The sequence below is a fragment of the Bacillus sp. J33 genome (assembly GCF_000518885.1).
Taxonomy (GTDB): Bacteria; Bacillota; Bacilli; order Bacillales; family Cytobacillaceae; genus Cytobacillus.
Map to the genome: position 1 here is coordinate 1 of NZ_JAEL01000009.1, position 93,904 is coordinate 93,904.

Annotated in this window: 96 protein-coding genes and 1 pseudogene; 79 read left to right on the forward strand and 18 right to left on the reverse strand. The window is 39.1% G+C overall.

Annotation, left to right across the window (positions count from 1 at the left end):
- From L634_RS32470 to L634_RS0104045, 11 genes are all read left to right on the forward strand, one after another.
- The coding region (locus L634_RS32470; protein WP_157452346.1) for an IS3 family transposase at nt 1-156 on the forward strand (156 nt) is incomplete at its 5' end.
- A 411-nt stretch (nt 157-567) separates the two neighbouring features.
- A complete protein-coding gene (locus L634_RS0103995; protein ID WP_026581322.1) occupies nt 568-1,002 on the forward strand; it encodes a BrxA/BrxB family bacilliredoxin in 435 nt (144 codons plus the stop codon).
- Nucleotides 1,003-1,228: 226 nt separating this feature from the next.
- Nucleotides 1,229-2,002 (forward strand): class I SAM-dependent methyltransferase, encoded by a 774-nt coding sequence (locus tag L634_RS0104000; protein WP_026581323.1) that lies wholly within the window; start codon nt 1,229-1,231, stop codon nt 2,000-2,002.
- A 607-nt stretch (nt 2,003-2,609) separates the two neighbouring features.
- Nucleotides 2,610-3,788: an LL-diaminopimelate aminotransferase gene (locus L634_RS0104010; RefSeq protein ID WP_026581324.1), complete on the forward strand. Its 1,179-nt coding sequence runs from the start codon at nt 2,610-2,612 to the stop codon at nt 3,786-3,788.
- Nucleotides 3,789-3,881: 93 nt separating this feature from the next.
- Complete coding sequence (locus L634_RS0104015; protein ID WP_026581325.1) at nt 3,882-4,469, forward strand: YpjP family protein; 588 nt, start codon at nt 3,882-3,884, stop codon at nt 4,467-4,469.
- A 110-nt stretch (nt 4,470-4,579) separates the two neighbouring features.
- Entirely contained in the window at nt 4,580-5,161 is a 582-nt protein-coding gene (locus L634_RS0104020) for a TerD family protein (RefSeq protein ID WP_026581326.1), read from the forward strand.
- 90 nt (nt 5,162-5,251) lie between these two features.
- Nucleotides 5,252-6,025 carry a TerC family protein gene (locus L634_RS0104025; protein WP_026581327.1) on the forward strand — a complete coding sequence of 258 codons (774 nt, stop codon included), beginning with the start codon at nt 5,252-5,254 and terminating at the stop codon, nt 6,023-6,025.
- 138 nt (nt 6,026-6,163) lie between these two features.
- A complete protein-coding gene (locus L634_RS0104030) occupies nt 6,164-7,375 on the forward strand; it encodes an HpcH/HpaI aldolase/citrate lyase family protein (protein WP_026581328.1) in 1,212 nt (403 codons plus the stop codon).
- Nucleotides 7,302-8,669, forward strand: a complete 1,368-nt coding sequence (locus tag L634_RS0104035; RefSeq protein WP_026581329.1) for a phosphoribosyltransferase family protein — start codon at nt 7,302-7,304, stop codon at nt 8,667-8,669. Before L634_RS0104030 ends, L634_RS0104035 begins: the two co-directional genes overlap by 74 nt.
- A gap of 1 nt (nt 8,670) precedes the next feature.
- The gene (locus L634_RS0104040; protein ID WP_026581330.1) at nt 8,671-9,786 is read left to right on the forward strand and encodes a cysteine protease StiP family protein; all 1,116 of its coding nucleotides are present in this window, start codon (nt 8,671-8,673) and stop codon (nt 9,784-9,786) included.
- Nucleotides 9,786-10,586, forward strand: coding sequence for a hypothetical protein (locus tag L634_RS0104045; RefSeq protein ID WP_026581331.1), 801 nt, complete (start codon nt 9,786-9,788; stop codon nt 10,584-10,586). Before L634_RS0104040 ends, L634_RS0104045 begins: the two co-directional genes overlap by 1 nt.
- Here L634_RS0104045 and L634_RS0104050 read toward each other — a convergent pair.
- Nucleotides 10,583-10,963, reverse strand: a complete 381-nt coding sequence (locus L634_RS0104050) for a hypothetical protein (protein WP_157452347.1) — start codon at nt 10,961-10,963, stop codon at nt 10,583-10,585. The two genes, L634_RS0104045 and L634_RS0104050, sit on opposite strands and share 4 nt — an antisense overlap.
- A gap of 200 nt (nt 10,964-11,163) precedes the next feature.
- On the opposite strand from L634_RS0104050, the gene L634_RS0104055 reads away from it, so the two are divergent.
- From L634_RS0104055 to L634_RS0104080, 6 genes are all read left to right on the forward strand, one after another.
- Nucleotides 11,164-12,807 carry a YceG family protein gene (locus L634_RS0104055; protein WP_051428216.1) on the forward strand — a complete coding sequence of 548 codons (1,644 nt, stop codon included), beginning with the start codon at nt 11,164-11,166 and terminating at the stop codon, nt 12,805-12,807.
- Between the two features lie 2 nt (nt 12,808-12,809).
- A complete protein-coding gene (locus tag L634_RS0104060; protein WP_026581334.1) occupies nt 12,810-13,916 on the forward strand; it encodes a toxic anion resistance protein in 1,107 nt (368 codons plus the stop codon).
- Between the two features lie 294 nt (nt 13,917-14,210).
- Nucleotides 14,211-14,822: a TerD family protein gene (locus L634_RS0104065; RefSeq protein WP_026581335.1), complete on the forward strand. Its 612-nt coding sequence runs from the start codon at nt 14,211-14,213 to the stop codon at nt 14,820-14,822.
- Between the two features lie 243 nt (nt 14,823-15,065).
- Nucleotides 15,066-15,767 carry an anthrax toxin lethal factor-related metalloendopeptidase gene (locus L634_RS0104070; protein WP_026581336.1) on the forward strand — a complete coding sequence of 234 codons (702 nt, stop codon included), beginning with the start codon at nt 15,066-15,068 and terminating at the stop codon, nt 15,765-15,767.
- Nucleotides 15,768-15,897: 130 nt separating this feature from the next.
- Nucleotides 15,898-16,692: a thymidylate synthase gene (locus L634_RS0104075; RefSeq protein ID WP_026581337.1), complete on the forward strand. Its 795-nt coding sequence runs from the start codon at nt 15,898-15,900 to the stop codon at nt 16,690-16,692.
- On the forward strand, nt 16,689-17,174 hold the full coding sequence (locus tag L634_RS0104080; protein ID WP_026581338.1) for a dihydrofolate reductase: 486 nt from the start codon (nt 16,689-16,691) through the stop codon (nt 17,172-17,174). The genes L634_RS0104075 and L634_RS0104080 overlap by 4 nt, the downstream gene beginning before the upstream one ends.
- Nucleotides 17,175-17,347: 173 nt before the next feature.
- On the opposite strand, the gene L634_RS0104085 is transcribed toward L634_RS0104080, so the two are convergent.
- Nucleotides 17,348-17,653: a transposase gene (locus L634_RS0104085; protein WP_442852684.1), complete on the reverse strand. Its 306-nt coding sequence runs from the start codon at nt 17,651-17,653 to the stop codon at nt 17,348-17,350.
- A gap of 347 nt (nt 17,654-18,000) precedes the next feature.
- Nucleotides 18,001-18,237, reverse strand: coding sequence for a hypothetical protein (locus tag L634_RS0104090; RefSeq protein ID WP_026581340.1), 237 nt, complete (start codon nt 18,235-18,237; stop codon nt 18,001-18,003).
- Between the two features lie 164 nt (nt 18,238-18,401).
- Between L634_RS0104090 and L634_RS34855 the strand changes: the two are divergent.
- Nucleotides 18,402-18,584 (forward strand): annotated as a pseudogene (locus L634_RS34855) (DDE-type integrase/transposase/recombinase); the annotation flags it as partial.
- Nucleotides 18,585-18,805: 221 nt separating this feature from the next.
- Here the strand turns inward: L634_RS34855 and L634_RS0104100 are convergent.
- Nucleotides 18,806-19,810, reverse strand: coding sequence for a DUF3231 family protein (locus tag L634_RS0104100; RefSeq protein WP_026581341.1), 1,005 nt, complete (start codon nt 19,808-19,810; stop codon nt 18,806-18,808).
- A 478-nt stretch (nt 19,811-20,288) separates the two neighbouring features.
- Here L634_RS0104100 and L634_RS0104105 point away from each other — a divergent pair, with 478 nt between their 5' ends.
- The 4 genes from L634_RS0104105 to L634_RS0104120 all read left to right on the forward strand — a co-directional run bounded on the left by L634_RS0104105 (nt 20,289) and on the right by L634_RS0104120 (nt 24,344).
- On the forward strand, nt 20,289-21,704 hold the full coding sequence (locus L634_RS0104105) for a YfcC family protein (RefSeq protein WP_026581342.1): 1,416 nt from the start codon (nt 20,289-20,291) through the stop codon (nt 21,702-21,704).
- Between the two features lie 378 nt (nt 21,705-22,082).
- On the forward strand, nt 22,083-22,340 hold the full coding sequence (locus L634_RS34160) for a hypothetical protein (protein WP_026581343.1): 258 nt from the start codon (nt 22,083-22,085) through the stop codon (nt 22,338-22,340).
- A gap of 188 nt (nt 22,341-22,528) precedes the next feature.
- Nucleotides 22,529-23,071, forward strand: coding sequence for a GNAT family N-acetyltransferase (locus L634_RS0104115; protein WP_026581344.1), 543 nt, complete (start codon nt 22,529-22,531; stop codon nt 23,069-23,071).
- A gap of 493 nt (nt 23,072-23,564) precedes the next feature.
- Nucleotides 23,565-24,344, forward strand: a complete 780-nt coding sequence (locus L634_RS0104120; RefSeq protein ID WP_026581345.1) for an SDR family oxidoreductase — start codon at nt 23,565-23,567, stop codon at nt 24,342-24,344.
- Between the two features lie 162 nt (nt 24,345-24,506).
- On the opposite strand, the gene L634_RS0104125 is transcribed toward L634_RS0104120, so the two are convergent.
- A complete protein-coding gene (locus L634_RS0104125; protein ID WP_026581346.1) occupies nt 24,507-25,424 on the reverse strand; it encodes a class I SAM-dependent methyltransferase in 918 nt (305 codons plus the stop codon).
- Nucleotides 25,425-25,672: 248 nt separating this feature from the next.
- On the opposite strand from L634_RS0104125, the gene L634_RS0104130 reads away from it, so the two are divergent.
- Both L634_RS0104130 and L634_RS0104135 read left to right on the forward strand, forming a co-directional pair.
- Nucleotides 25,673-26,299: an undecaprenyl-diphosphatase gene (locus L634_RS0104130; protein ID WP_084028821.1), complete on the forward strand. Its 627-nt coding sequence runs from the start codon at nt 25,673-25,675 to the stop codon at nt 26,297-26,299.
- Nucleotides 26,300-26,588: 289 nt separating this feature from the next.
- The gene (locus L634_RS0104135) at nt 26,589-27,062 is read left to right on the forward strand and encodes a hypothetical protein (RefSeq protein ID WP_026581348.1); all 474 of its coding nucleotides are present in this window, start codon (nt 26,589-26,591) and stop codon (nt 27,060-27,062) included.
- Between the two features lie 476 nt (nt 27,063-27,538).
- Here L634_RS0104135 and L634_RS0104140 read toward each other — a convergent pair whose 3' ends face one another.
- Together L634_RS0104140 and L634_RS0104145 are read right to left on the reverse strand one after the other, a co-directional pair.
- Nucleotides 27,539-28,381, reverse strand: a complete 843-nt coding sequence (locus tag L634_RS0104140) for an aldo/keto reductase (protein WP_026581349.1) — start codon at nt 28,379-28,381, stop codon at nt 27,539-27,541.
- A 25-nt stretch (nt 28,382-28,406) separates the two neighbouring features.
- Complete coding sequence (locus tag L634_RS0104145; RefSeq protein WP_026581350.1) at nt 28,407-29,603, reverse strand: MFS transporter; 1,197 nt, start codon at nt 29,601-29,603, stop codon at nt 28,407-28,409.
- A gap of 207 nt (nt 29,604-29,810) precedes the next feature.
- On the opposite strand from L634_RS0104145, the gene L634_RS0104150 reads away from it, so the two are divergent.
- Nucleotides 29,811-30,182, forward strand: coding sequence for a winged helix-turn-helix transcriptional regulator (locus L634_RS0104150; protein WP_026581351.1), 372 nt, complete (start codon nt 29,811-29,813; stop codon nt 30,180-30,182).
- A 378-nt stretch (nt 30,183-30,560) separates the two neighbouring features.
- On the opposite strand, the gene yidC is transcribed toward L634_RS0104150, so the two are convergent.
- Both yidC and L634_RS0104160 read right to left on the reverse strand, forming a co-directional pair.
- Nucleotides 30,561-31,343 carry a membrane protein insertase YidC gene (gene yidC, locus L634_RS0104155; RefSeq protein ID WP_026581352.1) on the reverse strand — a complete coding sequence of 261 codons (783 nt, stop codon included), beginning with the start codon at nt 31,341-31,343 and terminating at the stop codon, nt 30,561-30,563.
- A 35-nt stretch (nt 31,344-31,378) separates the two neighbouring features.
- Nucleotides 31,379-31,666 carry a hypothetical protein gene (locus tag L634_RS0104160; protein WP_026581353.1) on the reverse strand — a complete coding sequence of 96 codons (288 nt, stop codon included), beginning with the start codon at nt 31,664-31,666 and terminating at the stop codon, nt 31,379-31,381.
- 530 nt (nt 31,667-32,196) lie between these two features.
- Between L634_RS0104160 and L634_RS0104165 the strand changes: the two genes are divergently transcribed.
- Nucleotides 32,197-33,885: a M4 family metallopeptidase gene (locus L634_RS0104165; protein ID WP_026581354.1), complete on the forward strand. Its 1,689-nt coding sequence runs from the start codon at nt 32,197-32,199 to the stop codon at nt 33,883-33,885.
- 340 nt (nt 33,886-34,225) lie between these two features.
- Here L634_RS0104165 and L634_RS0104170 read toward each other — a convergent pair whose 3' ends face one another.
- Nucleotides 34,226-34,912: a MerR family DNA-binding transcriptional regulator gene (locus tag L634_RS0104170; RefSeq protein WP_051428220.1), complete on the reverse strand. Its 687-nt coding sequence runs from the start codon at nt 34,910-34,912 to the stop codon at nt 34,226-34,228.
- A 150-nt stretch (nt 34,913-35,062) separates the two neighbouring features.
- Here L634_RS0104170 and L634_RS0104175 point away from each other — a divergent pair, with 150 nt between their 5' ends.
- The 5 genes from L634_RS0104175 (at nt 35,063) to L634_RS0104195 (ending at nt 38,299) form a co-directional block, all read left to right on the forward strand.
- Nucleotides 35,063-35,560, forward strand: a complete 498-nt coding sequence (locus tag L634_RS0104175) for a DUF6022 family protein (protein WP_026581356.1) — start codon at nt 35,063-35,065, stop codon at nt 35,558-35,560.
- Between the two features lie 269 nt (nt 35,561-35,829).
- Nucleotides 35,830-36,483, forward strand: coding sequence for a Vat family streptogramin A O-acetyltransferase (locus L634_RS0104180; RefSeq protein ID WP_026581357.1), 654 nt, complete (start codon nt 35,830-35,832; stop codon nt 36,481-36,483).
- A 145-nt stretch (nt 36,484-36,628) separates the two neighbouring features.
- Entirely contained in the window at nt 36,629-37,090 is a 462-nt protein-coding gene (locus L634_RS0104185; protein WP_026581358.1) for a DUF2269 family protein, read from the forward strand.
- 17 nt (nt 37,091-37,107) lie between these two features.
- Nucleotides 37,108-37,542, forward strand: coding sequence for a DoxX family protein (locus tag L634_RS0104190; RefSeq protein WP_026581359.1), 435 nt, complete (start codon nt 37,108-37,110; stop codon nt 37,540-37,542).
- A 244-nt stretch (nt 37,543-37,786) separates the two neighbouring features.
- The gene (locus L634_RS0104195; RefSeq protein WP_026581360.1) at nt 37,787-38,299 is read left to right on the forward strand and encodes a GrpB family protein; all 513 of its coding nucleotides are present in this window, start codon (nt 37,787-37,789) and stop codon (nt 38,297-38,299) included.
- 356 nt (nt 38,300-38,655) lie between these two features.
- Here L634_RS0104195 and L634_RS0104200 read toward each other — a convergent pair whose 3' ends face one another.
- Nucleotides 38,656-39,135: a GNAT family N-acetyltransferase gene (locus L634_RS0104200; protein WP_442852685.1), complete on the reverse strand. Its 480-nt coding sequence runs from the start codon at nt 39,133-39,135 to the stop codon at nt 38,656-38,658.
- A gap of 341 nt (nt 39,136-39,476) precedes the next feature.
- Between L634_RS0104200 and L634_RS0104205 the strand changes: the two genes are divergently transcribed.
- The 18 genes from L634_RS0104205 (at nt 39,477) to cyoE (ending at nt 57,558) form a co-directional block, all read left to right on the forward strand.
- Nucleotides 39,477-41,363, forward strand: coding sequence for a sigma-54-dependent Fis family transcriptional regulator (locus L634_RS0104205; protein ID WP_026581362.1), 1,887 nt, complete (start codon nt 39,477-39,479; stop codon nt 41,361-41,363).
- Nucleotides 41,364-41,538: 175 nt separating this feature from the next.
- Nucleotides 41,539-42,660, forward strand: a complete 1,122-nt coding sequence (locus tag L634_RS0104210) for a sensor histidine kinase (RefSeq protein WP_026581363.1) — start codon at nt 41,539-41,541, stop codon at nt 42,658-42,660.
- Between the two features lie 255 nt (nt 42,661-42,915).
- Complete coding sequence (locus L634_RS0104215) at nt 42,916-43,548, forward strand: response regulator (protein WP_026581364.1); 633 nt, start codon at nt 42,916-42,918, stop codon at nt 43,546-43,548.
- Nucleotides 43,549-43,665: 117 nt separating this feature from the next.
- Nucleotides 43,666-44,598 (forward strand): ABC transporter ATP-binding protein, encoded by a 933-nt coding sequence (locus tag L634_RS0104220; RefSeq protein WP_026581365.1) that lies wholly within the window; start codon nt 43,666-43,668, stop codon nt 44,596-44,598.
- Between the two features lie 13 nt (nt 44,599-44,611).
- Nucleotides 44,612-45,871, forward strand: coding sequence for an ABC transporter permease (locus tag L634_RS0104225; RefSeq protein ID WP_026581366.1), 1,260 nt, complete (start codon nt 44,612-44,614; stop codon nt 45,869-45,871).
- Nucleotides 45,871-46,971 (forward strand): ABC transporter permease, encoded by a 1,101-nt coding sequence (locus tag L634_RS0104230; protein ID WP_026581367.1) that lies wholly within the window; start codon nt 45,871-45,873, stop codon nt 46,969-46,971. Before L634_RS0104225 ends, L634_RS0104230 begins: the two co-directional genes overlap by 1 nt.
- A gap of 278 nt (nt 46,972-47,249) precedes the next feature.
- Nucleotides 47,250-49,100: a BglG family transcription antiterminator gene (locus L634_RS0104240; protein WP_026581369.1), complete on the forward strand. Its 1,851-nt coding sequence runs from the start codon at nt 47,250-47,252 to the stop codon at nt 49,098-49,100.
- A 4-nt stretch (nt 49,101-49,104) separates the two neighbouring features.
- Entirely contained in the window at nt 49,105-50,262 is a 1,158-nt protein-coding gene (locus tag L634_RS0104245) for an amidohydrolase/deacetylase family metallohydrolase (RefSeq protein WP_026581370.1), read from the forward strand.
- Nucleotides 50,234-50,563, forward strand: a complete 330-nt coding sequence (locus L634_RS0104250; RefSeq protein WP_026581371.1) for a PRD domain-containing protein — start codon at nt 50,234-50,236, stop codon at nt 50,561-50,563. The genes L634_RS0104245 and L634_RS0104250 overlap by 29 nt, the downstream gene beginning before the upstream one ends.
- 13 nt (nt 50,564-50,576) lie before the next feature.
- Nucleotides 50,577-50,936 carry a glycine-rich SFCGS family protein gene (locus L634_RS0104255; protein WP_026581372.1) on the forward strand — a complete coding sequence of 120 codons (360 nt, stop codon included), beginning with the start codon at nt 50,577-50,579 and terminating at the stop codon, nt 50,934-50,936.
- A 4-nt stretch (nt 50,937-50,940) separates the two neighbouring features.
- Nucleotides 50,941-51,294 (forward strand): DUF4312 family protein, encoded by a 354-nt coding sequence (locus L634_RS0104260; protein ID WP_026581373.1) that lies wholly within the window; start codon nt 50,941-50,943, stop codon nt 51,292-51,294.
- Nucleotides 51,295-51,304: 10 nt separating this feature from the next.
- Nucleotides 51,305-52,090, forward strand: coding sequence for a DUF4311 domain-containing protein (locus tag L634_RS0104265; RefSeq protein WP_026581374.1), 786 nt, complete (start codon nt 51,305-51,307; stop codon nt 52,088-52,090).
- A gap of 61 nt (nt 52,091-52,151) precedes the next feature.
- Nucleotides 52,152-52,790 carry a DUF4310 family protein gene (locus tag L634_RS0104270; RefSeq protein WP_034261960.1) on the forward strand — a complete coding sequence of 213 codons (639 nt, stop codon included), beginning with the start codon at nt 52,152-52,154 and terminating at the stop codon, nt 52,788-52,790.
- A gap of 12 nt (nt 52,791-52,802) precedes the next feature.
- Nucleotides 52,803-53,915, forward strand: coding sequence for a DgaE family pyridoxal phosphate-dependent ammonia lyase (locus L634_RS0104275; protein WP_026581376.1), 1,113 nt, complete (start codon nt 52,803-52,805; stop codon nt 53,913-53,915).
- Complete coding sequence (locus tag L634_RS0104280; protein ID WP_026581377.1) at nt 53,912-54,634, forward strand: KDGP aldolase; 723 nt, start codon at nt 53,912-53,914, stop codon at nt 54,632-54,634. The genes L634_RS0104275 and L634_RS0104280 overlap by 4 nt, the downstream gene beginning before the upstream one ends.
- 54 nt (nt 54,635-54,688) lie before the next feature.
- Nucleotides 54,689-55,351 carry an HAD family hydrolase gene (locus tag L634_RS0104285; protein ID WP_026581378.1) on the forward strand — a complete coding sequence of 221 codons (663 nt, stop codon included), beginning with the start codon at nt 54,689-54,691 and terminating at the stop codon, nt 55,349-55,351.
- 371 nt (nt 55,352-55,722) lie between these two features.
- A complete protein-coding gene (locus L634_RS0104290; RefSeq protein WP_026581379.1) occupies nt 55,723-56,337 on the forward strand; it encodes a hypothetical protein in 615 nt (204 codons plus the stop codon).
- A 303-nt stretch (nt 56,338-56,640) separates the two neighbouring features.
- Nucleotides 56,641-57,558 carry a heme o synthase gene (gene cyoE / locus L634_RS0104300; RefSeq protein ID WP_026581380.1) on the forward strand — a complete coding sequence of 306 codons (918 nt, stop codon included), beginning with the start codon at nt 56,641-56,643 and terminating at the stop codon, nt 57,556-57,558.
- A 293-nt stretch (nt 57,559-57,851) separates the two neighbouring features.
- Here the strand turns inward: cyoE and L634_RS0104310 are convergent, their stop codons facing one another.
- Both L634_RS0104310 and L634_RS0104315 read right to left on the reverse strand, forming a co-directional pair.
- The gene (locus tag L634_RS0104310) at nt 57,852-58,868 is read right to left on the reverse strand and encodes an HAAS signaling domain-containing protein (protein WP_026581381.1); all 1,017 of its coding nucleotides are present in this window, start codon (nt 58,866-58,868) and stop codon (nt 57,852-57,854) included.
- Nucleotides 58,855-59,202 (reverse strand): PadR family transcriptional regulator, encoded by a 348-nt coding sequence (locus L634_RS0104315; protein WP_026581382.1) that lies wholly within the window; start codon nt 59,200-59,202, stop codon nt 58,855-58,857. The genes L634_RS0104310 and L634_RS0104315 overlap by 14 nt, the downstream gene beginning before the upstream one ends.
- Nucleotides 59,203-59,460: 258 nt before the next feature.
- Here L634_RS0104315 and L634_RS30585 point away from each other — a divergent pair, with 258 nt between their 5' ends.
- Nucleotides 59,461-60,018, forward strand: a complete 558-nt coding sequence (locus L634_RS30585) for a hypothetical protein (protein WP_157452348.1) — start codon at nt 59,461-59,463, stop codon at nt 60,016-60,018.
- Nucleotides 60,019-60,129: 111 nt separating this feature from the next.
- Here L634_RS30585 and L634_RS0104325 read toward each other — a convergent pair whose 3' ends face one another.
- Nucleotides 60,130-61,473, reverse strand: coding sequence for a short-chain fatty acid transporter (locus tag L634_RS0104325; RefSeq protein ID WP_084028824.1), 1,344 nt, complete (start codon nt 61,471-61,473; stop codon nt 60,130-60,132).
- 197 nt (nt 61,474-61,670) lie between these two features.
- Between L634_RS0104325 and L634_RS30590 the strand changes: the two genes are divergently transcribed.
- From L634_RS30590 to L634_RS0104450, 21 genes are all read left to right on the forward strand, one after another.
- Nucleotides 61,671-62,264: a TetR/AcrR family transcriptional regulator gene (locus L634_RS30590; RefSeq protein ID WP_051428223.1), complete on the forward strand. Its 594-nt coding sequence runs from the start codon at nt 61,671-61,673 to the stop codon at nt 62,262-62,264.
- Nucleotides 62,265-62,486: 222 nt separating this feature from the next.
- Entirely contained in the window at nt 62,487-64,001 is a 1,515-nt protein-coding gene (locus L634_RS0104335; protein ID WP_026581384.1) for a class I adenylate-forming enzyme family protein, read from the forward strand.
- A 120-nt stretch (nt 64,002-64,121) separates the two neighbouring features.
- Entirely contained in the window at nt 64,122-65,300 is a 1,179-nt protein-coding gene (locus L634_RS0104340) for a thiolase family protein (protein ID WP_026581385.1), read from the forward strand.
- 850 nt (nt 65,301-66,150) lie between these two features.
- Nucleotides 66,151-66,309: a hypothetical protein gene (locus tag L634_RS33275; RefSeq protein ID WP_157452349.1), complete on the forward strand. Its 159-nt coding sequence runs from the start codon at nt 66,151-66,153 to the stop codon at nt 66,307-66,309.
- A gap of 48 nt (nt 66,310-66,357) precedes the next feature.
- Nucleotides 66,358-66,480, forward strand: a complete 123-nt coding sequence (locus tag L634_RS34170) for a hypothetical protein (RefSeq protein WP_157452350.1) — start codon at nt 66,358-66,360, stop codon at nt 66,478-66,480.
- On the forward strand, nt 66,480-67,190 hold the full coding sequence (locus tag L634_RS0104365; RefSeq protein ID WP_332249029.1) for a response regulator transcription factor: 711 nt from the start codon (nt 66,480-66,482) through the stop codon (nt 67,188-67,190). The genes L634_RS34170 and L634_RS0104365 overlap by 1 nt, the downstream gene beginning before the upstream one ends.
- Nucleotides 67,187-68,590, forward strand: coding sequence for a sensor histidine kinase (locus L634_RS0104370; RefSeq protein WP_026581388.1), 1,404 nt, complete (start codon nt 67,187-67,189; stop codon nt 68,588-68,590). Before L634_RS0104365 ends, L634_RS0104370 begins: the two co-directional genes overlap by 4 nt.
- Entirely contained in the window at nt 68,587-68,784 is a 198-nt protein-coding gene (locus L634_RS0104375) for a hypothetical protein (RefSeq protein ID WP_026581389.1), read from the forward strand. The genes L634_RS0104370 and L634_RS0104375 overlap by 4 nt, the downstream gene beginning before the upstream one ends.
- Before the next feature lie 6 nt (nt 68,785-68,790).
- Nucleotides 68,791-69,207: a hypothetical protein gene (locus tag L634_RS0104380; RefSeq protein ID WP_026581390.1), complete on the forward strand. Its 417-nt coding sequence runs from the start codon at nt 68,791-68,793 to the stop codon at nt 69,205-69,207.
- A gap of 125 nt (nt 69,208-69,332) precedes the next feature.
- Nucleotides 69,333-69,920, forward strand: coding sequence for a WD40/YVTN/BNR-like repeat-containing protein (locus tag L634_RS30595; protein WP_157452351.1), 588 nt, complete (start codon nt 69,333-69,335; stop codon nt 69,918-69,920).
- A gap of 6 nt (nt 69,921-69,926) precedes the next feature.
- The gene (locus L634_RS0104390; protein ID WP_026581391.1) at nt 69,927-70,130 is read left to right on the forward strand and encodes an SHOCT domain-containing protein; all 204 of its coding nucleotides are present in this window, start codon (nt 69,927-69,929) and stop codon (nt 70,128-70,130) included.
- Nucleotides 70,131-70,244: 114 nt separating this feature from the next.
- Nucleotides 70,245-71,036, forward strand: coding sequence for a prolipoprotein diacylglyceryl transferase (gene lgt / locus L634_RS0104395; protein ID WP_026581392.1), 792 nt, complete (start codon nt 70,245-70,247; stop codon nt 71,034-71,036).
- Between the two features lie 85 nt (nt 71,037-71,121).
- Complete coding sequence (locus tag L634_RS0104400; RefSeq protein WP_034261935.1) at nt 71,122-71,352, forward strand: hypothetical protein; 231 nt, start codon at nt 71,122-71,124, stop codon at nt 71,350-71,352.
- Nucleotides 71,353-71,719: 367 nt separating this feature from the next.
- On the forward strand, nt 71,720-73,171 hold the full coding sequence (locus L634_RS0104410) for a copper resistance CopC/CopD family protein (protein WP_026581394.1): 1,452 nt from the start codon (nt 71,720-71,722) through the stop codon (nt 73,169-73,171).
- Nucleotides 73,172-73,536: 365 nt separating this feature from the next.
- Nucleotides 73,537-75,009 (forward strand): spore germination protein, encoded by a 1,473-nt coding sequence (locus tag L634_RS0104420; protein WP_034261938.1) that lies wholly within the window; start codon nt 73,537-73,539, stop codon nt 75,007-75,009.
- Nucleotides 75,009-76,121 (forward strand): Ger(x)C family spore germination protein, encoded by a 1,113-nt coding sequence (locus L634_RS0104425; protein ID WP_026581397.1) that lies wholly within the window; start codon nt 75,009-75,011, stop codon nt 76,119-76,121. The genes L634_RS0104420 and L634_RS0104425 overlap by 1 nt, the downstream gene beginning before the upstream one ends.
- 628 nt (nt 76,122-76,749) lie before the next feature.
- The gene (locus tag L634_RS0104430; RefSeq protein ID WP_026581398.1) at nt 76,750-77,613 is read left to right on the forward strand and encodes a MurR/RpiR family transcriptional regulator; all 864 of its coding nucleotides are present in this window, start codon (nt 76,750-76,752) and stop codon (nt 77,611-77,613) included.
- The gene (locus L634_RS0104435) at nt 77,610-78,746 is read left to right on the forward strand and encodes a M20 peptidase aminoacylase family protein (RefSeq protein ID WP_026581399.1); all 1,137 of its coding nucleotides are present in this window, start codon (nt 77,610-77,612) and stop codon (nt 78,744-78,746) included. The genes L634_RS0104430 and L634_RS0104435 overlap by 4 nt, the downstream gene beginning before the upstream one ends.
- Before the next feature lie 2 nt (nt 78,747-78,748).
- A complete protein-coding gene (locus tag L634_RS0104440) occupies nt 78,749-79,564 on the forward strand; it encodes a GNAT family N-acetyltransferase (protein ID WP_026581400.1) in 816 nt (271 codons plus the stop codon).
- Between the two features lie 21 nt (nt 79,565-79,585).
- The gene (gene menC / locus L634_RS0104445) at nt 79,586-80,692 is read left to right on the forward strand and encodes an o-succinylbenzoate synthase (protein WP_026581401.1); all 1,107 of its coding nucleotides are present in this window, start codon (nt 79,586-79,588) and stop codon (nt 80,690-80,692) included.
- 72 nt (nt 80,693-80,764) lie between these two features.
- Nucleotides 80,765-81,847 carry a YkvI family membrane protein gene (locus tag L634_RS0104450; RefSeq protein WP_026581402.1) on the forward strand — a complete coding sequence of 361 codons (1,083 nt, stop codon included), beginning with the start codon at nt 80,765-80,767 and terminating at the stop codon, nt 81,845-81,847.
- Nucleotides 81,848-81,915: 68 nt separating this feature from the next.
- Here the strand turns inward: L634_RS0104450 and L634_RS0104455 are convergent, their stop codons facing one another.
- Nucleotides 81,916-82,524, reverse strand: coding sequence for a TetR/AcrR family transcriptional regulator (locus L634_RS0104455; protein WP_026581403.1), 609 nt, complete (start codon nt 82,522-82,524; stop codon nt 81,916-81,918).
- 180 nt (nt 82,525-82,704) lie between these two features.
- On the opposite strand from L634_RS0104455, the gene L634_RS0104460 reads away from it, so the two are divergent.
- Nucleotides 82,705-83,877 carry a YhgE/Pip domain-containing protein gene (locus L634_RS0104460; RefSeq protein WP_026581404.1) on the forward strand — a complete coding sequence of 391 codons (1,173 nt, stop codon included), beginning with the start codon at nt 82,705-82,707 and terminating at the stop codon, nt 83,875-83,877.
- 691 nt (nt 83,878-84,568) lie between these two features.
- Nucleotides 84,569-85,879: a VWA domain-containing protein gene (locus L634_RS32195; protein ID WP_198029689.1), complete on the forward strand. Its 1,311-nt coding sequence runs from the start codon at nt 84,569-84,571 to the stop codon at nt 85,877-85,879.
- 331 nt (nt 85,880-86,210) lie between these two features.
- On the opposite strand, the gene L634_RS0104470 is transcribed toward L634_RS32195, so the two are convergent.
- Together L634_RS0104470 and L634_RS0104475 are read right to left on the reverse strand one after the other, a co-directional pair.
- Nucleotides 86,211-86,507, reverse strand: a complete 297-nt coding sequence (locus L634_RS0104470) for a 4a-hydroxytetrahydrobiopterin dehydratase (RefSeq protein ID WP_026581405.1) — start codon at nt 86,505-86,507, stop codon at nt 86,211-86,213.
- Nucleotides 86,508-86,564: 57 nt separating this feature from the next.
- The gene (locus L634_RS0104475) at nt 86,565-87,056 is read right to left on the reverse strand and encodes a hypothetical protein (protein WP_026581406.1); all 492 of its coding nucleotides are present in this window, start codon (nt 87,054-87,056) and stop codon (nt 86,565-86,567) included.
- Nucleotides 87,057-87,501: 445 nt separating this feature from the next.
- On the opposite strand from L634_RS0104475, the gene L634_RS0104480 reads away from it, so the two are divergent.
- Both L634_RS0104480 and L634_RS34860 read left to right on the forward strand, forming a co-directional pair.
- Nucleotides 87,502-88,023 carry a MarR family winged helix-turn-helix transcriptional regulator gene (locus tag L634_RS0104480; RefSeq protein ID WP_026581407.1) on the forward strand — a complete coding sequence of 174 codons (522 nt, stop codon included), beginning with the start codon at nt 87,502-87,504 and terminating at the stop codon, nt 88,021-88,023.
- Nucleotides 88,024-89,019: 996 nt separating this feature from the next.
- Nucleotides 89,020-89,454, forward strand: a complete 435-nt coding sequence (locus tag L634_RS34860; RefSeq protein ID WP_026581409.1) for a CBO0543 family protein — start codon at nt 89,020-89,022, stop codon at nt 89,452-89,454.
- A gap of 346 nt (nt 89,455-89,800) precedes the next feature.
- On the opposite strand, the gene L634_RS0104495 is transcribed toward L634_RS34860, so the two are convergent.
- Entirely contained in the window at nt 89,801-91,147 is a 1,347-nt protein-coding gene (locus L634_RS0104495; RefSeq protein WP_026581410.1) for an aminotransferase-like domain-containing protein, read from the reverse strand.
- A 142-nt stretch (nt 91,148-91,289) separates the two neighbouring features.
- On the opposite strand from L634_RS0104495, the gene blaOXA reads away from it, so the two are divergent.
- From blaOXA to L634_RS32485, 4 genes are all read left to right on the forward strand, one after another.
- Complete coding sequence (gene blaOXA / locus L634_RS0104500) at nt 91,290-92,090, forward strand: class D beta-lactamase (RefSeq protein WP_026581411.1); 801 nt, start codon at nt 91,290-91,292, stop codon at nt 92,088-92,090.
- 176 nt (nt 92,091-92,266) lie between these two features.
- Nucleotides 92,267-92,566, forward strand: coding sequence for a hypothetical protein (locus L634_RS0104510; RefSeq protein WP_026581412.1), 300 nt, complete (start codon nt 92,267-92,269; stop codon nt 92,564-92,566).
- A gap of 125 nt (nt 92,567-92,691) precedes the next feature.
- Complete coding sequence (locus tag L634_RS30605) at nt 92,692-93,564, forward strand: endonuclease/exonuclease/phosphatase family protein (protein ID WP_034261945.1); 873 nt, start codon at nt 92,692-92,694, stop codon at nt 93,562-93,564.
- 200 nt (nt 93,565-93,764) lie between these two features.
- The coding region (locus L634_RS32485) for a transposase (protein WP_198029691.1) at nt 93,765-93,904 on the forward strand (140 nt) is incomplete at its 3' end.

The window sequence follows — 93,904 nt, forward strand, 5'->3', positions numbered from 1 at the left end:
TACCAGAAAAAATATAGGACAAGAGCAGAGGCAACAAAGGAAGTTTTTGAGTATATCACTTGTTTTTACAATCCAGAGAGGATTCATTCAACCATTGGATACCAATCACCGATGGAGTTTGAAAAAGCTTACTACTCAAAAATGAAAGTCGCCTAATTTAACCTTTTCCTGGACAAATNATGATGTAACGCAAGTTAGATCATCATTTGTCCAGGTTACCAAGCGATAGCGCGGTAGGAAGAAAGTAAGAAAGTGCCCAATTTAATTTGTCCGTTTTCTTGACGTAGTATCAGTTTTGGCCGATAAAACTGGAGAATTGGCCGATAAATTAATAAATTTGGCCGATATAACTGCTAAACAGTCAGTAAAACAGAAAATTTCAGCTAAATGATCTGAATGATCACTAATTAAATTGTAAAGATAACAGAATCACAAACATTTGGATGGATGCTGAGCATCCGATTCCAAAATATTTTAAGATTAATAGCGGCATGGAAAATTGCATAACCACCTGAGGTTATAGTATGCTTACTGTACAAAATGTACCAGTCAAGAGGAGGCAATAATATGTCAATGGCGTATGAAGAATATATGAGACAGATGGTAAAGCCAATGCGTGAGGAACTTGTGCAGGCAGGTTTTAAGGAACTGACAACTGCTGAAGAAGTCGTACAATTTATGGAAGGGCTTGAAGGTACAGCCCTTGTTGCCGTTAATTCCGTTTGCGGATGCGCAGCAGGTTTGGCCCGTCCAGCAGCAACACAGGCAGTTTTAAGAAGTGATAAGAAACCGGACCATTTAGTGACCGTCTTTGCAGGCCAGGACAAAGAAGCCACTGCAAAAATGCGCGAATACTTCGAAGGGTATGAGCCTTCATCTCCTTCCATGGCCCTGTTAAAAGGGAAGGAAGTTGTTCACTTCATTCACCGCCACGATATTGAAGACCATCCTATGGAAGCAATTATGGAGAATCTTCTTGCGGCGTTTGAAGCGAACTGTTAATTAAAATTTTTTAGGGTCTTTTTTGAAAAGGGGTGTCAGCTGGCACCCTTTTCTTTGTCTTTTGGCTACTTTAGGGCTAACTGCTGATTACCCATCGAAAAGCAAGTCAAACGAGGTCCAATAAAGGTATTGGTATCAATAATTCCGGACCACCCGCCAAAGGTGTTCTTGCAGAAGGGATTTAAAGTAAAGGTTTACATAGTTTAATAAAAGCCAGGTGAACAGGATGATTATTACTACAGCCGGACGGACAAACCAGGAAATGAAGGAAAAAGCCAAAAAAATAGCTGAATATTTGGAAGCGGAATACATGGAGCGCAATAAAAAGTCGGTTAGCACTATTCAAAAACAGCGGCAGGACGATTGCATTGTTGTTGGAAAGGAGCGCCTCGAGCTTTTTCCGTTGGGTGAGAGCCAGCCATTCTTTTTTCATCCCAATTCAGCGATGTTTAGAATAAAGCGGCTGCTAAAGGGTGAGAGTGATCCTTTTATTCAGGCAGCAGAGATCCGGAAAGGAAGCAGCGTTCTGGATTGTACCCTTGGACTCGCATCAGACAGTATAGCAGCAAGCTTGGCTGTTGGAATAGAAGGAACGGTTACAGGGCTGGAGGGCAATGAATACCTTGCTTTTCTTGTGGGGAATGGCCTTCGGCAATGGGAGTCAGGTCTGGAAGCAATGGACTGTGCTATGAGGAGAGTACAGGTAAAGTCCACAATGTCTCTTCCATATTTAAAAAACTTGCCTGATGACAGCTATGATATTGTTTATTTTGATCCGATGTTTGAAGAAACCATTCTTGAATCGGATGGAATTAAGGCCCTTAGCCGATATGCGGTATATGCTGATCTTTCGGAAGAGATAATTTCTCAGGCGAAAAGAGTTGCCAGAGAAAAAGTAGTTTTAAAAGATCATTTTAGAAGCTCAAGATTTGAACAATATGGATTTAAAGTGCACAGGCGAAAAACTTCCAAATTCCATTTTGGTGTTATAGAAACCTAAAGGCTGTCTCATAGATTATTGGTCTTATTTATAAATTTTGACCGTTGATTTCAGCACGGGGCACTCAAGCTTTCCTGCGGGGAGGAATTAGAACCTCCCCGGCATCGTCTGTGGGGTCTCCCGCTTCCCTCTTTTCTGCGCAGGACATTGGAAAAGCATTCTTGAATAAACACCTTGTCGCAAGAAAATGTGAATGCATTTTCGAGGTGCCCTCCGCTGCAGTCAGCTCAGTTGGTTAAACTTATTTTGTCACCTGAAAAGCAACAAACTTTCGAAAACAGCCAAACTAAAAAAGGTGCCGCAATATTCGGCACCTTCACATTAGTCGGCAATAGCCAGGTAAACAAAATATGCCATTAACAGCAAGCTTGCAATAACAAAAACAAGAGACCAATCCATCCCAAATTCCCCCTTTGCCGTCCTTTTTGATTCGCTGAAAGCGATTTGTTCCTATTATTCCCGCTATATTGTTTTGTAATCATACGAATTATATTTTTCACTATATAGCTATTGTTTTAATTAATGAAAAATGAAATCAATTTTCATTTACTGCAAAAAGCAGTATAATAGAAAAATAGAAAAGAGATACATAGCGAGGAAGGATAATATGGAATTTCCTATTTCAAAAAGAATGGCTTCCTTTCAGGAAAGTGTCTTTGCTGAGCTGTCACAGATAAAGAATTCTAAACTTTCAGACGGAAACCCGATGATAGACCTAAGCATAGGCAGTCCTGATCTGCCGCCGCCAAACTTTATAACTGATGAATTGGCAAGAAGCTCTAAGAATCCGGATTTATACGGTTATTCCTTAACTGGAACTGAGGAGTTTCACTCCGCTGTATGTGACTACTATAAGAGAAATTTTAATGTGAGGCTTAACCAGGATTCAGAAGTGCTTTTGCTGATGGGATCCCAGGATGGGCTTGTGCACTTGCCCATGGTTCTTTGTGATCCGGGTGATTATATTCTTGTTCCAGATCCGGGTTACACAGCCTATGCTGCAGGTGCGGGAATGGCAGGAGCTCAAATATATAGCATACCTCTAAAAAAAGAAAACAGGTTTCTCCCAGATCTGCAGGATATCCCTGAGGATATCCTCCGAAAAACTAAGTTAATGATTTTGAATTTCCCGGGCAACCCTGTTCCTGCAATGGCCACTGAAGATTTTTATCTTGAAGCGATTAGTCTTGCTAAAAAGTATAACTTTGTTATTTTGCACGATTTTGCTTATTCAGAACTTTATTATGATCAAAAGCCTCTAAGTTTTTTATCGGTAGAAGGAGCCATGGAAGTGGGTTTGGAGATGAATTCCTTATCCAAAAGCTTTAATATGGCTGGCTGCCGGGTCGCTTACGCTGCTGGAAATAAACATCTCATTATGATGCTGTCTAATTTCAAGTCAAATCTGGATTATGGTGTGTTTTTGCCGGTTCAGGCTGCAGCTTCCAGAGCGCTTAGAGACCAATCAGAATTTTTAACCGGCTTGAGGAAGGTTTACAGGAAAAGAAGGGATGTTTTGGCAGAAGGTTTAAATAATATAGGCTGGCTAGTCAGCAAGCCGGAGGGTTCTATGTTTATATGGGCAGAGGTGCCTTCTCCATATAGTTCGAAAGACTTCGCAATTGAATTAATTAACCGGGCAGGTGTAGTGGTAACACCCGGCAATGCGTTCGGGCAGTGGGGAGAAGGATATGTGCGAATTGCACTTGTCCAGCCTGAAGAAGTCCTTAAGCAAGCTGTCGCCAACATTGAAAAAAGCGGGATTATAAAGAAAGTTCTTGCTTAATTTGGATGCTATGGCACCGCTCTGCTGACTTTCACATTATATTAATGGAGCGAAAAGCAATAGGCGAATTTATTGGAAAGGAGGATGAGAAATATGCCAAATTGGCTGAGAAAATCCTTTGTTGTACTCGTAACCATATTAACGTTTGGCATGGTAACTCCGTCTCAAGCCTTCCTATATGAAAATACGAATCAGTTAAAGGCATCAAGGGCTTCTGATGTTGAAAAAACTGACAGCAGTACAGGACCTTCGACGGAAGAAGATAATTATGTTGATAAAGAGGTATTTATAAGGCAAATGGTCAAGGAAGCTGAGATGCAGTCCTATGAAAAGTTTGGCACAAAAATCGGCCCGGTGATTGAAGATGAATTTAATGAAGTGATCCTTCCAAATATCGAAAAAGCAATCCAGGAGGTAGCAGTGCAATTTCCCGAGGAAAGCCTTGCCCATTTAAAAGTTACTGAAACTCCCGGAGGAGGATTATCAGAAAAGATCTTCCATATAACAAATAGCCAGACGAGTGAAGATGTGATCCGATTTCATGTGAGAAGGGACCATCCCCCCCAGCAAGGCTACTGGTTTAACTTTCATTACCATACCCATCATGACAGTTTTCAGGCCCATCATGAATTGGGAGCGATTTATTGGGACAAAAATACTCCTCCTAAATGGATGAGTTAAAAGATTGAAATAAATTACATGTTATGAAAAAATAATTTTATGGAATATGAAACTTTCCATGATTTCTAACGTAAATACATTTATTCTACTTAATGGAGGTTTGAATTGAAATGGCAGTAAGTTTATCGAAAGGTCAAAAAGTTGATTTGACAAAATCGAACCCTGGAATGACTAAAGTAATAGTAGGTCTTGGATGGGACACGAACAAATATGATGGCGGAAATGACTTTGATTTAGATTCTTCCGTTTTCCTTCTTGGAGATAATGGAAAAGTAACATCTGAAAGCGATTTTGTTTTCTATAACAATACAACTGGCGGCAATGGTTCTGTTGTACATACTGGCGATAACCGTACAGGTGAAGGAGATGGGGATGACGAGCAGGTGAACATTGATCTTGCGAACGTACCTGCAAATGTTCAGCGTATTACCTTCACTATTACAATCCACGATGCGGAATCCAGAAACCAAAACTTTGGCCAAGTTTCAAATTCATATGTAAGGATCCTGAACGAGGATTCCGGAGAAGAATTAATCCGCTATGATCTTGGTGAAGATTTCTCCATAGAAACAGCTCTTGTTGTTGGAGAATTATATAGACATAATGGAGAGTGGAAATTCAGTGCAATCGGCAGCGGATATCAGGGAGGATTGGCTGCCCTGGCAAAAGATTTCGGTTTACAGGTTGGTTAATGAAGAGGTATATTTGCATAATACAGGCTCGGCAATGCCGAGTCTTTTATACGAACAAAATAGAGAGTATCTAGGGGGAACAATACAAGAATGGCAGTTTTAGAGGGAATTCTTAATACTTATGCCGCGTTTTTTGACTGGGAAATGTGGGTTGATGTTTTATCAAACCCTGTCAGCTGGGGGCTAATTGGTACGCTTGTGATCATGGAAGGCCTTTTGTCAGCGGATAATGCACTGGTTCTTGCGGTTATGGTTAAACATTTGCCTGAAGAGAAACGCAAAAAGGCTTTATTTTATGGTTTGCTTGGGGCTTATATATTCCGTTTCATTGCAATCGGTATCGGTGTATACCTAATTGAATTCTGGTGGGTTAAAATCCTTGGTGCAGGTTACCTTGCGTGGCTATCCATCAAATACTTTATTGATAAGAAAAAAGGATTAGGAGAAGCAGACGAAGAGGATATGGAAGGCATCAATCAGAAAGGTTTACTGATTCGCTTATTCGGCCCTTTCTGGGGAACAGTAGCTGCGGTCGAGCTTATGGATATTGCCTTCTCTGTAGACAGCGTATTAGCTGCTTTTGGGATCAGCCAGGAAATTTGGGTTCTTCTTTTAGGCGGAATGCTTGGCGTATTAATGATGCGTGGTGTTGCAGGAATCTTCCTGAAGCTTATCGACAGAATTCCTGAACTTGAGACAGCTGCCTACGTATTAATTTTAATTATTGCTGTAAAGATGCTGTTAGGCGTATTTCATATACATGTTGAGCATGTTCATTTCTTTATTCTGCTTCTTGTTGTATTTGCCGGAACATTCGTTGTTCACTACAGAAACAAAAAGAAAGAACAAGAAACAGCCAATTAATGATGAAACTTTTATAGCTAAGTACCAGCAAAAGGGATCAGACACATGTCCGCTCCCTTTTCTTTTTATCCTTTTTTGGGTAAAAGGAGGGATTAGCACTGGCTGGCATCTTGTGAAAGAAAGAATGGAGCTGTAATAATGAGACTATTTTCCGATCTCCCGGATGAAAAAGTGAATCAGGTTTTCTATAAAAAACCTGGTATATTCAATAAAAGATCCGGAAAGGAACTTTTGGCTTATGCATTGGGGGCAACCTTATATATGCCTGCTACAAGGCCGAATATTCACCAGGATCTGCTCTCTAAAAAGCATGCAGGCCTAACCTCAATGGTTATCTGCCTGGAGGATGCGATAGGAGATGATGAGGTAGAAAGGGCTGAAGATCTGCTGTCTTTAGAACTGGAGAACTTAAGTGTGGATTTGGCGAAAGGCCATTGCCAGGAAGATGATCTGCCATTAATCTTTGTTAGAATCAGGAGCTATGAGCAGCTGGTGAGATTAAAGAGCAGGATTCCTAATGGGATGCATTTGCTCACAGGATTTGTGCTTCCGAAGTTTTCTCCCCTGGAAGGCGGCAGAATATTAAAGGAAATTAGGAACATCCAATCAAGCGGGTACTGCTTATATGCCATGCCTATTCTGGAAACCAAGCAAATTATTCAAAAGGAAACAAGGCTGGATGAATTAATCAGCATTAAACATGTTTTGGACCAACATGAGGATTTAATATTGAATGTCAGGATTGGGGCTACTGATTTTAGCGGCCTGTATGGTATTCGCAGAAACTCCGATACAACTGTATACGATATCAGTGTGATCAGGGATTGCATTTCAGATATTATCAATATCTTTTTGCGGGCAGACCATCCATATGTCATTTCTGGTCCTGTATGGGAATACTTCTCTTCAAAAGACCGCCTACTTAAGCCTCAAATCAGGCAGACTCCTTTCAGGGAGCGGTTTGGGCAGGATGGAATTAAAATGAGAACAGATTTGATAGATAAGCATATGGACGGATTAATCAGGGAAATAGCCATGGATATTTCAAATGGCCTTACTGGCAAAACGATCATTCATCCCACACATATAAGACCTGTTCAGGCTTTGAATACTGTAACGCTTGAAGAGTACTTGGACGCAAAAAGCATTGTCGATCAGGCAAACGGAAAAATAGGGGTTATGAAAAGTACGTACCAAAACAAAATGAATGAAATTAAACCTCATTTGTATTGGGCTAAAAAAATAATGCTTAAATCTGAAATATACGGGGTGCTTCATGAAGAATACACATACATTGACCTTCTCAAAAACGACATATTCGCATCAGATCCTCAACTCGCTAAACGTTGAGATTGACATCACAGAGAATCCATATCAAATTCCTGCGGAAGATTTATTTATAATGGCAGCAAGAATTAACAAAAAAAGGTCCTTTTTGTTTGTCAGCAAGGTCCTTGGGAAGCATATACCGATCAATCCGCGAATCGGGCTGCTGACAGGAGAGCTTCTCGCCAACCGTTATATGGAAAAGGTAAAGAAGAAGGAGACAGGCAAGGCCGAAGAACTTCTTTCTGCTTTTAAGAACGGCTCCGGCACTTTTAATAGCAGTCCTTTCATTGGGGCGGAACATAATCCGGTTATTATTGGTTTTGCAGAAACAGCGACTGCACTCGGACATGCTTTCTTCCAATCTTTTCAAAAGGCCGAGTTCTTTCATACTACAAGAGAGCAGCTTGCAGATAGGGTTCCGGTTATTACTTTTGAAGAGGAGCACTCCCATGCGACATCCCATCGCTGCTATATCGATGGAAGGCTTTTGGATAATCAAAGGGAAATCATCCTTGTTGATGATGAAATGACGACTGGCAATACAGCCGTGAATATTATCCGTTCCATTCATGCACGATTTCCGCGTGAAGTATATACAGTTGTATCTATATTAGATTGGCGCTCCGAAGAGGACTTGAATCGCTTTAATGCTCTCGAAAAGGAATTGGGCATAACGATTCATAGCGTGTCACTTTTAAAGGGGGAGATCCGGGTACAAGGTTCACCTGAAACAGGTGATATTCAAGCGAATTTCCAAACAAAAGAGGAGACAGCCATCGTTTCATACATTCATATAAATAAAGAATTCCCTGACTTATTAGATCATATAGAAGGCCCTTCTGTCACTCTTGGAGGAGATATCAGGCAAGTCCCTTATTTAAAAGATTCCGGGAGATTTGGACTGAATGAGAAAGGACAGGAAAGATTAGAAAATGCTTTAAGCATAATCGGAACCTATCTATCCAGCAGCCGGACTGGCAAAAGAACTCTATGCCTTGGCACAGGTGAATTCATGTATATCCCTATGAAACTTGCATCTTTAATGGGGGAAAGCGTTAAGTTTCACTCAACAACCCGGAGTCCGATTTTTGTAAGGAACGAAGAGAATTACGGTGCTCAATATGGAATTTCGTTCCCTAATCCTGAAGACCGGGATATGGCCCAATATGTGTATAACATCCCTGAAGGCCTCTATGATGAACTATTCCTGTTTTTTGAGAGGGAGGCGTTCAATGACACACTTGAGATTCTCATTAGTCAAATAAAGAAATACATCAAAGATATTAAGGTCGTTTTTTTTAATGGAGGTGAATGAAATGGTTTACGCAGCAGATCAAAAGAAGTCAATTGGTTCTTATAATAATAAAGATGTTGTGTTTTTATTAAAGGACTTAAGCACCTTTTCTCTTGAGGGAACTATTGAGGAGAGAGAAAAAAACATTCAGTCAGGCCAGCATTACAGTGAAACACTGCCGATAGAATATCAGCCTCCGGAAAATTATCTGAACCTTTTCTGGGAAACGCTAGAGGAATATAAACAAAAAGTCGCACTATGCGCAGGTACAGTTGCTGAACAAATCTGGAAGCTAAAAGGAGAAAACACCGTTTTAGTGTCATTAGCCAGAGCAGGCACGCCTGTTGGCATTTTGATCAAGCGGTATCTTTCTGAGGTTTATGGAGCAGATCTGCCTCATTATAGCGTATCCATAATCCGTGACAGGGGAATTGATGAAAACGCTATAAATTATATTTTACAAAGCCACCCAGGGTGCAATATTCAATTCGTAGATGGCTGGACTGGCAAAGGGGCCATTTCAATTGAATTAACCAAAGCTTGCAGGGAATTTAGTGAAAAAAACGGCATTGCGCTTGATGATACATTGGCGGTCCTGGCTGACCCAGGACACTGCACAACACTTTATGGGACAAGGGAAGACTTCTTAATCCCGAGTGCCTGTCTGAATTCTACTGTTTCAGGATTAGTAAGCAGGACGGTCTTAAATGAAAAATATATTGGGCCCAGTGATTTTCACGGTGCCAAATATTATAAAGAGCTGGAAAGTGCTGATGTTTCAAATGAATATCTTTCGATTATTGAAGATGAGTTTCAAGCTATTAAACAGGAGGCTGCAGAAACAGCAGCACCTTTAATGGCAAAAAAGGGGGATGCAACCTTCCAGGGGATGGAAGAGGTACGGAAAATAAAAGAAGAATTTGACATTGAATCTGTTAATTTTGTAAAGCCGGGTGTGGGAGAAACAACGAGGGTTCTTCTAAGAAGGCTTCCATGGAAAATTCTCATGAAGGATCCTGAAAGCCCGTATGTCCGGCATATTGCTATGCTGGCCAAGGAACGTAATGTAGAAATCATCCATTACCCTAATATGAGTTACACTTGCTGCGGATTAATTAAAAAGGCGGAAAAAGAATAATGATGATGTTTGCTTCAGACCTGGACAGAACCCTTATATACTCAGAGAGGGCCCTGTCTGAATTAGGAAATGACGAAATGGACCGTTTAATTGGCGCAGAGAGAAAAGCAGGACGGGAAATTGCCTTTATGACACAGAGGGCATATCAGATGTTAATGGAAGTTTCTTCTAAAATGCACTTTGTGCCGGTAACAACCAGAACCTATGAACAATATGAGCGGGTGTTTATTTTGCAAAAAGGCCTTCCGTTTTCCTATGCTGTAACATCAAATGGAGCAAATATCCATTTTCAGGGGAGACCTCTTGATGACTGGACTTCAACTGTACAAAACCGCTTAAGGTCCGAGTGTGCTAATCTGGAGGATATGGTCGGAAAATTAAAAGAGTACGAGTTGGACGGCAGTCTTAAAATAGCTGATAATCTATTTTTTTACTATATTCTTAACAAGGCAATTACAAGTAAGGAAAAAAAAGTTCTGTGCAGAATTGCCGAGTCTTCCGGGTGGAGAATTTCTCTGCAGGGCCGAAAGCTTTATTTTATGCCTGCCCCTATATGTAAAGGAGAGGCAGTGAAGTTTATAAAGGAGCGGGAAGGGATAAATACTGTATTTGGGGCTGGGGATTCAGTCCTTGATCATGATTTCCTGAAATTTTGCGATTATCCATATGTGCCAAATCATGGAGAACTGGCCAAATATGAATCACTTTGCCATCCTTATAAAATTTCCAATAATCGGGGAGTTATGGCCGGAGAAGAAATTCTTGCAGAAATATTAAGCAATATTACGCAAAGCATCTAATCCGGCTGGTCCCCCAGCCATTTTTTTAAGATCATGAACATGCAGCAGCTAAAGGAAAAAGCACTTAAAAATACTAATCCGGATACTGCCAGTGAATGGTAAAGGGGATAACTAAACAGTGCCAAAAGGATAGCCAAAACAAAGGTATCAAAGAAAACAAATGAACCTGAGCAGATAATATTTGTAATTAAATTCAAATCACCTTCAATCCCTCGGTATCTTGCTCTTTTAAATAGCAGCCTCATGCTTAACTCACCTTCTTCTGCGGGGTACTCCAATCTATGCGGGGACAGGAACAAAGGTGAAAACCTGCATCCCGATTTAAGCTCATTACAGCCATGTATAATCGCAGAGGTGTATAAATCAATGTTTTCCATAGTTAAATCAACCAGAAATGAAACTTTTTCTGTTTAAGTCCGTAAATCTAATTAAATCATTTTAGAAAACCAGTTGTACGTATGATATGATGGTAATATGTTTACATATTTTCATTGGCTCCAATTGGGCCATAAGGTACAGATTTGCTAGTTTATAAAAATGATAAAACATCTTTCGCTCATAGAGGGAAGGGATATAAATGAATCCATCATATAGTCAAATTAAGGCCCACATGCTGAAGGTTACATATGAAGATTGGCTATCTCAGATTAAAAAGCCGAATGATGAGAGGGAGAAATTTTCTAAGGAACAGCATACACTTCATGTTGGACAAATCGTTGCTCGTTTTCTGGGAGTCCCTTTGGATGAAGACGATTATTATAATCGGCTGCTTGATCTTATTAACACAGATAATGCAGGCCTGATGCTTTTAAGCGAAGATCATCTTGACAAAACAATTGACAATCAGCAATTTCAGGCAATCCAAAAAGTGCTGAATATTAATAAGGAGCAAAACTTATCAATTAACCGGTTTGCTGCATTCCTGGATGGTGAACAGCTGCTAATGAAATCGCCAGTATCTGCTCTCCATAGAAAAATCAGGGAAGCAATGATCAATATGCTGAAGCTTTTTTCCGAAAATGAGCCGGATGGTTTAAAGAACCAATATATTCGCAGGGTACTTGTTGATGTCATAAAGTGGTCTTTCAATCATCTTGGAAAAGAAATAAAGAACAGCGACCCCGAGAAGGCAATAGCTAAAATCATGTGGTATGGAAGTGGTAAAAAGAGCCATTTTTATTTTTTGTACTACTTAATAAGCCTTGGGTGCGATGTCGTTTATTTTTCTCCTTCTGGGGAGGATCTTCTTGGGAAAATGGGTCCGGATATTCAGGGCTCATTTGCACATAGGTATCCGGAGAAACAAGAGCCTGAGCCCTTTCCTACAGAAAAAAGAAGAAGGAGTGCAACCGTTGCTTATAGAGCTTCAAGGGAAATTGAAGCCATCTTGAATCATGAAGGGTCCGGATTGTATAAACCCTGGCAGCTGCGTGATTACACACCATCTTCAGTTACACTGAAAACAACTTATGATGAATTGTTTATTCTTATTAAAGAGAAAGCCATGATCCGTCCAAATTTTGAAGTAAAAGAAGGGCAGGTTATGATTCCTTCTGTCTTTGCTAAAATTCAGGGGGTAAGCAAGAACCGGAAGGAATACTGGGATCGCATACAGACGTTAACCCAGTTCGAGCAAAGCCTGTTGATCAGAAGATTCCCATTTACAAATAGCGTTAATAATGACTTCCGTTTCCATTACCGCAATGCCCTGGACAAGGAAGGGCTGCTGGATCCTGAAAAGGTAATCTCCGGCCATTATTGGAAATATCAGCATCTTCCTTCCGGACTGCAAAATGGAATAGCCAGGGCTGTAAGGAATATTTGTGCACGTCCCTATTTAAAGCTGCTTCCCCATGAATCGGAAGAGGATCTGAAAATCTATCTTTTTACCCAAAGCATGCAAATTCCGCCCAGCATTCTAAAATTAATGCAGCAATTTGATTATTCTCAGGATGTGCCGAAGATCATCCTTTACAATAATGAACTGAATGGGACTATGGTAAGATCGGATGCTGCCCTTCTTTTGCTGCTTAATCAGTTTGGGCTTGATATTGTGTTATATAATCCTCCAGGCCATAACGATATTGAGAACTTCATTGAGGAGGATTTATATGATGTCCATTGGCTTGAAGATGTTGTTTTTGAACAGGAATTTAAAGAGCCTTCTTTTTTAAAGAAAGTCCTCTTTCAAGGATTATTAAAAAATTTAAAGGGTGATTGAAAATGAATCCGACTCCGCAAACAGATTTAAATTTAACAACCCAATTGCAGGATGACAAATTAACAGAGAATAAAGTATCAGAAATTAAGCTGGCATTAAGGCAAGAGCCTGAAGTGCAAAATCTTGCCAGATCCATTGATGAGAGGGACCAAATTCAAATCCTTGAATTTGGAAAAGAACCCGCTGTCCAAATCTCCCGCTTTTCAGATCAAATACTAAGCAATATGAGATCAACAAAAGTTGAAGATTCAGGCGAGCTTTTAAAGCAGCTTGGCAAGATTATGGACAAATTTGATAAAAAAGATTTTGAGCAAGGCTCAAAAGGATTATTTGGAAAGCTTTTCAAACGCGGAGAAAAAATGATTGAAAAGCTTTTCGGCAAATATCAGACCATGGGGCAGGAAATTGACAAAGTGTATGTTGAAATTTCCAAATACCAAAATGAAATGGTAGACTCCACAAATATGCTTGAACAAATGTATGAGCAAAATTACCAGTACTATTTGACGCTTGAGAAATACGCTGTTGCCGGACAAATGAAAGCAGATGAGCTTAAGGCCAATCAGCTTCCTCAGCTGGAAGCCCGTGCGGCACAGGGCGATCAAATGGCTTCCATGCAGCTTGATACCTTAAGAAACGCCATAGAGCTGCTGGAGCAGAGGGTTTATGATCTTGAAATGGCGAAGATGGTTGCTCTTCAAACTGCACCTCAAATCCGTCTCCTGCAACGGGGAAATACGAAGCTTATCGGGAAAATCAATTCTGCATTTGTTACTACGATCCCGATTTTTAAGAACGGTCTTATTCAAGCAGTTGCGGCCAAAAGACAGAAGCTTGTTGCTGATTCCATGAGCGAGCTTGACCGGCGGACAAACGAGATGCTGGTCCGCAATGCCCAAAATATCTCTAGCCAAAGTGCAGATATTGCCAGGCTGGCAGGGGGTCCAAGCATTAAGATTGAGACCATTGAAGAATCCTGGAATATCATCATGAAGGGCATGCAGGAGACAAAGTCGATTGAAGAGGAAAACAAGCGCTTGCGCGAAGAAGGTACGAGAAGGCTTGAACAGCTTCAGGATAATTTTAAAAAAATGAAGCAGCAGGGGTAGGCAGCTGCTCATTTTAATAAATGGCTGTGTTAATACTTATTGCTGATTTTAGCACCTGTTGATTGAAGCGGAGGGCACGGGCTCCTCGAAAATGCTTTCGCACTTTCTTCGCGGGGTGATTAATCGGGAAGCTGATTCAATGTTCTGCGGGAGTTCGGTCAAATGGAGGCCCCGCAGGCGAATCGGCGAGGAGTGTCGGACCGCCCGCTGAAAGATTGAGTGCCGGGAGCGGAAATCAGCAGGCAAATTTAACAGGGCCTAATAAATATAATAAATTGATGAGGTGGAAAAGGTATGGCTATTAATTTGCAAAAAGGACAGCGTGTTGACCTAACTAAGGGAAATCCAGGTTTATCCAAAATAATGGTAGGATTGGGCTGGGATCCCGTGCAAAACCGCGGAGGCGGCGGACTCCTTGGTTCATTGTTTGGAGGCGGCGGCGGTGCGAATATCGACTGTGATGCTTCTGTTATTATGCTTGGTGAAAATGGCAAGCTCAGAAACAACAGCGATGTCATTTATTTCGGCAACTTAAAAAGCGGAGATGGAAGCGTCCAGCATACAGGAGATAATCTTACTGGTGATGGAGCTGGCGACGATGAGCAAATCATTATTGATTTAAACCGTGTGCCTGCTCACATTCATAAGATGGTTTTCGTTGTAAACATTTATGATAGCGTAAAAAGGAAGCAGCATTTTGGCATGATTCAGAATGCGTTCATTCGTGTTGTTAATTCTTCCAATAACCAGGAAATGATACATTACAATCTTACAGATGACTACAGCGGAAAAACTAGTTTAATAGTTGGCGAGATTTACCGCCACGGAAACGATTGGAAGTTTGCCGCTGTTGGCACAGGTACAGCTTCACCAGGGCTTGCCGACGTTGTCCGCTCATATACTTAATTGCCGTTGAATACCTTAAAGGATCCGCTTATTGCGGGTCCTTTTTGAATATTCTTTTAATTTCCCAGCATTTGTTTCCTTCAAAATTTCTCTCCTTATGTTATAATTTTAATAGAGTATTAGGACGTTATTCACAGCATTTAAATAGATTTTCTCCGAACAGGCATTTCCACTACTTTTTAAACTCAAAAGCCCTGTCGCCGGCATCTATTACATCTTAGAATTGCAGAAGGGATAATGCCAATGCGTAAAATGGTTCTTACATTTGCTATAATGATTGTACCCCTTGCTCTATTAGGGAATTCCCAGGCTGCCTTTGGCGGCATAAAACTTAAAGACTATCCTAAATCGTCCAAGCTTAAGGAATCTCTCAATTTAAATTCCCCAAATCAGCTGGGTGAAATATTTATTTTGCCGACAGAGCGATTTGATGAAGCAGAGGCTTCGAATATGATCTCCAGGGTAGACAATTTGCCCCCGTCCCTCCTAACCAAAATTGAGGATGAAGATATCACAGTCAAGCTATTCGTTGGGAAGTTAACTGATAATCCTACAGCCCAGCATCTTGAAGGAGTAATCCCCCGCGGATATACTGGGGATATCACCTGGGATGATGTGCCCGGCATAGGGGGATCTAAGACGGTCCTTGTTAAAATCGGCTATAGTGAAAAGGGAAAAGGACATGGTTCTGTAAACCTTGAACTTCATGAACTGGCCCATTCTGTTGATCGGTTTGTCTACAATGGCATTCGGTTTAATCAAAAATTTCTTGGAGTGTGGAAAGCAGAGAAAGCAAAGCTTTTTCCCGGAAAAGACTATTTTTTAACGTTTCCTGAAGAATATTTCGCTGAAGTATTTGCAATGTACTTTGCAGGAGCAGAGTCTAGGAAAATACTTAGGCAGAACGCTCCGGAAACATATGATTTCATTAAAAATTTAAAATGAAGAATCCTCTGTTTCTTACACAGGGGATTCTTTGTTTTCAGATTTTTAATTCTCTAAGTGTAACGCCTAGTTTTTTTCGTTAAGATTCCGTACAATAAACAGTAAGCATTATAGTAAAGGTTGGGTTAAAATGAAACAGTATTTGGAGCTTTGCAAGCATGTGCTGGAAAATGGAACAAAAAAAGAAGACCGTACAGGTACAGGCACAATAAGTACCTTTGGTTACCAGATGCGATTTGATCTGCAAGAAGGCTTTCCTCTGGTTACAACAAAAAAATTGCATTTAAAATCCATAATCCATGAGCTGCTATGGTTTTTGAACGGTGATACGAATGTAAAGTATCTTCAGGAAAATGGCGTAAGAATATGGAATGAATGGGCGGACGAAGAAGGCAATCTTGGGCCGGTATACGGACATCAGTGGAGATCCTGGACTGGCGCTGATGGAACGACAATTGACCAGATTAGCAGCCTGATTGAACAAATAAAAACAAATCCTGATTCCCGAAGATTAATTGTAAATGCCTGGAATGTAGGTGAAATTGATAAAATGGCTTTGCCGCCTTGCCACTGCATGTTCCAGTTTTATGCTGCAGACGGCAAGCTTTCCTGCCAGCTATACCAGAGATCGGCAGATGTATTCCTTGGGGTGCCATTTAATATAGCTTCCTATGCATTGCTGACGATGATGATTGCCCAGGTTTGTGATTTGGAGCCCGGTGAATTTGTACATACATTCGGTGATGTCCATATCTATCAGAATCACATTGAGCAGGTAAATCTGCAGCTTGGCAGGGACCCAAGACCTCTTCCAAAAATGATAATTAATCCGGAGGTAAAAGATATCTTCGGCTTTAAATTTGATGATTTCAAGCTGGAAGGCTATGAGCCTCATCCTCATATAAAAGGGGCTGTCAGCGTATGATTTCATTAATGTGGGCAATGGATGAGAATCGGGTAATCGGAAAAGACAATAAACTTCCGTGGCATTTGCCTGAAGACTTAAAGTTTTTTAAAAGGACTACTATGGGGCACCCAATTGCAATGGGACGCAAAACGTGGGATTCAATCGGAAGGCCGCTGCCTGGAAGGGAAAACATTGTGATAACCCGTAACGAATCGTTCTCCTGCGAAGGCTGTACTGTTTTAAATTCAGTCGATGAACTGCTGACATACAGCAGAGAAAAAAGGGAAGAAGTCTTCGTCATAGGCGGCGCAGAAATCTTTAAAGCCATTCTCCCTGCAGCTGATCGGCTATATTTAACTATGATCTATGACCAATTTGCTGGGGATACCTTCTTTCCGGAGTTTGATATGGCAGATTGGGAACTCGTTTCAAAGGAAAAAGGCATTAAGGACGAAAAAAACCCATATGATTATGAGTTTTTAATATACAAAAGAAGATAAATTTTAAAGAGGCTGACTCAAAAGGTCGTTAAAAAACGACTCTTTTGAGTCAGTTTTTTGTTTTGAAAGCATTTTCATCTCGTTTTTCGGGTTATATATTCAAAATTAGAAGAGATATCTCCACTAAGCTTTCAGTACTTTAACTTTGTTTTGTCTATGTTCATCCCGCTTTTTCAAGTTGTGGGCAACACAAATAAGACCCCAATATCCGTGGTATTTTTAGATAGGCCTCTTAGAGAAAACCAGTTGAATTTTCGGTTGTGTTTAATTTGTCCAAAGACAGGCTCAACATCTATTTTTCGGCTTCTGTACTTTTTATTGCCTTCTTCAGAGGAAAGGCTTTCTCGAACTTCTTGTTGCTGCTTTTTGATTTTCGATAGAGACCAGAACGGTCTTTGCATCTTTATCTTTAGCACATAGTGTTCGAAACGGACAGCATTGACACTCGGTATAGCGATTAGTTCTTTTAATTGATTCATACCCATTTCTCTGATTTTCTTCTTTTTTTACCTTAGTATTAATGCTGATATTGATTTTTGCACCCTGTTGATTGGAGCGGAAGGGGCGAGACTCCTGCGGGAGAAGCGAGTCAGCGGGAGACCCCGCAGGTGCGAATGCACCGAGGAGGCTCCCGGACCGCCCGCGGAAAGCGAGCCCCTGGAGCGGAAATCAACAGGCCAATTTTATAGAAGCAAAAATAGGGTGCCCTAAAGTATACTTTTGGGACACCCTCTTTTTGCTTGGTTCTGATTATCTTGAGTGCCAGCAGTGGAATTCAGCTGGCAAAGTAAAAACAACAATAAACAATATATATGAGAAAAGAGCCTTAAATATTAGGATTAACCATGTACTCAGTCAGCTTTTGGATCATTCCATGATACTCCTTTGGATCGCAAAATTCCTCTGCAGTGAAATTTGCTTTTACCCACTGTATTAACTCATTGGCACTATTAAAATACTCTCCGCTGGTGTCGCTCTTTCGAATCATATATCTCCCATTATCCTCATCCAAAGTCACTTCCACCGGCAATGCGCTATCCAAACTGCATAAAGAAAACTCCATATTTGCACCCCTTTTTAAAAATGCGTATTGTCAAAACTTCTATAAGAAATAGGTTATAAAATATCTCCATAGAGGGCTTTATAGGCAAAAAAATTGCCACCCCCTAAATTCTTTGGATAATTGAGGTTACCACACACCCAACAACCAAGAATGGAAGTGACAATTTGTACCCTCAAATTATAACCTATTTATTAACTTTTATAAACTATCAAGAACAACTCATTCGAACATTGCTTACTTTATTGATTGGTAAAAGCATGTTCGTTAAACCTACTGAACAGCCCGTAAATAAACCTTATCGAAAACTTCAAGTGGATGACCTTCCGGTCATTGAAGTTCTANGGAAATCAACAGGCCAATTTTATAGAAGTAAAAAGAGGGTGCCCGAAAGTTAGACTTTTGGGACACCCTCCTAATTTTTTACGGCTTTTTTTGATTTAGGTCTTAATAAGTTCTTTTCTTTCCCTCCGCCTGTATCATTCACTCAAATGCAGGAAGTGCGATGCTCCACATTAGTTTTTCAAATGGACTCTTATTCACTTATACATACCCTAATAACAATGTTTTATTATTTTTCTTTTGCAATTTCTTTTCTATTAGGAGCAAGTGGCGGCTGTTCTAACCATTTATTTTGCACCATAATATCGAACCATTTTTTGGTAACCGCAAGATTCTTTAGAATGGTGGTTTCGTAAGTGGCTACAAGATCTGTACGCATAGCTGATGCTAGACCTGTCCCATGATATGCCTGTGCGGCTTGGAACAAGAAACCAATATGATACAACATTAATTTATCGGAAAAAGGAGAGTCCGTTGAAGTTGTCACTTCTGTTTCCCACGACCTAGGAACTGGCAAATTATCCTTGTGCATTATTTTTGCAAGTGCTTGTATTTGTCCATCAGACGTTTTCTCGGAATCCTCTAAAAATTTTCTTACCTCTTTTGTTTGAGCAACTTGACTGAATGCGATAGAAAGAGTTTTAGCCATAATACTCTTTTTAATGTTGATAGAAATACTGATGATTTCTATTGCCGTTAAACGTCTCCCTTTTCCAAAAAATCCATCTGTGAAATCTTGGCTAGAAATAATTTCAGGGTTCTTGGCAGGATAAAATAAAGGATCCCTTTGGAAATGCCCTTTCTCGAGCAACAATTCAATCGTTTGGTGATACATTTTTTTCGCATCGTTATCGCATGAATCGTAAAAATCCCTTAAGTCTTTTCTAACTGAAACACCAAATGCAGTGGTATGTCCGAGCAAACCATGCAAAGTCATTATATGTAGATAATTTAAGCAAAATATGTCAGTGAACAATCTCCCTGAATCTTTATTAAGGTCAGATTCGGTAAATCCAATTGGAACTGGAAACCCTTCGTTTTCCATAAAAGTTACGAGTTGTTTCTTTTGTTTTTCGAAGGTCTTAATAGCATCCTCAAAAATAGCTTTTATTGACTCGTCCTCAATAATAGAAAACATATATCTATTTACTACATCTGTCATTGTTCCGTTTACATACTCTCCCCACAATGTTCCTATTTCGGAAGATGTGAGTTTTAATTTATTCTTATCCACATTATCACCTCTTAGGTATTATTTGATAATTTGGCAGTAAATATAAATTTTTTTACTAAAGGGTCATTTTAGTAAAATATCTGTTGAGACAATTTTGTAGATCATTCGCATTTTTCATTTTTCACTCAATCGGGCGCAATTCAAGAGTAAGAATTGGGCTCTTTCTTTGTAAATAGGGCCAGAATGTTGAGGAACTCACCCTAGAGATAAATGTGGAAATTGGTTTAAGATTTTAGGAATTTAAAGTAAGGTTTCAGATATAAGTGAAATGAAGTAAAGGTTATTTTAAATGTTGAAGAGAAATGATACAGAAATAAAATAAGGGGTATGTGTTTTGTAGTAACCCTAAAGATGCTTGTAATGTCATAACTCTTAAGCACTCTTATTACTGTGTTTATTAAATTCAGAATTTATTGATATTTTAAAATAATTGAAATAAAATGATAAATAGACACTATTATTTAACAAGGGGGAAGATATGAATACACAAATAGAATCAAATCGAAAAAAATCTAAACAATTTAAGTTTACTATGCCGGATACTTATGTACTCCTGTTTATTATCGTAATTCTTGCTGTGGGTGCTACATACATGATACCGGCGGGAGAATTTGAACGCGAAACAGTCAATAACATGACTGTAGTAGTTTCTGACTCTTATCATACAGTTGAAAGCAATCCCGCCAGTCTATTTGACATCGTTCTTTCATTTCAGAAAGGAATGGTTCAATCCGGAAGCATTATTTTTTTGATTTTGTTTATGGGGGGACTTATTGAGGTAATCGAATCGACCGGTTCTATTAAAGCCGGAGTTATGAAGGCCATTGACAAGACGAAAGGAAACGAATTTATTCTTATTGCGACGATCTCGGTGATCTTTGCTTTCGCGGGAGCAGCCAGTATTGTGGCAAATTCCGTGATCGCCTTTGTATCGATTGGGGTAATTATTGCAAGAGCCATGCGTCTAGACCCGATTATTGCTGTAGCGATTACGTTTGGTGCGACATTTGCAGGGTTCAACGTAGGTTTTGTTAATCCTTATACGGTTGGCATTGCACACAATATTGCCGAGCTGCCAATGTTTTCGGGACTTGTGTTTCGTCTTGTGGTGTTTTCTGTTATCGTCTCCGCAACTGTTTGGTACACGTGGCGTTATGCTAAAAAAGTTTTGAAAGATCCGAGTCAAAGTATGGTTTCAAATTCATACGGCGGGGATGAGGAAAAAATTGAGAACCACATTGAATTCACCACAAAACATAAGGCAGTATTAGGTTTTGTGGTGCTTGCATTTATGTTTATGGTTTATGCTACGGTACAGTTTAGCTGGTCAATTGATCAAATGGCTGCCTTTATTTTGGTGATTGCTATTGGTGCAGGATTCATTGGGAGAATTCATTATAATCAATTTATTGCACATTTTATGAAGGGGGCTGAAAAGTTAGTTTATGGTGCTCTCGTAGTTGGTGCCGCACGGGCTATTTTAGTGATTATGGAAGACGGAAAAATTCTGGATACCATTGTCAATAGCCTATCTGGCTTATTAACTGATCTTCCGCCAGTGATTGCTGCGATTGCGATGTTTGTTTCGAACGGCGTGATTAACTTTTTTATTCCTTCTGGAAGCGGTCAGGCTGTTGTTGTTATGCCGATCATGACACCGTTAGCCGATATGGTTGGCATTACGAGACAAGTGGCTGTACAGGCCTATCAATTCGGAGATGGATTTACCAACAGTATTTTGCCGACCTCAGGCCCCTTGATGGCCAGTCTCGCTGTGGCAGGCGTTCCCTATATGAAATGGGTAAGGTGGATGATGCCGTTGTTTCTTATTTGGGGAGTGATTGCCATAGCTGCACTTGCCGTCGGTGTTCTTATTAATTGGGGACCGTATTAGAATACCACTTTAATAACGAAACAAAATAAAGACGTTTAGCTGCTTACACACTTTGTTTGGAATTCCAAATTGTTCGCAATAAAAGAGATATTTTATTAAAGACTAATGCAATAACTTACGTTACAAGGAAAAATATCTAATCTTTTTTTAAAAATGTTCTTCAAGAAACGGGGCGCAATCCTGGAACAAGGATCAGCGCTTCTTTTCATTTAAGGGCCATATAATGGAGCAATAATCCTAAATAAAATTGGATAAGGAGTTTATAAAGATTTGTAATTAAATTACTCTTTCACTCAAAGAAATGAAACTTAGTATATTGCAAATCGTATATTAAAGTGATTTAGAGAGTTACGATTACGATATAAGGGGGCATTGAAACTGTTACCGATTATTTTATCTATACTACTAATAATCAGTCTAATTTTTTCTATATCTGTTCTGATTAATAAAAGAAAAAAGGCTGGAATAACAGGGGTAAAAAGTGCTTTAACTTCAATTTGTTTTTTTCTTATTGCCATAACAAACCTTTTTGCTTATTGGTTTAATTTTATGGGACTAATTAATTGGTTTATTACGGTTGTTTTGTTGAGTTTAGGTGCTTATTTTACAAAATATATGCCAATGCCTGAAAGGTGATTTTTAAGAAGCAGTACAGTAACTGATTATTGTGGATTAAGAGCCTGTGCTAATTTTGAAATAATATTATTAGGCTAAAAAGCATGAAAGTTTAACAAGGCTTTATATTAGATAGGGATATATATTGGCAGATTTTTCTAGTTATTACTAACCGTCACATTAACCTGCTCAAAGGGGGAAATAAGGAATTGAATCCAAACATGATTAAGTTTCGAAGGCTTATAGTAGAAGATTTGCCACTTATGTATAACTGGATTAGAAATGACCGCTTTGTTAACCGGTTTTGGGCTAACAACAAAAAAGAACCTTATGAAAAGGTAACCAAAGAGTTTTCTGATTATATCAAGAGGGTTGAACCAACTGATCCATATCTAATTCTTTATGATGTTACTCCTATTGGTTATATACAAACATTTAAATGGAGTGATTATCCAGTATTTGAAAAGTACGTTAATCTAACTAATTCAGCCAGTTTAGACCTATTTATAGGAGAAGAGGAGTATAGAAATAAAGGACTTAGTACTAAAATTCTGTCCCTTTTTCTAAGTCAGTTTGTTTTTTCCGATGAAAGTGTAGACAGGTGTATGATTAATCCAGAGGTTAACAATAGTAAAGCTATACGGGCCTATGAAAAAGTCGGGTTTCATATTATTAAAATGGTCACAGATATCCCGGAAGAACCTGGACCTGTTTTTTTCATGAGTTTAGATCGTCATGAGTTCCAAGGATAAATATCATTAAAAGAAAGAGTCGGAAACCAAGTGATTCTTAATTGGTTCTTATTGAACTTTGTGCTTTTCTGTATTATCTGGTACAGCTATTGTAGAACGATCTTCCGTGATGCGATTGGGCGCTATCCTGGAAGGATGAGCGCTTATTTTTCATTTAAGGGCCATAATGTTGAGGAAGAGAAATGAACACCTTATTTTGTTATTCTGGTTGTTTAGTGGTAAATTTTCCTGTACACTTTTTAGCAGAGATGTAAATGGAAGGGGAAATCAACTCAACATGTGGACATCCTTGTAATGATTATCTAAATGAATAGAATATTAGCCTTAACGGGTGAAGTATGTCTATTTTTAAATCATTAACAAGGGTCGCTTGGTGTGTTAATACCTGACAACACTAGTGGTGGATACCTTTGTATCTGCTTTTTTGTGTTTCAAGGAAATTTTACATCTCTTTTATTCACCTCTTAGCACCCCAAAAATAGGAGGATTACTAATGACTGGTCTAAAAGGGAAAGTTGCAATAATTACAGGTGCAAGTCGTTCAAAAGGAATAGGGGCAGCTATTTGCCGCTCACTTGCGAACGCTGGAGCAGATATATTTTTTACACATTGGTCTCTATTTGATGAGACTAATGGTAATGGTTTAGATAAAGATTTTCCAAATATCTTATGTAAAGAGTTAAGAAATATAGGAGTAAATGCTGCTCATATGGAGGTTGACCTGAGTTTAAGAGAATCACCAAGTCTTATTATGGATAGGGTAGAAGAAACGTTAGGTACACCTAGTATATTAGTTAACAATGCTACTTTTGAATCGCCTGCAAATTTTCGAACATTGAATACAGAGATTCTGGACCAGCATTACAAAGTGAACAACAGTGGGACACTCATGCTGTCTGTGGAATTTGCTAGAAGGTATGAACAGTCATTTCCCGAAAGAAAAGATGGCCGAATCATTAATATGATATCTAAAGGTCCAGATCCAAACAATTTAGCCTATATAGCAACTAAGGGGATGGTGATTGCAATCACTGAACCTTTATCAGTTGCATTAGCGCCCATCGGTATTACAGTAAATTCAGTTGATCCTGGACCTACAGATTCAGGCTGGATGAATGAGGAAATGAGAAATCATTTACTTCCACTATTTCCTGCAGGACGTTTAGGAGTACCTGAAGATGCAGCACGGTTCATAACTTTCTTAGCCAGCGAGGATTCTGGCTGGATTACAGGACAAACGATAAAATCAGACGGTGGATTTTTAGGTAAATAGAAGAAAAGGAACATGCTTTTCATTAAAAGGGCGCAATTCTGCAGTAAAGAATTGCGCTCAATCTTTATGTAAAGGGACAGATTGTTGAATAACTCAAAGTAAGAAAAGGTAACCTCCCAATCATAGGAAAGATTGGGAGGTAGGTCCGTTATTAACCGAATATTAATTTTTTACAGCATGGATGTAATGAATCGTTTCGAATGCAGACAAATAGTCTGTACGATTACGAAAGAATTGATTATGAATAGTAATAGGTGATAAATGTTCATAAATAAGTAAACCTGAGTTTTCTAACATTTTCTCCATTTCATCATAAGTAAAACATGATTTCATTGGCTCACCACTGGCTGAAGCCATTTGAACCATATGTTGAACTCGATTAGACATTCCTTTTTCTTCAAAAAGTTTGTCGTCTGCATAATCAAAAACGATAGAACTTCCTGATGGAATTTTGGCGAATAATTTATTAATCAAGTTGGCATTTTCCTCTTTTGTTAAATAATAAGAAACACCTAAAAGACTAAAGAACGTTTTTTTGTTAGGCATAAAACCTTTTTCAACAAGATTTTGAACAGTAAATTCTTTGGTGAAATCCATTGAAACAAAATGAAGATTATCCGGAATTTGATAATTTGCATTTGCTAACCTCATCTTTTTAAAGTCTTGTGTGCCTGGATAATCAACTTCAAATATTTCTAAGCTGCCGTTTAATTCCGGGTGCCGGAAACAAAAGGTATCTAATCCAGCTCCTAGAATGACATACTGTTTAACACCTAACAGCAATTCATGAAATAAGACGTTTTCGCAATAGGCAGCACGTGCTAAAGGAGTTGGAGAAAGTTGGACTTGTGTAATCCATTTTAACATTTCATCTGGATGATCTTGAAACTTCTGTGCAATCTCATGATTAAAGAATTGAATTCCTTTGATCATGTTCTCACGAATATTTGCAAATTCTTTTTGTGTTATTAAATCTTTTGCAATACAATCATCAAAAATTTTGGGTGTGTCATATTTACTATGGTATGCTCGACCAAAGGCTGAGATTAAGGAAGTTAAACTTGATTCATTTTTCTCCATACATTACCTCTCCCATATAAAAAAAATAAGATTCCCCTGGCCAGGAGAACCTTATTATACACTCAAACAATTTAACTGTAAATTATAGCATAAATTAATTTTTTTGTCAATAAAAAACGCGTTGTATTATGATGTAAATTCCATTTTAAGTACAATCTAACAAAAATGTAATATTAATCCGAATAATGTTATTTGATTCAATGGCAGGTCATCTAATTCTCTTTTACTATGTTCTAAAAAGAGATTGGATGGTGTTAGGTTTGGATATTTCAGAAGTTAATCTATCATTGTTTAGGTTGGTGAATGACTTAGGAAAAGATCATCCCTTTTTGAATCCCGCATTTAGTTTTATTGCAGAATATATGGTTTTTTTACTTGCGCTCAGTGTTCTTTTTATTTGGTTTACAAGAGATACGGATAATAGGATGATGATTCTTTGTGCATCGATCGCTTTCATTTGTGCCTTTACGATAGGAAAGCTTTCAGGGGTATTTCACTCAAATTATCAGCCTTTTGTTGAATTGCCAGACGTTAATAAACTGATACATAAAGAAAAAGACAATTCTTTTCCAAGTGACCATACAATATTATTCTTCACATATTGTATTTCATTCTGGCTCTTTAAGAGAGGCTGGTCAATTTTATGTATATTGTTAGCTGTTCTGGTGGGGGTCTCCCGTATATGGGTTGGGGTCCATTACCCTTTTGATGTTTTAGCAGGAATAGTAATAAGCCTAGCTGCTGCAACTTTTATATATTTAACCATCCCTAAACTAAGTGTTGCTCAAACCATCTTAAAAATTTATGAAAAATGTGAAAACATGCTTCTTCTTCGGTTCAAAAGAACAAAGGGAAACAAGTCAAAAAATTATTAGATTTATTCAGCAATCGGATGGTTATGTTCAAGATTAGCTGCCGAATCAGGCGGCTTTTCTTATTCGACTCCCTCAGTTAAATATGCTTTCTCCTGAACGCAAACGGTCAGGTTAGCTGAAGTAGACTTGTTGAACAGTTTTCTCGAACTACGCATTGTACTCCAAATCGTTATTATCCTTAGTTGCTTTTAAATCACGTTTTTATACTATTGTATAAAATTTCCATATATCCCACATATTTTTTAAAAGTATTGTTCATTATAAAAAAAACGGAAGAAAGAGGGAAATCATGTTAACAACTATAATTCGAATAGGATCCATACTATCTTGGGGAACTGTTTTCTTTATCCCCCGAAACTCAGTAAAGAGATACATTCCGGTTACGATTTCGGCTGCACTTGTAGTAGTTACTGCGGCCTTTATTGGTACAAATTATGGCTTTTGGGACATAAAAGGCAATTCCAAAAAAAGAATGTGGAACCTGTTATCCCTTGGGTTAGGCTATTTTACAATAGCAAACTTATGGATTTTCCATTTAACCTTTGGTAAATTTCGGTTATATTTTTTAATCAACTTGATAAACAATTTTGTATATGCTTATGGAATAATACCTATTTTAGAAAAAATGAATTTTTTGAATTATGCTAAATTCAGACGAACATATCATATTATTGTAACAATGACACACTCTTTATTCCTATATGGATATCAATTGTTTTTTGATAAACAGGACTCAAGAAATTTACAATGGTTTAATAAATAAGTGCTCAAATAGAATGCAATTAGACTAGGAATGCTTTAGTGAAAGGGGATTTGATTGATTTTTAGATTGAAAAGATTTTTTAATTATTCCTTTAAAGGGAGCGATTGTTAAATATCCAAAATAATCAAAAGCTGAAAATATGCTGGTTTTTATTCATTTCTTGCCTATTTTCGGCTTGTTTCTATAAAAAAACATACTGCCAAAAAACAGTATGTTTTTACTACCAAATACACCGAATACGACACAAGATAAATTGTGTTGTATTCGGTGTAAAAAGCATTTAAATAAAGCTATCTAGCCTAACACAATTGGTAGAAAAATAGTCTTATTTTGATGCAACACAATTTATAAGTAGATTTCGGAAGGTTAGAATTGATTTATTTTCCATTTTTTTCTTAAACTGCGCTACATCATATAGTTGCTGGTTCTACGCCTTTCACTGCAGTCTGAGAACTCGGAGTCCGAGTTCTTTTACATTAAAAATCAAAATTATCTGGGTCTGGCCCTACACGAAGATTTTGATTTAATCCATCGATAATTTCCATTTCCACTTTCGTCAATTCAAAATCAAACACATTCGCATTTTCAACAATTCGATGCTCTTTTGTTGATTTTGGAATTGTAACAACCCCGTTTTGCAAGTCCCAACGCAAAATAATTTGGGCGACAGATTTATTGTGCTTATTCGCAATTTCCTGTAAAACTTCGTTGCCCAGCAACTGACCTTGCATTAATGGAGACCATGCTTCAAGCTGAATACCGTTATCTTGACAAAATGCTTGCAGCTCTTTTTGAGTTAATCGCGGATGGTATTCTACTTGATTGACCATCGGCTTAATTTCAGCATCCTTTATTAAGTCCTCCAAATGATGAATTTGAAAATTACTTACACCAATTGCTTTTACTCGGCCTTCTTTATAAAGAGTTTCTAACGCTCGCCAAGCATCCTTATATTTTCCTTCAACCGGCCAATGAATCAAATATAAATCTAAATACTCTAAGCCAAGTTTCTTTAAGCTCGTTTCATAAGCAGCAATCGTTGATTCATATCCTAAATCCGCGTTCCAAACCTTTGAAGTGACAAATAGCTCTTCCCTTGAAATACCTGCTTCTTTTAAGCCTTCTTCGATCGCTTTGCCAACACCTTCTTCATTCTCATAAATCGCTGCTGTATCCACACTGCGGTATCCATGTTTAATAGCTGTTTTTACTGCGTTTACTAATTCAGGACCCTCTTCGACTTTAAAAACTCCAATTCCAAACCAAGGCATTTTCACACCATTATGCAAAGTTGTTGTATCTTGTAAATTTTTAACCATCATTTTTAATACCTCCAAAATTTTATTATGCTGCTTTACTTACTTGATCTTTTCGTTCCAAAGCTCTGCTAAATCCAGTTAAGACTGCAGCCACTAAAACCATAAGTGCTCCAATCCAGGACGTATGGATAAGTCCTATCGAGTCTGTAATAAGACCGCCTAAATAGGAGCCTATTGCAATCCCGGCATTAAATGCAGCAATATTTATTGCCGATGCCACATCAACCGCACTAGGAACAAAACGCTCTGCCAGCATCACAACATATACTTGTAAGCCCGGCACATTCATAAATGCTAACAGCCCCATCAAAAGAATCGTTATTAATCCAGCTATTTTAAATGGTGCTGTAAACATCAAAATAAATAAGACGGCTGCCTGAACCATAAACATATAAAACAATGCACGAACTGGATTTTGATTCGATAGCTTTCCACCAATCATATTCCCAATCGCAATCGCAATTCCATAAGCTAATAAAATGACAGTCACAGTTCCTTCTTTAAACCCAGTGATGTCTTGAAGCAATGGTGATAAGAAGGTAAACACGACAAAAGTTCCGCCATATCCTAATGCTGTAATAATGAATAAAAGCAATAACCGGCCATTTGTCACAAGCTTAAGCTGATCACGAAAGGCTGTTTTTCCTCCTTTTCGTAAATTAGATGGGACAAGAATGCTATTTGCAATTAAGGCAATGACGCCAATGATAACAATGGCAATAAAGGCTGTTCTCCAACCTAGCTGCTGTCCAATAAAGGTTCCAAATGGAACACCTGTTACCGTAGCTACTGTAAGACCTGTAAACATAATGGAAATCGCACTAGCTCTTCGATTTTCCGGAACTAAATCGGCAGCTATTGTCGATCCTATTGACATAAAGACCCCATGTGAAAATGCTGAGATTACACGTGCTGCAAGCAATAACCCGATTGTCGTAGAGATAGCAGCAAGAGTATTGCCAATAATAAAGACAAGCATAATCCAAAGTAATAATGTCTTACGTGACATTCTCGATGTCAAAGATGTCAAAACAGGAGCTCCAAATGTTACCCCTAAGGCATATAAAGAAACCGTTAACCCTGCAGTGGTCACCGGAATACTTAAATCATTTGCAATAAGCGGCAGCAATCCGACACTGATAAATTCAGTTGTTCCGATTGCAAAAGCACTTACTGCTAAGGCAAGCAATGCTAACATGCTTTGCTTTTTACTTAAATCCATGTTTTCTCCTCCTTTTTTCTGTTATATAAATGGAAACTTTCATTTCAGCGAATAATAAACTTTGAAAGAAAGTATGGTATCCATCAGCCGGCAAATGTTATTATGAGATATATCATTCATAATGAAAAGTACGCACTTTAAAGTTATATAGAAACCTAAAAGTACTATAGGCACTTTTTAGTTCCTATGGGAAGGAGGAGGACAAAGATGCAAAAAAAGAAATACAATATCTCTGTTGAAGCGACATTAGAAGTCATAGGCGGAAAGTGGAAATGTGTGATTCTTTGCCATCTGACTCACGGAAAAAAACGAACAAGCGAATTAAAGCGCCTCATGCCGAATATCACACAAAAAATGCTTACTCAACAGCTGCGCGAGCTTGAAGAGGATGGGGTCATCAATCGAATCGTGCACAATCAAGTTCCACCAAAAGTAGAATACGAACTCAGTGAATATGGACGAAGCTTAGAAGGTATCCTAGATTCATTATGTGCATGGGGTGAAAAACATTTAACGAAAGTATATGGAGATAAATTTTCTGTTTTAGAAGATAGTGTGTTGAATGAACAGCTTAAGTGAGGGGATTCGGAGTTTGGGTCTTCTGGGGATTATTTAGTTTGATTAGTGACTCTTTTCATCTATTTTTCATTTGAGGTAACGAATAGGTCTGATTTGTTACATCGTTTCTTCCAACTCAGCTAGATCGGACACGATTAGATCCGATTCGTTACTCTTCTTCTTTCGACTAAACATAGAACGGACACAAATAACCGGACATTAATTGTAAGACAGGTAAAGTGAAACTTCCATCATTGGGGGGGTTCATTCATCCACCAATGATGGTTAGTCGCGTTCTACTGTCGCTAAGATCTCCGCTAATGCCAGATGTCTCTATATTACTATCTATCACCATATAAATAAAAAATAAGCCTGTTAGCACTAACAGGCTTATTTTTGCTATACGCTTTCTGCTTTAACTGCTTTGCTTGATTTTGGCTTGTATAATTTCTTCCCTAATATGGACTGAAAAATTAAGAAAGTTCCTCCGACTGCCCAGTATAGTGGGAGTGCTGCCGGAGCGTTTAGAGAGAACATTACGATCATAAGCGGTGACAAGAGCCCCATAATTTTCATTTGAGACTGGTTTTGAGTAGGCATATTTGACATCGATACTTTAAATTGTACATAGTAAACGATCCCAGCAATTGCCGTAATCCAAATATCCGGCTGTCCTAGGCTGAACCAGAGGAACGAGTGCGTCGCAATTTCTTCCGAGCCCCTGATTGCATAGTAAAACCCCATCAAGATCGGCATTTGAATAAGCATTGGAAGACATCCGATAGAAAGTGGATTCACTCCGTGTTTTTTATACAATCCAAACATTTCCTGCTGTAGCTTTTGTTGTTCTTTCTGGTCCTTGGCAGCCTTTATCTTTTTCTGGATAGCATCCATTTCAGGCTTTAATAAGTCCATCTTTTCCTTCATATGCTGTTGATTTTTATACTGTGTCAACATCAATGGCAACAAAATGAGTCGAATAATCAGTGTAATCAATATGATTGACAATCCAAAGCTGCCATTAAATAAATTAGCGATACTATGAATGGCTGATGCAAATGGATGAACAAGCACATTTTGAAAAAAAACATCCCCAATTGAATTTTGTGCAGAACATGCAGAAAGTACAAAGGCAGTTATCATAACTACAATAAAAACAAAAAGGTTTTTATTCCGTTTCATCTTTCTTCCTCCAGTCATTTTTTTAAAAATGCTTTTTAAGAGAAAGAATGGAAACCTTCAGAATCGTCACCCGAACTTTCTTTTCTGCGAATAGATTTTGCAATCCAACCTAATATAGAGTTAGACCTCCACTCATAAAGCTGCAGAATAGAAGGTGTTGATAAAGTTAAATTTACCTTTGAAGACGAAGCACATGCTGCTTCGATAAAATCATATTCAATATGCCAAGTCCAAATATATTTAATCGTTAAGCTTAAAAGAAAGCTAGCATAGAATGCATATATAGTAGAAATATTTGTAAAATCCAAAATAACCTCGTACAAATTTTCACCCCTAAAAGAGCTGCTAAGAGAAGTATAATAAAAGATTAAGTGCAAGGCAATAGAATGGATATCTGAGAAGGGCTGCTGAATTAACAAAGGATCCAGGAATGACAAGGATTTTGGGCCGCTTTTGTAAACATCTGGTTATTGACCGAACTTTATATCATTGGTTTCTTCGTTTTTATTTTATTCACTAAAATACCGAAAAGGCAGTTATTTAATAAGGATTAGTGGTTTTAGGACTAAGTCCAAATTTTGGTATTCCAGAATCGGGCACCGATTTTTCGTAATGAGTTCCATCACCAGCTTCCCTTTACTTCTTAGCCCACCTATAATTCCCATAAACTACTTTTATCTAAGTTGTAAAACTTATAACTGGAAAATAATCACAAAAAAATGAAACTTTCACCCTGTAACATTTTTTGAAAATAGTATTATTTATGCGAAATTTTAAAAATAGTTTGAAAAATGAAATTAGAATGATATGCTAGTTTTCGAAAATACCATATGTTAACTAAGGAGGAATTTTTGTGAACAAAAAATTTTTAGCAGTCGGGTTATCACTCGGATTAGCTGCAAGTGCATTCTCTTCTGCTTCAGCACTTGCTGCACCAAAGAATGTCCTATCCACTCATAAATACAATGAGGTAGTGGGGTCACCAGAGTTTGTATCTGGGAAATTGACAAAGCAGTCTTCAAAAAGTGCTGAAAGCGTTGTATATGATTATATAAATGCTAATAAAAGCAAATACAAAATCGGCAGTAAGTCAGCTAGTGAATCATTCAAAATCACCTCAAATAAAAAGGACAAGCTAGGATATACTTCTCTTCGTCTCCAGCAGATTTTTAATGGTGTTCCTGTATGGGGATCGACTCAAGCAGCATTAGTTACAAATGATGGTGTCCTGACTGTATTATCCGGTACAGTTGCTCCAGATCTTGAAAAGAAAAACGGACTTAAAAAACAGAAAAAAGTGAATGCCAAAAAATCCATACAAATTGCTGAAAATGACCTTGGATTTACGCCTGATTACGAAAAAACACCTTCTGCAGATCTAGTGGTCTACACATATGAAGATGAGGCGACCTACGCTTACCTAGTAAACTTAAACTTTTTATCTCCTAAACCAGGGAACTATAACTATTTTATCGAAGCTGCAACTGGAAAGATTTTAAACAAGTACAATGATCTGGATGAGGCACATGGTGAGCCAGCATTAAATCAAAAAGGCGGTAAAATTAATGCTGGAAAACCTGGTGATTCAGGAACTATATCGGATATTACTGGAACTGGAGTGGGAGTTTTAGGGGATTCCAAGAATTTAAACATGACATTATCTGGTTCTACCTATCACTTACAAGATCGAACAAGAGGAGGAGGTGTTTTCACATATGATGCTGCTAGTCGCTCTCGTTTACCAGGTTCACTTTGGGGAAGTTCAGACAATGTTTTAGATGATACATACGATGCTGCAGCCGTCGATGCTCATTATTATGCCGGAATAACATTTGATTATTTTAAAAATACATTTAATCGGAATTCATATGATGATAGAGGTGCCGCTTTAAAATCAACAGTGCATTATGGCCGTAACTATAACAATGCTTTTTGGAATGGCAGTCAAATGGTGTATGGAGATGGGGACGGATCTGCATTCTTGCCATTATCAGGCAGCTTAGATGTTGTGGCCCACGAACTAACTCATGCAGTAACAGACAATAGTTCTGATTTAATCTACCAAAATGAGTCTGGCGCCTTGAATGAAGCGATGTCAGACATTTTTGGAACAATTGTGGAATTCTATGATCATAATAATCCTGATTATGAAATTGGGGAAGATGTCTATACACCAGGTGTTTCAAATGACGCTCTCCGCTCTATGAGTGACCCAACAAAATATGGAGATCCTGATCATTATTCAAAACGTTACACTGGAACTGGTGACAATGGCGGAGTTCACATCAACAGTGGAATTATTAACAAGGCAGCTTACCTATTAGCAAAAGGCGGAACTCATTACGGTGTAACTGTTCCAGGTATTGGAAATGATAAAGTAGGTGAAATTTATTATCGAGCTAATACTGTTTACTTAACGGCATCCTCTACTTTCAGCCAAGCTCGTGCAGCACTAGTCCAATCTGCGGCCGACTTATACGGTGCTGGCTCTGCAGAAGTTAATGCTGTTAATAAATCCTTTGACGCAGTAGGTGTAAATTAAAATTTGGCGATAGGATGTCCTAGTGGATGCATTTAGGATATCCTATCATCCATAATATTTTCTTGACTTTATTACGGTCATACAATTTACCACCCCAGTCGCCTTAAGGCGGCTTTTGTGCGACGGGCAGTCGTATAGCGTGCTGAATTTATCAGCACCCTTCATTTCTTTATCCAGATAGAAACGTCATTGCGATGAAACGACTAAATGAAGGGTAAAGAAAGGATTTCCAAGCGGTGAAAGTCCACTCCAGGGTAGCCTAATCTACGGCATCATTGCGAGGTGGTGTCTGAAGGAGATGCGGAAAATCGAGAGACTCGTAGGAAAAAACACCATATATTCAATGCTGGTTTAATATTTTGGACAATTTATAAAGATAGGATATCCCTTTAAGCTGTTTTTGGTTTCGTTTATTTAAATGTTTTTGAAGATCATGTATTACTTTTCTTACTTCTTCAAGATCATGTTGGTTTAATTCTTTTATCTCCTTTTTTATTTGAATAACCTCATATGAATAAACTGCATTCTGAGTTATTTTCATTAATAAGGCTTTTATGAGCTGGAATGTGTCAAATAGGCGATAGTTATTTAGTTCTCCTCTCCTGGACGTAATAAATCCTTCCTTTTCCCAATATCGAAGAGTTGATGGAGGTATATTTGTCTGAAGTGACAATTCTCCAATAGTCATAGCGTGTTCATGAGTCAAGGTTTCCAGGTGTTTATTCACTCGTTCAATCGTAATTTTGTCCTCATAATTTGCTACTTGCGCATGATTGATTATCCAAAGAGCAGCGTCTAGTTCTTTTCGCTGCAGCTTTTTTAGAACAGCTGATGTTATATCCATTCCAAACCCAGGTGACATAGCTGCAATACACTCAAAATAGGCTACATGTTCCTCTGTATATATCCTATAGCCAGCAGATGACCGTTCAGGCTTCGGCACAATTCCTCTATCTTCATAGCTTCTTAAAGTGCTTGTACTAATATTTAATTTTTTTGCAATATCTATAGGCCTTATTTTTTTCAATGAGTACACTCCTATATTTGATAACTGTACATTCATGTAAAGTTTATCAAATCAAGTGTTGCAAATTCAGCCATTTTTTTAAAAAACATTAGAATTGGCTTTAATGTTGTAAGCTTGAATTGTAAGATAAAAAAATTTGGAGGGATTCATATGACGACAGTAAATATTCAGCCGCAGATGACCATCTATGAGTTAGGGGAAGTGCTATCTGCTTTTATAAAAGAACATTGGGAAGAAGTACTGAACAGGAATATCACTGAGCTTGAACAGCTATTTCCGGAATATGAAGATGCAACATACGGCATGTATTTAGATAAGCTTATTCCGCCAGTTTGGAAACTAATAAAAGAAAATGGGTTTCGATCTGCAGAAATAACGAAAGAGGATGACTTTGTCATTGGAGAGTGCCTACACTTTAGAAATTCAATGGAAAAGGCTAAGTGGGGCACACCTCATCATGAAAAACGCGTTTTTTGGATTGTGATTGAAAATCAACATAAAAATAAGATTGGAACTCTGCTGTTTGAGCTGTCTCATTCACATATTGAGTTTAACTTGCCGGCGTCGCCAAGGTTCCTTTCTTTAGAAGAAATTAAACGAGAAGAAATCATTAAAAAAATTATTCAGCTAGAAGAGAACTTGTCATGATCAAATAGACCACCTGATCGATGAATACGAACTTCTTGACATAGATTCAGGCCATTATGGAATAACCATAGGAAAAGATGGTGCGCTATGGTTTACAGATAAAGCCAATCAAATTGGTCGAATTACAATGAAAGGTGAAATTACAGAATATTCAATCCTTGAAAGCGTGGAATTGCACTAGGACCCGACGGTGACATTGGTTCGCTGAGGAATGCAATAAGATAGGCCGGCTTCGTTTATTATAAAAATCCTGAAAGGAAGTAGATGGTATGGAATCAAATAAGCAGCATGGGCCAAATCCTAAAGATAAATATCCGATTAAAGGAAATCATGTGGTGCAATTTATTAAAAATACAATTACTAGACCAAACATTATTGTGGGCGATTACTCCTATTACGATGCAAGAAATGGTGAATCCTTTGAAGATCAAGTGTTATATCACTACGAATTCTTTGGTGACAGACTTATTATAGGGAAATTTTGTGCCATAGCACCCGGGGTAACGTTTATTATGAATGGCGCAAATCATAGAATGGATGGTTTTTCAACCTACCCGTTCAATATTTTCGGACACGGTTGGGAGAAATATACACCTTCTTTAGATCAGTTGCCAGTTAAAGGTGATACCATAATTGGAAATGATGTTTGGATTGGAATGGATACGGTCATAATGCCTGGAATAAAAATAGGGAACGGTGCAATTGCAGCAGCCAAATCGGTTATTACGCAAGATGTGGAACCTTACACGATCGTTGGGGGAAATCCTGCAAAGAAACTTAAAAACCGTTTCTCAGAAGAAATTGTTACCGAATTGCTAGACATTAAATGGTGGGATTTGGATATTGATATTATTTCTGCTCATATTGATGTGATAGTTAATGGAGATATAGAGAATTTAAGAAATTTAAAAAATAGTATATGACAAAGTAACAGCTTCCGAGAATCCTGCTCAATAAAGTAAAATTTATAAAATGCTCTTTCACGTATTTAGCTCATCTGATTTCTTACCATTCATGACCAGCATACTGCGGTTAAAAAAAGAATAAATGAAAAGGATGTGGACCCACTTGGGCTTTCTGCTGTTTTTGCATCTTTTAGGGGCGGTTATTTTTTTGGGAAATATTATTACTGCAGCGTTTTGGAAGGTTCGGGCCGATAGAAAGGAGGATCCTGCATTCATTCACAACACGGTGAAAAACGTGATGCTGGCCGACTTTATATTTACTCTGCCAGGTTTAATTCTAATTATCGTTTCCGGTAGTCTAATGGCTTTTCAAGCAGGGTATTCGATGTCTGGTTTCAATTGGCTTACCCTTTCGTTGATCCTGTTTTCTCTAACCGCCATCCTCTGGCTGACGGTCCTGTTGCCCGCACAGCGCAGCATGATCCGCCACAGCGCCCAATCGATAGAGACCGGCATCATTTCTAAAGCGTACCGGAAAGCATCGCTTTATTGGGCCATTTTCGGAATCACTTCTACTTTATTACCTGTCATTATTTTGTATTTTATGATAACTAAAGGTTTTTAATAAGAGGAGGAATACGAATGGCTCCGTTTATCCTATTGATTGTGTCATTCTTGATTTTTCGCTTGATCGGTTTTCTTGGACTGTCTTATTTTGATGGCTGGGAAACTTCTTTGCGAATTGCTGTTGCTCTGATGTTTATATTTACAGCAACGGCTCATTGGGGAAAGAGACGCCCGGATCTCATCAAAATGGTTCCTCCAGCTTTGTCAAATCCAGGTTTCATCGTAACCATTACTGGAATATTCGAAATTGTTGGTGCCATAGGTCTATTATTTCCCATCACATCAAGTATTGCTTCAATCGGTTTGGCAGTATTGCTTATTGTGATGTTCCCAGCTAATGTTCGCGCTGCACGAAAAGGGATCACCATTGGCGGAAGACCAAGTACTCCTCTTTTCCCTCGAACGATTTTACAAATTATATTTTTGATAGCTGTTATTCTGGCTGGATGAGGTTTTTAATAGACTATTATTATGAGAATTATGTTATAAACTAGAAGATTTTAACTTCCTCTAACGGGTTTATGTGAAAGTTAAAAAGACATCTCCTAAGCTTTCCTTGTTCCACAATGCGAATCTAATATAGGCATCTTGGTTATTCCAGAAAAGGGTGCTTTTCTGTAGGAACTCGTCTTTTTGTGTATATCGTCACTAGGTATTTAAAGAGATATAATATCCAAGGGTAGGGAGGGATATTATGAGTAAACCAATATTAATTGAGGATTATAATTCCGATTGGTCTAGTGAGTTTGACCGTGAAAAAGAGAACTTATTAAAAATCTTTGGTAGCAAGGTTATTTCTATTGAGCATATAGGTAGTACATCTGTTACTGGATTAGGAGCAAAACCTATCATAGATATTATGGGTGGAGTAAATAATTTAGAAGATGTTGATGAGTTCATTGAACCTTTAAAAAGCATTGGGTATGAATTTGTAAGTCATAAGGATTTTCCTAAAAGGCGTTTCTTTAGAAAAGGACAATGGAGAGCAGGTACGCACCATTTACATTTTTACCAGTTTGAAAGCGAAGATTGGTATAACAATATTTTGTTTAGAAATTTCTTAAGAACTCATCCTGACGCACTTAATCAGTATCATCAATTAAAAAAAGAGCTAGCTGATAAATATCGCGATGACAGGGTTGCATATACCAAGGCGAAAGCACCGTTTATACAAAATTTAATTAAAAAAGCAAAACAGAGTAAATAAAGCATTGTTCAACAAAATGGCGCATTTCTGGAGCTTGAAATGCGCTCTTCTTAAAACGAAAGTCTAAAAAGGATTTATTTAAAATAAACAATAGCTAATTAACATCTATCCAAAATCGCTATTTGAAAGGCAACTTAAAGTCTACTAGAGAAATATTGGTAAAAGAATAATACGGGTTAAGGTAAATTAAAGAATATAAGTTATCCCAGAAAGGAGCACACTTCTGCAGCAATAATTGTGCTCTTTGTTCATGTATGTATCCTTACCCTCAGCATGCTCTTGGTCTGCATTTCTCCCGCATCGCGTTTTTCATTATGCATTTTGTCTTATTTGATCCAATAGTTTAATAAAAAATATTAGAGCTTCAGTTTTAAGCCTTCGTGTGTTGCTTTAAAACCTAAACGCTCATAAAACCTTAATGCATCTGGCCTTTTTTTATCAGTTGTTAGCTGCACAAGATGGCAGCCGCGTTCTTCTGCACGCTGAATGGCCCATTTTATTAGGTCAGTACCCACACCTTTGCCTCTTACAGAAGCTGATGTTCTTACTCCTTCGATCGTAGCTCTCCATCCACCCTGATGTGTTATATACGGTGTAAAAGTAATTTGCAGGACCCCAATCACATCATTGCCGAGACAAGCAACGACTAACTCGTTATTAGGGTCAGCTGCAATAGCCTCAAATGCTAGCTTGTAACTATTAGGAAGCGGGTGCTCATAACGCTCACGCTTACTTCCTAAAACATCATCAGCAAGCATTGCTACAATACTATCTAAATCTTTTTCGGCAGCTATTCTAAACCTTATTTCTGTTTCCAATAAAATTTCCCCTCTCATTATTCAGCTTTATTACTTTCATGCTAACCGGTTTTAGATCATCAGGTAATTATTATATTTTTATTGCTTTGCATAAGGAATCCTTATGAAATTGTTAGATATTCTTCTTCCATTCTTCTGCTGGAAGAGAGGAAAGCGGGAGACCCCACAGGCGAAGCCGTCCGGCATCGTACTATTGAACGGGTTATTTTTTTGAATATTCATTATAATGCGGGTTGTTTATTGAAAGCGGATTCATAATTTAATATAATGAACTTGAAAAACTACTAATTGATACTCTGATTCTCTTCACAGATGATACAAATGTATGCGGGAAAAATTTTTTTATAAGAGGGGGATCCATGAATACGACTTTTTATTTTGATACTTGGAAGCGATTTGTTAAAGAAGGCGTTCTTGATAAAGCACGATTAGACAAACGAATTTTGGAATCCTGGTACCGATGTAAAAAAGAAAAGGTAAACCCATATTTGAATAAAGGCATGCATTTATTAACAGAAGAGGAATTACATAAAAAGAAAGCTAATCAATCTCTGCTTATCGAAATGACCGACCCCTATTTAAAAAAGATGGATCAGATGATAAAAAGCTCAGGTATGATGGCATTATTGGTCGATCCTGATGGATATGTATTATCCATAACGGGAAATGAAAAAACAGTAAGGGATGCACGCAGAATTAACTTTGTTGAAGGCGTGCGCTGGACTGAGGCTGCGGTCGGGACAAACGCAATTGGAACAGCATTGGAAGCAAAAGAAGCTGTCATGATTCAGGGCCATGAACATTATTCTGTGGCATCGCATCAATGGAGCTGTTCTGCGACTCCAATCATGGATGAGAATGGAAGCTTACTGGGTGTTATTGATGTATCATGTCCGGTTGAACAATCCCATCCATTTATGATTGGCATGGTTACTTCCATTGCTTATGCCATTGAAAAAGAATTAATCAAGAGATCCTACAGCAAAGAAATCACCCTTATCCAGCAAGCGTCCCAATTAGCTGAGACACATCACAACGACCTCTTCATTGTATGTAATCAAAACCAGAAGATTATATCCGCAAGTAAACCCATTCGTGAGAAAATACCACACGCAATCGGAATGAATCTGCATGAAATGCTGCATAACAGATACCAAATTAAAGTTGAAATGCCTTTCTATGCAAAGGAAGACAACTGTATAAATGGAAGCTGCTTTTTCCTGTCAGAGGTGAATACGCATCATCAAAAAGCTTGCTTTATTCCATCAAAACCAGCAGACTCCTTTTTATTTAAAGGGGAGTGTGGAATAAGTGATGTTTTTCAAAACACGTTAAAAAAAGTAAAACTCGTAGCTCCAACAGAAGCCACCGTGTTTATTTCAGGGGAAACTGGTACAGGCAAAGAGCTGATTGCAAGGGCCATCCATGATAACAGCCCCCGCAAAAACGGTCCTTTTATTTCGTTAAATTGCGGAGCCATACCTAAAGACCTAATTGAAAGTGAGCTCTTTGGATATGCAGAGGGGGCATTTACTGGGGCCAAGCGCCAAGGATATAAAGGAAAATTTGAACAGGCTCAGAAGGGAACGATTTTTCTTGATGAAATTGGTGAAATTCCGCACACCATGCAGGTAGCTTTACTGCGTGTCCTTCAGGAAAGGAAAGTTATGCCAATTGGAAGTGCGACGGAAGTTCCAATAGATGTACGTATTATAACGGCAACACACCGTGATATTACGGAGCTTGTAAAAAAGGGGGATTTCCGGGAGGACCTTTATTACCGGTTAAATGTATATCCAATTGATGTTCCGCCTCTGAGAAATAGAAAAGAAGATATCCCGTATCTCATTATGCATATTTGTCAAAAGAACAACTGGAACTTAGTGAATATAGACATCCAGGATCTGGCAGCCAGATTAAGAGACTATGACTGGCCAGGAAACATAAGAGAATTAACCAATCTGCTGGAGCGGCTGCACATTATGCTCCCGGGTCAACAGTCAGGCAAACACATATTAGAACAGCCTATGGAGCTATTAAAAATAAATCACTCATCTATTCCTCCCGCAAACAAACAAGAAGAAGCTAAATTAGAAGAAACAAGTTTAAAAGCACGTGAGAGGATACAAAAGGATTTAATGCTCGACGCATTAAAGCGGACAAATGGAAATGTAACAGCAGCAGCAAAATTCCTCGGCATTCCAAGAAGTACTTTTTATAAAAGGCTTAAGAAGTTTGGACTGTGAGGAAACGATGCATTGGGACGGTTCTTTTGCTTTCGGAAAGGAAGTAAGGGAACCGTTCCTGTGGTTTAGCTGCAATTTTAATCTTACGTAAATGCAGTCTGACCTCATTATGGTGAAATAGGATGATAAGTGATAATATATCAGTTGTATTCCCTCCAAGAAACGGGGTTATTCCATGAAATCCTATTGGTTATGGATCCTGCTTAACGTGGCTGTCTGGCCGTTTGCGATCGGTTATCTGAACCTTCCTATAAATCAATTAACTGGTGTCCTATTGGGAGCTGCCCTTTACTTCCTGCTCTTTTTTCTTGTTCCCTTAATCGAAAAAAAGCCCATTATCTTATTTTTCGTTTTATGTACGAATATCCTTATTGCCACAGGTATCCTATTTCCGTACAGCGGTGAGTTTAGCCCATTTCTTCTTCTTATCCTTTCTCTTTTAATCGCTGAGGGCTTTTATCGTCTGCCGCTTCGATATAGTATAGCGAATGGGGCATTGGCTGTAATCGGGTTATGGATCTCCGCTTTATATAGTAATCTGGGGCTGTTCATCGATTTTTATATTGTCATATACACCATTTTTCTTTTCATGGCTCTTATCCATTATAAGAAAACAAAGGATCAGCTGATGGATGTGGAAGCACGTTACGAGGCGATTTTAGGTGAGTATCGTGATGTAAAGCGAAGGGCTGTTTCAGAGGAAGAACTGGCCAGGCAGGAAGAGAGGGTGCTGATTGCCCATGAAATCCATGATTCGGTTGGACATAAGCTGACGGCACTCATTATGCAGCTGGAAATGTTTCGATTGCAAATCTCAGAAGACCATAAGGAACGGGTGGAATCATTAAAGGAACTGGCCAGTGGAAGCCTGGATGAAACACGCAGGGCCGTTAAATCGCTAAAGGCGAATGACACGGGCGGACTTCCCGGCATCCTGCGTTTAATTCGCAAGCTGGAATTGGAAAATATGATGCATATTCATTTCTCTGTAAAATACGGTGCCTTTTCTGCCCCTTTGACTGGTGAGCAATCATTTGCCATCTATCGTTCTGTCCAGGAAGCATTAACGAATATCATGAAACATAGTGATACGAAGGAAGCAGAAATTACCTTTGAAGCACCAGGCGGCAGTATTTTTCGATTTGAAATTAAAAACCCTATCTCTGAAACGGGAAACTACCAGGAAGGCTTTGGCCTAAGTCAGATGCGGCAGCGGTTAGAGAAACATAATGGCGGTTTGAAGGTGTACCAAACCGAAGGACAATTCATAGTCAGCGGCTTTATAAAAATAAAATAAGGCAGTTTTCGTAAATTTTAGTTGGTTTCGAGAGGCAAAAAAGTTTAACCGCTGAGTTGATTGGAGCGGAAGGGGCGAGACTCCTGCGGGAGAAGCGAGTCAAAGGGAGACCCCGCAGGTGCGAATGCACCGAGGAGGCTCCCGGACCGCCCGCGGAAAGCGAGTCCCTGCAGCGGAAATCAACGGGTATAATTCAAACGCTATATCAATAATCTTGAAACAGAGCAAAAATAATACCAAGTACAGGTGATATCCATGATTCGAATACTCCTGGCAGAAGATCAGGTAATGGTTAGACAGGGCTTAAAGATGATGATTGAAACAGAGGATGAGTTTCAAGTCACCGGGGAAACGGATAATGGCAAAGAAGCCATCGCCCTTTGTGAAAAGATGCAATTTGATATTGCGATTCTCGATATTCGCATGCCTGTGATGGATGGATTGAAAGCGGCAAAGGTCATTCAATCGCGCTGGCCCCATACGAAAATTTTAATGTTAACAACCTTTGATGACGATGATTATGTCATGGAGGCGCTCCGGATAGGCGTAAGTGGATACATTTTAAAAAATGGTGATACGGATGCACTGCTTCGTTCGATCCGCAGTGCATTAAAGGGCGGGTTATCAATCGAAGAGCAAGTCGCCGCCAAGGTCGTTCCCCAGTTAATGAAGCAGCAAGACAGTAAGGAACCGGACCCGTCTTTGACGCCAAGGGAACGGGCTATTTTAAAATGTATAGGCGAAGGGCTCAGCAATAGCGAAATTGCCGAAAGGCTGGCTATATCTGCAGGTACTGTCAAAAATAACACAAGCCAAATTTTAACGAAATTAGATCTAAGGGATCGCACGCAGCTGGCGATCTATGCAATCCGCCATAACCTTGTATAAATCAACATAAATGATTAAAGTAATGGATAAATACATAAGTCGTGACTGGAGGCAGTAGTGATACTGTTTCTTTTTTTATATCTTAAACGTAACAAACCAATGAAGGAGTGCGGTTTTATGCTGGAAACAGTAAAACTTACGAAAAGTTTTAAAGATAAAAAAGTGGTGGATGAAATCAACCTTTATTTACATGCAGGGGAATCAGTTGGGCTGCTTGGGCCGAATGGCGCCGGCAAATCAACAACGATTTCCATGATTGCTTCCCTTATCCGGCCAACTTCCGGGGATGTCAAGCTTGATGGGAAAAGTACCATTCAAGACCCTTCTGACCTCCGAAAAGTGCTTGGGGTTGTTCCACAGGAAATTGCGTTATATGAGGAGCTTTCGGCATATGAAAATCTGAAATTTTTCGGTAAAGCCTATCGGGTGAAAAAGGACGTTTTAGAAGAGCGGATTCAGGAAGTGCTGGATATGGTTGGGTTAAAGGATCGCCAAAAGGGGCTTATTAAAACCTTTTCCGGCGGGATGAAGAGAAGAATCAACATCGCAGCTGCCTTGCTGCATAACCCAAGAATTCTCATTCTGGATGAACCAACTGTCGGAATTGATCCCCAGTCAAGAAACCATATATTAGAGACCGTTCGGCAATTAAATGAAACCCATGGCACAACAGTCCTTTACACCAGTCATTACATGGAGGAAGTTGAGCAATTATGCAATCGGGTCTACATCATGGATCACGGAAAAATTATCGCGACAGGCAGCAAGGAAGAATTGTTAAGTATATTATCCAGCGAAGATACGATTCAGGTACAGCTCAGCAAGAGAAGTGAACCGTTCATAAACATGATCAAATCTTTCCCGAATGTTCTTCAAGCAGATGAAACCAATGAGGGGCTTCGCATGATTTCGAAAAAGAACCACAATCTTTTAAGCGAGCTCGTACATGCTGCAGAAAAAGAAGGCATTCAAATCGTTAACTATCAAGTAGAAATTCCAAGCCTGGAGGATGTCTTTTTACACCTGACAGGGAAAACCTTGCGGGATTAAGGAGAGGTGAAAAATGGGCACTTTTATATATAAAGACCTGCTGGTATTCTGGAGAGACCGCAAAGAGATCTTAATGGCTCTATTGCTTCCCATTCTCCTTATTGTCATCTTAAACTATGCCTTTTCAGGTCTTTTCAATGATGATGAAGACGCTGTTCATATAGATATCGCAGTGGTGCACGAAGATGATGTAGATAAAGGGAAAGTGCAATTTGAAGATACTGTGCATGAAAAGGATTTATCTGCTGCGGATAAAAGTACCGTACTGGCTGAAGCAGCAAATCTTGATCCCGTTCAGCTTATCGATGATTTTTTAAATAACCCTGATATGCAAAAATGGGTAACCGTAAAGGAATTAAGTGAACAGGAAGCATCGGAGCAAATCAAAAATGGGGAACTGGATGCGTTTTTAAAGATTCCGGAAGGATTTACGCATGATGTTCTTTCCAGTGTCCTGTTAGGAGAACCAGCCCAGGCATCCTTAATGATTTTAGCAGAAAAGGAATCTGCTGAGGTCAGTACCCTTCAAGAGATCATCTATGGCTTTACGGATTCTGTAAATATGCAGTTTGCCCTTGGGAGTATGGGGGAATTGGCGTCAGCTGACCCAGTCCTGCCTGAGGGGGGAAGGGAAGTGGTTGATGGGGCTGAGACGTATACCATTTCCCAATACTTTACGATTGCCATGGGTACTCTGTTTGGCTTATTCCTGGCTCAAACGGTAGCGTTAAAAACCGTAACTGAAAAGCGTGAGCGGGTATTTAACCGGATCTTGTTAACCAATAGCCATCCGATGTACTTTTTAATTGGGAAAACGGCGGCTGCCTTTATACTATCATGTATACAGCTGGCTATTACCTTTACAGCCGTTCAATTGCTGTTAGATGTATTTCCCGATAAATCGTTAACATTTTGGGCCGGATTAATGGTTGTCATGATGGCATTTGCCTTAACCATTGCGGGACTATCGGCTTTATTAACATCCATCACGCTCCATGTAAGTGACAGTAATGCAGCAAGTGGAATTTCCACCCTCATTATTATGGGGCTTGGGGTTCTGGGCGGCAGCTTCTTCCCGCTTGAAGGGCTTCCGGAGCCGCTCCAAAAAATTGGCGAATGGACACCTAATGGCTTTACACAGACAGCACTAATAGAATGGGTTCAATATAGCCATGTAAGTGACTTGCTCTTCCCGGTTGTCTTTCTTTTGGCTGTATTTATCGTTTGTTTTGGCATCAGTATGTCAATCTTTCCAAAAGGGGGGAGAAGCTAATGAGTCCAGTGTTTTACGCTCAATTGTTAAAGGATAAACGCAAACCGCTGCTTATCCTGTTATTTATTGGCCTCAGTATTTTAGCCACTCTCATTTTTGGGAATTCGGCCAGACAGACGGAAACGACGGTTGCGGTTTTTGCCTCTGGTTCAAATGCCAAGGAAATTGAACAAAAATGGGTGAAGTTATTAAATGATGATACTGAAACGAAATATATCATTTCAGAAGAAAGGATAGCGCGTGAACAGGTTAGAGAGGGAAAAAGGGATGTGGCGATTCATGTCATGGAAAATGATTATCGCTTAATTACATCCTCAGATATGCCAAACATCCAGCTTGTGGAGGAAGAGGTCCATAAAGTTTTTACAGAAGAAGCAAAGCTTCAAGCGATAGCCGGCTCACAAAATACTGCAATATTAAGAGAAGAAGTGGAGAGCTACATGGAAAAACCGCCATTAACCGTTCAAACGAAAAATGTTAAAGGCGGAGAACTTACGGGCCATGATATGGGTACCCAGCTGCTGTTTGGTTTTACCTTGTTTATTGCCATGTTTACGATCGGATTTAAGGTTAATGCCATTAATGCAGATAAGGTAAGCGGGGTTTGGAACCGCTTGAATCTATCCCCGGTGAGCAAAGCCAATATGTATGCCGGTCACTTATTGTATAGCTTTTGCATTGGATTTTTTCAAATGGCCGTTGTTTTTCTCATCTTTGAATATGTGATGAACTATGAGATTGGGCATCTTCCGATCATTCTAACGATAGCGGCGGTATTTACATTAAGCACCGTAAGCTTGGCCATGCTAATTGCAGGAATGACCAAAACACCTGAGAAGTTTAATATGATTTATCCATCTTTTACTCCGATGATTCCCGTGATCAGCGGCGTATATATGCCTCCAGGTACCATAGATAACCCAGTATTCAGCTTTATGGCAGATCTCTTCCCGCTCGGCTATGCAATTGAAGCCATGATGGATGTCACACTCTTTGGTGCAGGCTGGAGTGATATTGCGCTGCCCGTTTCGTTCATGCTCCTTATTGCTGTGATGTATATGGGGATTGGGATTAATCTGGGAGAACGGGGGAGGCGGTGATTATTGGTTGTAGAAATGGAATATATGCTTAATAAAAACTATATAAACAACAGAAGGCGGTTCCTATTATGCATTGAGGGGAACTGCCTTTTTCTAGTTACTTATATACTTTCCCCTCTTACGATAGTCAAATTGCACTGTAAAAATTTTGAATATTCAAATGAATTTGATTTCACTAATAAAGGTGAAGAAATTTTGTCTGTTCGCTGTAAGCGGCTTTTTCTATAATGAAAAGTGTAATCGATTACATGAGCAACTACTAGTAGAGCGGTGAGGATATGTTAACGTCAAGAGCGTTTCAGCTGGCAAACAAATTATTAATGTCAAAATCCCCATTAAGGATTAAAGATTTATCTGTGGAGTATGGTGTAAGTACCCGAACAATTAAGTATGATTTGGAAATGGTGAGAGACTGGTTTAAAACCCAGAACCATCAACTGCATTCCCAAACAACGAAAGGTATATGGATTGAATGCAGTGATCAAGCACGAATGAACCTTAGGAGAATCCTGACTCAGTTTGAACGTTCCAATATTTATCCGGACCAGACGGTGCGTGTGAGGAAAATTATCCTGGCTTTAATCTTAACCAATGAGTATATTACTGCTGCTGATTTTTCTGAATCATTAGATGTAAGCAGAAATACCATCCTAAGTGATTTAAATAAGGTGGAAGAATTCCTTTGTTCATGGGGGATAAATCTTGAGAGAAAACAAAGGGCTGGATACAGGCTTTTAGGGGAAGAGCTTCAAATTCGCTTAATGCTTGAACACATGATCTACAACGATCTGGATGATTATGAAATCTATAAAATGACGACTCGAATCACGAAGAAGGACAATGATGCAGATGCAGGGCTTCTCATGGATGAAGCCTTAATGAATGCTTATAAAGCTGTTGAGGAACAGATGAGGGAATTGTACAATCCTTCATTGGCTCCCATCATACGCCTGTCCGATTTGCTGAAAAGTCTGTTCCGGATCACCTTTTCAGTTATCAGGCTGAATATGGGCCATACCATCAGCAGCTACCGTGTTTTAGACAGATCCGAAATTAAGGATGATGGGTCTAAGTTTTTAGCTTCTGCCATGGGAAAAATCCTCTCTGATTTGCAGCTGCCATTATTGGAGGAGGAGTTCCTATATGTAACAGGCAGTCTTGAGAAGGAAACCGAACCTGTAGATGCAGTTGAGATAACGGAAAAAATCATCCATTACGTAAGCAAGCTGGAAGGAATTGATTATCAAAAGGATCACAAGCTTTACAGCAACTTGCTGGCTCACTTGTCGCTAAGGTTCCAAAACGGATCTCTTTATTTAAACGAAATGAATCCAATGGAGGAAGAGATTAAAAGAAATCACCCTGAACTTTTTAAAAGCGTTCAGCATGCATGCTGCCGTTTTATTAAACAGCATGCATTGATTGCCCAGGATTCGTTCATCTCCTTAATAGTCCTTCATTTTCTGGTATCTTATGAGAATACATTTAAGCCAAAGCGGAAAGTAAAAGTTCTTTATGTGTGTTCAACCGGAAGAGGTGTGGCACGGCTTATTAAAAACCGCGTTGAAAAAGAGATTCCGGCTGTGGATATCGTTGCCTATTGTTCCCTTCTTGAAGTGGAAGAAATATGCCAGCGGGAAGAGGTTGATATGATCGTAAGCGTCTTTCCGGTTGAAACAACCATTCCTGTTGTGGTTGTAGAGCCGCTTCCGGGAAAAAGTGATATTGAGGCAATTAGAGAGCAAATGAAACTGTTAATCGGACCGGAAGCGGAGGAGATCAATAACCTTCTTGAGGATAGTGATTTTCGGTCAATCCGTGAAGAAACTGAAACCATAAGCCAGGAGATTATTTTAAAAGGTTTTGAAGTGGTACAGGCATTGCTGGATGCTTTTCCAATTGAATCAAAGGAAGATTGGAAGAATGCTTTTGAAATCCATGTGTTCTTAATGGTCCACCGTTATTATTTTGATAAGCAATATGACCAGTATTTCTATAGCAGCCAGCAGCTTTTGGACAGTGATGTAGAAATGATGAATAAAGTTCGAAGTATTTTGGAAGGTAAAGACCTGCAGGTTCATGATGCAGAAGTTTTTACTCTATTACAATACTTTAAAAAATGGAAGTGAATGTATGAATGAACCTATGATCATTCAAAATGGGTTAGTCATTGACCCAGAAGCCTTAACCATTAAAGAGATGGATATTGGCATTCTAAATGGAAGATTTACTCCTGATGAAGAAGTGCTGGAGAAGGTACATCAAAAAGTGCAGTATATTGATGCGTCAGGGTATTATGTATCCCCGGGATTTATTGATTTACATGCCCATATCTTTAAGGATTGTACAGAGTTGGGAATTGATCCGGATCTTGTTGGTGTAGATCAAGGAGTCACGACCATTGTGGATGCAGGAAGTTCTGGATACGACAACTACAGTCTGCTTAAGGAAGAAATCATTAATAATAGCAAAACAGAAATATTAGCCTTTCTCAATATTTCACGGAAAGGGTTGTGTCACGGACTTTCGGAACTTGCTAACTTAGACGATTTGATGACCCTTGAGGAAGCACAAGAGATTTTAAAGAAAGAAAAAGGTATTGTTGGGCTTAAGGCCAGAATGAGCGGATCTGTTGTACAGGATAGCGGAATACAGCCTCTCAAACATGCCAGAAAACTAGCAGACGAATTACATAAACCAATAATGGTCCATATTGGAAATCCTCCTCCAAAATTACAAGAGATTTTCCCCCTTCTTGAAAAAGGGGATATTGTGACACATGCCTTTCATGGGAAAAAACATGGAATCTTAAAAGAGTCGGGTGAATTGATACCTGAAGCAATAGACGCAATTAGAAGAGGTGTCCGGTTTGATGTTGGCCATGGGACTTCGAGTTTTAGCTATAAAACGATGAGAAGGTTTAAGGAAATTTATGATATTGCTTTTACGATCAGTACCGATATCTATAAGAAAAACTATTCTCATCCTGTAGGGAGTCTTATGGTTACTATGACAAAGCTGCTTTCCCTTGGCTATTCTTTAACCGAAGTGGTGGCAGCAGTCACGAAACGGGCTGCAGATACGCTGCATTTAACTGAACAAGGAACATTTAAATATGGCACTAGAGCAGATGTTACGATCTTTGGGCTAGAAGAAAGGAATGTTCTTCTAGCCGATTCGGAAGGAGAAGAATTGGCCTGTCATCAAATTCTCACTCCATACATGACCATAAAGACTGGAAAGGTGGCATACCAGAAAGAAGATGGAATTAAAAACACAAGAGCTTTATGAAAAAAGCGAAGAACCGCAATTATGCAAAGAAGTGATGCAATTTGCGGTACAGCTCATGTCACAGGAAAACATTAAGATGACAGATGCTCAATTGCTATCTTTGTTATCTCATATTTCAGCAATGATATACCGCTCCAAACATAAAGAAGAGATTCAGCCTGTAGATGCATCTCTTTTTCAAGAAGTTTCCGATGGATCTATAGATATGGCAAAACTAGTCTGCGGGCTAATCTCTGACTTGCATGATGATGAGAAATACTTGCTTTCTATACATTTTGAATCTGCAAAAATGAACAATTAAGGGAGGAAATATTATGAATCAAGTGGTTGTCGTAATTGGAGATCGTTTAGGAAAAGGCCAAAATGTAGCAAAAGGAGTTGAAGCAGCTGGCGGAAAAGCTATTGTAATTAACGGAGTTGGTGCAGATATGCGTCTTGGAGATGTCATGAAAGCTGAAAATGCGGACCTGGGCATATCTTTCTGCGGAAGCGGAGGCGCAGGAGCCATCACAGCACAAACGAAATATGGGTATCCTGCCCATTATGGTATGCGCTCCATTGAAGAGGGTGTAACAGCTGTTAATGAAGGGAAACGCGTGCTGGGATTTGGGTTTATGGATGTTGAGGAATTAGGAAAGCGTATTACAGAAGCTTATATGAAAGCAAGAGTGTAAGCCTATGGAAAAAGTCATTCAGCAAAAAGTCAGAGTAAAAGGTACAGGCAAGACCAAAGAACATGCCATTAATTTCGCTCTTGGACAAATACAAAAAAAAATCCTGGACGAACATAAAGCTTTAATGATTCGCATTGAACCTTTAGGGATTGAATTGATCGAAGCCATTGAACAAACCCATACAGAACGGTTTATGCTCTTTTTCTTTCCAAGAAAGAGACAGACTTACAAAGTTGTTTTAGACGTTACTGTTCAAGCAACCTTATTAAATGTGAATGAAATTGATTTTAAGAGATTGGAAGAGCCTGGAGGAGTGATGAATGGGATTTTCCAAAATCAGCAAATAACAGAGAAATAGGAGGGGGAACATGGAGGTATTGGAAATAGCTATAAAGTCAATCATTATCGGTGCCTTTGTCGGCGTAGGGGTCGGAGCAGGAGCAGCCAGAATGTTCCACGCGCCCAAAGTGCAGGGGATGGGGGCATTCCGTACTTTAGGGGAGCTCAATGCCTGCGCTGGTGACGCAGCATCCCATTTTTCCTTCGGGCTTGGATTCTTTTTTAACGCATGGGCATCTTCTGTTGGTGCTGGTGCTTTCACACAGGATGTTGACCACCGGATTATCCCGAATTGGGCTGCATCTGTCCTTATGCGCAAAGGAAAACGTCCTGAAGATACCCTGCATAATCCTCAGAAAATGGCTATTGCCGGGGGCATCATCGGAATTATTGTCGTTGCTTTCTTAAATCTTACTGCATCCGCCATTCCTGAATCACTGCAGGCTATTGCCGTTAAAGTGCTTGTTCCTGCTGCGAACCTATTAATTAACCCAGTAATGCCAGTCATTTTCTGGCTTGCTGCACTGGATGCCGGGAAACGTTCCGGGTTTTGGGGGACTATCTTTGGAGGAGCTGCTCATTTAATCATGGGGAATGCTGTTCCTGGTGTTGTTTTAGGGATTTTAATAGGCAAAGGCGTAGATGACAGCGGATGGAATAAAGTCACGAAAACATTGATCACTTCTGTTATTTTACTATTTGTATTAAGTGCATTCTTCCGTGGATTTGATATGCAGTTATTAGAAAGCATGTATATTGATACCCCGGAATGGCTGAAAGACTTGCATAGATTATTAGGATTAGAGGTGAAGTAAAATGAACTCTCAAACTGCCCGAGCTATAGATCAGGAGGTAAATAAAAAGCCAGAGATTGATATGAGCAAAAACTTCTGGTATGCAGACTGGTCATTCCCTATTTTCGTTGCCCTTCTATCCTCAGGGATCTTTGCGGGAACACATATGTACTATGTTTATAAAATCGGTGCTTTTAATGATGTTGCGATCGTGGCTATGTTAGAAGCTGGAATTCAGGGTGCTGGCTATGGAGCTGCGGCAGCATTTGGAGCAAGCTTCTTATTTGCACGAATATTAGAGGGTTCGCTTGTTGGGATCCTGGACATTGGAGGCTCGCTTCAAACTGGTATCGGCATTGGGGTACCTGCCTTATTGCTGGCATCGGGGATTACCGCGCCACTTGAAAACTTTATCCTTTCTATCATTACTGGTGCCTTGCTTGGGGTAATTGTAGGGTATGTCATTATTGGAATCCGTAAATTCACGGTAAACCAATCAAACTCAACCTTTGGAGCAGACATAATGATGGGAGCAGGCAATGCATCCGGCCGTTTCCTGGGTCCTCTAATTGTCATCTCAGCAGCAAGTGCATCCATTCCAATTGGCATCGGATCAATTATTGGTGCAGCCATTTTCTACGTTTGGAAAAAACCTGTTGCGGGTGGAGCTATTTTAGGAGCCATGATTTTTGGAGCAATCTTCCCAATTTCTTTAGAATAGGTGTGAGTTAAAATGAGTGTTTTTGAATCATTTGGATTACGTAAGGTCATTAACGCCAGCGGTAAAATGACGGCATTGGGCGCATCTGCTGTCAGTGATGAAGTGGCGGCTGCCCTACAGAAGGCATCACAGGATTATGTAGATATAGATGAAATGATGGAATTTGCAGGACAGGTCATAGCTGAATATACAGGAGCCGAAGATGGCTGCCCAACATGCGGTGCAGCTGCAGGGATCGCCATCTCTGTCTCTTCCGTCATTACTGGAAAAAACCTCACTTTAATTGAAAGGATGCCAGAATCAGAGGGGCTTAAGAATGAGATCATTCTACAAAAGGGCCAGCAAATCCACTTTGGGGCTAATATTGGTCAAATGATCCGGTTAGGAGGAGGCAAAGTGGTTGAAGTGGGAAGCGCCAATAAAGTAGAAGCAGACCATATTCAGCAGGCCATAACAGAAAAAACTGCTGCGCTTTTTTATGTTAAATCTCATCACGCTGTACAAAAAGGAATGCAGCCGATAGAAACGATGCTGGAAATTGCGAATAATCATAATATCCCATTCATTATTGATGCAGCAGCAGAGGAAGACTTTAAAAAGTATATAAAAATGGGTGCTGATATTGTAATATACAGCGGCGGAAAAGCGCTGGAAGGTCCCACTTCCGGTTTAATCTGCGGGAAAAAAGAATGGATGGAAGCATGCAGAATGCAATATAAAGGCATTGGGCGGCCAATGAAAATTGGAAAAGAAGGGGTTGCAGGGCTCATTGCAGCATTAAAGCAATATCCATTTAAAAAAGACAATGCAGAAGACCAAATTGCACGAATGAAAAAGCTGTGCCAATCGCTTGAAAATGTTGAAGGCCTTACATGTTCAATCAAGCAGGATGAAGCAGGAAGGGCAATCTACCGGGCACAAATTGAAGTTGATTCCGATAAGGCAGGTATGACTGCTGAACAGCTACTTAACCGCCTTGAAACAGGTAATCCGGCGATTTACCTTCGCCATCATTATGTCAACATAGGCATTTTAGCCGTGGATCCGCGGCCGCTTCTTAAAGGACAGGAAGAAATTATTGCAAATACAATAAAGAGTATACTAAAAGAGGAGCAGCTTTTATGAACCATAAAGTCATTTTTAATGTATTAGCAAAGGATGAAAATAATGCGAAAGAGCTTGTGGATGCAGCCGGAGACCGTGTATTAGTAGGCATAATGGTTAAAAATTTTCCGAATGAGGAAGACGCTATAGAACAAGTGGAATTTTATAAAAAACAGAATATTCCTGTTTCCGTAGGCTTGGGAGCGGGCGATCCTGCGATGTGGAAAATGGTAGCCGATGTTTCGGCCAAAACGCATCCTGAGCATATAAATCAAGTGTTCCCAGCTGCCGGATATACTCTCGGGCGTATTTCCGAGCTTAATTTCTCAAATACCATTGTCAATGCGCTGATTGAACCATCTGGAACTCCTGGACAAGTCTATATCTCAACTGGTCCCAACAGTTCTGAATACAAAGAAAAGGTATCTTGCGAAATGGCTGCATCAATGCTTGCTGAAATAGGGGTCCACTCTGTTAAATTCTATCCAATTAACGGAGATGAAAGACTGGATGAAGTAGCAGCTATGGTTAAGGCTGCTTCACAGGCTGGCTTGAAAATTTTTGAACCCACAGGCGGTATTGATGTCGAAAACGTATACCGAATTGTCCAAACCTGCCTTGAAAATGGGGCTGAAATGGTTATTCCACATTTGTATACTTCTTTAGTAAATAAGGAAACTAGCAAAACTGAAGTAGAGAAAATCGAACAGCTGATAAACATGAAATGGAATGTCAATTAAGAGAAAAGGAGCTTTCGTCTGATAGCTCCTTTTTATTTTTAGGAGGGTTAATAAATGAATTCATATGCAGTTATATTTGATATGGATGGTGTCATTGTAGATAGTGAACCCGTTTTTAAAAGGCTGAATGAAGAATTGTTTCAAGAGTTAAATTTAACGGTGCCTGATGAGATACGATCACAATTTACAGGAGGGAGTGCCAATCGTAAATGGAGATTGATAAAAGAACACTGTGGAGTTACACAGCCTTTAGAGGAGCTTATTAGCTTTCAAAAAGATTTTTTCAGGTCAAGGAATGTCCGATTTGATGAGATTTTATTCCCGGGAGCACGCCCATTGCTAGATATGCTAAAAAAGCATGAAATTCCGGCAGCACTTGCATCCTCTTCAGATAGGGAACGAATTAATAAAGTTATAGACGATTGCAATCTCTATGGTTTTTTTGATTCAGTAGTCAGTGGGGAGGTATTCGAGGAAAGCAAACCACATCCAGAAATCTTTCTTCATACCGCTGCAAAATTAGGAATGGAACCTGAAAGGTGTGTCGTCATTGAGGACTCCTTAAATGGATTAACTGCAGCTGCACGTGCTGGTATGAAGAAAATTGGAGTTAAGCATAAACAAATCCCTATGGATTTATCAATGGCAGATTATACTGTTTCATCCTTGGAGGAAATAGACCAATTGTTGTTAGAAAAAGTTTTGAAGAAATCATAAATTTAATTCTTTTAACTATGGCATTTTAGAGCTGATCAATGACCAAGGGCTCTCCCTTCTATCGAACCACTGAAAAAGCACTTTTTAAAAAATATGTCTGGACGGAGAAATTTTAAACAAAGATATCTAAGCGCACTGAAAACACCTTAGGCTTTATTATGGAAAGAAAAACCTACATCTACTCGGTTGAAAAAGCGAAGCGAAATTAAATAATCACATGGAAGTAAAAATAACTGCGCCCGTCCCTTTGCTGCTAAAGCTGGGAATAGGCGCTTTTTTTGAGAAATTGGGCTATTTCAAGAGGGTTATTGGCTGATCATGTCGAAAATTTACATAGTAAAATTTTACAATTTAAGGAGTCCAATCAGATTATGAAAAAAAATGTACTGATCATTTTTGCCATTATCATCACTCTCTTTTTTGGCGACCGATTTATAAGGCCGGGAATTGAATCCTCAGAAGATGAAAAAAAGAAGGAAGAAACCAAGATTAACAGAGACGAGCTGGAAGCTGAAGATTACGAGAAGATTTTTAAAAAAGCTATGAAGGAAGCAGAAGGCTTTGGCATTAAAGACAGGGATATTGAAAGCTGGGTGGTAAGACAAATTGCATACAGGACAGTGGATAATAAGCCAGCGTTAAATAAACAAGCACTAATAAACGAGGCCATGGAAAAGGTTCAATATGCGGATGCCTACATGGAATACGCTGAGGCGAAATATGGAGTTAGTGTTTCTGAGCAAGAGATGGAGGCCTTAGCAGAAGAGGAATTAAGCCAAGTATATGCAAAAGCATATGGGGTAACTCCAAAGGAGGCTCTATTAAAGATTGAACGCAAGTCGCTCAAGCAGGCAGCGACTTTAAAAAAACTTTTTCCTATTTTAAAGGAAGAATATAATACAGATGATGACCATGTCGTATTAAGTGAATATGCCAGTGAGGTAGAAAACTTTATGGCTGGGAATGGAATGGGGAGTAATACTTAGTATTTAACCATTTTTCCTATTAGGAGCAATCCCGCAAAAGGGTTTGCTTTTTTATTACCCTGGCTTAATACAAATTTTGATTATTCTAAAAATCTATTATAATGATGACACTAACCAGAAAGGTGTTATCATTATAGTAGATTTCATTTTTGGAGAATGATTTTTCAATGAAAAACGTTACGGTTCTACAAGGTCCGAACGAAGCTAAATATCATTTTTCCTATATAAATCAAGGGGAACGCTTTCTTATAGTATTCAGGCATATAGATAGAGATAATCAAGCAAAAGGGGAAAAGAACCATCATGAATGAGGAAGAAAACGTAATAAGACAAAGCCAGCCTTTTTCAAAGATCCTGGCCAAAACCATTAAAACAGGGATTATTAAATCAAACCTGATTCCGATGTTCGCAGGATTAACATTGTCAATATATACGTATCAATACGGCCTCCTGGAGAAATTGCCGGAAATCATATTGGCTTTTATTGGTTCCAGTTTAGTAATGGGGGCAGCGGGGGCTTTTAATAATCTTTATGACCGGGACATCGATTCGATCATGGAAAGAACGAAAAGCAGGCCAACTGTTACAGGAGAAATTAAGCCCAAACAAGTATTATGGCTCGGGATCATCATGTCTGTATTTGGGATCATAGCTCTTGCATTCACGACTCCTTTGGCAGCATTTCTGGGGTTTCTGGGGTTATTTTTTTATGTCGTCCCTTATACCATGTGGACTAAGAGGAAAACAGTTTACAATACGGAGGTCGGAAGCATTTCTGGTGCGATGCCGCCTCTTATTGGATGGGCTGCCATACATCCGGACATCACACATCCTGCTATCCTGGGGCTGTTTGTTATCACAGTCATCTGGCAAATGCCGCATTTCTATGCGATCGCAATCCGGAAACACGATGAATATAAAGCGGCAAACGTACCTATGCTGCCCGTTGTAAAAGGGGTTAGGAGAACGTATATCCAAACAAATATATATTTAGTCATTTTAATCGGGATAAGCTTTCTATTAGGGTCATTAAGCATTGGCCTTATGCTGGTAGCCCTGCTGCTGGGTGTTATCTGGCTGAGCTTAAGTGTTTACGGCTATAAGCGGATGGATCCTGAAAAGTGGGCGAAATCGCTGTTTATTTTCTCCCTGGTTCATATGACAGTCCTGTTTTCAACAGTCATTATCTACTCTCTTATGGGGATTATTTTTGATTTGTAAAAAGAAGGGTGTTTTCGTAAAGATTGTTGCTTTTCGGATGGTTAACTAAGTTTAACCAACTGAGTTGATTGTAGCGGAGGGCACTTGACTCCTGTGGGAAGAGAGGGAAGTGGGAGACCCCACAGGCGAAGCCGAGGAGGCTCTCATTCCTCCCCGCGGAAAGCAAGTGCCCGTAGCGGAAATCAACCGGCAGAAATTCTATGTAAAACAACAATTTAGGAGAAAAGAGCCAAAGAAAAAGACACACTGAAGCTTTCAGTGTGTCTTTTAATAGTAAAAAAGATTAGCAGCAGTTAAGCAAGAGGCTTATCGGACGATATTCTAGACTTGCGGATGCCATCAAAGATGCTAATGCCGTCATAGATCAGGAAGGTTATGATCATACCTCCGATCAGCCAATTTTTAAATTGTGCGGCAGATATGGAGAATAAGTCGGCCATATAGGCAACAAATTCCTGCTGGAGTAAATTCGGATTTAATACGATGAAGATGAAAACGATGGCTGCGAACAGTTCAAGAACAGTGTTGTAGATGGCCATTCTTTTTGTCCATTGGCCGGCAATTAATTTGTAAAGAGCCAATCCAACTTCGAGTGCAATGATGACAACCACGATCGGCCAATAGCTGAGCAGAACTTCTTGATTGACCGCTGGGATTTTGAATTCCAGGTCTTCTCCGCCGCCTCTATAGATACCTATAAGGCGGTCAGCATAAAAGTAAAGTGTTGCCCAAATTGCTGTCCACATTAAGCTTCCAAAAACCTCAAACTTTGTAATGGCCTTTTTCTTGGGGATATAGGTGATGTTTTTCAAATCATCGGGAGTCCATGGCTTTAAACTTGGTGATAAAGGATGCTGATCTTTTCCTTTATCTACCCGTTCGATCATGGCAAACACGATCGTCAGCCAGAAGAACACCTGGATGGCGACTTCAATGAGCCTCCAAATTCCTTCCCCCATAAAATGGAGCATTACGTTCACAATTGTATCACCCTGGCTAAAATCAAAAATAAACTCCGCAGCAATGGAAATCAGCGCGATTGCAGCGGCAATCGGTAAGATCATTTTTAATAGTGATACATATACATCAAAGTAGCGCGGCCCAATGAGATGCATAGGCTGGTCCCGGTATCCGCTTGCTAATGCAGCCGGATTTCCCAGTTTCTTAAGGACCTCCTTAATATCTTCTTCACTATATTCATCTGGAAGCATATCCTCAATGGTTGAACGCAGCTCGAGTGCAATATCTGCACGGTTTTTTTCAGGCAGCCTGCGAGTGACTTCCTGTATATAAACTTCAATCAAATTCATCTTCCTCATCCCCTTTTAATAGCCTATTAAGTTCCATGGAATTTTTTATCCATTCCTTTCTTAACTGCAAAAAGGTCTCCAATCCAAACTCACTTAACACATAATATTTCCGCGGCCGGCTCTCAGACGTATCCCAGCTGCTTGTGACAAGCTCCTGTTTTTCTAAACGGCGAAGCAATGGATACAGGGTGCTTTGATCTATGGTTATGCCTGAGTCCTCCAATAATTGAACAAGTGAATAACCATACTGCGGTGTTCGCAGCTGGCTCAAAACGGCTAATGTCAGCGTGCCCCTCCTAAGCTCTGTCGTTAACGAATTTAATAAAGTGCTCATTCACCCACCTCACTTTTTATATACTATATGTCATACACTATATGGTTTATACTATGTATCATACAGTATTGTTGTGACAATAACAATATATTTTTTAAGATAGATGATTATGCCCACTAAAGCAGCTTGACAGGAGTGATGATCTAGCGGTCAAATTAATATTTCAGCAAGTGATTCTCCAATTGTAACCCTTCCGATTATTTGACTCCCTAGACTGATACACTCAAAGAGAAGATAAACTTCTAGGGGGAAATGAGAATGAAAAAAATGATTTTGTTTTTAAGCTTGATCATGGGGCTGGCGGCCTGTTCTGCGGCTGATGAAAGCACAGAAACAAAGAAGGAGGCTGCGAAAGATAAACAGGCTGAGGAAAATGAATCCGTTGAAGTGGATAAAGGGCTGCTGAATGTAGAGGTTACTTTGCCAGCTTCCATGTTTGAAGGAGAAGACATGGATAGCTCCATTGCGGAGGCAGAGAAAGAAGGCATCAAAGTTACAAAGAATGATGATGGATCTGTCACCTATAAAATGTCCAAAAGCAAGCATAAGGAAATGATGAAGGAAATCGAAGCAGAACTTCAGAAAACGGTTGAGGATACAAAGAATGGCGAGGATTACGCGTCTGTAAAGGAAGTAACGTATAACAAAGATTTCTCAGAGTTCACACTCGAAGTGGAAAGAGAAGCCTATGAAAATAGCTTTGATGGCTTTGCCGTGTTTGGGCTTGGTCTGTCAGGTATGTACTATCAATTATTCACCGGTGTTGATCCGGATGACTATGAAGTGAAAATCTTCGTGAAGGATACGGCAACTTGAGAGGTATTTGATGAGGTTGTTTATCCGGATGCGATGGAAGAATCAGGAGAAGAATCATAAATGATATTGCCTGCCCTCATTATAAAATAGGGCAGGCAATTTTTTATTGAATTAAAACACCATCGGAATAAACGTAACCCCAACTACTGCAATAACAAACAAAATAATAAGCGAAACCAAGCAATATCCCCAAATATCTTTTAAAGATAATCCTGACAAGCCTAAAGCCGGGAGCACAAAGAATGGCTGCAGTAAATTCGTTACTAGATCCCCAATTGAGACTGTGTTGATAGCTATTGATACAGGGATTCCCATCGTTTGTGCAGCTTCTACCATGATAGGGCCCTGGATTTGCCACTGGCCTCCAGCTGATGGCACAAAAATATTAACGATTGAGGCAGATAATAGACTGAAAAAGGGGAAAGTGAAATCGTTTGAAATGGCCACAATGCCGTTTGAAATCATGACAATTAAACCTGAACCAATCATCATACCCATGATTCCAGCGTAAAAAGGGAATTGAAGGGCGATGCCGCCGGCTGATGGCATGGCGCTGGTAATGGCGCTAATATAGCTCTTGGGAGAGCCATGTAAGGCCAATCCAAGGATGATAAAGCCAAAATTCAGGATGTTAAGGTCAAGATTGAAGCCATTTTTGGAAAAATACATAAATAGCCAGATTGCACCTATCCCGACGATTAGATAGTTTAATACTTTGCTATTGTCCAAGCGTTCCGCCAGGCTTGGTGCATTTTCAAGTGAAGCAGGTGATGTTTCCATGCTGGCTGCAATTTCATCGTTTTTATTAAAAGGAATGGCCTCATCTGATTTAGGCATCATTTTAATATAAGCAAAAATGACAGCAGCCAATCCGGCTAATGCGACAAACAGCATAGTCGGGCTCAAGATTGTTTCTGTTAATGGTATTAGGCCAATTTTCTCTTCTAAGGAGTGCTGTGGAGTATTCACTAGGAGAGGTGCTGTTAATGTAATGCTGATTGGGAGTATGGCAATCGTTGCGGTGTATGCTGCTGCTATGAGAATTCGAAAGTCTGCTGTCTGGACGTTTCTTGCTACTTCCATTGCAAAGAGCGTTCCTAATACAAACCCTAAACCCCAGCTTAAATAACCGCCAACAGCAGCGACAATCATGGTAATAATGATAGCTGACTTCTGGGTTTTTGGAATGGTCGCTCCTTTTTGAACCCATTTTTGGACAAGGGGTGCCTTAACAAGCGCATAACCCGTAATAATAATTAAGATCATTTGTGTAGTAAAAGCCAAAAACCCCCAAAAACCGTTGTACCAGTGTTCAATCATGCCAAAGAAGCTTTCGCCTGTCATGACCATGCCCATAGCCAAAACAATCAGGGTAAGAAGCAAGGCAAAAATGAATGCATTGGGTAAATACTTTTCAACACCAACTTTAAAGCTTTGCGAAATGGTTCTTAACATTTAAATCCTCCTTTAATTTGATTCTTATTTTCTTGGTATTAGACTTTTAAAAAAGCGCTTACATATTCGCAGAAAACAGGTTGACGAAGCAGGTATCACTTGAGATTATATAAACTATAGTCTATGAGTGTAGTTTTACAAACCGCAGTCTAATTGTCAAGTTTATTTTTAATTTTCTGAAAAGGGATGATTGTCGGGTGAATAAAAGGCAGCTGCAAGCATTGGAGACGAAGAAAAGAATTTTGAATGTTGCTTTGGAATTGTTTCAGGAGAAGAGCTTCAGTAATGTGACGGTTGATGAGATCATTGAAAAAGCCCAAACCTCCAAAGGGGCATTTTATAATCATTTTAAAAGCAAGCATGATATTTTCTTTGAAAAGTTTCAGGAAGTTGACCAGTATTATGTACAGAAATTAGAGCCGGAATTTCATTTATTCCATTCTGCCGAGGAAAAACTCCGGTGGTTTTTCTTTAAGCAGATGGAGTATATCGAGATAAATCTTGGCTGGGACGTTATTAGAACCATTTACGAGCATGAGCTCAATGTTGAAGCAGAAAGCTTTTTTTTAATACCTGACAGGCCGCTTTACCAAATCCTAAGAAGGTTATGTGACGAAGGAAAACGAGACGGGGAGCTTCGAACAGATCTTTCCACAGACGAAATGGTTGATATATTTGCCCGAACCATAAGAGGAATCCTATATGATTGGGGCATCAATAAAGGATCTTTTTCACTGCAAAAAGAGCAGAGCTTTTTATTTGATGCGGTGATAAGAGGGTTAAAAAAATAATAGATATGGAGTTAATAGGCCCCCATTTAAGGTGCCTTTTTCTTTTGAGATAGAAATGTGCAGGTATCTATTATTTCTAGCTGAAAGAACATAAAACAAACAATTTCTGAATATAAAAAATATTGACGCATAGACTGCAGTCTGTAAAAATAATATTAAAGACTATAGTCTATATAATCCTCTGGTTTTTTGAAAGCGTATACAAAAGGGAAGGTGGTCTATTTGCTTACCTATGGAAACTTAACATTGCACTCACTGCTGCAAAAACAAGCTGAGAGATTTCCTGAAAAGAATTTCATTGTTTTTAAAGATGAAACGATCACTTATCATGAATTCCTCAATCGCACAGAAAAGATGGCAGGCTGGCTGATGGATAAAGGAATACGAAAAGGCGATACTGTTGCTGCTTTCCTTTCCAATTCCCCTTTATTTTATGAGACCTGGTTTAGCTGTGCAGCCATCGGAGCCGTACTTTTGCCGATCAACACTGCTTCTACACCATCTGAACTTGAATATTTCTTAAGCCATTCTGATTCAAAGGGGCTGATTTATGAGGGAAACCTCGTAAATGAACAGCATTTGATGGTTGCGGAAGAGCAATCTCTGCTTTTTATTCAAAAGGATGAAGAGAACTGGAGCAGAGAAAAAGAGAAATGCCAATTCACCCCGGCGGATCAGCCTATCTATCCTGGTGATGTTGCCTGCATCATGTATACCTCCGGAACAACTGCAAAACCAAAAGGTGTGTTAATTACACATGAGAATTATTTATTTGCCGGACATTCTGCTGTTCTGTATCAGCAATTAACTCCAGAAGACCGCTACCTGGTCTTTCTGCCGCTATTCCATGTGAATTCGCAATACTATACATCCATGGCAATGCTTGCTGTCGGAGGAACCATTATTTTGCTGGAACGATTTAAATCCTCCACTTTTTGGGATGATGTCAAGAAATACAGGCCGACCGTTTCCAGCCTGGTGGCAACAGTCATCAAGATGCTGCTTGAGTGCCCAAAGCATCCAAGTGAGAAGGGACATACACTTCAAAAGGCAGGATACGGTCTTTTTGTTCATTATCAGGATCTGTTAAAGTTCCAGGAAAGGTTCGGAGTGAAGCTTTATCAATGGTATGGAATGACCGAATCCATCACGACAAACATCGTAACCCCACTGCATGAAGAGATGATGACTGATCCTGAATCTGGAATCGTGCCGATTGGCAAGCCCGGACTTGGCCAGGATGTGAGAATTATAAAAGAAGACGGGGAAGAGGCAGGACCGGGAGAGGTCGGAGAGATTATCATCAAAAGTCCGTCCCTTATGAAGGGGTATTATAAGAATCCTGAAGCGACTGCCAAAACCCTGCAAAATGGCTATCTATATACAGGGGATAAGGGCTATTACAACGAGGAGGGCTTTATCTGGTTTGTTGACCGCAATAAAGACATGATCAAACGCGCCGGAGAAAATATCTCTTCGATTGAAGTAGAGAATGTTCTATCAAGCCATGCGTCCGTTGAAGAATGTGCCGTGATTGGGGAACCGGATTCTTTAAGGGAAGAAGCGGTTATCGCCTATATTAGATGCTCAGAAGGAAAACAGGTTTCTTCCGATGAGCTTAATGAATTCTGTAAAGAACGTCTATCCTATTTTAAAGTTCCGCAGGAGTTCCGGTTTGCCGAGGACTTCCCAAGAACCTCGATTGGGAAAATCCAAAAGAATTTATTAAGAAAATAAATAATAGAGCAATAGATTATTTTATTAAAAGGGGGAAACTTTTGGGAATCAAAGGCGATAACTGGTGAAGATATCAGCGTTTCGGGCGGCAGGTAATAGAAATTAAAGGAGGCAGTTTTCATGAAAGGAATTTATATACTTGATGGTGCACGTACACCTTTTACTGAATTCGGAGGGTCGTTTAAGGACATAACCGATATTGATCTTGCTGTTTATGCGGCAAAGGAAGCCATTAAACGAAGTCAGGTATCAGAGGAAGATATCAAGGATGTTAATTTTGGCAATGTGATTCATACGAATCAATCATCTTCCTATTTAGCACGGCATATAGGGTTGAAAAGCGGCATTCCTCAGAGTACCCCCGCATTAACTGTAAACCGCCTGTGCGGATCAGGGATGCAGGCGATTGTCTCAAGTGCCATGACGATTTTGCATGGAGACGCGGAGGCTGCGCTTGCTGGCGGAACAGAGAACATGAGCCAATCCCCTCATGTTCTGCGCCAAACACGCTGGGGATCTCCTGGAGGTGCTCCCCCGGTTGATGACATGCTGTGGGGAACTTTAACAGATTCATATATTGGCTGCGGTATGGGAGTGACTGCAGAAAACTTAGCTGAGCGTTATTCGATTACGAGAGAAGAGCAGGATCAATTTGCAGTTGAATCGCATAAAAGGGCCGCAAGTGCTTCGGAATCCGGCCGCTTTGCTAAAGAAATAGTACCCGTTTCTGTTAAGCAAAAACGGAAAGAAGCTGTGATAGATCAAGATGAACACATTCGTCCAGATACCAATTTTGAAAAAATGAGCAGCCTGAAAACGGCTTTTAAAAAGAATGGAACCGTAACGGCAGGAAATGCGAGCGGAATCAATGACGGAGCTGCCGCCGTTGTTCTCGCAGGTGAATCCTATGCTAATAAGCACAGCAAAAAGCCGCTGGCACGCATTGTCTCCTGGGGGATTGCCGGTGTGGGTCCAGAAACAATGGGAATAGGCCCAGTCCCAGCCATGCAAATCGCTTTAAAAAAGGCAGGGCTGAGCTGGAATGATATTGGTTTAGTTGAGATCAATGAAGCATTTGCTGCACAATCACTGGCAGTGATAAAAGAACTGAAATTGGATCAGGAAATCGTCAATGTGAATGGAGGAGCCATCGCTCTGGGACATCCGGTGGGAACGAGCGGAGCAAGAATTAGCTATTCACTGGCTGTGGAGATGAATGACAGGAATGTGAAATATGGGATTGCTTCCCTTTGCATAGGAGGAGGGCAGGGGATTGCCCTGTTGTTAGAAAAGGTTTAAACCTTTCCTTTCTTTGGTTATTTTGTCAGTTATAAAAAGGAAACACCAGTTCATTAGTTCGTTTAATGCCTGGTGTTTTTTTCCGTAATTGGGCTATAAAAACACATATATGTGGGATTAAAGCTTGTTCCCTGGTATATGCATATTCCCTTTCAGCTCGTCATTCCCATCCTGTTATTTGTCATATTATCGATTAAAAAACGCTTGAAAAAAGCTTAATGATCACGCTCAAGCATGTTCATACGCTGATTCATCAACCATGTATATTCACTTTTTTTTCATTAGAAGCTTATTGTGTACTTTCATTGTGGTCATTAGCAATGGAACTGTAATCACTAACATAAAAATTAAAATTACAGCGTTCATATAGTATTGAATATCAGGTTTATATCCATATGTACTGAATAGATAAAAAGAAAAGAGGAACAAACCAGATAAAAACAGCTCAAAAATGAATGTAATCATAAAAAATAGTACATAAGGAATAACGATCCCTTTGTGAGAAACGTGTTTTAAAGTTAATCCGTCCCAACATAGGTCCGCTAATTTATACATTTTCCTCATGGTCACCACTCCTAGGAACATACTTTATATATAGTATGTCCAAAAAGCCGCATTTTCCCTGTTTCATCCAATTTAATAATAATAAGTGATTTAATCTTGGTTGGCATTTTGGCGAGGTTGGCGGACAACATATTTTTCATGCTTTACCAAGATATAGAGATGATCTTCTGGCAGGTAAAGGAATTTGCTGTTATTGGATGCAATTACCTATTGGACAATATAGACTCTCCATATTTTCTTCAAATATATCTGGTAAAAATTAAATAGTGCAGAAGAGGGAAAAAGGATGAAACAAATTAGGGTATTCATTGGAGTATTATTATTTTCTATATTTAGTCTAACAAAAAGTGTTTTAGCCCATAATGGCACTGATGATCAAAGCAGCACAATTGACGTATTTGATCAATGGAATTTTATTTTAGCCGGGGTTTTAGTAGTTATTTAAGCTGTTTTTATCTATCAATTAGAAGATCAAAGAACAGGTGGCATCATTATGAAAGCGGTACTGGAAGTCGTGCAGGGAACAATGATTGGCTATATTTTCTTTAAATGGGCAAGGAAGGAATTGATAAAAGATGTCATTCCAGGTAAATCCGTTACAGGGGTTGTGAAATAGTGAAGAAAAAGGAAAGTGTCTTAGTGATTGATGATGAATGGAACATGAGGAACTTACTCAAAATTCATTTATCTCCCTACTTTGAAGTCGCAGAAGCTTCAAGTGGGGCAGAAGCGTTTGGTGTACTTAAAAAGAAGAAAGCAGACTTAGTGATACTAGATTTAATGATGCCTGAAATGGATGGCTGGGAAGTTTGTAAAAAATTAAGAAAAACAAGTCAAGTTCCAATCCTTATGCTTACAGCGCGAGGAGAAATAAAGGACAAGGTTCAAGGATTTACTGTTGGTGCCGATGATTACCTTGTTAAGCCTTTTAACGCAGAAGAATTACTTGTTAGAGCTAAAGCTCTTATTAGGCGTTCAATGTTATCATCAGAATCTAATTTAGTCTCTGATGGGGTTATTCAACTATCAGATTTGAAAATAGATCAAAAAGAAAGGCAAGTTTATATAAAAAATATCGCTTTAGAGTTAACTCCTAAGGAATATGATCTTGTTCAGCTTCTTGTGTTAAATCCAAAAACAATCTTTACACGAGATATGCTTATGGATCACATTTGGGGGATTCATGACGTTCTTGATATTCGTACAGTTGATTCTCATGTTAAAAATGTGCGGGAAAAGTTTCGGAAACATAATCTTTCGTTTAATCCAATAAAAACAGTTTGGGGAAAGGGCTATAAATTTCAAGCCCCTGAAGATGGGCAATGAAGTGGAACAGTATTGTTGTAAAATTAGGTTCAAGTATTTTACTTTTAGTTTTAGCTATTTTACTCCCATTAGGTTTTATAATGAATCAGATATTTTCTGGTTTTTATTTTAGCAAAGTACAGGAACAAATTGATCATTTGTCAGATCGTTATGCAGGCTCGATAAACTCATTGGATGAACAGCACCTTAAAATGTTCGAATTGCTTGCAACCATGATTGATCAAGAAATCGTAATCGTTGATGACTTGGGAATCGTTGTTGCGAATTCAGGAGTACCAAGTTTGCCTAAAGGAGAAAAAATCAATTCAGATAAGATTAACTTGCTGGCAAATGACTCAGCTACTCAATACAAGTATTACGATGAAATAAATAATAAACGTTATTTAAGTATTGGAAAGCCGATTTATTCTGATCAGGTGTTCATTGGCGGAATCTTCGTTTTAGCTTCAATCGAAGACATGTATAAATCGGTGGATATAATAGAAAAGTCAGTAATTTTAGCAGGAATAGGCGCTATTTTCTTAGCACTCGGCTTTACCTTTATCTTATCACGTAAATTATCAAACCCACTTTTGGAAATGGAGAAAGCAACTCGTAAAATCGCAAAAGGTGATTTAAATGCTAGAGTTTCTATACGGACAAAAGATGAAATCGGCTCACTGGCAATTGCTATAAATGATTTAGCTGTTGAATTACACCGATATCGGTCGAACAGAAGGGAATTTTTTGCAAACATTTCGCACGAGCTGCGAACTCCCATTACGTATCTAGAGGGTTATGCAAATGCATTAGAAAATAATCTATATCAATCTGAAGAAGAAAAAAAGCAATATCTTCAAATCATCCAGCAAGAAGCAGGCAGAATGTCTAAACTGGTCAATGATCTATTTGAGTTATCTAAAATGGAGGAAGGAAAAGTTGAATTGCTTTTTGAGGATGTAGATTTGGTTGAAGTAGTCGAAAATGCACTTTTAAAGACGCAAATGAAAGCCAAAGAAAAAGGGTTACAATTGGATTTTTACAGATTGCCTGACTTTCCGATTATATATGCTGATGGTTTAAGAATGGAACAAATCATTATTAATTTAATTGAAAATGCCATTCGATATACAAAGCAAGGTTTAATTAAAGTTAAGTTATCAAGTGATTCAACTACTGTAAGGTTAACGATTGAAGATACTGGTATGGGTATTCCAAAAGAAGATGTTCCCTTTTTATTTGAGAGATTTTATCGAGTTGAGAAATCAAGATCAAGAGAATTCGGGGGAACTGGGCTTGGTTTGGCGATTGTTAAACATCTCGTTGAACTTCAAGGCGGGACCATTTCAGTAAAAAGTAAAGTTGGAAAAGGGACATGTTTTGAGCTTACATTCCCAATCGATAAGGGGGATGCTCAGTGAAAAGGATGGAAGTGGTTTTATCCATTTTTTTAATTGCAGCTGGACTAATCTGTTTAACCATGTCTGGTTCATTAATGTTTGAGCAAGGTTTAACTGTTTATTTAAGAACGTTTATTCAGGTTTGTTTATGGATGGCAATCCCTATTATTTTGATAGGTGTATTTTTCTTATGGAATAGAAAAAAGAGGAGATAAATTTTTATGAAGTTAAAATCATTATTTACATTTTTAATCGTATCTTTATTTACAATTCCGGCTGGTGTATTTGCACATGGGACCGAGGAAGAACATCGGCAAGAAGTCGTTACGAATCCATTTTTAACATCTGGCATTGTTATTTCAGCCATTTTATTAATTGCAGGGGTCATTGTACTATTTATGGTTAAGAGTCGTTTAAAGACAGTGAATGTACAAAAACAAGAAGGAAGAATCAGAAGAGATAAGTTAAACAAATGCTTAAAAATAAGCCAGTGGGTTTCCTTTATATCCCTAATATCCTTTATTGTTACAGGTGCATTTGTACTATTAAGCGATGATACAAATGATAAGAAAGTTGAGTTTATGCATATTCATGGTTTAGGTTATGTCCACTGCTGTAAAAACCATCATCTACCATAGAAAAGCCCATATAGTCATGTTTTTCACCCTCTGCATGACTCCACATACCGTCTTTAAATACTTTTAAGCCATCATGTGCAGGTACATAAACTTCAGATCCATCATTTGTGGGCAAAACCCTAGAGATGTTAGATTTATACGGGGAAATTGATTTCCATGGAATGGCTGCAGGTTATAATTCTCATGCAATTTATGTTATAAATCCGCAAGAAAATTCACGAATGGATGACACTGGCTTGTATTACTCAACAGATGATACAAAAACTTGGACAAAAAGTGAAATGGAAGGTCTAAGTGGTCAAATCTCAACAATAGCCGTACATCCAACAAATGAAGCCATTGTTGCTTTAGGAACGAATGAAGGTCTTTTTGTCTCACATGACTACGGTCAATCATTTGATTCCATTTCAGACTCTCCAATAACAGCAGTTTCGTTTTCTAAAACAGGCGAATTATTTGCTGGAGGTGTTTCTAATGAATTTACTCTTTCAAAATTTAATATTGAAACAAATGAAGAAACAGCACTTTCAATCCCATCATTGAGTGGAGAAAATGCAATAGCCTATATTGCAGTTAATCCAATAGACGAAAAACAGGTCATATTGACAACCTTTGAAAAAGATATCTATATGACAAAAGATCTTGGTGGAAATTGGAATCAACTAGCTGAAAAGGGTAAGGGGATTCATCTTAAATCAGATGAAGAGGAGTAATTATTTATGATGATGGGTTATGGAATGATGTTAAGCATGCTGTTTTGGATTGTTTTGATTGGATTTGCTATTTACGGCTTTATATTATTGATCATGAAACCATTTGAAAATAAATCCAACAATGCTATTAATATCTTAAAAGAACGCTTTGCGCGTGGAGAGATTGATGCAGTGGAATATAACGAAAAGAAAAATCTCTTGAAAGATTGATCGTAACCTTCATAATTAATCAAAATTAAGTTAGTAGTCTTGCTGAAAATGAACTACAGGAAACAGACTAAAGGAGAGAATTTTTCCCCTTTTACAAATAGGAGGTTACCTAAGGTGGACACAATTCAGCCAATTGATCGAATAGCATTCGAAGTTGGCCCCATAACAGTCTATTGGTACGGCATTATTATCGCTTTTGGTATTTTTATAGGGCTGTATTTAGCTGCAAAAGAGGCAAAACGTTCAGGATTCAATAAAGATATTATTATAGATTTAATGATGTGGGCTATTCCAATTGCTATTATTAGTGCAAGGCTGTATTATGTCATTTTTAAATGGGAATATTACTCTAATCATTTAGGTGAGATTATAGCTATTTGGGAAGGCGGTATTGCCATCCACGGAGCGCTTATTGGTGCTGCCCTTACTGCTATTGTATTTGCTAAAAAAAGAGGTGTTTCATTTTGGAAGTTAGCTGATATTTTAGCTCCTAGTATTATTTTAGGGCAAGCAATAGGCCGATGGGGAAATTTTATGAACCAAGAAGCACATGGCGGGCCTGTAACCAGAGAATTTCTTGAGAACTTGCAGTTACCTGATCTGATTATTAATCAAATGTTTATTAACGGACAATATTACCACCCTGCTTTTTTATATGAATCCATTTGGAATATAGCTGGATTTATCGTTCTGCTATTGTTACGGAGAATCAGCCTTCGCCAAGGTGAATTATTTTTAAGCTATATAATCTGGTATTCTATTGGGCGTTTCATTATTGAAGGAATGCGGACAGATAGTCTGATGTTAACGGAAACATTAAGAATGGCGCAATTTATTTCTATTATGTTAATTCTAAGCAGTGTAATGATTATTTTTTATCGAAGGAACCAATTATTGCCAAAATAGAGTCTTTTAAAACTGGAAGTTCTCCATACTTTCTTCAAACTTATAATCTAAAATTGCCTTGATCAAACTAAAGGAGGTAATCTTGATGAAAAAGAAAATTGCATTTATTTCATCTTTTGCATTAGCAGCATTGCTTGTGGCTGGCCAGTTTACTTTTGCGGAAAAACCAGACAGTATGATGAATATGATGAGCGGTAAAGGCATGACGAAGATGATGGAAGCAATGAATTCTCCTGAAGGGCAAAAAATGATGAAGGCTTGTGAAGAATTTATGGAATCAAGTGATGATAGTGAAGTGAAAGACACATCATTGTAAAGTCTAAAAGACCTTCTGCTGAAGGTCTTTTAAACTAATTAGCAAAAGGGATAAAGATGATGGAATGGTTACTATAGTTGCTACGTACATTAATGATGCTGTTCTGCATGAAGGGAATGTTTACTGGAGGATTGTCATTCAAAACAGGTAAATAATTCAGCAGACGACATGAAGTCATTGCCCATGCAAGTTAAAATCTACAGGAGCAAAATATGAAGCTAATGGATGAAATGAAATCATTTAAAGAAGCAAATGTAATCTCTATTTCTAAATATAAAGATACAAATCAAAAAATCACATCCTAATGGCAGCCGAAATCTGGTTGCCTTTTCATATTTAATCTCTTAACGTTTGAGGAGGAAGTTTTTTGCTGGTTTATCGTCATATTTTTACTTTATTAATATTTTCATTTTTAATTCAGTTTCTGATGACAGGATCATCAGGATTTGCTCATTCGACCTTGCAGCAAACATATCCAAAAGAAGGGGAAGAGCTGCCAGAAAGCCCATCTTCGATTGAATTGTGGTTTCAGGATCCTGTCGTTTTACATTCTGAATCTATTCAGCTGGAGGATGCTTCCGGAAATCAGATTGATTTAGAAAAAACAGTGGCCGATCTCGCCGATAAATCTCATATAATAGCTACCTTAACTGAAAAAATACCAGCTGGTCATTATGTTGTAAAAATAAACGTAATCGCATTAGATGGTTTTGTCCTGCAAGAAGAATTAAATTTCCAGGTGGAAAAACAAGAGGACAGACAAAAGAAAGAGGAGTTAAAATTACTTAAATACTCGCCAGATGATGGTGAGATTGTAGAGGGTTCTCCTCAGAAAATGGATCTCTGGTTTAATCAGCCAACTGAAATAACTGCTATTGGTGTCTTTGATGACAAACAGCAATCTATTAGTACAAAAGAACCTTTCGCAGATCCCAATGACCCTAATCATATAATGATTGAGTTTGCTGAAGAATTACCACAAGGAACATACCAAGTAACGTGGTATGCACATCCGAGCAATTTAGATGGTAGAAATCAACCAGATATTCTTGATGTTTTTTACTTTGCTGTAAATGAGTTTACACCCATAAAACAACTAAATGCGGGCGAACCAGCAAAATCCATTTGGTTTGAGAATATGGGATTTAAACAAATAGGTTACTGGCTGCAATTTATGGGGATTACCATTTTATTTGGCAGTACATTTTTTCATTCAGTAATATTGAAACAACACAATTTATTAAAATGGCGTAAGCTTTCTTCTGTTTTATTGCTTTTTGTCATATTTGGTATCTCTATTGTTTTAATAGACCAAAAGGGGGAATTAGAAAGCCTCGCATTAACACAATTTCTATCATTAAAGTTTGTATGGATACCTATATTGCAAATTGTTCTGCTTTTTACTGGAATACTGTTTAAAAAAGCTAAATTATTTCTTTATGGAATTGCATTACTGCTAATGCCTCTTATAACCGGGCATGCTGCATATCCTCGCTATGGCGGAAATTTATCAGTCATTGTTAATGCGGTACATTTATTAGCAGCATCGATTTGGATTGGAGGATTATTTGCAATTATAACCATTCCTAAAAAAGAAAAAATAAAGGAATTACTAAAAGAAACTCTTCCAACTTACTCGAAATGGGCATTTATAAGTTTAGTGGTCATTATAGTTACTGGAATATATATGACAAATCAATATGTCCCTTCTTTTTCAATTAATAGTTTCATCAAAAGTGAGTGGGGAAAGGCCATTGCGGTGAAGATAACAGCAACGCTAATTATTTTTATTTGGCCCCTTAACAGGTGCAATTGCTGAATTCAATGTCAGTGAATCCAGTCATATGCTGAATCCAACCTATGAACAATGGCGATTATTATCATTCGGAAGGTATATAACTCGATTAGATTTCCTCTCCATTTTCCAATGGTTATCCGGTGCTTTTATTCGGATTAGCTTAAGTATATTCTTATCCAATTACATTTTATTTGGCCTTAACAAAAAGTGGCCCATATTCGTCATTTATTTTCTTTTATTCGCTGCTGCATATATACCCGTAAAACCAGTTCAATTTGCTCACCTTTTAAATGATGTTTACTATCCATCTAGTCTTATATTCCTGATTGCTTTTATTTCACTATTTTTAATCATTATTCTATGGAAGAAGCAAGGGGGGGATCAGCATGCCAGTGAGAAAATATAGAACAAATCCCTATGATCAGATAGATTTATGGATAAACAACATCTCTGAAATTCAGAAAAAAGAAATGAGATTCGAAACAAAAAACAATGATTCTTTAGACATTATTTTTATCTATCATCAGTCCTTAACAGATAGTAAATATTTAAATGAAACGGTGATTCCTCGTATACGAAAAGAACTGATTTTGTATGAAACAGCTGATAACATTACACTGGATTATAATCAATTTACATTTCCGGCCCATGATACCGCTAACTTTAAAGTGGAATTTGAAGAAAGGGTATTTGCCGGATCAGTGGTTATTTTTATAAAATCGAACGATCAGGCTTTCCATTATGTAGATGCCTCTAATATACCTAAAAGGACTCCCGAGGAATCAAATACGGAGGTTTCGATTCGCGGACCGCGTGACGGCTTTGTTGAAAGCATCAGTGATAATATTGCGCTAATCCGTCAGAGATTAAAAACAACGTCATTAAAAAGCATTCAGTATACCCTGGGTAATCGAAGTCACACTAAAGTCTATCTCATTTATTTGGAAGATGTTCTAAATCAAAACATTCTTTCCCTAATACAAACAAGATTAAAAAATATTGAGGTCGACATTTTAACATCCAGTAATCAGCTTGAAGAACACTTATATGATAAAACATGGTCAATGTTTCCACTAACAGATTATATGGGGCGTCCCGATTATGTTGTTGACGCAATGAACCAAGGGAGATTTGCCATTTTAGTTGATGGAAACCCAAGCTGTATTATTGGCCCTACCAGTTTAAATGCTTTATTAAATTCGCCTGAAGACTCGCATCTTAGTTTTTTCTATGGAAGCGTTGAAAAAATTCTTCGTATTGTAGCACTATTGACTACCATATTTTTACCGGGATTTTGGGTTGCCCTTAATACTCACCATTTGGACCAGCTTCCCTATCCAATGCTGGCAACCGTTTCAACCTCGCGTTTGGGGCTTCCCTTATCTACTGGTCTTGAAATGGTTATTATGCTTATTTTATTTGAACTATTTAAAGAAGCAGGTATCCGGCTGCCAAAAGCTGTAGGGCAGACGGTGGCTGTATTAGGAGGATTAATTGTCGGTGATGCAGCCATTCGTGCTGGGCTTACATCTCCTACCATGCTGGTTGTCACAGCGATTACGGCCATTTCCAGCTACACCCTTGTTAATCAGAGTTTGTCCGGAAATATCCTGATCCTCCGATACTTTATATTAATTATTTCGATTATGCTGGGTCTCTACGGATTTTTCTTGAGCCTCCTATTTTTAGCGTGCTATCTTGTCTCATTAAAAAGCTTTGAGCAGCCGTATGTACCCATATTGGCCAAACCCATCATAAGTGATTTTGTAAAAACGTATTTCCGAATTCCTGATAAATGGAATAAAAAAAGAAATACCGCCTATCAGCCTATAGACGAGGACCGTAAAGAGGATGAATAATGAAAAAAACTCATTTTTTACTTTTGTTGCTAACGATTCTTCCCCTTCAAGGATGCTGGGGAACTGTCGAACCACATAGTCAGAATTATATTGTTGTATTAGCTTTTGATTTTAAAGACGATGAATATTATGTCTATACTCAATCCCTAAGTTTTGCCAACATCGCCAAACAAGAAGGCGGAGCTCTGCAGGAAGCACCTCCTTCTCTCATAGGAAAAGGAAAAGGCAATTCGTTTGAACAAGCACTTAGAAACCTGGAAGAAACTTCTCCATTACCATTCCACTATGGTCAAATTAAAAATATTATTTTAAGCGATTCAGTTATGAAACAAAAACTGTCAAATTTCAAAGACTTAATATCAAGAAGTACATTTTTCCGCTATAATACATGGGTATTTGCAACAAAAGAAGATATGATGTCGATTTTGGAGGGAGAAAGCTTTTTTAATTTGCCTCCTGTCTATAGCCTAATCTACTATCCGGAATCCTTAATTGATGAAAATAGTTATTTTCCGGTGGTTCGTTATCATCAATTTTTATCAAGTTATACCGAAAAGGTTAGTTCTATTATCATTCCTTCCATTTCTATAAATAAATCAGACTGGAGTGAAAAGAAACCTAAAAAGATCGTTGTAATTGATGGAGGATATGTGCTTGAGCAGAATAAAGAAACGGTTTTTCTGAATAAGGAGAGTCTTAGGGGCATCCGATGGACGAATAAAGAATACAAGAAATTTCATGTTCAAACCAAACAGGATGATCATGTGGTTGCATTTGATATCAACGATGCAATATTCGATATTGAAACGTTACCAGGTACTCAGCCAGCCTTTCAAATAAATCTGGAACTCAAAGCAAATGTAGTTCAAAATGATGGGCACTTTAAGACTCCACAATTAAAATCCATATTAGAAGAAGAAGTGAAAAAAGAGATCAAAAAGACTTATATAGAAGGAATCAATGAAAACCATGATGTTTTTGGTCTGGCTGAAATCCCTTATCGATTTGAACCTGAAAAATGGTCCATTGATCAATTGAAATCGTTACAAGAAGATTCGTTGCAAAAGGTAGAGGTTAAGGTTCGAATTGATTATGAAGGGGATGTAAAATAGTATTCACCTTCCTCTACGTCTTCAGTTCTTCAGGGTATTCCAAGTGCACAAATGCCTGAAAATAAAGACAATGAGTCTGCATTTAGAATCATTTTTTGATAAAGTTTGTTCAAGGATGCTGAAGATTGGGAGGGGTTTGTAAATAAGTAAATCAACATTATCACAAACTCAATTATGTGATAGATGAAAAAAGTGGTATTTTATTGCACCTTCTTATTTCATTTAATGGCGCGCTTGTGGAGCAACGGAGGTAGAAAATGATCAAAATTTTTTATAAAACTGAAACTTAAAAAGGTTCAATGCAAGAAATGACTGCTCAATTAGTATTAACGCCAATTTTGTAATCTATGGATATTCTTTTTGTGAGAATGAATAGAAAGTAAATGTTATTCTTTTTGCATGATTTCCAAGTCAAGTTTCCCTATGAATAATCCAGCGACCCAAGAACCCATTAAAACCAAAATATTTTCAAAGTGGGCACCTCATTAGATGTCCATTTTTTTATTTTAAAATTTTCAGAATAATGATTGTTTTCAAAAGGAATCTATGGTAATTTATTAAAAACGAAGCCAAGACTTCAAAAATTACAAAAATACAGCACAAACTTCATTTCGAAGGTGACCACTACATGATGCTAAAAGAAACCATAGAAAAAGAGTTTAATAGCCTTTCCAAAGGCCAGCAGAAAGCGGCAAAGTATTTGCTGGATCATCCAAAGGATTTTGCGGTGAAGTCAGCAGGCGAGATTGGCAAAAGAATCGGGGTTAGTGAAACGACCGTGATTCGTTTTTGCTATTCGATTCACCTCTCGGGCTATTCGGAGCTTCAAAAGATGGTTCGCGAGCAGCTGCTGCAAACGAATAGCACGCTTGGCCAGTATTTCACGCGCAAGGTGGAGCTGGCGGAGAAGCCTCATTTCTTTGCGAATGCAATGGAGAAGGATTGCCACCATATACGCGAGACCATTCACAATATTTGTGAGGAAGACTTTGATGGATTGGTGGATCGTATAATTGGAACGAATACAGTTTATGTAACCGGTTTGAGATCTTCTTTTTCGGCTGCAAGCTGGCTGGCATTCACACTGGGAGTAGTACGAGGCAATACAAAGCTAATCCGGCCGGATACGGATGATTTGCTGCTGACAACCAGTGAAATGGATGAGGAATCAACATTTATTGCGATTTCGTTTGACCGTTATATGAAGGATACGATTAAGCTGGCGGAGCTGGCGAAAAAGCAGGGGGCTTTTGTGATCGGGATTACGGATTCGAGTATCGCACCGATCAAGGAATATGCGGATTTGCTTTTTCATATACACTCATCGGAAAAATCGACGATTGATGCGGCACCAGCCTTGTTTTCATTTTTGAACGCAGTTATTGCAGGTGTTTCTATTAAGGACAGGGATCGATTCCAAAAACGGAAAGAACAATATGAAAAGCTGGATAATGATCACTTTTTTATTCAGCCGGGAGGGAAGATGGATTGAGAGAATACATGGAAGAATTAAAACCTGTGATTGATTGTGTTTTTAAGCATTTGCATGAAAATCCCGAGATCAGCTGGAAGGAATATAAAACGACGGAGTATTTGCAGACGTTCCTTGAGCACAGGGGATTTGATGTTCAGGTGTTTGGAGATTGTCCGGGCCTAGTTGTCGAGGTTGGGGAAGGCAGTCCATGTGTTGCACTGAGAGCGGATATGGATGCGCTCTGGCAGGAGGTGGATGGCAAGTTTCAGGCCAATCATTCCTGCGGCCATGATGCCCATATGAGCATGGCGCTTGGAGCGATGCTTCTGCTTCAAAAAGCAGGAATCCCTTCAAAAGGGAAACTGAAATTCATTTTTCAGCCGGCTGAGGAAAAAGGGACAGGTGCTTTGAAGTTGATCGAAAAGGGTGTATTGGATGATGTGGATTACTTATACGGTGTCCACCTTAGGCCTATTCAGGAGATTCGTGATGGAGAAGCATCCGCAGCCATTTATCATGGTGCAGCAAGATTCCTCACAGGAGAAATTATTGGCGAAGACGCTCACGGCGCACGGCCGCATCTGGGACAGAATGCGATTGAGATTGGCGCATCCTTAGTGAACGAAATTAAAAGCATTCATCTGGATCCGATGGTTCCTTATACAGTGAAGATGACCAAGTTCCATGCAGGCAGTAATTCAGGCAATATCATTCCGGGCAAAGCTTCCTTCAGCCTGGATCTGCGGGCACAAACCAATGAGGTGATTGCCGCTCTGTCTGAAAAAGTTGAAACGATTACTGAATATTTATCGAAATTATATGGTGTAAAGATCACATTGGAAACGAAAGCGAATGTGGCCGCTGCAGAGGTAGGCGAAGAGGCGCAGCATTTTATGGAGAAAGCCATTGTGGATGTCCTTGGCAAGGAACAATTAAAGGATCCGATCGTCACTTCAGGCGGAGAGGATTTTCATTTTTACACCTTGAAGAAACCGAATATTAAGGCCACAATGCTTGGATTGGGCTGTGACTTGCAGCCGGGGCTTCATCATCCGAAAATGACATTTAATCGGGAAGCCATCTATTCAGGAATCGAAATCCTGGCAAGTACGATACTGCATACTTTGGAGAGTAACGGAAAGGGGGAATAACAATGGTTTCTACCTTGGAATTAAGGGTTCTTAAGACATCGGAAGATATGAAACGAATTCAGAAACTGGAACATGAGATTTGGAATATGGCTCCGCTTCCTATCCATCAAACCATTACAGCGGCCCAGAATGGAGGACTGCTGCTTGGAGCCTTTCACGAAAATGAACTGGTTGGCTTCAGTTACGGGTTTGCCGGTTTTAACAAGGGAACTGGCTATCTGTGCTCCCACATGCTTGGCATTCACCCTGACCACCAGGATAAAGGCTTGGGTGCCCTATTAAAACAGAAGCAGAAAGAGATGGCTTCCGAAATGGGCTATGACTTGATCACGTGGACATTCGATCCGCTTGAAAGCCGGAATGCCTACTTGAATCTAGCCAAGCTCAGCGCCATCTGTTCTACTTATGTGGAAAATTGCTATGGGGATATGGATGACAGCTTGAATCATGGCCTGCCAACGGACCGATTAAAGGCAGAATGGTGGATTAATAGTTCACATGTGAACGCACCACTGCAGGTAGAATCAGAATCTGCACAGAATCCATTCGTCTGGGGCGTGTCGGAGGACGATTTTCCGATCCTATTAAATACAGACTGGGAAGGTTCATTGGGTCCTGTGCTTGTACCGGTTCCCGCAAACTTCCAGGCTATTAAAAACCAAAATTACGAACTTGCAATGGATTGGCGCTTTAAAACGAGAGAGATTCTGAAGCGGCTGTTTGCTCATGGATATGCGATGACCAGTTTTAAAAAAGGAAATGAAGGACTCGTGCATTACTATGTATTGGTCCAAAGAGATGGGCTTGAACTCAACTAACAGGAAAAGGCGGGATGGATTATGAAAGTGACAGAAGTTGTATTGCGCCATATGAAAATGAGAATGAAGGCACCTTTTACCACAAGCTTCGGAACGTTTCAGGATAAAGAATTCCTTTTGCTTGAAGCCAAGGATGAAAACGGCTTGAGCGGGTGGGGGGAATCTGTTGCGTTCCATTCACCCTGGTACAATGAAGAAACACTGAAAACGAATTGGCATATGCTGGAGGACTTTATTATACCGGAGCTATTGAACAAGGAAATTGGCCACCCTGATGAAGTGTCCGAGACCCTATCTTACATACGTAAAAATAATATGGCGAAGTCAGCCTTTGAAGGTGCTGTTTGGGATTTATATACGAAGCAGAAAGGCATTCCGCTGGCTGCGGCCATAGGCGGGACAGCCACTGAAATTGATGTGGGAATCAGCATCGGCATTCAGGATACCGTGGAAGACTTGCTGCGCCTGATCGAAGAGCATGTGCATGAAGGCTATAAGCGGATTAAAGTCAAAATCAAGCCAGGCTGGGATGTTGATGTCATGAGGGAAGTCCGCAAACATTTTCCGGATGTGCAGCTGATGGCTGATGCCAACTCTGCCTACAGGCTGCAAGATATTGAGCTGTTAAAGCAGCTGGATGAATTTGATTTAATGATGATTGAACAGCCACTGGCATCAGACGACATCATCGACCATGCCACGCTGCAAAGAGAGCTCAAAACCCCAGTTTGCCTGGATGAAAGCATCCATTCTTATGAGGATGCCAGAAAGGCGATTGAGCTTGGAAGCTGCAAGATTATTAATATTAAAATCGGCCGTGTTGGCGGGCTGACTGAGTCCAAGAAAATTCACGATCTATGCCAGGAGCGCGGTATTCCGGTATGGTGCGGCGGCATGCTTGAATCAGGAATTGGCCGTGCGCACAATATCGCTTTAACGACTCTATCAAACTTTGTCATGCCAGGGGATACAGCGGCTTCATCACGCTATTGGGAGAAGGATCTAATTGAACCGGAAGTGACCGTTGATAATGGAATCATTCGAGTGCCAGAAAAACCAGGCCTTGGATATGAGCCTGATCTGGAAGCGATCAAGCAGTTTACTGTTTCGGAAAAAAGCTATTCCTAGAGGGAGAGGGGTACCCTCTTCTCTTTTAAAAACAATTGTCGCAAAATTCTAACATTAAAAAGGGGGATTAACATGAAAAAGAGTATTCAAATTGCCGGGGCGTTTATTGGCGTCATTGTAGGAGCAGGTTTTGCTTCAGGCCAGGAGATTCTGCAGTTTTTCACAAGCTTCGGCTGGATGGGAATCATTGGAGCCGTCGTAGCCACCTTCCTGTTTGCGTTTCTGGGCATGAATTTAACCCAGCTTGGCAGCAGGCTGCAGACAGACTCCCATAAGGATGTCATCTATCATATTTGCGGCAAATATCTTGGAATGGCGGTTGATCTCGTCATTACATTCTTCCTTTTCGGCGTGGCTGCTGTGATGCTGGCAGGGTCCGGTTCCATTTTTGAAGAGCAGTTTGGCATCCCGGGCATGGCCGGGAATATCATCATGGCGGTGTTAGCGATCCTGACGGTTTGCCTGAATATCCAGAAGGTCATTTCCATTATCAGTCTTGTGACACCATTCCTGCTGCTGATGGTCATCTTGATCGGCGGGTATGCTATAAGCACAATAGGCATTGATTTGGCAGAAGTTCAAAAGCTGGCGGAAAGCCAAACGCCAGCTGCATCGAACTGGTTTATAGGTGCACTGCTATATGTTTCTTATAATATAGCGGCTGGAGCAGCGATGCTAACGGTAATGGGCGGCACGACAAAAGATGAGAAGCAGGCTGGACTGGGCGGAATCCTTGGCGGTGTTGGCCTGGGAGTACTGATCTTACTGATCAATGTAGGGCTGCTCGTCAAAATGGATGTCGTTGGGGGTTCAAGCATGCCAATTCTCGCGCTTGCAAATGAAATTTCACCAGCGTTTGGCATATTCATGTTCGTGGTGCTTCTTGGCATGATCTATAACACAGCAGTCGGCATGCTTTATGCATTCACAGCACGGTTTGTGAAAAGGGAGAATCCGAAATTCAATCTCTTTGTTGTCCTATTCGGAGCTGCTGCTTTTGGGGCAAGCTTTGTAGGATTTATCACTTTGGTAGGAACGGTTTATCCGTTGATGGGGTATCTGGGATTTACATTGATTGCGGCGATAGTGGCTGCGTGGTTTAGGGGGAAGAGGAAAACAGAAAGACTAAATATCGGGATTCATGCTGAACAGTAATGAAAGAAAAGTGCTTCAAATAAAGGGGCCGCTCCATTGCTTGGAGCTGCCCCTTATTAATGCCATCTCTAATCCTTGAGGATTCCCGCTGTGTGAATGGGGCCAAAGAAGGTCATTTTAGCCAGAGTGAGTGCCATTTCCTGAGGGGTATCCTTTAGGTCATCCGCCAGCCATTGCTGTATGACACCCAAGTGAGCAGACGTCACATAGGCCATTAAATAATCAACAGGTACTAGAATATCTTTTTCATTTGAAATAGTCTGGAGCTTTTTAAGGAAGTTTTCTTTCATAAATTCCTTAAATTTTACTTGAAAAGCAAGATCGCCTTGTGGACCTAATATCAGCTTCATAAACCGTCCGTTTTCCCTCATGTATTCGAATAATTTTACAACAAACGGAAGAGGTTCCCCACGCAGGTTGGCACTGATGATTTCCCTCGGATTCAAATCCTTCATGAACTCCTGGATTTCCTGAAAAATTTCGTCCTCACTTTGTTCCAATAAATCGTATTTGTCACGGTAGTGCAAGTAAAAGGTTCCGCGATTAATATCCGCCTTCTCGGTCAAGTCACGGATGGTTATTCCTTCAAACCCTTTTTCCTCCATTAACACCGTTAAGGCATCTCTGATCATTCTTTTTGTCCGGAGGATTCTCCGGTCCGTTTTTAAATCTGGCATCTTTCTATCGGCCTTTCTTCAATTTTTTTTTATCGTTTATGAATATTTCCGGCTTAAGTGTTAACTAACAGACATACACTTCTATATTGTTTATTGTACTTTCCATTTCATTCATTATAATTTACATTGAGATCAATAATCAACACAGTGTTTATTAAGAAAGGGAGGAAGAACATGAAAATGTTAAAAAATAAACTATTTCTTTTATCACCCATCATTATATTGGCGGTTGTTTTGATCTTTGGCCTAACATTGGCTCCATCTGTAAAACCAGTGCCAAAAGATTTGCCTGTTACCATTGTGAATAAGGATGCGGGGGTTGACGTTCCGGGTCAAGGCATGATGAGAATGGGAGACAAAATAGCGGGCATGATTGGGGAAAATGCACCGGCGGAGTCGCCAGTCAAATGGATTACAGCTGGCAGCGAGGAAGAAGTGATGCGCGGCTTAAACAACCAGGAATATTACGCAGCCCTCATCATTCCGGAAGATTTCAGCGAAAAGCAGGTATCCTTGCAAACACCGATGCCAAGTTCGCCTGAAATGAGCATTTTGATTAACCAGGGAATGAACCCCCTGGCAGCGAACGTTACATCCCAGGTGTTAAACGGTGTTGTCGATCAGATCAATCAAAATCTTCGCACACAATTATTGGAAGGCTTTGAAAAACAGGAAGGGACCCTCACGGCGTCACAAGCGTCTCTTTTGGTTTCACCTATCACTAAAACCGTAACAAATGTTAACGAAATCGGAGACAATCATATGAACGGAAACGCACCTGTCTCATTATTTCAGCCTCTGTGGATGGCAAGTATCGCAGGTGCAGTCATTCTTTTCTTCGTTATAAATAAGCTCTCCATTACTTCTCGGAATGAAGCTATTGGTGCCCGCTTTATTCAAGTTTTGGCAGGAATGGTGCTCGCACTTTTTGCCGGATTTGGCTTAGCCTGGATCGTGGAGCTGTTAGGAGTTGATATTCCCCAGTTTACAGACACGGCTCTCTTTTTATCCATTGCCTTTTTTAGCTTTTTCGCCATGATTTCTGCCGTTCTATCGTGGCTGGGTATTCGGGGAATACCGATTTTTGTTCTAATTTTGTTCTTTGGAGCACCATTATTAGCAATGGCCCCAGAGTTCATGTCATCCTTTTATCGCGATTGGGTCTACTCGTGGCTGCCGATGCGATTCATGGTTGAAGGGCTTCGGGAACTCTTTTTCTTTGGCAAAGGGCTAAATTGGAATTCGCCAACCATTGTATTAGCGAGCATTGGAGCAGTAAGTCTTGTGGTGCTGATTGCTTCGGTATTTAAACCGAGCAAGAACAGAGACGTATCGGCTCAAGCTGGGGGATGAAAGGTTTAAGTGCCAGCTGAATTAAACTGTTTTATGGATGCACTTCTTATTGTTTCATAGAGTTATACGGCCTATGCTGTGAGCCTGGCTTTTGGTCACAGTTATAACTTTGGTAGGCAGGTTAAACATCTTATGTGGTATCTTGCTATCGATGTGGCTTGTGATAGAGGGAGAGAAGGCTGCCGGTAAAATCGAGGAACGAGCAAAAAGAATATAGAAAATCTAAAGAACCTGTTTCTCAAATAGTTTGGGTTACACCATTAGAACTGCTTTAGTTTAAATCTATTACGTTTACAAAATGTTATAAAAAAGGCCGATGATTCGTTAGCGAATGAATTATCGGCTTTTTTATGTGGAAATTTCTTATCTAATTTTATTTAAAGGATGATGAAAGGATAGTTCATTCAACATAGATACGAATATCTGCTCTTTTTCTCATACTAAAAATATAAACTATACCTTACTATTTTGGTATAAATGGTTTTTATGTAGCTCATGTTTAATTTACGGGAGATGGATAGTATTAGGTTCAAGAAGCTGGTTTTTTCTAGAGATAGAATATATGGATAGGAGGTTTGTCCTGTTTTTTTTGAAAAATGAACAAAAGAATAGAAATTTTATCCAAATACTGCTATGTATAGAAGGGGAATTTTTTATAAGGTGTGATTGTATGCAGAATAGGAATGTTTTTATGTTGATTATGTGTAGTTTCTTGCTCCTTGTTGGCTGTAGTGATAAGGCTGGTAATAATAATGATGCTGATTTAACAACAAACGAAGACACGATAGAAGAAGAAACGGAAACGAAACCAAACATCGAAGGAGCCAAACCTGAGAGTGAACCTTCTTTAATGTGGCCAGAAGCATTTGAATCAGATCCAGATGAAGCTTTCAGTTTTCCGGATACATTAGGTGAAGCAGAAGAATGGGAAAAGGGGAAATGGTGGTCAAAGATTAAGCATGAGCAAGTAACTGAATCTGATAAACAGCAGGTCTATAAGGAATTATTAACGATTGTTGAATCGGACCTTAGTCAAGAGCAAAAAGCTAATACTATAAAACAATTTTTAGTAGAAACATATTTCCCTGACTTGCCAGGCATGTCCACGTTTTTGCCAAGAGGAAAAATAAACATTGAGGAGCTTGAGACAACGTCAAATATCCGATTAAATGGCAGAGAATTAAAGGATCAGATTAATGTTGCGATCATTTTAGATGCCTCAGGATCAATGAAAAAGGTAATAGGTGGAAAAGAGTTAATGGACATAGCGAAGGAATCTATTCAGGATTTTACTTCAAATCTCCCCCCAAATGCAAAAGTGTCCTTAACTGTGTATGGTCATAAGGGAACTAGTTCAGACCAGGATAAAGAGATCTCATGTAAAGGGATAGAGGAGATATATTTACTATCAGAATATAATTCTCAAGGATTCCAAACAGCCATAAACTCCATATCACCCAGTGGTTGGACCTCTATCGCTGAGTCACTGAAACAGGTAGGGAGTAAACTTGAGAACAATCATGATTCTACTAATGTCATTTATCTTGTTTCTGATGGAGAAGAAACATGTGATGGAAACCCTGAAGAAGAAGCAAAATTATTGGCACAATCCGATATCAAACCAATCATTAATGTGATAGGGTTATCTGTAACCTCTAAGGACGCAGCCCAGCTTAAAGCGATTGCAGAAGGAGCAGAAGGTCGATATATTGATGTGAAAAATCAGAACGAGTTGGATCGGGAATTTGAACAATCTAACCATACAATTAGCCAATGGGTAGATTGGCATAATCAAAATACTAATAAAGCAATCGACCAACTATCTGAAGACAAAGAGAGATTGATGAAGTTAAATGAAGAAACAGTTGATCACCTCATATTATTCCATAAAACAAGTGTAAGAACACTAACGGATCTAAATGGGACTGGAAAGCTTGATTCAGCTATATATCAAGATGTGTTCGGAGCACTTGAAGATTTTTATAGGAATATGTATAGTTAGAAAGATGAACTATATAATGAAAAGTTCAAGCAAATTGAGGATTCCTTTAATTTAACAAGAAAAGAGATCGATGAGAAGTATAATAACAGGCAGTAAGTGTTTTGTTGATATCGAGGTAGTATAATCAGGCATGAATATTTTGTTCGTGCCTTTTTTATGATGAATAGCCGAAAAAGTCCGAATCTTTCAAATCAAATTAAAAAACGGGTGAAACATAATGTAAAGACTAATATGTTTCACCCTATAATTTTAGGATTTTTCTTAATTTAGGCCTTGATATCGTATGCTTTCCGAGTTCTGCTGTAGGCCCCTTTTTATTGCTAAACTCTAATCACAAACACACAGTATTATATAGAACCTCAATCTGCCTGGCAAGTTTAAAGTCCAGCTCTGTCAGGCCATTTTCACTCCAAGATGTCAGGGAGACGGTCACCAGTTTATATTGAATGCTAATGAAGGGGTGGTGATTTTCTTTTTCTGATGCTGCTGCTATTTGATTTACAAAGGCGATTCCGTCCAGATATTCATTGAAATGATAACGGCGTTCGATCCATTTCCTATCCTTTCTCTTCCACCCTGGCAGTCCGGTTAACTGCTGCGATACTTTTTCATCACATAAGCATGTCATCCCTATCCGTTCCCTTCCAAAATATGACATCGGCAATCATAAATTGAAAACCAGTCCTCAGTAAAGGTTGTTTTCTCCATTTTGCTGTTCACTTCCTGCAGAAGGAAAGGAAACACCCATCGTCCGTAAAGATTCTTTTGCTTGAGCTAAATAATTTTCTGCCTGATCCTGCCATCTGATGATCAGTCTAATAAAGCCCTTATACTCATTACTTGCGTTTTCTTCCATTGTTTTTAACCCTTCACGTACCTTCTTATCTTGATTTTCGGCATTGATGATACAAGCTGTCATGGTGTCAATAATCGATTGGCGCTGTTCTCCATTCACGAGTCTTTGGGCAGAGCCTACGGCAGTAATGCGATGATACGAAGCAGGAACGAGATGATTATGCATCTCCTTATTTCCTTCTAAATCTTTGGTTGCTGGTATATGAAAAAGTTCAGAGCTCATCGCACATACCATTTCTTCCGCATATAAGCTGTGCTGCAATAAATTTAAGATTACTCCCCAATTGTTGCCCCGATAATAGTAATAATAATAAGGATTCAATAAAAACATCTCCTTTTAATGTATATTGGAACCCCTATCATTATAGGTATGATTAAATTTGTGGTGTCATGTCATTTTATTTTACTGGCTCGCAGGTCATCCTGCCTAAAGGAATAAACCATTCTTTTGTTGCGGATCAATTGCCATCATAATAGCCTTTGCGGGATTAGGCGTCTGCGAACTAAGCAAAGAGGAAGCGGAGGAAGCCATTAATAAGTGACCAGCAGCAGGTTATTTAGAAATGGGAAATATTGTGTAAAATAGGACTTAGCGAAATTACAGAGGCTGTTTTTTTATTGGATGGATTAGTTAAGAAGGGTATGCTATTTAATCCAATTAATGGGTAATGATTATTAAGAATAATATTTAAACTTATCTGTTGGGTATTAGTTTAAAGAAAGATTGGTTGGAAATAATGTATTTACAGAATTTGGGAGGTGAATATGTGAAGTTATTGTATGAACAGTTTCATAAAAGTTATTTAGCGTTTGCATTTATGAGAGGTTTAAATATGGCAATTGAAAACGATATTAGGAAAGCATTAAAAAATTACGAAATATCGTTTCCTGCCTTTCGGATTCTATGGATTCTATATTTTGATTCAAACAATATAAATATGACCGATCTTACCTATTTGGCTCAAACAAATATTTCAAATGTTTTTCGGCAGCTTACAAAGCTTAAAGATGAGGGTTTTGTCGAAGTCGAAAATGGCAATGATGCCCGAATGAAGGAAATATCCCTAACGGAAAGCGGAAGGAAACTTGTTCAGGACTTTATTGACGAAAATACTACTAACTCGAACCTGCTTATTGTTGAATCAATCGAGAAAATTTCAAAAGAGGATTTTTCCAAATTTATTGAAGTTTTTGCTTTGTTAAGTGATGAATTATTAGGAAAACAATATAGTGAGTTTTTGGAGAAGTCTTCAAATATTATACTGAATAAATCATTAAACACACCTTAAATAGTGCTGCACACTAACAAATTGCCGGTATAAAACAAGGTCGATCCGTATCTTGTGTATACCGGCTTTTTTATGTTTTTACAGACAAAATTGTACACGTTCGAAAAAGGTCATTATGCAAAATAAGGATCTCATTCTAGTCTAAATTATTTGCTTTCGCAAATAATTAGGTTTTATTTGCACCATACTATTAATAGTTTCTGAAGAAGTAGACAGGAAATAAGCAAAATCAAAAATAAACAACTGCTTTATTGATGAAATAGATTTTTTACAGAAATATTCTGATAAGAAAAGGAGGTGCATAAAGTCGTTACTCTAAGGTGTATTCATGAAGAATATGAATTTTGGATTTATTCCATTTGAATAAATTCAAAATAAAAGTTAGCCGAGAGTTAATAAAAAAATCATTTAGAATTAGGTGAGTGGTAAGAAATGAATATGATCTTAATATTATTGCTGCTTCTTTCCATTTTTCTGCTATTTTCTCTTAGGATTATGTTAAAAAGATTTGATAAGCTTGAGTGCCTCATCTATTATTTATTCACTTCTTTTTTATGCCAGCATATAAACTTTAAGATTTTTTTGGCTTATGGGAGATTATCTGTGCAGGAAGAGCTTATCTCCAGACTTATAAGCTATATACATTTTGGTTTGGTCTTACCTTGTTTACTTCTATGGGTTTTACCAATATCGGTTAAGTAGTTCTTTGTTTTATAAGCTTCTTTATTCTTTTATTTGGATCGGCTTTGATCTGTTTTCTAAGCAGTTCTTATTAATAATCAATGTATTAAAATTAGAAACAGAATCATGGTACCCTGTTATAGATCTAAGCGTCTCGATTATTGTGCTCCTTTTTTCTCTAAATTTTATGAGTATTTTTAGTTCAATTATAAAAAAAGAGAGGGTTTCCATTGAGCAATATTTTAAAACTTCTAGAACCACTAACGCCAAAAAGCTTTGACAGGAATGAGATTTTTGTTATTGTCATAACATTCTTTGTTTGGGGATTGTTTTTTTTTATTATATAGCCGAAAACAATTTTTACTGCAGTCAGAAGTAATAGCTATATATGTGTTTAATGCATGGTTTGGAACAGTTGGAGACAGTCTTTTTGCCGGGCCGCCCCTTGATTTTTATGATACACTCGATTATGCCCATGGCGAATTTTTTGATTCGGTTTTACAAGTATTTGTTTATCCTATTCCCATTATTGTTTCAATATTTTTCTATCGTAAATATAACCCTAATAATTTGTTTTACATTGTACTTTGGGCTGGAATTTTATGTACGTTAGAGTGGGCATCCGAAACCTTTTTTAATCTTTTTCAATATAAGGAATGGAAGTTGTGGTATTCCTTTGTTTTCTATATGTTTGTTATTTCAGTGAATCTGATTTTTGCGAATAAAGTAAAAAAATTATTGATACTGTGACAAAGCATGTTACTCAACCATCTGCACGAATTGGAAGTTACATTTATTACTTTCGGGGAGGCTAAATATTATATAAATGGAAAGAGCATTACTGCTTATGAAAGAAGGCCGGTTCAGAAGAAACCGGCCTCTTCGTATTATACTAATTACTATTTTCTCCGCCCACTTCATTATAGGTATTTGAGGATATGTCTGATAAAAATACAGCAAATGGGTAAAAACATGCTTTTGTTCTAGTGCCTTACTTTATTATTTTTGATCGCTTCTCATCATTTAGTGGCAAGTGGATTGTTGCTGGAAAATTTGGATTCAAAAAAGTCTTGTTCATTGGAGCGAATCTTATCGTTTAGCTAAAAGAAAATGCCAACTCCCGAATCCCATCCCCAATTTTCCTCACTCCAACCGGAATTTTTCGATCCTCCACCTGCGACACACTCAATCGGATTCGATTTTCCTTTTGATATTCGGGAAGGTACATTAATGTGGCATCCTGAACCAGGACATTTTTCTTTTTCAAATGTTCAACAAGCTGCTTTGCCTTCATTCTTCCTGGAAGTTCGACTGTCGAGTAGAAGCCGGAGTCACCTCCAGTAAATGACGCCCCGGCAGGAAGGTGTTCAAGATAGGCCTCTTTAAGGATGGTGCCTTTTTTCTTGTATTGCCGTCTGAGTTTTTGGATATGAGCTTTATACATGCCGCTGCTGAGATAAATTTCAAGTGCACCCTGAGTGAGGACTGGTGTGTGCACATCGGCTGCAAATTTAGCTCTTGTAAAATCCTTTAGCAGTGCTTTAGGCAAAACAGCCAATCCTAAACGTAAGCCAGGCAGCAAGACTTTCGAGAAGCTTTTCGTATAGATTACTCTTCCGGATGGATCATACGTAAACATCGGATCTGCCTTTCTTTTCGTATCAAGATCTCCCATATAATCATCTTCAATTATGTAGACATCATACTTTTGTGCCAGCTCGACCATTTTTCTTTTTTCCTGATTGGTGTAGCTGTAGCCAGTCGGGTTTTGAAACCTTGAGACAGTGTAGAAGAATTTGATGCTTCTTTCCTTAAATACTTTTTCTAAATAATCAAGATCAATGCCATTTTGGCCCATTTCGATGCCAACAGCGTTAAGGCCGCGTGAAGTAATCGAATCTATAAAACTAAAATGGGTTGGCTGCTCTACACAGATTTCTTCTTTTCTATTCGGGAACGGAAGTGATACTAAGAGATCCAGAGCCTGCTGGGATCCGGATACCACACAGATTCTTTCAGGAGGGGCAAACACCTGCAGCTCCTGCAGCTGCTTTGAAAGCTGGATGCGCAGGCTTGGCAATCCAAGCGGTTCTGAGTATTGGAACATTTCCTCTTTATAAAGCTCGATTGCCTGATTCATGCAATGCTGGTAGTCGCGGTAGGGCATCTTATGTTTGTCGGGACCTGCTGAGGAGAAGTCGATGACCACGGGCTGGGTTTTCTTTGGGGTATCACTGCCTACCAGGAAGTAGCCGCTTTTAGGAATGGAGTAGATTCGATGTGTTTTTTCCAATTCGCTGTATGCTTTCATTATTGTATTGATGCTGCAATTGAATTCTTTTGCAAAGCTGCGGACAGAAGGGAGTTTATCCCCGGCCTGAATCCGTCCATCATCCATTCTTGATTGAATTTCATTCATGATTTCTTCGTATTTATTCCCCATGGAATTCACACCTCTCTATAAATCTGTATGGGTACAGAATGCAAAAACAGTTCTTTTCTGTGTCTGTCGCGTTGCTTATAGTATAAGGGAACAAACACGGGCTGACATCATGAGAAAAATCCTATTCTATGAAGGAGGAAAAATGATGAAGTGGATGAGGAGCGCTGTCTTAGCAGGATTGTCTGTGCTGCTGCTGTTTGGCGGAATGGCGGCTTCGGCTGATGCCGGGGAACAGAATGCGAAGGAACTGCCTATCGGAGAGGTTTTTGACGGAAAAGAGGGAACGCTGGTTCTGAAAAATCTTCAGAATGATAAGGTCTATGTCTATAACAAGGAGAGAAGCACAAGAAGATTTACCCCTGAATCAACATTTAAAGCAGCAAATGCACTGATTGGCCTCGAGACCTCTGCCGTAAGAGATGAGTACGAGGTGAAGCGGTGGGATGGTGTTGAGCGGGAATTCGAAAACTGGAACCGTGATCACTCGCTGGCTTCGGCCATGAGGGAATCAGCCATATGGTTTTACCAGGACCTGGCGAGTACCATCGGAGAAACGAGGATGCAAGAGTATGTTACAAACTTCCAGTACGGAAACCAGGACATCTCAGGCGGAATCGATACATTCTGGCTGGACAGCAGCCTGAAAATTTCGGCTGTTGAACAGGCAAATTTTATAGAAAAACTGGTGGAGGAAGAGCTGCCGATTGCCGAAAAACATCAAAAGACAGTTAAAAGAATGATGATCCAGGATGAACAGGACCAATATACTTTGCATGGAAAAACAGGGACGAGGCTTTCAGATATGGGACTGGGCTGGTATGTTGGTTTTATCGAGAATGAGAAGGGGACCTGGGTGTTTGCAGTCAATATTGATGGAACAGGGACAGAGGCGAAGAATATTGCGGTGGAGGTATTGAAGGAGAGGGATATTATTATAGACTAATAATCTTAGAATCCTAGCAGCCGGCTTTTGCCCGGTTGAATGCTGAAATCAGATGAAGGCCAGGAAAAGGAAAAGGGAACTAAAAAATGCTCGAAGCCAACATGCTTTGAGCATTTTTTTGATAGGGTATATGTTCATTATACAGATCTTTAGTAAATGATTTGTGGAGCTGCAGCATGGCGGAACTTGGCTTATATTTTAAACCAAAAAATAGCTTCTTGAAGCTACTTAATTATGAAATCCTTATTTTGGATTTTCACCAACATCCTGTGTTGCCGCATTCATCAAGGACACGTGGGGTGTGTAGCAAAACTGCATTTGAAATAGTAAAAGTAGTACATTTAGCGAACCTTTCAGTGCCCTTTAGGGTCTGGTCAGAAGCAAAGGCTTTCAGCCGCAGAGAAAACCTCAGCTTTCTACTCACGCATGGTTTGTTATTATGGAAACTTTCCAGCAGAACAGGAGTAAATAAATAGGATAAATGGATTGGATTAACAAATATGTAACATAACTTAATCCTTTTTTACATAAAAGCAATAGAGCCTTTTCGTTAGATTGTTATCCTCTTATAGTAATTAAATTTCAGGAGGAGGCATGCAATATGAGGAAGCGGGGAAAAAAACGCACGCGGAAGGTATTAAGTGTATTATTCATGATTTTACTTATGCTATTAGGTATAGGTAACAGTTCTTTTGCAGAAGTAAGCAGTTTGGATCGCGGTCAGCCGGTAAACGTCAAGGTGATGTCCTATAACATTCATCATGGTGAAGGGGAAGACGGTGTTTTAGATTTAGAAAGAATTGCAAAAATAATAGAAGAATCCAATACTGATATTGTTGGCCTTCAAGAGGTGGATAATCATTGGTCCGACCGAAGCGATTTTCAGGATCAGGCAAAGTGGCTGGCAGAACGTCTCGGAATGTTTTATACATATGCAGCGAACCTGGACCGTGAGCCTTTAAACGAAGGAGATCAGCGCCGCCAATATGGGACAGCTATTTTAAGTAAATATCCGATCATCTATTCTGAAAATCATTTCTTATCGAAAATCGGAAACACGGAACAGCGGGGTCTTTTGGAAGCAACCATAAATGTTAAGGGAAATAACTTGCATTTTTATAACACCCATCTGGCACTGACTTCGGCTGAACGGGAAATGCAAATCAATGAAATTATAGAAATTACCAGCGGATCAAAGGGGCCAAAATTAATACTCGGCGATTTAAACGCTGCTCCTGAAAGCAATGAAATGAAACCAATGTACAGCAATTACCTGGATGTTTTTACAGATCAAGATTATGCGAATACTTATCCAGCCGATCATCCTGCAAAGCGGATTGATTATATCTTTACATCTAAGGACGTTGAAACGATTAATACTGAAGTGATTCATACGCTGGCTTCCGATCATCTGCCAATCTTCGCGGAAATTGTTTTGGACCGAGAACAGCCATTTTATAATGGAAACAAATGAAAAAATAATTATTACATTACGAAAAAAGATCTTGCCGAGTAAAATGGCAAGATCTTTTTTATTATAGGTTTTAAAACCACGTGCTCTGCACGTGTGAAAACAAAGCTTCTAGAGTGGTAATGTGACATAAAAAAACTCCTATCGTTATAATAGAAACTGGCCGTCAAACCAACTTCTATATAACGAAAGGAGCAGTACTCATGAGTGACAATAGTTTATCACATACCAGGTGGAATTGTAAGTACCACATCGTTTTCATCCCAAAATACAGAAGAAAAGTAATTTATGGAAAGTTGAGACGAGATATAGGAGCGATATTGAGAAGGCTGTGTGAAATGAA

Excerpts from the sequence above, each read along its gene's own strand:
- L634_RS0103995 (WP_026581322.1), top strand. The coding sequence starts at position 568 with ATGTCAATGGCGTATGAAGAATATATGAGACAGATGGTAAAGCCAATG.
- L634_RS0104000 (WP_026581323.1), top strand. The coding sequence starts at position 1,229 with ATGATTATTACTACAGCCGGACGGACAAACCAGGAAATGAAGGAAAAA.
- L634_RS0104010 (WP_026581324.1), top strand. The coding sequence starts at position 2,610 with ATGGAATTTCCTATTTCAAAAAGAATGGCTTCCTTTCAGGAAAGTGTC.
- L634_RS0104015 (WP_026581325.1), top strand. The coding sequence starts at position 3,882 with ATGCCAAATTGGCTGAGAAAATCCTTTGTTGTACTCGTAACCATATTA.
- L634_RS0104020 (WP_026581326.1), top strand. The coding sequence starts at position 4,580 with ATGGCAGTAAGTTTATCGAAAGGTCAAAAAGTTGATTTGACAAAATCG.
- L634_RS0104025 (WP_026581327.1), top strand. The coding sequence starts at position 5,252 with ATGGCAGTTTTAGAGGGAATTCTTAATACTTATGCCGCGTTTTTTGAC.
- L634_RS0104030 (WP_026581328.1), top strand. The coding sequence starts at position 6,164 with ATGAGACTATTTTCCGATCTCCCGGATGAAAAAGTGAATCAGGTTTTC.
- L634_RS0104035 (WP_026581329.1), top strand. The coding sequence starts at position 7,302 with ATGAAGAATACACATACATTGACCTTCTCAAAAACGACATATTCGCAT.
- L634_RS0104040 (WP_026581330.1), top strand. The coding sequence starts at position 8,671 with ATGGTTTACGCAGCAGATCAAAAGAAGTCAATTGGTTCTTATAATAAT.
- L634_RS0104045 (WP_026581331.1), top strand. The coding sequence starts at position 9,786 with ATGATGATGTTTGCTTCAGACCTGGACAGAACCCTTATATACTCAGAG.
- L634_RS0104050 (WP_157452347.1), bottom strand. The coding sequence starts at position 10,963 with ATGGAAAACATTGATTTATACACCTCTGCGATTATACATGGCTGTAAT.
- L634_RS0104055 (WP_051428216.1), top strand. The coding sequence starts at position 11,164 with ATGAATCCATCATATAGTCAAATTAAGGCCCACATGCTGAAGGTTACA.
- L634_RS0104060 (WP_026581334.1), top strand. The coding sequence starts at position 12,810 with ATGAATCCGACTCCGCAAACAGATTTAAATTTAACAACCCAATTGCAG.
- L634_RS0104065 (WP_026581335.1), top strand. The coding sequence starts at position 14,211 with ATGGCTATTAATTTGCAAAAAGGACAGCGTGTTGACCTAACTAAGGGA.
- L634_RS0104070 (WP_026581336.1), top strand. The coding sequence starts at position 15,066 with ATGCGTAAAATGGTTCTTACATTTGCTATAATGATTGTACCCCTTGCT.
- L634_RS0104075 (WP_026581337.1), top strand. The coding sequence starts at position 15,898 with ATGAAACAGTATTTGGAGCTTTGCAAGCATGTGCTGGAAAATGGAACA.
- L634_RS0104080 (WP_026581338.1), top strand. The coding sequence starts at position 16,689 with ATGATTTCATTAATGTGGGCAATGGATGAGAATCGGGTAATCGGAAAA.
- L634_RS0104085 (WP_442852684.1), bottom strand. The coding sequence starts at position 17,653 with ATGAATCAATTAAAAGAACTAATCGCTATACCGAGTGTCAATGCTGTC.
- L634_RS0104090 (WP_026581340.1), bottom strand. The coding sequence starts at position 18,237 with ATGGAGTTTTCTTTATGCAGTTTGGATAGCGCATTGCCGGTGGAAGTG.
- L634_RS0104105 (WP_026581342.1), top strand. The coding sequence starts at position 20,289 with ATGAATACACAAATAGAATCAAATCGAAAAAAATCTAAACAATTTAAG.
- L634_RS0104120 (WP_026581345.1), top strand. The coding sequence starts at position 23,565 with ATGACTGGTCTAAAAGGGAAAGTTGCAATAATTACAGGTGCAAGTCGT.
- L634_RS0104125 (WP_026581346.1), bottom strand. The coding sequence starts at position 25,424 with ATGGAGAAAAATGAATCAAGTTTAACTTCCTTAATCTCAGCCTTTGGT.
- L634_RS0104130 (WP_084028821.1), top strand. The coding sequence starts at position 25,673 with ATGGTGTTAGGTTTGGATATTTCAGAAGTTAATCTATCATTGTTTAGG.
- L634_RS0104135 (WP_026581348.1), top strand. The coding sequence starts at position 26,589 with ATGTTAACAACTATAATTCGAATAGGATCCATACTATCTTGGGGAACT.
- L634_RS0104140 (WP_026581349.1), bottom strand. The coding sequence starts at position 28,381 with ATGGTTAAAAATTTACAAGATACAACAACTTTGCATAATGGTGTGAAA.
- L634_RS0104145 (WP_026581350.1), bottom strand. The coding sequence starts at position 29,603 with ATGGATTTAAGTAAAAAGCAAAGCATGTTAGCATTGCTTGCCTTAGCA.
- L634_RS0104150 (WP_026581351.1), top strand. The coding sequence starts at position 29,811 with ATGCAAAAAAAGAAATACAATATCTCTGTTGAAGCGACATTAGAAGTC.
- yidC (WP_026581352.1), bottom strand. The coding sequence starts at position 31,343 with ATGAAACGGAATAAAAACCTTTTTGTTTTTATTGTAGTTATGATAACT.
- L634_RS0104175 (WP_026581356.1), top strand. The coding sequence starts at position 35,063 with ATGACGACAGTAAATATTCAGCCGCAGATGACCATCTATGAGTTAGGG.
- L634_RS0104180 (WP_026581357.1), top strand. The coding sequence starts at position 35,830 with ATGGAATCAAATAAGCAGCATGGGCCAAATCCTAAAGATAAATATCCG.
- L634_RS0104190 (WP_026581359.1), top strand. The coding sequence starts at position 37,108 with ATGGCTCCGTTTATCCTATTGATTGTGTCATTCTTGATTTTTCGCTTG.
- L634_RS0104195 (WP_026581360.1), top strand. The coding sequence starts at position 37,787 with ATGAGTAAACCAATATTAATTGAGGATTATAATTCCGATTGGTCTAGT.
- L634_RS0104200 (WP_442852685.1), bottom strand. The coding sequence starts at position 39,135 with ATGAGAGGGGAAATTTTATTGGAAACAGAAATAAGGTTTAGAATAGCT.
- L634_RS0104205 (WP_026581362.1), top strand. The coding sequence starts at position 39,477 with ATGAATACGACTTTTTATTTTGATACTTGGAAGCGATTTGTTAAAGAA.
- L634_RS0104210 (WP_026581363.1), top strand. The coding sequence starts at position 41,539 with ATGAAATCCTATTGGTTATGGATCCTGCTTAACGTGGCTGTCTGGCCG.
- L634_RS0104215 (WP_026581364.1), top strand. The coding sequence starts at position 42,916 with ATGATTCGAATACTCCTGGCAGAAGATCAGGTAATGGTTAGACAGGGC.
- L634_RS0104220 (WP_026581365.1), top strand. The coding sequence starts at position 43,666 with ATGCTGGAAACAGTAAAACTTACGAAAAGTTTTAAAGATAAAAAAGTG.
- L634_RS0104225 (WP_026581366.1), top strand. The coding sequence starts at position 44,612 with ATGGGCACTTTTATATATAAAGACCTGCTGGTATTCTGGAGAGACCGC.
- L634_RS0104230 (WP_026581367.1), top strand. The coding sequence starts at position 45,871 with ATGAGTCCAGTGTTTTACGCTCAATTGTTAAAGGATAAACGCAAACCG.
- L634_RS0104240 (WP_026581369.1), top strand. The coding sequence starts at position 47,250 with ATGTTAACGTCAAGAGCGTTTCAGCTGGCAAACAAATTATTAATGTCA.
- L634_RS0104245 (WP_026581370.1), top strand. The coding sequence starts at position 49,105 with ATGAATGAACCTATGATCATTCAAAATGGGTTAGTCATTGACCCAGAA.
- L634_RS0104250 (WP_026581371.1), top strand. The coding sequence starts at position 50,234 with ATGGAATTAAAAACACAAGAGCTTTATGAAAAAAGCGAAGAACCGCAA.
- L634_RS0104255 (WP_026581372.1), top strand. The coding sequence starts at position 50,577 with ATGAATCAAGTGGTTGTCGTAATTGGAGATCGTTTAGGAAAAGGCCAA.
- L634_RS0104260 (WP_026581373.1), top strand. The coding sequence starts at position 50,941 with ATGGAAAAAGTCATTCAGCAAAAAGTCAGAGTAAAAGGTACAGGCAAG.
- L634_RS0104265 (WP_026581374.1), top strand. The coding sequence starts at position 51,305 with ATGGAGGTATTGGAAATAGCTATAAAGTCAATCATTATCGGTGCCTTT.
- L634_RS0104270 (WP_034261960.1), top strand. The coding sequence starts at position 52,152 with ATGAGCAAAAACTTCTGGTATGCAGACTGGTCATTCCCTATTTTCGTT.
- L634_RS0104275 (WP_026581376.1), top strand. The coding sequence starts at position 52,803 with ATGAGTGTTTTTGAATCATTTGGATTACGTAAGGTCATTAACGCCAGC.
- L634_RS0104280 (WP_026581377.1), top strand. The coding sequence starts at position 53,912 with ATGAACCATAAAGTCATTTTTAATGTATTAGCAAAGGATGAAAATAAT.
- L634_RS0104285 (WP_026581378.1), top strand. The coding sequence starts at position 54,689 with ATGAATTCATATGCAGTTATATTTGATATGGATGGTGTCATTGTAGAT.
- L634_RS0104290 (WP_026581379.1), top strand. The coding sequence starts at position 55,723 with ATGAAAAAAAATGTACTGATCATTTTTGCCATTATCATCACTCTCTTT.
- cyoE (WP_026581380.1), top strand. The coding sequence starts at position 56,641 with ATGAATGAGGAAGAAAACGTAATAAGACAAAGCCAGCCTTTTTCAAAG.
- L634_RS0104310 (WP_026581381.1), bottom strand. The coding sequence starts at position 58,868 with ATGAATTTGATTGAAGTTTATATACAGGAAGTCACTCGCAGGCTGCCT.
- L634_RS0104315 (WP_026581382.1), bottom strand. The coding sequence starts at position 59,202 with ATGAGCACTTTATTAAATTCGTTAACGACAGAGCTTAGGAGGGGCACG.
- L634_RS30585 (WP_157452348.1), top strand. The coding sequence starts at position 59,461 with ATGAAAAAAATGATTTTGTTTTTAAGCTTGATCATGGGGCTGGCGGCC.
- L634_RS0104325 (WP_084028824.1), bottom strand. The coding sequence starts at position 61,473 with ATGTTAAGAACCATTTCGCAAAGCTTTAAAGTTGGTGTTGAAAAGTAT.
- L634_RS0104340 (WP_026581385.1), top strand. The coding sequence starts at position 64,122 with ATGAAAGGAATTTATATACTTGATGGTGCACGTACACCTTTTACTGAA.
- L634_RS33275 (WP_157452349.1), top strand. The coding sequence starts at position 66,151 with ATGAAACAAATTAGGGTATTCATTGGAGTATTATTATTTTCTATATTT.
- L634_RS34170 (WP_157452350.1), top strand. The coding sequence starts at position 66,358 with ATGAAAGCGGTACTGGAAGTCGTGCAGGGAACAATGATTGGCTATATT.
- L634_RS0104370 (WP_026581388.1), top strand. The coding sequence starts at position 67,187 with ATGAAGTGGAACAGTATTGTTGTAAAATTAGGTTCAAGTATTTTACTT.
- L634_RS0104380 (WP_026581390.1), top strand. The coding sequence starts at position 68,791 with ATGAAGTTAAAATCATTATTTACATTTTTAATCGTATCTTTATTTACA.
- L634_RS30595 (WP_157452351.1), top strand. The coding sequence starts at position 69,333 with ATGTTAGATTTATACGGGGAAATTGATTTCCATGGAATGGCTGCAGGT.
- L634_RS0104390 (WP_026581391.1), top strand. The coding sequence starts at position 69,927 with ATGATGATGGGTTATGGAATGATGTTAAGCATGCTGTTTTGGATTGTT.
- L634_RS0104400 (WP_034261935.1), top strand. The coding sequence starts at position 71,122 with ATGAAAAAGAAAATTGCATTTATTTCATCTTTTGCATTAGCAGCATTG.
- L634_RS0104420 (WP_034261938.1), top strand. The coding sequence starts at position 73,537 with ATGCCAGTGAGAAAATATAGAACAAATCCCTATGATCAGATAGATTTA.
- L634_RS0104425 (WP_026581397.1), top strand. The coding sequence starts at position 75,009 with ATGAAAAAAACTCATTTTTTACTTTTGTTGCTAACGATTCTTCCCCTT.
- L634_RS0104430 (WP_026581398.1), top strand. The coding sequence starts at position 76,750 with ATGATGCTAAAAGAAACCATAGAAAAAGAGTTTAATAGCCTTTCCAAA.
- L634_RS0104440 (WP_026581400.1), top strand. The coding sequence starts at position 78,749 with ATGGTTTCTACCTTGGAATTAAGGGTTCTTAAGACATCGGAAGATATG.
- menC (WP_026581401.1), top strand. The coding sequence starts at position 79,586 with ATGAAAGTGACAGAAGTTGTATTGCGCCATATGAAAATGAGAATGAAG.
- L634_RS0104450 (WP_026581402.1), top strand. The coding sequence starts at position 80,765 with ATGAAAAAGAGTATTCAAATTGCCGGGGCGTTTATTGGCGTCATTGTA.
- L634_RS0104455 (WP_026581403.1), bottom strand. The coding sequence starts at position 82,524 with ATGCCAGATTTAAAAACGGACCGGAGAATCCTCCGGACAAAAAGAATG.
- L634_RS0104460 (WP_026581404.1), top strand. The coding sequence starts at position 82,705 with ATGTTAAAAAATAAACTATTTCTTTTATCACCCATCATTATATTGGCG.
- L634_RS32195 (WP_198029689.1), top strand. The coding sequence starts at position 84,569 with ATGTTGATTATGTGTAGTTTCTTGCTCCTTGTTGGCTGTAGTGATAAG.
- L634_RS0104470 (WP_026581405.1), bottom strand. The coding sequence starts at position 86,507 with ATGACATGCTTATGTGATGAAAAAGTATCGCAGCAGTTAACCGGACTG.
- L634_RS0104495 (WP_026581410.1), bottom strand. The coding sequence starts at position 91,147 with ATGGGGAATAAATACGAAGAAATCATGAATGAAATTCAATCAAGAATG.
- blaOXA (WP_026581411.1), top strand. The coding sequence starts at position 91,290 with ATGATGAAGTGGATGAGGAGCGCTGTCTTAGCAGGATTGTCTGTGCTG.
- L634_RS0104510 (WP_026581412.1), top strand. The coding sequence starts at position 92,267 with ATGGCGGAACTTGGCTTATATTTTAAACCAAAAAATAGCTTCTTGAAG.
- L634_RS30605 (WP_034261945.1), top strand. The coding sequence starts at position 92,692 with ATGAGGAAGCGGGGAAAAAAACGCACGCGGAAGGTATTAAGTGTATTA.